This window comes from Stutzerimonas sp. C6.4V (assembly GCF_058536345.1).
This window is the reverse complement of record NZ_JBZUBM010000002.1, coordinates 392,585-504,043: the sequence shown is the minus strand read 5'-3', so window position 1 is coordinate 504,043 and position 111,459 is coordinate 392,585. Positions and strand designations below refer to the sequence as shown.

Sequence of the window (111,459 nt, the reverse complement as noted above, 5' to 3'; positions counted from 1 at the left end):
CCAAGCCCGGTACCACCCTGCTGGCGGGTGTCGGAGGCGTCGGCCTGGGCAAACTTGCTGAAGATCCGTTCGCGGAACGCATCGGCGATACCGGGCCCTTTATCTCTGACGCTGACACGCAGGCGATGTTCACCGCGCTGCTCGGCCCAGAGATGGATGGATTCGCCCGGCGGCGAGAATTTTGCCGCGTTGGACAGCAGGTTGCTCAGCACCTGCTGCAGGCGCATGGTGTCCACCTTGACCATCACCGCCGGGCTCTCGCCCAGTTCGATGCAGACCCGGTAGGTGTCGGCGTAGCCTTGGTTGCTGCGCACGGCCTGTTGCAGCAATGGCCGCAGCGGCTGCAGCTCCAGCTCGAAACGCATCTTGCCGGCGTACAGCTTGTCGATATCCAGCAGGTCATCGATGAGGGCGCTGAGCCGCTGGCTGTTCTGGTGGGCGATGTCCAGCAGCTCGCCCAGCTCTTCGGGAACCTCGCCCATCACGCCGCCGCAGATCAGTCCCAGCGAGGCGGTGATGGAGGTCAGCGGGGTGCGCAGTTCATGGCTGACGGTGGAGACGAAATCACGCTGCAGGTTTTCGATCTGCTTGCGTTCGGTGATGTCGTGCAACACCACCACCGCCCCGTTCTGCTGGCCATTGGAGGCGTACATCGGGTCGGCATTGGCCAGCACGTAGCGGATGGTGCCGTTGACGACGATCGTCAGCTCGACGTTGCGGATGTGCTCGCCACGCAGCGCTCGCATCAGTGGCACTTCGTCCATGCTCAACGGCGTGGTGCCGTCAGGATGGAACAACCGGTAGTACTCGGCCCACTGCTCGGGCGGGATCTGATGAGCGTCGAGCCCATGCCAGAGGCGGGCGGCGTTGTTGAACAGCGTCAGGTTGCCCTCGGCATCGCAGGCCACCACCGCTTCGGACAGGGCTTCGAGCAGCCGTCGGTTCATCTCCTGCTGCTTGTCCAGTTCGAACTGTTCGGCCTTGCGCTCGCTGACGTCGGTCACCAGCCCGTGCCAGAGTACCGAGCCGTCGGCCTGGCGCATGGGGGTGGCGCGTGCCTCGACCCAGATCAGGCCCTTGCGCGGGTGCTCGATGCGGTGTTCAAGGTGCCAGGGTGTCAGGGTGGTTGCCGCCTGGCGAATGCTGGCCAGCACCCGGGCACGGTCTTCCAGGTGAATCTTGGCGTAGATCAGGCCAATGCTTGGCGCCATCTCCGTGGGGCTGAGGCCGTAGATGTCCTGCACCCCTTCGCTGACGTAGGGGAAGGAACTGTTGCCGTCCGGCCGCCAGCAGAACTGGAAGAGCATGCCCGGGACTTGCGCGGCGATCTGTTGCAGGCGCAGCTGAAGGTGTTCCTGATGCGCCAGATCGTAGGCGCTCACGACATAGCCGCGCAGCAGTTCATGCTCGTCGTGAATGGCCGAGACGTTCAACAGTACGGGCACTTGCCCGCCGTTGCGGTGCAGCAGTCGCCACTCGCGCATCTCGCGGCGCCCCTCGATCAGCGGTGCAGTGAGCACGCCGAAGCCGGGCTCCACGGATTCGTCGAGCTCGTTGCTGAGAATCGCGGCGCGGCGTGCCAGGGCATCCTGAGGGAACAGGGCCGAGGTCAGCGCCTGCCCCAGCAGCATTGATTCGGGATAGCCGAACAGGCGCTCGGCAGTGGGGTTGACGCCGGTGATGAATCCTTCTGCCGAGGTAACCAGCATGGCACTCGCTGCGCTGTTGAGCAGGGCCTGCTGCATCGCTGCCTGCTCGGCGTAACGGTGCGCCTGCAGGCGTTCCTCGAACAGGCGCATGATCTGTCGGCTGAGGCGGATCAGCGCGTCGCGCTGGGCGGGCGAGAGGCGCCGTGGCTGGCGGTCGATCACGCAGAGGGTGCCCAGGTTGTAGCCATCCGGCGTGGTCAGCGGCGCGCCGGCGTAGAAACGGATGTGCGGCCCTTCGGTAACCAGAGGATTGTTCTGGAAGCGCGGGTCCTGCAACGCGTCGTTGACCTCGAAGATGTCCAGGCCTTCGATGGTGTGGGCGCAAAAGGAAATGTCGCGGGGGGTTTCGCTGACCTCCAGGCCCAGCCGGCTCTTGAACCACTGACGATGGTCGTCCACCAGCGAGATCAGGGCGATGGGCGTGTTGCAGATATCCGCGGCCAGGTGGGTGAAATCGTTGAAGGCCGACTCATCTGGCGTGTCGAGGATCTCGTAGCGCAGCAGCGCGGCGAGGCGGGACAGTTCGCGGGAAGGCGGCGGCGCCGGCGCTCTGGGCTCCATGCTAGCTGACCTGCTTCGCTGAGGTTGGGAAGGCCATTGATTGCTACTCGCTGCCGGCATCCCAGATCGCCTGGATCTGGCCGGGCAGGCGCATCGGGTCGAATGGTTTGATGATCACGTCGCGGGCGCCAAGTTTGCGCAGATGGTCGATTTCGCCTGGCTGCACCTTTGCGGTCATGAAGGCGACCGGCACCTCTGTCAGGTCGATGCGCTCGGCCAGCCTGAGCAGTGTCTCAGGCCCGCCCATCCCCGGCATCATGACATCCAGCAGGATGAAGTGCGGAGCGAACCCCTGGACCTCCTCCAACGCCTGCTGGCCGGATGAGCACGACAGCACCTGGTAGCCGCCGATGGCTTCCAGCGCGAGTTTGGCCACCGCTTGAATGGACGGATCGTCCTCGACGTGAAGTATCCGTTTCAGCTCGGTCATGGGGTGTCTCCGTCGGCCAATGCACGCTGCGATCGATCAGGCAGGCAGTTTGCCAGCTTGTCAGCCGGCTGGCCCGGCACTTTTTCAAGATAGACCTTCATCACCCCTCGCGAGCAGGCAATTCGAACCAGAAGCAGGCGCCCAGCCCCGGTTCGGAGTCGAAACCGATGCCCCCGTGCATGCGCTCGACCAGCTCCTTGCTGATCGCCAGACCAAGGCCGGTGCCGCCCTTGTGGCGGGTATCGGAGGAGTCGGCCTGGGAAAACTTCTGGAAAATCCGCTGGCGAAACGCTTGCGGGATGCCCGGGCCACGGTCGCGGACGCTGACGCGCACCTGATCGCCCCGGCGGCAGCTGCTGAGGATGACGGCCTCGCCGGCCGGCGAGAATTTCGCTGCGTTGGATAGCAGATTGGCCAGTACCTGCTGCAGGCGATGCTCATCGACCCGCACCTGGACGGCCACCTGCTCGCCCAGTTCGAAGCGCACTCGATATTTGTCGGCGTATCCCTGGTTTGCACGAAGCGCGTCTTCGAGCAACGGCAGCAGAGGCTGGACGCGCAGACGGAAGGCCATCTTGCCGGCGATCAGTCTTTCCATGTCCAGCAGATCGTCGATCAGCAGGCCCAGGCGCTGGCTGTTCTGGTGCGCAATATCGAGCATCTGCCCGATCGCCGGCGGCACCTCGCCGGTAGCTCCACCGGTAATCAGTCCCAGCGCCCCGGAAATCGATGTCAGTGGCGTACGCAGCTCATGGCTGACGATGGAGACGAATTCGCTTTTCATCTGTTCGATGCGCTTGCGCTCGGTGATGTCGCGCACCAGGCCGATGAACTTGCGTTCGCCGCGGTGGCTGATTTCCGACACGCGCAGTTCGATGGTGAAGCGTTCGCCGCTTCGGTGTACGGCCTGCAGTTCACGGTTCTGCTCCAGGCTGCGGGCAACGCCGCGCCGGGCATAGGCCTCCAGGTAGTCATCATGTGCAGCGCGGTGGGGTTCGGGCATGAGCATCGACAGGTTGCGCCCGAGCACTTCCTCTTCGCGGTAGCCAAAGGTCCGCTCGGCGGCATGGTTGAAGGTTTCGATCAGGCCCTGCTGGTTGATGATGATGATCGCGTCGGCGACATTGGCGATCAGCAGACGCACATAGCGTTCGCGCTCGACAGCCTCCCGCTCGGCGAGGGTGCGGGCGGTAATGTCCCATATGAATCCGTCGTACCACTGCAACCGGCCGTGCTCGTCGCGTAGCGCACGGCCGATTTCCTGTACCCATAGCGTTTCGCCGTGGGCGTCGATCAGCCGGTAGGTGCGCTCGAACTGATCCGCGCCGTCGCCCTGCAGGCAGGCCTGGTCGTCCGGGTGGATCAGGCTGCAGTACGGGCGTGTGCCGGGTGCAACGAAGTCGCTGGCCGGGTAGCCCGTCAGACGCTCGATGCCGTCGCTGAGGTAGCCGATGGTGCGTTCGGGGTCGTTGCCACGCCGGTAGACGGCGCCCGGCAGGTTGCTGACCATGCTGCGGAATCGGCTTTCGCTTTCACCCAGCGCAATAGCCGTGCTCATCAGTGGCGTGATGTCGGCAATGAACCCGTGCCACAGGATGGAGCCGTCACGCAGCCGCTCGGCGGTTGCGCGTACCTCGACCCAGATCAGGCCCTTGTGCCGGTGATTGATCCGGTAGCGTGTCGAACCGCTGCCCAGGTTCGCTGCCGAGCGATCGATTGCCTCTCGCAGGTTCGGGCGGTCTGGGTCGTACACCGCGGCAAAGGCAATGGTCGCATCGTCGATGAGCTGCTCGGGATTGATCCCATACAGCTCGCGTGATCCTTCGCTGGCGTAGAGAAAGCTGTAGGCGCCGTCCGGCGATCGTTTGAGCTGGTAGACCATCCCGGGCAGCAGGCTGGCGATTTTCTGGCCCCGTTCGAGCAGGCGCTTGCGATGGCGCGCCTGCTGCATCGAACGAACACGATGGATGCGCTGGACTATGCCGCGGCGTTGCAGCAGGTAGGCCAGTATCAGCAACAGCACTTCGGCCGTCAGCCAGGCCAGCCCCCATTTGGCCAGCATCCGCCGCTCAGCCAGGCGCTGCTCATCCAGTGCCAGGGTGATGTCGCGCCAGACCAGCGCAACGGCCATAGGCGCATGCGCAGGACGGTGGTCGGCCCTGGCATCGTGCAGCGGGATCTGGTTGAGCAGAAAGCTGTGCCCGGCCGATTCGAGCAGGCGCAAGGCCTGGCCGGATTCAGGCGGTGGCAGCGATTGCTGCTGCGCCCATTGCAGGATCTGCGGCGCCGAGTGGGTGTGAAGCAGCCAGCCGGGCAGCCCCTGCAGCTCGATGCCCACCGGACGCTCCCAGAGCATCTCCTCGAGCGCATCGCGATTGACCAGCAGGCCCAGCCCGGCATTGAGCTGGCTGCCCAGTTCGTCCAGGTCCGGAAGAATGCCGAATCCGACCTCGAGCGCGCCGATCACTTCGCTTTCGGCGCTGCTGCTGGCGCGGATGGGCACGATGGCCCGGTTGCCTGCACTGTGCTGGCCCACATCCAGCCCGGAGACGCTTTGGCCGTGGTTCAGCGCCTTGTACAGCAGCGGCCGGCTATCAGCGACCGCATCACCATAGGCGTCAGGAGCATGCATGCGCAGCAGTGTGACGCCGGCTTTGCCCAGGTACAGCTGCAGCTGCAGGGCACCATGAGCCTGCATGGTGGTCCAGGTCGGGGTGAGCGAGCTGACCAGTCGCTGGCGGATCAGGCTCAGCCGGGGGCCGTCCCACTGGGCCCCGGCCCGCACGGCGCGGTCTGCCTGGCGGACCAGCCGAAGGGTGTCCGGGCTGGCGCCCAGGGTACTGGCGATCAGCCGTGCCTGCTCTTCCAGCCCCTGCTGGGCGCTGCGCAGGGCCAGGACCTGAAGCTCGCCCTGTTGCTCGGTCTGCAGTCGCCAGACGGCATCGCGTGCCTGACGGTCCTTCAATGCAAGGCCGCCGAACAGCAGGACAAGAAGCAGGCTGCCAATGCCAAGAATCCAGTGGGGGACGGTGGCGCGAGAGTGGGTTTTCATCAGGTTACGGACACCATGCTGCCTTGGCTTACAACGTTGTGCTTTGCAGGCCGGTGGTTCCGGCAGTTCCCACGAGAGGGCAGAGCGGGTAATGGCCCAATGATATAGATCGGGCCGGTGTTGAGGTTGCTTGGGTATCGGCCGTGCAGGGTATTTCTGTCAGACCCTGAAACGAAAAAGAAACCAAGAACGACAGACGGCGGCGTATCAGACCGGCAGAGGTAGATAATGCCATCAGGTCCGCATCTGCGGACCGGGACTCTACACCGCGAGGCAGCGACACTATGTGGTACACCGGTTTCCTAGACCTTTCCGCCTGGCAAGTGGTCCTGGCCACACTGCTTCTGACCCATGTCACCATCGTTGCGGTTACCGTCTATCTCCATCGTTATTCGGCGCATCGTTCGCTCGATCTCAACGGTGGCCTCAAACACTTTTTCCGCTTCTGGCTGTGGCTGACCACGGCGATGAACACCCGTGAGTGGACCGCCATCCATCGCAAGCACCACGCCAAGTGCGAAACGCCCGAAGACCCGCACAGCCCGGTGCAGAAAGGCCTGGGAACGGTGCTGCGGCGCGGCGCCGAGCTGTATATGGAGGAAGCCAGGAACGAAGAAACCCTGCGCATCTACGGCAAGAACTGCCCGGATGACTGGATCGAACGCAACCTGTACTCACGCTTTCCCAACCTTGGCATCGTGCTCATGCTGGGCCTTGACCTGGCGCTGTTCGGCATCATCGGCCTGAGCGTCTGGGCGGTGCAGATGATCTGGATTCCGCTATGGGCTGCCGGGGTGGTGAATGGCCTGGGCCACGCGGTGGGCTACCGCAACTTCGAGTGCCGCGACGCGGCTACCAATCTGATGCCCTGGGGCATCCTCATCGGCGGTGAGGAGTTGCACAACAATCACTACACCTACCCGAACTCGGCCAAGTTGTCGGTGCGCAAGTGGGAGTTCGACATGGGTTGGGCCTGGATCAAGCTGTTCAGCCTGCTGGGGCTGGCCAGGGTGAACCGCACTGCACCCATCGCCCATCGCATTGAGGCCAAGCACCAGCTGGACATGGACAGCGCCATGGCCATTCTCAACAACCGTTTCCAGATCATGGCGCAGTACCGCAAGCAGGTGATCAAGCCATTGGTGCAGCTGGAGCTGCAGCGCGCCGATGCCTCGGTGCGCCATCAGTTTCACCGCGCCAAGGGCCTGCTGTCCCGCGAGCCGAGCCTGCTGCAGCAGGATCAGCAGGCGCGCATAGCAGTGATACTCGAGCAGAGCCAGTCGCTGCGGGTGATCTACGAACAACGCCTGGCGCTGCAGCAGATCTGGACGCGCACCAGCGCCAACGGTCACGAGATGCTGGCGGCAATCAAGCAATGGGTGCAGGACGCCGAGGCCAGCGGTATCCAGTCCCTGCGGGAGTTTGCCGACCAGCTGAAAACCTATTCGCTCAGGCCGGCTGTCGCCCATGCCTGACCTTTGATCGGCGTGGCCGTCTGCCGGAGCGCCGTTCGGAACTTTGCCTATCTGGCACTCTCTGAACAGCATTCTTGTGCCATTGCGGCAGTTACCCTGCGGTCTTCCGCCGGTGCCTGACGCCATTTTCGGAACGCCGGTATGAATCTGTTGAAACAGCGAAGCGAAACGGGAGGCGGCATCCTTCCGCCGACCGAGGCGCAAACCCTCCTGGCCCTGATGCACGCCCGCGCCGAAGTCGAACGACTGAGCGAGCGCGAGCAGCTGTTCAGCACGCTGATGGGTGCCGTCAATGCGGTGCTCTGGGCATTCGACTGGCAGGCGCAGCAGATGATTTATGTCAGCCCCGCCTACGAGCAGATCTTTGGTCGATCGGCAGCCCTGCTGCTGTCGGACTTCGGCGAGTGGCGCAACAGCATCTACCCCGACGATGTGGAATACGCACAGAAAAGCATGCTCGATGTCCTCGACAAGGGCGCTGTCGAGGAGCGCGAGTACCGCATCATCCGTGCGGACGGCCAGCTGCGCTGGCTTAGCGACAAGTGCTTTATCGCGCGCAACGCCGATGGCACCCAGGGCCCTATCATTGTCGGCATCGCCGAGGACATCACTGAAAAGAAGCAGCTGGAAGGTGAATTGCAGCGCCTGGCGACCATCGATGTCCTGACGCAGAGCAGCAACCGCCGGCACTTTTTCGAGTGTGCCCAGCGTGAATTCGAGCTGGCCCGGCAGTACGCCACGCCGTTGGCGTGCCAGTTGCTGGACATCGACGACTTCAAGCGAATCAATGACACCCATGGTCACCAGATGGGCGACCAGGTCCTGCAGCGCGTCGCCCAGTGTGGCTCTTCGGTGCTGCGTCGGGGTGATTTGTTCGGCCGCATCGGCGGCGAGGAATTCGCCTTGCTACTGCCCGGCTGTCAGCCTGACCTGGCTGAACAGATCGCCGAACGGTTGCAGCGCGAGATCCAGCGGCTGGTCTTTACCAGCGCAGACGGCCAGCGCTTCGGCGTGACGGTCAGCCTGGGCCTGACCTACCTGCGCGCCAGCGACCCGGATCTCAGCACCCTGTTCGCGCGTGCGGACGCTGCGATGTACACCGCCAAGCGCCTGGGCAAGAACCAGGTAATCGTTGCCTGACCACCGCCATCCATAACCGCGGGCAGCCGCGGCGCAGCCCTTCGGCCACCGCGGTTTCAGCTTGCCTGGCGTGCGGCAGGCTCAGCCCTTGTGGGTCAGCGTGGGGATTGGCTGCTGCTGGGTGATGCAGTGGATATTGCCGCCGCCCAGCAGGATCTCCCGGCCTGGCACCATCACCACCTGATGCTGCGGGAACAGTCGGCTGAGGATGGCCTCGGCTTCGCTATCCAGGGGGTCGCCGAAGGCAGGGGCGATAATGCCACCATTGACGATGAGGAAATTCACGTAGCTACCGGCCAGGCGAATGGATGGGTCGCGCGGCTGGCTGCCCGCCAGTGGTACGACGCCGGCACATTCCTCCTCGGTGGCATGCAGCGGCCCGGGGATTGGCATCTTGTGGACTGTCAGGGGCCGGTCCCAGGCATCGGTCGCCGTTTCGAGCACCCTCAAGGCGGCCTGGCAGCGTTCGTAGTTGGGGTCGTCGCGGTCGTCGGTCCAGGCCAGCAGGACCTCGCCGGGCCGTACGAAGCAGCAGAAATTGTCGACGTGGCCATCGGTTTCGTCGTTGTAGAGCCCGTGCGGTAACCAGATGACCTTGTCGATGGACAGATAGTCGGCCAGCTGGCGCTCGATGTCCTCGCGTGACAGATGCGGATTGCGGTTGCGATTGAGCAGGCATTCCTCGGTGGTGATGAGGGTGCCTTCGCCGTCGACATGAATGGAGCCGCCTTCCAGCACGAAGCCTTCGGTGCGGTAGCGGTCGCAGCGTTCGATTTCGAGGATCTTCTGGGCCACTTCGTCATCACGCTGCCATTCGCCGTAAAGCCCGCCATCCAGGCCGCCCCAGGCATTGAACGTCCAGTCGACGCCGCGCACGCCGCCCTTGCCATTGATCAGGAAGGTCGGCCCGGTGTCGCGCACCCAGGCGTCATCGGTGCTGATTTCCACCAGACGGATGCGCGGATTGTCCAGCTGCGCCCGCGCCGTCTGGTAGTGCTCGGCAGCGGCGCAGACGGTGACGGGTTCGAAGCGGGCGATGGCGTTGGCCACTGCCGCGAATGCCGCCTGGGCCGGTGTCGCCTGTTCCCGCCAGTTATCCGGGCGCTGCGGCCAGACCATCCAGGTCTGGCTATGCGGCGCCCATTCGGCAGGCATATGGAAGTCGTCGGCACGCGGGGTGGTGGTCAGGGTGGTCATCGTTATTCCTGCAAAGGGACAGCGTTTTTCAGGGCCGGGAAGCGAGCGAAGATTCATCAATGGCGAGCATCTGACCACGGCAAGCGGAATTCAATCGCAATGGGTCCTTGGCCTGCATCGTCACGATTGGCTTCGGCAAAGGCGGTTGAGCGTGGATCAGCCATGCTCCTGTGCGAGCGGCAGCAGTTTAAACCAGAGCGTTCTCAATGCGTTGCGGATGAGGGCGTATTGCCGTCCATTGCCTGCGCCTTACCCCGAGGCGCCCTTGTGTCAGACAGGCCCAGGATGCTGCTACGTCGAGCCTTGCACTGCATTTCTGACGTACGCTGCAATATTCTTTCTGTGCGTATCGGGCGCTGGGCTGGTCGAAGGGTCATGTCAGGCCACAGAATCGGGCCTGATTTCGGAAGCTGCAGGAGAAGCGTTGCGTTGACGACCGAACCTTATATGACCGCTACCGCCGACTGTGCCCAGGAGCCGATTCACCTTCCCGGGACGATCCAACCCCATGGTGTGCTGCTGGGTTGCACCTTGCCGGACTGGACCATCACCCACGTCTCGGCCAACGTTTCGAGTGTTCTCGACGGGACTGACCCTGAAGTCCTCCTAGGGCAGTTGCTTGAGCGTGTACTACCACTCGAAACCGTCCACGCGATCCGCAATCAGCTGCAGACAGCAATGTTGTCCGGTACTGCCGAGCGCCTGGATTGCCTTGCGCTCGACAATGGACCGCGGCGGTACGACCTGACCGTGCATATAGCCAGCGGGCTGGCAGTGATCGAGGCGGCGCCGAGTGTACAGGGGGCGGGCGCCAACGGTGTCGTCCTGTTACGTGGCCTGGTGGGCAGGCTGCGGCGCATGCCGACCGTAACGCGGCTGCTCACGCTTGCCGCCCAGCAGTTCCGCGCCGTGACCGGCTATGACCGGGTCATGATCTATCGTTTTCTGCATGATGACTCGGGCGAGGTGGTAGCCGAGGCGGTGCGGCCGGGCACCGATTCCTATCTGGGCCTGCGCTATCCGGCCAGTGACATCCCTGCACAGGCTCGCGCGCTCTACCGACGTCAGCCGCTGCGGCTGATTCCTGACGTCCATTACGTGCCGGTGCCGGTACTGCCCGGGCGCGGCCCTGACGGGCTGCCGCTCGATCTCAGCCTGGCGGCCCTGCGCAGCGTCTCGCCAGTACATATCCAGTACCTGCGAAACATGAACGTCCGCGCCACGCTGACAGTGAGTCTGATGCGCGGTGATCAGCTCTGGGGCCTGATCGCCTGTCATCACGGCGAGCCGCACTACCTCAGCGGTGCACTGTGCTCGGCGGCAGAACTGTTCGGACAGATGCTGTCCCTGCAGATCGAAGTGCGCGAGCAGCAGCTGGAGCAGCAGCGTCTGTCCGATGCGCAGGACGCGCACGATCGTTTGCTGGCGGCCATGTCGCCCCGGGACACGGTATTCGAGGACCTGAACCGTTACGCCGACATGCTCAACAGCATGATCGCCTGTGACGGCCTTGCGGTCTGGTCGAACGGGCGGCTCAGCGGGCAGGGCGTGCTGCCACCCGAGGAGGCAATCACCGAACTGATCGCCTTCCTGGGCCAGGCGGCGGCTGATCGCATCTTTGCCACCGCATCGCTTGCCGAACATATCGCGCCGGCCTCCCGTTTTGCCGATCGAGCCAGCGGTGTGCTGGCGATCCCCATTTCCCGAGCGGCGCAGGATTACCTGCTGTTCTTTCGACGCGAGGAGATCCAGACCGTGACCTGGGGAGGCAACCCGGACAAGGCGCTGCTGCGCGACCCGGCGACCGGGCAGCTGCATCCCCGTAACAGCTTCGAGGCCTGGCGTGAAACCGTACGGGGCCGCGCCAAACCCTGGACGGCCAGCGAGCGGCGAATCGCCGAAACCCTGCGCGTGGCCTTGCTGGAGGTCGTACTGCGCCGCTCGGAACTCATCGCCAGCGAACGTCAGCAGGCGCAGGAGAGCCAGTCGCTGCTCATCGCCGAGCTCAACCATCGGGTCAAGAATGTGCTGAGTCTGGTGCTCGCCACGACGCGCCAGAGTGCCCAGCAGGCGACTTCTGTCGAAGGGTTTACAACAGAAGTGGAGCGGCGCATCCAGGCGCTCGCCAGCGCCCATGATCAGATCAACGCACCCAGCGGTGCCTCGACCCAGCTACGTGCGCTGCTCGAATCCGAAGCACTGGCGTGGAACGGCGGGGGTGAGCTCGATGAGCGCATCCAGCTGACGGGCGACGCCGTCCTGCTGGACGTGCGCGGCTACCAGACCCTCGCGCTGGTGTTCCACGAAATGATGACCAACGCGGCGAAATACGGGGCCCTGAGCGTACCGGGCGGGCAGCTGGCAGTGAGTTGGCGGCTGGTCGAGGGGTCCGGGCTGGAAGTCGAGTGGAACGAGAGCGGTGGGCCGGAAGTGCAACCGCCGACCCGCCGTGGCTTTGGCAGCATCGTCACCGAGCGCACCATTCCCTTCGAACTGCAGGGCGAAGCCAGGGTCGAGTACCGCCCCGAAGGGCTGTTCGCCTTCTTTCACGTGCCCCCCGAACACGTCTGGGCCGGGCAGGATCAACCGCGCCGCCCCGGGGCAGCCAAGGCGCATTCCCCGAGCTCGATCGCCGGCCTGCGCCTGTTGCTGGTGGAGGACAGCATGATGATTGCCCTCGATGCACAGACCATGCTCGAGGACGCAGGGGTGCAGGTGGAGATTGCCGGCTCGCTTGAAGATGCCCGGCGCGCATTACGGCTCGACCGCTTCGATCTGGTCGTGCTGGATGTGAATCTGGCCGGCGAAACCAGCCTGGGCATCGCCGCTGAACTCGAGGCCGCGCAGCATCCTTTCCTGTTCGCCACCGGCTATGGCGCCCGCACGGCCATTCCCGAGCGATTCGACCGGGTGCCGGTGGTGACCAAGCCCTATAACCTCAGCGCCCTGGCCTTTGCCATCGGCCAGTTGCAGGCCAGCCACCATGCGGGTGGGACAGTGAGACCGGGGACGTCGGGGCCGGAACCTGCTTCTTTCTGAAATTGCGCCCGGCACTGGCGCAGCCTATGGCTGCCGTCCGTGTTCAGCGGGCGCTGCGTCGCCCCGCAGCGGTGCGGGGCGGAGCGTCAGACGGTATGCAGGTACCAGTTGTATTCCAGGTCGGAGATCGAGTGTTCGAACTCTGCCAGCTCGCTTTCCTTGCAGGCTACGAAGATGTCGATGTAGGTCGAGTCGATGTAGCGCGCCATGATTTCGCTGTCGTCCAGCTCGCGCAGGGCATCGCGCAGGTTGGTCGGCAGGCTCTGCTCCACCTGCTCATAGGAGTTGCCTTCGATGGGCTCGTCCGGTGCGATCTTGTTGGTCAATCCGTGATGGATTCCGGCCAGTACGCCAGCCAGTAGCAGATAGGGGTTGGCATCGGCACCCGCTACGCGATGCTCGATGCGTACGGCGTCCGGGCTGTCGGTGGGGACGCGCAGCGCGACGGTGCGGTTATCCAGGCCCCAGCAGGGTGCGTTGGGCACGTAGAACTGAGCGCCGAAACGGCGATAGGAGTTGACGTTGGGGCAGAGGAAGGCCATCGACGCTGCCATGGTCTGCTGAATGCCGCCGATGGCGTGCCGCAGCGTTTCGCTTTCCAGCGGGTTGTCGGTGGCGAAGATGTTGTTGCCGTTCTTGTCCAGCAGCGAAATGTGCACATGCAGCCCGTTGCCTGCCTGGCCCGGGTAGGGCTTGGCCATGAAGGTGCTGTCCATTTCATGGTCGTAGGCGATGTTCTTGATCAGGCGTTTGAGCAGGACGGCATAGTCGCAGGCCTTGATCGGGTCAGCGACGTGATGGAGGTTGACCTCGAATTGCGCCGGGGCGCTTTCCTTGACGATGGCATCGGCGGGAATGCCCTGTTCCTTGGCGCCTTCGAGAATGTCCTGGAGACAATCGACGTATTCATCGAGATCGTCGATCAGGTAAACCTGTGTCGAATGCGGGCGCTTGCCCGAAATCGGTGAGCGCGGCGGCTGCGGACGACCGTTCACGTTCTCCTGGTCGATCAGGTAGAACTCCAGCTCGAACGCGGCGCAGATGGTCAGCCCCAGCTCATCGAACTTGCTCACCACCTGGCGCAGCACTTCCCGGGGATCGGCGAAGAACGGCGAACCGTCGCGCTCGTGCATGGTCATCAGCAGCTGCGCGGTAGGGCGCTTCTGCCAGGGTTCGTTGCTCAGGGTATTGGGAATCGGGAAGCAGGTCCGGTCGGAATCACCGATGTCCATGCCCAGGCCAGTGCTCTCCACGGTGATGCCATTGATGTCGAGGGCGAACAGCGAGGCCGGCAGGTTGATGCCTTTTTCATACACCTTGTGCAGGCTGGCGCGTTCGATGCGCTTGCCACGAACGACACCGTTCATGTCAGCGATCAACAGGTCGACGTACTGGACCTCCGGGTGTTCCTTGAGAAATGCGTTCGCTTCGTTGAGCTGAACGGCACGCGGCGGCGGAAGCATGATGAAGCACCTTAATTGTTAAAAATTTCAATCATCAAACAGCGTGTCTTGGAGTCAATCGAAAAGCCTTGTCGCTGTCAATAGCGCCCCGAAATGCCCCATCGAGGCCCACATTGGGCGGTTTTGGGGCGATCAGCGAAAAATTCGCCCTGCGTTGATGGCGCTTTCGGAAGCGGGATCGCTCGGCTATTGTCTATAAAAATGAACAAGACTACTCTGCGACGAGCCCCATCCGAAAAGACGAGTATCCCATGCCTCGCGTGCCATTGATCGGCGTTTCGGCCTGTACCAGGCAGATCGGCCACCACAGTTTCCATATTGCCGGGGACAAATACCTGCGGGCGGCAGCCATCGCCGGCCTGCCGCTGGTCATCCCCGCGCTCGGCGACCTCATCGACCCTGCCGCCCTGCTAGATAGCGTAGACGGCCTGCTGTTTACCGGCTCGCCATCGAACGTCGAGCCTCATCATTACAGTGGCCCGGCCAGCGCCGAAGGCACGCTTCATGACCCGTCACGTGATCGCCTGACGCTGCCGCTCATTCGTGCAGCAGTCGATGCCGGCATTCCGATCTTCGGGGTTTGCCGTGGCTTCCAGGAGATGAACGTCGCTTTCGGCGGTAGCCTGCACCAGAAGGTGCATGAGGCCGGACCCTATGCCGATCACCGTGAGCGCGCCGAGGATCCGGTGGAAGTGCAGTACGGTCTCAGCCATCCTCTGCATGTCCAACCGGGCGGATTGCTGGAGCGTCTCGGGCTACCGGCGCAGATAGAGGTCAACTCGGTGCATGGGCAGGGCGTCGAGCGACTCGGTGAGGGCTTGCGCATCGAGGCGCTTGCACCCGATGGGCTGATTGAAGCGTTTTCCGTCGAAGATGCGCGAAGCTTCGCGCTCGGCGTGCAGTGGCATCCAGAATGGAAGGTGCATGAGCATCCTTATTACCTGGCGTTGTTCGAAGGCTTTGCCCGCGCTTGCCGGGAACGCGCGGGACGGCGCTGAGCGCGGGCCGGCACGGCGCTCGTTTCATTACTCTCTGAGGTCGATATGTCCAGCAAGCTCGACCAGCTCACCGGCTGGCTGAAAGAACGCAAGATTACCGAGGTCGAATGCCTGATCAGCGACCTGACCGGCATCGCCCGCGGCAAGATTTCACCCACCAACAAATTTCTCGACGAGAAGGGCATGCGCCTGCCGGAAAGCGTACTGCTGCAGACCGTCACTGGCGACTACGTCGAGGATGACATCTATTACGAATTGCTCGACCCGGCGGACATCGACATGTTCTGCCGGCCCGACCCGGACGCCGTATTCCTGGTGCCCTGGGCCATCGAGCCCACCGCCCAGGTGATCCACGACACCTACGACAAGATGGGCAACCCCATCGAGATCTCCCCCCGCAACATTCTCAAGCGCGTGCTGAAGATGTACGCCGACAAGGGTTGGCAGCCCATCGTCGCGCCGGAGATGGAGTTCTACCTGACCAAGCGCTGCGAAGACCCGGATCTGCCGTTCCAGCCGCCGATCGGCCGCTCGGGTCGCCAGGAGACGGGCCGGCAATCGTTCTCCATCGACGCCGCCAACGAGTTCGACCCGCTGTTCGAGGACATGTACGACTGGTGCGAAGCCCAGGGGCTGGATCTGGACACCCTGATCCACGAGGAAGGCACCGCGCAGATGGAAATCAACTTCCGTCATGGCGAGGCGCTGCACCTGGCCGACCAGATCCTGGTGTTCAAGCGCACCATGCGCGAGGCGGCGCTCAAGCACAACGTGGCGGCCACCTTCATGGCCAAGCCCATGACCGGCGAGCCGGGCAGTGCCATGCACCTGCACCAGAGCGTCGTGGACCTGGAAACCGGGCGCAACATCTTTTCCAACAGCGACGGCACCATGAGCCAGCTGTTCCTCCACCACGTCGGCGGCCTGCAGAAGTACATCCCGGAGCTGTTGCCGCTGTTCGCGCCGAACGTCAACTCGTTCCGCCGCTTCCTGCCCGATACCTCGGCGCCGGTCAACGTCGAATGGGGCGAAGAGAACCGTACCGTCGGCCTGCGAGTGCCGGATTCCGATCCGCAGAATCGTCGCGTCGAGAACCGCCTGCCAGGCGCCGATGCCAATCCTTATCTGGCCATCGCCGCCAGTCTGCTGTGCGGCTACATCGGCATGGTCGAAGAGCTGACACCGAGCCAGCCGGTCAAGGGCCGCGGCTATGAGCGCCGCAATCTGCGCCTGCCACTGACGCTTGAGGCAGCCCTGGAGCGGATGGAGAACTGCCGAACGCTGGAGAAGTACCTGAGCCCCAAGTTCGTCACCGGCTACGTAGCGGTCAAGCGCGCCGAGCAGGAAAACTACCACCGGGTCATCAGCTCCTGGGAGCGGGAGTTTCTGATGCTCTCGGTGTAAAGCGGTCGTAGGGTGGATGACGCTTTTTTCATCCACCATGGCTCCGTTCGGTGGATCGATGAAGCGTGATCCACGTTGCTGGAAGACCAAAGCTTCAGGCTTCTGGCTTCAAGCTCCAGAACTTTAAAAGAGGTGATTGATGAGCGAATCGCAAACCCTGCAATGGCAAGCCCTGAGCCGCGACCACCACTTGCCGCCGTTCACCGATTTCAAGGCGCTCAATGCCAAGGGCACGCGCATCATCACCCGTGGCGAGGGTGTGTATCTCTGGGACAGCGAAGGCCACAAGATCCTGGATGCCATGGCCGGGCTCTGGTGCGTCAATCTCGGCTATGGCCGCGAAGAGCTGGTCGAGGCGGCGACAAAGCAGATGCGCGAGCTGCCCTACTACAACCTCTTTTTCCAGACCGCCCACCCCCCGGCACTCGCTTTGGCCAAGGCCATCGCCGAGATCGCGCCGGAAGGGATGAACCATGTGTTCTTTACCGGTTCCGGCTCGGAGGCCAACGACACCGTGCTGCGCATGGTGCGCCACTATTGGGCGATCAAGGGCAAGCCGCAGAAGAAAGTGGTCATCGGGCGCTGGAACGGCTATCACGGCTCGACCATCGCCGGCGCCAGTCTCGGTGGCATGAAGGCGATGCACGAGCAGGGCGACGGGCCAATTCCAGGTATCGAGCACATCGATCAACCCTACTGGTTCGGCGAGGGCGGTGATCTGGACCCGGAAGAGTTCGGCGTTCGGGTCGCAGAACAGCTGGAGCAGAAAATCCTGGAGGTCGGTGAGGACAAGGTCGCCGCCTTTATCGCCGAGCCGATCCAGGGTGCTGGCGGCGTGATCATTCCGCCAGACAGCTACTGGCCGAAGATTCGCGAAATCCTTGCGCGATACGAGATTCTCTTTATCGCCGATGAGGTCATCTGTGGCTTTGGTCGCACCGGAGAGTGGTTTGGTAGCGATCACTACGCTAATGCGCCTGATCTGATGCCGATCGCCAAGGGCCTCACTTCTGGCTACCTGCCCATGGGCGGCGTGGTGGTACGCGACGAAGTGGTGCACACGCTAAACGAAGGTGGCGAGTTCTATCACGGCTTCACCTATTCGGGGCATCCGGTGGCGGCTGCGGTAGCGCTGGAAAACATCCGCATCCTGCGCGAGGAAAAGATCATCGAGCGGGTCAAGACGAAGACGGCACCTTATTTGCAGTCTCGCTGGCAGGAATTGGTCGAGCACCCGCTGGTAGGCGAGGCCCGTGGCGTCGGTATGCTGGGTGCGCTGGAACTGGTAAAGAACAAGAAGACTCGTGAACGTTTCGCTGATCCCGGTGTGGGCATGCTCTGTCGCGAACACTGCTTCCGCAACGGCCTGGTGATGCGTGCGGTAGGCGACACCATGATCATTTCGCCACCGCTGGTGATCAACGAAGAGCAGATCGACGAGCTGATAGGCAAGGTTCGGCTGTGTCTCGATGCCACTGCCAGCGATGCCCTGGGCTGACGGAAAGGCGTCTGGGCTGTTGAAAAACAACCGTCGACCTTGCCAGACTGCGCGCGTGCCGAGGCCTGACCCTCAAGGGGATGGCGATGCCGGCACGGCCTCGGCCAGTTAAGAAAATTCAGGGCAGGCGGCGCTTTTTCTCGACCTGTTCCAAGCCCCGATACCAACGATGACAACAGGAGCTGCACGGATGAAACCCTTTGCCAAGACCCTACTTGCGATGACGTTGGCCGGCGCGGTTGCCGGCGCTGCGCAGGCTGAAGACAAGGTGCTGCACGTCTACAACTGGTCCGACTACATCGCCGAAGACACCCTGGACAACTTCACCAAGGAAACCGGCATCAAGGTCGTCTACGACGTATTCGACAGCAACGAAGTGCTGGAAGCCAAGCTGCTGGCGGGCAGCTCCGGCTATGACGTGGTGGTGCCATCCAACCCGTTCCTGGCCAAACAGATCAAGGCCGGCGTGTTCCAGAAGCTCGACAAGAGCAAGCTGCCGAACTGGGAAAACCTCGACAAGGATCTGCTCAAGGCCCTGCAGCCGAGCGACCCGGACAACCAGTACGCAGTGCCGTACATGTGGGGAACCATCGGCATCGGTTACAACCCGGAAAAGGTCAAGGCCGCGCTGGGTGAAGACGCGCCGGTGGACTCCTGGGATCTGGTGTTCAAGCCGGAAAACATGGAAAAGTTGAAATCCTGCGGCGTCTCGTTGCTCGATTCACCGACCGAAATCCTGCCCGCTGCGCTGCATTACCTTGGCTACAAGCCAGACACCACCAAGTCTGACGAGATCAAGAAGGCTGAGGATCTGTTCATGCAGATTCGCCCGAACGTCGCCTACTTCCACTCCTCGAAGTACATCTCGGATCTGGCCAACGGCAACGTCTGTGTCGCCATCGGCTATTCCGGTGACATCTACCAGGCCAAGGCGCGTGCCGAAGAGGCCGGCAATCAGGTCCAGGTCAAGTACAACATTCCCAAGGAAGGCGCAGGTACCTTCTTCGACATGCTGGCCATACCAGCCGATGCGAAGAATGTGGACAGCGCCCATGTCTTCCTCAATTACCTGATGAAGCCGGACGTGATGGCCGCCATCACCAATTATGTACAGTTCCCCAACGGCAATGCCGCGGCCACGCCGCTGGTGGATGAAGCCATCCGCACCGACCCGGGCGTCTACCCGAGCCAGGCCGTGCTGCAGAAGCTCTACACCTTCCCGGACCTCGATCCCAAGACCCAGCGGACCATGACTCGCAGCTGGACCAAGATCAAATCCGGCCGTTGACGCACCAGCCGACTCGCCAGATACCGTTGCCTGCGCGAGTCGGCACCAGCCCGAGGAGGCCTGCAGGGCTTCCACCGTACACGTCGGTATCCTTCGTCATCTCATGCCAGTTGATTTTTAGAGGTTTTTCCCATAAATAGCCCGCCTTTCGTCCGCTGATCGCGCGGCCTGAACAAGAGGACACTCCCATGCGTTCGACATTGAAGTCGCTTCTTATCGCCGCCACGGTCAGCGGCGCTGCATCCGCTCAGGCTGCCACGGTGCACATCTACAACTGGTCCGACTATATCGGCGAGACGACGCTGGAAGAGTTCGAGAACGAGACAGGCATCAAGCCCGTCTATGACGTCTTCGATTCCAACGAAACCCTGGAAGGCAAGCCGCTCGCCGGTCGTACCGGCTATGACGTGGTGGTGCCGTCCAACCATTTCCTGGGCAAGCAGATTCGTGCCGGGGCGTTCCAGAAGCTCGACAAGAGCAAGCTGCCGAATTGGGAAAACCTCGATCCTGCGTTGCTCAAGCAGCTGGAGAAGAACGACCCGGGCAATGCCTATGCCGCACCCTACCTCTGGGGGACCAATGGCATCGGTTACAACGTCGAGCAGGTGACCGCCGCGCTGGGCATCGAAAAGGTCGATTCCTGGGCTGTGCTGTTCGAGCCGGAAAACGCCAAGAAGCTTGCCGGCTGCGGCATTGCCTTCCTCGATTCGGCTGATGAAATGATCCCGGCCATGCTCAACTACCTTGGACTCGATCCCAACAGCACCAACCCGGACGACTATGCCAAGGCAGAGGCGAAACTGCTCGAAATACGCCCCTACGTGCGTTATTTCCATTCATCTAAATACGTCTCGGACCTGGCCAACGGCAACATCTGCATCGCTGCAGGCTTCTCGGGAGACGTGTTCCAGGCGGCGGCGCGTGCCGACGAAGCCGGCAAGGGGATCGACATCGCCTATACGATTCCCAAGGAGGGCGGCAATCTCTGGTTCGACATGCTCGCCATTCCCGCCGACGCACAGAACGTCGACGAGGCCCACACCTTTATCAACTACCTGCTCAAACCCGAGGTGATCGCTTCGGTCAGTGATTATGTCGGCTATGCCAATCCCAACACCAAGGCCGACGGGCTGATGGATCAGGAAGTACGTAACGACCCTTCCGTGTACCCGCCGCAGGCCGTGCTGGACCGCCTGTATGTGTCAGCGGAGCTGCCGCAGAAGATCAATCGTTTGATGACCCGTACCTGGACCAAGGTCAAGTCGGGGCAGTAAGCATGCCGGGCGAGGGCGCAGCTGATGGCTTGCTTCTCGCCCGCGCAACATGACTATTCCGGCACCGTCCGGGCCCATTTTTTCAATCGGGAGTTCGCGCATGGCCGTTGCCTCCAGCGCCTACAAAAAGGCCCTCACCGGTGAGAGCCAAAGCAAGCAGGTGCTGCTGAAGATCGACCGCGTCACCAAGAAGTTCGACGAAACAGTGGCGGTCGATGATGTCTCGCTGAGCATCCACCAGGGCGAAATCTTCGCCCTGCTTGGAGGCTCCGGCTCGGGCAAGTCCACTCTGCTGCGCATGCTGGCGGGCTTTGAGCAGCCTACCGAGGGGCGGATATTCCTCGACGGCCAGGACATCACCGAGATGCCGCCGTACGAACGGCCGATCAACATGATGTTCCAGTCCTACGCGCTGTTCCCGCATATGACCGTCGAGCAGAACATTGCCTTCGGCCTGAAGCAGGATGGCCTGTCAAAGGATGAGGTAAAGACGCGTGTCGACGAGATGCTCAATCTGGTGCAGATGAGCCAGTACGCCAAGCGCAAGCCGCATCAGTTGTCCGGCGGTCAGCGTCAGCGTGTCGCCCTGGCCCGTTCCCTGGCCAAGCGACCGAAATTGTTGCTGCTCGACGAACCCATGGGCGCGCTGGACAAGAAACTGCGCTCGCAGATGCAGCTGGAACTGGTGCAGATCATCGAGCGGGTCGGCGTGACCTGCGTGATGGTGACCCATGACCAGGAAGAGGCCATGACCATGGCCGAGCGCATCGCCATCATGCACCTGGGCTGGATCGCTCAGGTCGGCAGCCCGATGGATATCTACGAGACGCCGGCCAGCCGGCTGGTCTGTGAATTCATTGGCAACGTCAACCTGTTCGAAGGCGAGCTGATCGAGGATATGGAAGACCATGCCGTGATCGCATCGCCCGGCCTGGAAAACCCGATCTACGTGGGTCACGGCATCAGCACCCGCGCCCAGGACAAACACATCACCTACGCGATTCGGCCGGAAAAGCTGCTGATCGGCACCGAGCTGCCCGAGCTGCAACGGCCCGGCTACAACTGGGCCAAGGGCGTCGTCTATGACATCGCCTACCTGGGCGGCCATTCGGTCTATTACATACAGATGCCATCCGGCGGCATCCTGCAGGCGTTCATGGCCAACGCCGAGCGCCATGTGAAGCTGCCGACCTGGGAGGAAGAAGTGTTCGTCTACTGGTGGGATGACAGCGGCGTGGTGTTGCAGGCATGAGCCGCTCACGTCTGAACACGGGTCGCCGACTGGTCATCGGCGTGCCCTTCATATGGCTGGCGCTGTTTTTTCTGCTGCCGTTCGTGATCGTGCTGAAGATCAGCTTCGCTGAAGCAGACGTGGCGATTCCGCCATACACCGAGGTTTTCGCCTACGCCGAACAGCAGCTGCAGGTGATCATAAACCTGGGCAACTACATCTTCCTGAGTGAAGACGACCTGTATTGGGCGGCCTATGCCGGGTCGCTGAGGATTGCCTTTTTCAGCACGCTGATCTGCCTGCTCGTCGGCTATCCAATGGCCTACGCCATCGCCCGGGCGCGCAAGGATCTGCAGACCGTGCTCTTGCTGCTGATCATGATGCCGACCTGGACGGCGATCCTGATCCGCGTCTACGCCTGGATGGGCATTCTCAGCAGCAATGGGATCCTCAACGGCCTCCTGCAGGGACTGGGGCTGATCGACGAACCGCTGCGCATCCTCAACACCGATCTCGCCGTCTATATCGGTGTGGTGTATTCCTACCTGCCCTTCATGATCCTTCCGCTCTACGCCAACCTGGTGAAGCACGACTTCAGCCTGCTGGAGGCCGCTTCGGATCTGGGCGCGCGCAACCTCACCAGCTTCTGGAAGATCACCGTGCCTCTATCGAAGAACGGCATCATCGCCGGTTGCATGCTGGTGTTCATTCCGGTGGTGGGCGAGTTCGTGATTCCCGAGCTGCTCGGCGGGCCGGAAACGCTGATGATCGGCAAGGTGCTCTGGCAGGAGTTCTTCAATAACCGCGACTGGCCCGTGGCGTCAGCCCTCGCCGTGGTGATGCTGGCGATCCTGCTGATACCGATCATTCTCTTCAACCGCAACCAAGCCAAGGAACTGGAGGGCAAGCTATGAAGCGCTACAGCTTTTCCAACCTGATCCTGGTGCTCGGGCTGCTGTTCATCTACCTGCCGATGGTGCTGCTGGTCATCTATTCGTTCAACGCCTCGCGGCTGGTGACGGTGTGGGGTGGCTGGTCGCTGAAGTGGTATGTCGGGCTGCTGGACAACAGCCAGCTGATGGGTGCTGTCATGCGCTCGCTGGAGATCGCCCTGTACACCGCCGTTGCTGCGGTGGCGCTGGGCACCATGGCGGCTTTCGTGCTGACGCGGATTCCAAACTTCCGCGGCCGTACCCTGTTTGGCGGCCTGGTCACCGCGCCGCTGGTGATGCCCGAGGTGATTACCGGCTTGTCATTGCTGCTCCTTTTCGTGGCCATGGCGCAACTGGTGGGCTGGCCGGCACAGCGGGGCATTGTCACCATCTGGATCGCGCACACGACGTTCTGCTCGGCCTATGTTGCGGTGATCGTGATGGCGCGTCTGCGCGAGCTCGACCAGTCCATCGAGGAAGCGGCGATGGACCTGGGCGCGCGCCCCTGGAAGGTGTTCTTTCTGATCACCATGCCAATGATCGCGCCGTCTCTGGCCGCTGGCGGCATGCTGTCCTTCGCCTTGTCGCTGGATGATCTGGTCCTGGCCAGCTTCGTCTCCGGTCCGGGTGCAACGACGTTGCCTATGGAGATCTTCTCGGCAGTCCGTCTTGGGGTGAAACCGGAGATCAATGCCGTGGCCAGCCTGATCCTGCTGGTGGTGTCGCTGGCAACCTTCATCGCCTGGTACATCAGCCGGCGGGCCGAGAAGCGCCGCATGCGCGCGATGCGTCAGGCCATGGATGACAGCAATGCCAGCCCCAGTTGGCATCAGGCCATCGACAGCGGCAAGGTCATGGCGCCCCCTTCGGCACATAGCTGATCAGGCATCGTCATCGGTTCTCTGCGGGCTGCCAGTCGCAGAAACAGGCTACCGCGAGTGACTGCGTCGCGCGCACGGCACGGCCTGCCAGCAGCGCGTCGAGGACCGGCTCAACGAAACTGTTGTCGGAGCTGCAGACGGCGCCTTCGCTGTAGGGGCCGATATAGGCCAGTCGGCCCTCGGCATCCCAGATGCCGGCTGCGGGGCTTGCCGGCAGCTGCGACGCGCCGCCGAGCTCGGGGAGGGGTTGGAGTGCCGCGAGCTGCCCCGGCAATTTTCCCTTGCTTCCAGGCTTTTGCACCACATAGAACGCGACCTGCCTGCCGGCAAAGCGCTTCAGCAGCTCTTCGAGATGCTGCTGATTGCCCACGTTGCAGGGGCATCCCGGATCCCAGAAATGCACGAAGCGCACCGGGCCGGGTCCCTGCAGCTGCGCCGGCAACTGCAGCGCCTCCCCGGAGAACAGCTCGGCACGCTCGCCTTCGAAGGTTCGCAGGTAGCGCGCTTCGAACCACCAGAACGCGGCCAGCATGACGCCGCCCCAGAGCAGGGCGATCAGCGCGGCGATCAGGTATTTACGGCGTATGGACATGGCAAGACTCGTCTATGGGGGCGCCAGCTTGCCATGCCGGGCCGCAGAGCTGAATATCCTCACCGTCCCGGATACGAAAACCGACCATGTCCCTGCAGATCGATCCCGATGCTCTCCGCGCCCAGCTGGGTTCTTTGCGCAGCGGTACCAGGCTCACCAGCCATGCCCATCAGTACCAGGCCCACTACGGGCTGGACCTCTCCCATCGCGGTGACGTCCGGCGGCATCTCGGCCGCTTTACCGTGCACGGCTATGAGCTGGTGGCCCAGGCCTGGTATCCGGAGCAGCCGGTGGCGACCCTGCTGATCCTGCATGGCTACTACGACCATATGGGGCTGTACCGGCATGTCGTGGACTGGGGGCTGCAGATGGGTTTTGCAGTGCTTGGCTGCGATCTGCCAGGGCATGGCCTGTCCAGCGGACCACGGGCCAGTATCAATGAGTTCGACGAATACCAGGCAGTGCTGCACGGGCTGTTGCAGGAAGCGGACGCGCTGGGCCTGCCGAGGCCCCGGCACCTGCTTGGGCAGAGCACCGGCGCGGCCATCGTGCTGGATTACCTGTTGAACGCGCCGGCGCATCCCAACCTGGGCCGCAGCATCCTCCTTGCTCCGCTGGTCAGGCCCCACGGCTGGCGCGGGTCGCGATTGCTCTATGAGGTGGTTCGCCGCTTCGTCAAACAGATCCCGAGACGTTTCAGCGACAATTCGGGGGACGCGGCCTTTCTACGATTCGTCCGGTCCGAGGACCCGCTGCAACCGGACGTGTTGCCCACCGCCTGGGTCGGCGCCTTGTCGCGCTGGATCCCCCGCATCGAAGGCGCTGCCGCCAGCGTGCACAGTCCGATCATCGTTCAAGGCGAAGCCGACCTGACGGTGGACTGGCGGCACAATCTGCCTGTCCTCCAGGAAAAATTCGACCGCCCCGACATTCTTCGCCTGCCCCACGCCCGCCATCATCTGGCTAACGAGCGCGAAGCGCTGCGGCGCGAGTATTTCGCCTTTATCAGTGAGCGCTTGCGCTAGGCGTAACGCGCTCGTTCCGATTGCGCTAGATGCCCGAATTCATCTGGGCGCTGTCCATCCCTACTGCCAGCCCGGCACGCAGGGCGTCCAGGGCTGCCTGGTAGTAGTCCTTGCCGGCCGGCGACTGGGCGAACTCGACGAACTCTTCCAGCTCCGCGTCGGACAGGTCGCGGTAGATAAACAGCAGCGTATTGTCCAGGTCGCTCTCGACCTGCTGCTGCAAGCGCTCACGCTGGCCTTCCAGCAGCCCCTGCGCCTGACCACCGCCGAGCAGTCCGGGAATCATCTGGCTGAGGCTGTCGGCGGCAACCCCGGCCAGTGCCAGACTGACTTCTGCCCCGGCTTCGGCGGCAGGGAGGGCCTGGGCCAGATGACGGATAAGGAGCTGGCGATTGCTGCCCGCCTCGATCCGGGGGATGCCGTTTTCGTATCGAGCCAGTTGTTCACGACGACCGGCCAGCGTCTCGGCCGCCACAATCTTATGACCGAGCGGTGACTGGAAGAACTCCAGTGCCGATGCCGGGTTGGCGAGGTTGTCCCGCAGCGCCTGCTTGGCGCGCTGATCGATGGCATCTACCGCGAAGCGGCGATTGCTGTTGGTGACCAGCGCCTGGTAAACCGCAGGTGGCAAGGTGTTCTTGTAGCGCTGTTGCGCGGCGGTCAGGGCATCACTGAAGTTGGCGCGCTGTTCGGTCCAGCCGGCCGTTTCATAGAGTTCGTCGTAGGTATCGGCGAGGGCGTTGAGGCTGAAGGCGAGTAGTGCACAAGCAATTAGGGCGCGCATGGAAGCTCCTGTCTGGCGGGCAGTTTATTTTCAGCGCCCTGACAGCTGCTGTCGAGGCGCGAAAGCGCTGCTGCTAGACTCCGAAACAATCCTTCCGGAGTCTCTTCCTTGCAGTTCGAAACCATCATTGACGACCTCGCCGAGTATGGCTGGTCGCTACAACATTCGTTCCTATCAACGGATCTGACCCTCGGTCTGGCCGCGGAGTGCCGCAGGCGTGAGGCGCAGGGTGCCCTGGCGCCAGCGGGTATCGGTCGTGGCGAGGCGCTGACGATCCGCGAGGGCATCCGCGGCGACCAGATCCAGTGGCTGGAACAAGGTCAGTCGCCCCTATGCGATAGGTATCTGGAGCTGATGGATGCGCTGCGGCAGCGCCTGAATCAGACGCTGTTCCTCGGCCTGGAGGAGTTCGAATGTCATTTTGCCTTGTATCCGCCGGGTGCCTTCTATCGGACCCATCTCGATCGCTTCCGGGACGACGACAGCCGCTGTGTCACCGCCGTGGTCTACCTCAACCCGGATTGGCAGCCCTCGGATGGAGGCGAGCTGCGCATGCATTTCGCCGACGGCTCGCAGCGCGACATACCGCCGCTGGCGGGCGACCTGCTGGTCTTTCTGTCCGGTGACTTTCCCCATGAAGTGCGGGTCACCCACGCTGACCGGCTGTCGCTCACGGGCTGGTTCAGGCGTCGTCCTGCCGACGTGCTGGCCCTTTAAGCAGGAGGATCGGCTGGCCTGGGCTGACGACACGAAAAGGCCGCTGCCCCATGACAGGTTGCAGCGGCCTTCGTTTCTAGCGGCTTGCAGTTAGCCGCGAGCGCCGCGCACCCCTTCGCTCAACTCACGGCACAGGCCCAGCACGCCTTCGACGGCGTGCTCAGAGGTTTGGGCGCTGGCGATCTGGTCGATCAGCGCCGAGCCCACCACCACGCCCTCGGCCAGGCGGGCGATGGCGGCCGCCTGGTCCGGCGTACGGATGCCGAAGCCGACGCATACCGGCAGATCGCTATGACGCTTGAGGCGTGCCACGGCTTCTTCGACGTGTTCCAGGGTGGCGGAACCGGCACCGGTCACGCCGGCCACCGAGACGTAGTAGACGAAGCCCGAGCTGCCGTTGAGCACGGTGGGCAGGCGCTGGTCGTCGGTGGTCGGGGTGGTCAGGCGGATGAAGTCAATACCGGCGCTCTGGGCCGGGTCGCAGAGCTCGTCGTTATGCTCCGGCGGCAGATCGACGACGATGAGGCCGTCGACCCCGGCTTCTTTCGCGTCGCTGACGAATCGCTCCACGCCGTAGGCGAAGATGGGGTTGTAGTAGCCCATCAGCACCAGCGGGGTGCTGCTGTTGGTTTCGCGAAATTCGCGGACCATCTGCAGCGTCTTCGGCAGGTTCTGCTTGGCCGCCAGCGCGCGGATGTTGGCCAGCTGGATCGCCGGGCCGTCGGCCATCGGGTCGGTGAAGGGCATGCCCAGCTCGATGACATCGGCGCCGGCATCCGGCAGGCCCTTGAGGATGGCGAGCGAGGTGGCGTAGTCCGGGTCACCGGCGGTCACGAAGGTCACCAGTGCGGCGCGGTTTTCCTGCTTCAGCTGTGCGAAGCGCGTCTGCAAGCGAGTGTTCACCGAGCTCATATGTGTTCTTCCTGTTCGTCGTAGTGGTGCATGACGGTTTGCATGTCCTTGTCGCCGCGGCCGGAGAGGTTGACCACCATCAGGTGCTCCCTGGGCAGCGTCGCTGCGCGCTTGAAGGCTTCGGCCAGGGCGTGGGCCGATTCCAGCGCGGGGATGATGCCTTCCAGACGGCAGCACTGGTGGAACGCGGCCAGGGCTTCGTCGTCGGTGCAAGGCACGTATTCGACGCGCTTGATCTCGTGCAGCCAGGCGTGCTCGGGACCGACGCCTGGGTAGTCGAGGCCGGCGGAAATCGAATGCGCGTCGGTGATCTGGCCGTCCTCGTCCTGCAGCAGGAAGGTGCGATTGCCGTGCAGCACGCCCGGCGCGCCACCGGCCATGCTGGCGGCGTGCTTGCCGGTTTCGATGCCGTGGCCGGCTGCTTCGACGCCGACGATCTGCACCGACTCGTCATCGAGGAAGGGGTGGAACAGGCCGATGGCATTGGAGCCACCGCCGATGCAGGCTACCAGCGAGTCGGGCAGGCGGCCTTCCTTCTGCATGATCTGCTCGCGCACCTCGTTGCCGATCACCGACTGGAAGTCGCGGACCATGGCCGGGTAGGGGTGCGGGCCGGCGGCGGTGCCGATCAGGTAGAAGGTGTTGTGGACGTTCGTTACCCAGTCGCGCAGGGCTTCGTTCATCGCGTCCTTCAGCGTGCCGGTGCCGGCGGTGACCGGGATCACCTCGGCGCCCAGCAGCCGCATGCGGAAGACGTTGGCCTGCTGGCGCTCGATGTCGGTGGTGCCCATGTAGACCACGCACTGCATGCCGAAACGCGCGGCCACGGTGGCAGTGGCCACGCCGTGCATGCCGGCGCCGGTCTCGGCGATGATGCGCTGCTTGCCCATGCGCTTGGCCAGCAGGATCTGGCCGATGCAGTTGTTGATCTTGTGCGCGCCGGTGTGGTTCAGGTCTTCGCGCTTGAGGTAGATCTTCGCCCCGCCGAACTGCTCGGTCAGGCGCTCGGCGTAATACAGCGGGCTGGCGCGGCCGATGTAGTCGCGCTGGAAATAGGCCAGCTCCTCGAGGAAGGCCGGATCGCTCTTGGCCTTCTCGTACTCGGCGGCCAGCTGGTTGATCAGCGGCATCAGGGTTTCGGCGACGAACTGACCGCCGAAGCGGCCGAACAGGCCCCTGGCGTCAGGACCGCTGCGGAATGAAGTCATGGTCATCTCCTGCGGGAATGAGTGGCCGCCGCCCTGGCTCAGCCAGGGCATGCGCGATGGGCAGGAAATTACCCGAGTCGAGCCACTATAAAAAGCGATAAGATCGCCATGACCTGTCAGGAAATCTCACCAATGAGCCAAGCCCTTCCTCCCCTCAACGCGCTTCGCGCTTTCGAGGCGGCCGCCCGGTTGCAGAGCATGAGCCAGGCGGCAGCCGAACTAAGCGTGACCCACGGTGCGGTCAGTCGGCAGATTCGTCTGCTTGAGGACGACCTGGGTGTTGCGCTGTTCAGCAAGGAAGGTCGCGGCGTAAAACTCACCGATGCGGGGCTGAGGTTGCGTGACGCGGCAGGCGAGGCATTCGAGCGGTTACGGGACAGCTGCGCTGAGCTGCGTCAGCAGACCGCCGATGCGCCGTTCGTGCTCGGCTGTCCGGGCAGCCTGCTGGCGCGCTGGTTCATTCCGCGGCTGGACCGGCTCAATCGCGACCTGCCGGATCTGCATCTGCAGCTATCCGCCAGCGAGGGCGAAATGGACCCGCGCCGGCCGGGGCTGGATGCCACCCTGCTATATGCCGAGCCGCCGTGGCCGGCTGATATGCAGGTATTCGAGCTGGCCACCGAATGCATCGGCCCGGTGCTGAGCCCGCATCATCCCAACTGCGCGACGTTGCACCAGGCGCCGCCATCGGTGCTGTTCAACGAGGCGCTGCTCTACACCGCGTCGCGTCCGCAGGCGTGGCCCGCCTGGGCCCAGGGGAACGGTCTTGATCCCAATGCCTTGCGTATGGGGCAGGGCTTCGAGCATCTCTACTTCCTGCTGGAAGCCGCGCTGGCCGGGCTGGGCGTTGCCATCGCGCCGCAACAGCTGGTGGCCGATGACCTGCGCCAGGGCCGCCTGCTGGCGCCATGGGGATTTGTCGAAACCCGGGCGCGGCTGTCGCTGTGGGTGCCATCACGGCGGGCCGATCGACGCGCTCAGCGATTGGCGGACTGGCTATGCAAGGAGTTGGCCCAGCCAAACAGCCAGTAGCCGCATCTATCCGACAGGCGGTACGCCGTTCGTCTGGCGCCACTAAAACGACATCACGGTTGCCGATACAGTCTCGTGCATCTTTCTGATGCTGCCTCGCATGGTTGTGGGGCCGTCTGTAGTCGTTCTGGAGAACAGTGATGGTCATACAAAAGCGCGCGGGGCTTCTGATGTTTACGCTGCTTGTGGTCGGTGTAGGTGAGGCGGTGGCCAAGCAGAACCCGGCAATGGATGCTTCGCTCAGGGCCGGCAGGCCGTTTGTCGAGGGAGAACTGCTGGTGCAGTTCAAACCGGGCGCGTCCGAGGCGGCCAAGAGCGCTGCGCTGAGCAGGCGAGGTGCCAAGGCGGCGCAGAAGCTTCTCGACAAGGCAGCACGCAAGGACGCCAAGGGTGACCTGGTCCAGGCACAGCTTGGCAAGGGCAAGAAGGTGGACGCCGCGCTGATTGCGGAGCTGGCTGCCGACCCCGCGGTCGAGTACGTCGAACCCAACTGGATCTACCGTACCCAGCTGGCCAACCCTAATGACCCAGGCCTCAACTTGCTATGGGGCATGCAGGGGGCGACGACTTCGCCCGCGTCTGCGTATGGCAGTGGTGCCCTGGCAAACTGGAACGCAGGAGCGCTGTGTTCCAGCAAGGTCCATGTGGGCATCATCGACGAGGGCGTCATGACCAGCCATGGCGACTTGCGCGCCAATCTCTGGATCAATCCGGGCGAGGGCTCCCGTGCTGATCGCAAGGACAATGACCGCAACGGATATGCTGACGATATCTACGGCTGGGACTTCGCCGCCAACAACGCCAGCGTGTACGACGGTCCGGCTGACGATCACGGTACTCATGTCGCCGGCACGATCGGGGCCGTGGCGAACAATGGCGCTGGTGTCTTCGGCGTGTGCCCGAGCGCGAAGCTGATCACGGCCAAGTTCCTCGGTGCCAACGGTGGCACCACCGCCAACGCGGTGAAGGCCATCAACTACCTGACGCAACTGAAGCTGGCAAAGAAGATCAATCTGGTCGCCACCAACAATTCGTGGGGTGGCGGCGGTTATTCCCAGGCGCTGTACGACGTCATCCAGGCCGCCGGAAACGCCAACATCCTGTTTATCGCAGCAGCCGGCAACAGTGGGCTCGATATCGATAACACCCCGAGCTACCCAGCCAGCTACAGGCTCCCTAACCTAATCTCGGTCGGGGCGATCGGTCAGGATGGTCGTCGTGCGGGCTTCTCGAACTATGGCGTCAACAACGTGCATATCGCTGCACCGGGCGTCGACATCGTTTCGACGGTGCCGACTTCCACTGGCGCGGCCGGCTACGCCTACATGAGCGGCACCTCAATGGCCGCGCCTCACGTGACCGGCGCGGCGGCCTTGTATGCCTCGCTGAACCCCTGCGCGACCAGCGTGCAGATTCGCGAGGCGCTTCTGCGCACAGCCGTGATTGATCCTCAGCTCACCGGAGCGGTACAGCAGAGCCGGCGACTGGACGTCTCCAGGATTCGGGCCGAACTGAACTGCAGCGCCCAGTGAGCGTGCCGGGTATCTGCCGTCTGATGCTCAGCTGGCCATGGCGGTCTTGCTGTTTGCCGCTGCGGGGGCGCTGACAGCGGGCTTCTCGGTCGCATAACCCTGCGGGTTGCGGCTCTGCCAGCGCCAGGCATCGGTAAGCATCGTCAGTAGATCCCGCTCGGCTTGCCAGCCCAGATCGTCCCGCGCCTTGCTCGGGTCGGACCAGCACTGTGCGATATCGCCTGGCCGGCGCGCCTTGAACACATGAGGCAGAGGCCGGCCGATCACTTCCTCGAACGCGGTGATCATCTGGCGCACCGAATGGCCACGGCCAGTACCGAGGTTCCACGTGGAAACACCATGGACCCGGTCAAGCTGCTCCAGGGCCTTGAGGTGACCCTTCGCCAGATCGACCACGTGGATGTAGTCACGCACACCCGTGCCGTCCGGCGTCGGGTAGTCCGCGCCGTACACGCTCAGCTGGTGTCGGCGGCCCACGGCGACTTGCAGCATGTAGGGCAGGAGATTGTTGGGAATGCCGTTCGGGTCCTCGCCGATCAGGCCGGATTCATGCGCGCCGATAGGGTTGAAGTAGCGCAGCAGGCCGATCGACCAGCGCGGGTCGGACTCGGCCAGGCCTTTGAGGACGTTTTCGGCCATCAGCTTGGACTGGCCGTAAGGGTTGGTCGGGATTCCCGTCGGGCACTGTTCGGTGATGGGCATCCGTGGCGAGTCGCCATAGACGGTAGCCGACGAGCTGAACACCAGCTTGAAGATACCGGCCTGTGCCATCGCCTGACACAGCGCGATGCTGCCGCTGACGTTGGTTTCGTAGTAGCGCAGCGGCTCGCGAACGCTCTCGCCCACGGCCTTGAGGCCGGCGAAGTGCAGCACGGCCGTGACCGGATAGGAGGCGAACAGCGCGTTGAGCAGCGAGCGGTTGCGCACGTCGCCCTTGACGAACTGAACCGGGCGACCAGCGAGCCCCTCAACCCGATCCAGAGCGACCTTGGAACTGTTGCAGAGGTTGTCCAATACCAGTACTTCGTGGCCGGCCTGGAGGAGCTCGAGCACCGCATGGGAGCCGATGTAACCCGCTCCGCCCGTGACTAGAATCATGTTTCGTCCTCGCATAACAAATTGTTTGACGCGCGCGGGGCTGCACGGCTGACCGTATGAGCGCGGCCGCTGCAAGCATCTCCAGGGTTGGGTTCGGCGAGTCGGATGGTGCTGACTGCTGGTGCACGCGGTTCCGATGCCGGGGGTAAATCAGGCGTCCTGTGATAGGGACGGGGGAAGGTGTGGCCAAGTTCCAACGAAACGGCGGACAACCGATGACCGACCTCTGAAGTCTGGAAAAGGGAACCTTGGATCGTCCCGTGTCGTCCATACCCGGCGGACAGTGCTTGCGTGTTGGCCTTTATCTGCTAACGGAAGCGTCCACCGATCTTCTGCTCTGCGCGGACTGCGCGGGCTTATGCGATGCGGCAGAAAGGAGTCTGGAAGGGCATTGCCACCCTAAACGAGGTTTCCATGAGCTGGGCCGGCCCTTACCAATACGAAATCGGCAAGTCACCCGAGAAACAAGCGACCCCACCGGAAGTCATTTTCGATGAACTGGTGCCGACCTTGCTGTGTCTGTCCCATCTGCGCTGGAGCTTCGTCTACCAACGGCCGCAGCACCTGATGTCAAGGTTTGCCCGGGATTTCAACGTGCTCTTCGTCGAAGAGCCGATTCCTACCGAGGATGCCAAGCCCTGGCTGGAAGTGCGTCCCGAAGAAAACGGCGTTCAGGTACTGATCCCGCGTCTGCCCCAGGGCTGTGAGGGCGAAACGGCGCTGCGTGTCCAGCGCGACCTGCTCGATGGCTACCTGCAGAAGCTCGGCGTCAACGAGCTGATGCTCTGGTACTACACCCCGATGGCGCTGGGTTACGCCGGACATCTGAAGCCCAGACTCACCGTGTATGACTGCATGGACGAGCTCTCCGCATTCCGTGGCGCGCCGCCGGAACTGGTGCAGCGTGAGCGTGAGCTGCTGGACCGGGCTGACGTGGTTTTCACTGGCGGCTACAGCATCTGGGAAGCCAAGCGCGAGCTGCACGACAACGCCTTCGCCTTTCCCAGCAGTGTCGATGTGGCGCATTTCGCCGAGGCGCGGCGGATCCAGGCCGACCCGGACGACCAGGCCGAAATTCCGCACCCCCGGCTGGGCTTCTACGGCGTTATCGACGAACGCTTCGATATCGGGCTGGTGGCCGAGATCGCGGAGAAACGACCCGACTGGCAGTTCGTGCTGGTCGGTCCGGTGGTGAAGATCGACCCGGCAGAGCTGCCGCGGCGCGACAACATTCACTACCTGGGGGCGAAGACCTATGACGAGTTGCCCCGCTATCTGTCGGGCTGGGACGTAGCGATCATGCCGTTCGCGATGAACGAATCGACCCGTTTCATCAGCCCGACCAAGACGCCCGAATACCTGGCCGGTGGCTGCCCCGTGGTGTCCACGCCGATCAAGGATGTGGTGCGCACCTACGGCGACACCGAAATCGTCTACATCGCCGATACGCCCGATGCGTTCATCGCAGCGGTGGAGGACGCCCTGGCCGACGCCAACGACCGTGACCGCCTGTTGAAAACCGCCGACGAAATCCTCGGTGACATGTCCTGGGACCACACCTGGGCGCTGATGAAGGAGAAGATGCAATGCGCGATGTGAGCCTGCAAGACAGCAATACCGAGCACGCAGGCGGTGGCGCCAGCGACGGCTCGTCCAGGCGTCGTGGTTTCGACTACCTCATCGTCGGTGCCGGTTTCGCCGGCAGCGTCCTGGCCGAACGCCTGGCCGCGGGGCTGAACAAGCGCGTGCTGGTGGTCGACCGGCGTCCCCACATCGGCGGCAACGCCTATGACCATTACGACGAAGCCGGTGTGCTGGTTCACCGCTACGGCCCGCACATCTTCCATACCAACGCCCAGCGTATCGTCGACTATCTGTCCCGGTTCACCGAATGGCGCCCCTACGAGCACCGCGTGCTGGCGCAGGTGGACGGGCAGGAGGTGCCGATTCCGATCAACATGACCACGCTGAACAGGCTTTACGGCCTGAACATGACCAGCGAAGAGGAAGCGGCGGATTTTCTCGCCAGCCGCGCCGAACCGGTGGAAGACATCCAGACCAGCGAGGATGTGGTGATCAACGGCATCGGCCGGGAGCTGTATCAGAAGTTCTTTCGCGGCTACACCCGCAAGCAGTGGGGGCTGGACCCGTCGCAGCTGGACAAGTCGGTCACCTCGCGCATCCCTACGCGCACCAACACCGATGACCGCTACTTCACCGACACCTTTCAGCAGATGCCCAAGCATGGTTACACCAGGATGTTCGAGAACATGCTCGCGCACCCGAACATCAAGGTGATGATCAACACCGACTATCGCGAGATCCGCGACGAGGTGCAGCACGATCACCTGATCTTCTGCGGTCCGATCGACGAGTACTTCGACTTTCGCTTCGGCAAGCTGCCGTATCGTTCCTTGAAATTCGAGCACAAAAGGCTCGACCAGGAGCAGTTCCAGGCGGTTGGTACGGTCAACTACCCCAGCGAGGACGTGCCCTACACGCGCATCAGCGAGTACAAGCACCTGACCGGTCAGGTTCATCCACGGACCAGCATCACCTATGAGTATCCCTCTGCCGAGGGTGACCCCTACTATCCGATCCCGCGGCCGGAAAATGCCGAACTCTACAAACGCTACCAGAAGCTGGCGGACGAGACGCCGGGTGTCACCTTCGTGGGACGCCTAGGCACCTACAAGTACTACAACATGGACCAGGTGGTCGGGCAGGCGCTGGCGCTGTACAAGCGCATCGAGGAAGCCGAGCTCGGCCCGACGGCTGGCGAAAGTGCAGAGCACAGCCGGTCTCTGGCCAAACAGGTTCCCTGAAGACGAGGCACAAGGATGCACCAGCCGACGCTGTTCAAAAGCTTTTTCCTCGGCGGTTTCGAATGCTCGAACCATCGTCGCAGCGACGGCCGCCGCCTGGACCTGCTCGCGGCCACCGGCCACGACCGCTGGGCAGCGCAGGACTATGCGGTGTTGCACCGGCATGGCCTGCACAGCGTGCGTGACGGTCTGCGCTGGCACCTGATCGAACCGACACCCGGCCGGTACGACTGGTCGAGCTTCCTGCCGATGCTGCAGGCGGCCCAGCGGCAGGGCACCCAGGTGATCTGGGATCTCTGCCACTATGGCTGGCCGGATGATATCGACATCTGGCGACCGCAGTTCGTCGAGCGCTTCGCCCGCTACGCCGCAGCTGCAGCGCAGCTGGTCAAGGACGAGACCGACGCGGTGCCGTTCTACGCACCACTGAACGAGATTTCCTTCTGGGCCTGGGCCGGTGGCGACGAGGCCTATTTCAACCCCATGGCGCGCGGTCGTGGCTTCGAGCTCAAGCACCAGCTGGTACGCGCCACCATCGCCGCGATGCAGGCAATCCGCGCCGTCGAGCCGCGGGCGCGCTTCGTCCAGGTCGATCCGGCCATCCATGTGGTTGCGCCCAACGACCGCCCCGGCCCCCAGCGGGAGGCGGAGCGCTTTCGCCAGGCGCAGTTCGAGGCCTGGGACATGCTCAGCGGTGAACTCTGGCCAGGCCTCGGCGGCGCGCCGGAATACCTCGACGTGCTGGGCGTCAATTACTATTCCGACAACCAGTGGTACCACGGCGAAGGCAACACCATCAGCCGCGACAGCCCGGACTATCGCCCGTTCAAGGGCATCCTCAGCGAGATCTGGCAGCGCTACAAACGCCCCATACTGATTGCCGAAACCGGTGCCGAGGGCGATGTGCGTGGCGACTGGCTGCGTTACGTCAGCGAGCAGGCAGGCCTGGCCATGCAGCGTGGCGTGCCGGTGGAAGGTATCTGCCTGTATCCGGTGCTGGACTACCCGGGCTGGACCGACGACCGTCACTGCCCGGTGGGGCTGCTGGGCTTCCCCGACGAAAACGGCAAGCGTCCAGTACACCAGGGACTGGTCGATGAACTGCGTCTGCAGCAGGCGCGCTTCAGCCATTCGAGTCCGCTCCCTCAGATCGCCGAAGCCCTGCCATGAACGCCCTCGCGCCGCGTAAGCCTCCGGTAGCCGTGGGCCTGCCGGATCGGCCGGTCGCTTTCTTGTGGCACTACATCTGCTTGCGGCCGTGGCATTTCGGCGGGCTGCTGCTGTTGATCGTCGGCGCTGCAACCTGTGCGGTAGCGGTGCAGTACGGCATGAAGTTGCTGGTCGACGCCATGGCGCAGGGCAGCACCAATCGAGGCGCTGCGGATGTGTGGTTTCCGCTGGGTCTGTTCATCGGGCTGATCGTCGTCGAAAACGTCTTCTGGCGTCTCGGCGGCTGGCTCGGCTGCCGCACGGTGGTAGCCAGCGTGGTGGACATCCGGGTCGACCTGTTCAAGCACCTCACCGGCCATCCGATGCGCTACTTCACCGAGCACTTCGCCGGTTCGCTGGGCAATCGCATCTCGGCGCTGGGCCAGGCCGCAGGCGCGATCTATGGTGGTCTGGCGTGGAAGATCGTGCCGCCCATCGTCGACTTCATCGGCGCGGTGGTAGTGCTGCTGACCGTCGACTGGCGCATGGCCGTTGCGCTGATCCTGTTCGTTGCCATCGTCGCGGCCCTGATCACCGGGTTCGGCATTCGCGGCCGCTCCAAGCATCAGCGCTTTGCTGCGCAATCGGCGCGGGTCGGTGGCGAGCTGGTCGATGCAGTGTCCAATGTCTGGACCATCAAGGCGTTTTCCGCGCGTGACCGGGAAGCCGAGCGCCTGGCCAACGAGATCGGTTACGAGGCCAAGGCCCAGCGGCGCAGCTGGATGTACCTGGAAAAGGCCCGCGTAATCCACGACATCTGCCTGTCGCTGATGGCCGGTGGCATGCTGGTCTGGGCGATCAGCCTGTGGGTGGACGGCTCGGTGACCTCCGGCGATGTGGTGCTGGTCAGCGCGCTCACCTTCCGCATCCTGCATGGCTCACGGGATCTGGCGCTGGCATTGGTGGACACCACCCAGCAGATCGGCGCCATCGACGACACCCTGCGCATCATCGTCCAGCCCCACGGCCTGGAGGATTCCGAAACACTGCTGATGCTGGCCGAAGGCGACATCACCTTCGAGGACATCAGTTTCGGCTATCCCAAGCGCGGCATGATCTTCGAGCATCTCAATCTGCATATCCCCGCGGGGCAGAAGGTCGGCGTGGTCGGGCCGTCCGGTGCGGGCAAGTCGACCCTTATCCAGCTGCTGCAACGCCTGGACGATGTGCAGGCAGGGCGCATCCTGATCGATGGTCAGGATGTCCGCTCGGTCAGCCAGAACAGCCTGCGCGAAAAGATCGCCGTGGTGCCACAGGAGACGGCGCTGTTCAATCGGACGATTCGCGAAAACATTCGTTACGGACGCCCCGAGGCCAGCGATGAGGAGGTGGTGGAGGCGGCCCGTCGTGCCTTCTGCGATGGATTCATCCGCGAGCTGCCGCAGGGCTACGACACCCTGGTTGGCGAGCGTGGCGTGATGCTGTCCGGTGGCCAGCGCCAACGGCTGGGCATCGCCCGGGCGTTTCTCAAGGACGCACCCATCCTGATTCTCGACGAGGCGACCTCGGCGCTGGATACCCAGTCGGAAGGGGAAATCCAGGCGGCACTGAACAACCTGGTGCACAACCGCACCGTGGTGGCGGTCGCGCATCGACTGTCCACGCTGGCGAGCTTCGACCGCATCATCGTGCTGCGCAACGGACTGATCATCGAGGACGGCGCGCCGATGGACCTGCGCAACCGCGGCGGCGCGTTCGAGGCCCTGTGGCGGATGCAGGCCGAAGGCTTCAGGCATGAGCCCGATCCGGCGGTATGAAGCGCGTCCCGGTGAACTCGCGCAGCCTGCGTGCACTGGGCTATGACCCGGATGCGCAGGCGCTGGAGGTGGAATTCCATAACGGCTCGCAGTACCGCTACGAGCAGGTGCCGGCTGAGGTGGTAAAGGCGCTGCTGGAGGCGGACTCGCTCGGGCGGTATTTCAATCGGGAATTCAAGGCCCGCGACTTTCCTTATCGACGACTCGATTGAGCCGTCTCGCTGAACTTCCGGCCTGCTGCACGGGCCTCAATTGACAGGACGCTTCATTACCGAGCGGAGGCTCCTCAGACCAGAAGGGGATTTATTCATGTCGGATCATCACACCTACAAGAAAATCGAGATTGTCGGTTCCTCGCGCAACAGCGTGGATGAGGCGATTCAGAACGGCATCGCCGAGGCCAGCAGCAAGCTGCAAAACGTCGAGTGGTTCGAAGTGGGCGAGATCCGCGGCCACGTCGAAGACGGCAAGGTCGGCCACTTCCAGGTCACCATGAAGGTCGGCTTCCGCCTCGCCAACAGCTGACCTAGGGCCGGCAGGCCACTCCGGCAACGGCTATCCGGCCGGCTGCCGGCAGGCCGGCTCCCATCTGCATCAGCCGTGGGTGGACGGCTTCTGACCGCGGCTGCGTTCATACAGTCGCAGCAGCGGCTGGGTACTCAAGCCGTGCGCGACGATGCTCATGACCACCACCGAGATCACCAGCGAGATGATGTCGTCGGCCTCGTCCGGGAGCAGCCCGTGGGTGACCGCGTAGCTCAGGTAATAGAGGCTGCCGATGCCGCGAATGCCGAACCAGCCCACGGTCAGGCGCTGGGCGCGATCCAGGTAGCGGCGCGGCATCAGCAGCCACACGCTCAGCGGTCGGATCAGAAGGAACAGGGCCAGGGCAATCGGCACCGCACGCCAATCCCAGTGCACCGAGACCAGCACGCCGAGAATCGTCACCAGCAGCACTTCCAGGCTGCGTTCCAGTTGACCACCAAAGGTCAGGATGTCGCCCATCATTACCCCGGCGGCCACCTGGGGTTCGGCGACCCTTTCGTTTTCCAGCGGCAGCTCGCGGGGTGTCAGGCCGCCTTCGGCCATATGCGGTACGGCATGGGCGATCAGCTCCTCGGACGGGGTTTCCGACTCATGCGCTGCATCCTTCTCCGCATGGCGCAATCCCAGCCCGGCGGCAAATACCGCAAGAAAACCCCAGGCTCCGATCAGCTCGGCGCCGACATAGGCCAGCGCGATCAAGGCCAGGGCCAGCGAGTCGTTCGGTGACATGGACGTGTCGGCGTGGCGGGCGCGCAGGTAGATCGCCAGCTTGCCGATCAGCCGGCCCAGCAGATAACCGAACGCCAATCCGGCCGGGACGGCCCAGACCAGACGATGCAACGCCCACTCGCTGACCCAGCCGGTGGCCATGGTTTCCTGTTCGATCAGCAGCAGGCCAAACACCACGAAGGGAAACGCGGTGCCATCGTTGAAGCCGGCCTCGCCGGACAGGCCATAGCGCACATGGTCACTGTCTCGCGAATTGTTCACCTGCACGAGGCTGGCCAGCACCGGATCGGTCGGCGCGAGAATGGCGCCGATCAATACCGAGATGCCCCAGCTGAGCCCGAGCAGGTAATGGCTAAGGGCGGCAACGCCGGCGATGCAGGCGAGCATTACCGGGCCGGCCAGAACGTAGGCGCTTTTCCATGCCGGGTGGCGCAGCGGCATGCGCAGCTTGAGACCGCTGACGAACAGCGACACCAGCACCGCGATCTCGGTTAGGTGCTCCATCCAGCCGGCGATATGCGAGAACTCCATTTCCCACAGGCCCACGCCAAGCTGGCCAATGAGCAGGCCAAAGCCGAGGTAGATCAGCGAGGTGGTAACCGGCAGCCAGCGCAGGTAGGCCGATGCCAGGGCGAGGATCAACAGCAGGATGCCGAGCACGGCCATCCATTCGAGAAAATTCATCTAGTGTTCCGAAGCTGAGGCGGCGGCGAATGTCCGGCGCGGTGTCAGCATTCGAGCAAATGGTCCGGTCTAGGTTCAGGGCGCCCGGCGGACGGCATGTTGGCCAGCCGTCCCGTGAGTGGAATTGCCCGCCCGTGTCCCTGTCACTAAAAGGCGAACCGAAACCTTCTACCTGTGTGCCGCGGAGCGCTGCGGCATGGGAGCGGAACATTCATGACTGATTCGAAAGTGGCTCTCGTCGTGGGAGCCAGTGGCATCATCGGCCACGCTCTGGTCGAAACACTGGTCGAGGACGGCAGCTGGAAGGTCCGCGCCGTGCGGCGGACTTTCGTCCCGGATGTCGAGGCCCTCGACCTTGATCTGACCGACGCCTCGTCCACCCGTGATGCACTCGCCACGGCCGGCGACACGACCCACGTCTTCTACGCCGCGCTCAAGCCCGACCAGAACCTGGGCCGCGAGGCCGAAATCAACGGCGCCATGCTGCGAAATCTGCTCGACGGGTTGAAGGCCGCCGGGGCGAAGCTGCAGCGCGTGGTCCATTACCAGGGCGCAAAGGTCTACGGCGTGCACCTGGGGCCGAGTACCGCGCCGTTCTACGAGGACGAGACGCCGCGGCACCTGGGGCCGAACTTCTACTACAACCAGGAGGACCTGCTGCGCGAGCGTGCCGAACGCGGCGACTTCGAGTGGTCAATCCTGCGTCCCGACGTAGTGGTGGGCGATATCGCCGGCAATCCGATGAACATCGCGCTGGTTATCGGCGCATTCGCCGCGCTCAGCCAGGAGACCGGCGTGCCGCTGCGCTTCCCGGGTTCGGTACGTACCTACCGCGAGGTGCTGGCCCAACTCACCGATGCACGCTGGCTGGCGCGGGCCAGCCTCTGGGCCGCGCTGGCTCCGGCGGCGCGCAACCAGGCATTCAACCTGGTCGGCGAGCCGTTTCGCTGGGAGCGCATCTGGCACAAGGTCGGCGAGGCGCTGGGCCTGGAGGTCGCCGAACCGCTGCCATTTTCCCTGGCCCGGCAGATGCCGGAAATGGGGGATGTCTGGCAACGCATCGCCGAGCGTCACGGCCTGCAACCGGTACCGTTCGACAGGCTGGTGGGCTGGCCCTTCGGCGATTTCATCTTCAACACCGAATTCGACATGGTGTCGGACATGGGCAAGATCCGCCGGGCAGGGTTCACCGAGGCCGTCAGCACCGAAGACTGCCTGATCGGTGCGCTGCGCCGGCTGGGCGAGAAAGGCTACATCCCGACATTCGACTCTTCAGACACAAGGAGCATCCGATGAAAGCCATGATCTACGAGCGTTACGGCGAACCCGACGTGCTGCAGCTCAGCGACCAGCCCATGCCGAAGGTAGCGCCCGGTGAGGTACTGATTCGCGTGCGCTGCACATCGGTCAACCCGGTGGACTGGAAACTGATGTCCGGCAAGCTCGATGCGGTGATGCCGACCTTTTTCCCGGTCATTCCCGGCTGGGACGTGGCTGGCACGGTAGAGGCGGTGGGCTTCGATGTGCCCGAATTCGCGCCCGGTGACGAGGTGTTGTCCTACGCGCGCAAGGATTTCGTGCAGGGCGGCACCTACGCCGAGTTCGTCAGCGTTCCGGCACGGGCGGTGGCCCGCAAGCCGGCAGCGCTGGGTTGGGACGAGGCGGCTGGGCTGCCGCTGACGGGGCTGACCGCCTACCAGGTGCTGATGCGCATGGGTACGAAAGCAGGCGATATAGTGCTGGTGCATGCCGCGTCTGGCGGCGTAGGCATAAAGGCTGCCCAGATCGCCCGAAACCTGGGCGCGCGGGTGATCGGCACCGCCTCGCTGAAGAACCACGCGTTCCTCGACTCGCTCGGTATCGAGCCGGTTGAGTACGGTGAGGGGCTGGCGGATCGCGTACTGGCCCTGGCGCCGGATGGCGTCGACGTGGTGGCTGACTTTATCGGTGGCGTATTGCCGGTGACCCAGGCGGTGCTACGCGACGGCGGGCGACACGCCTCGATCGTCGACGATTCGGTGCAGCAGGCGGGCGGGCACTATATCTGGGTGCGCCCCAGCGGCGAGGACTTGCAGAAGCTTGCCGACATGGCAGGCGAAGGGAAGCTGACCGTGCCTGTTGCCGAGCGCTTCCCCCTGGAGAAGGCCGCCGAGGCGATGCGGTTGAACCAGACCGGCCACGCCCCCGGCAAGGTCATCCTGCAAGTCTCCGGAAGCTGATCGGCTGCGCAGCGCCGGGTCGATACCTGGCGCTGCAAAGACGGTCAACGCAGCCCGGCGACGATCTCGAAGGCGCGGTGACGGTCGGCGGTTTCGTAGAAGTCGCAGGTAAAGATCAATTCATCGGCGCCGGTCTGTTCGAGCAGCACATCCAGGCGCGCACGGATCTTCTCCGGCCCGCCGATCAGCGCCATACCGAGGAAGCTGCCCACCGCATCCTGTTCATGCGGCAGCCATTTGCCCTGCATGCTCGTCACCGGAGGCACCAGTACCAGGCTCTGGCCGCGGATCAAGGCAAGGATGCGCTGGTAGGCGGTGGTGGCCAGATACTCGGCCTGCTCGTCGGTATCGGCCGTCATCAAGGGGACGCCAAGCATTACGTAGGGCTTGTCCAGGACCTCGGAGGGGCGGAAGTTCTCGCGGTACAGGCGAATCGCCTCGTGCACGTAACGTGGCGCGAAATGCGAAGCGAAGGCGTAGGGCAGGCCTTTGGCAGCAGCCAGCTGAGCGCTGAACAGGCTCGAACCGAGCAGCCAGATCGGGACATTGCTGCCCACACCCGGCATGGCGATGACCCGCTGGTTGGGCTGGCGCGGCCGGAGCAACCGCTGCAGTTCTTCCACATCCGCCGGAAAGTCATCGGCGCTGCCCATGCGGTCGCGGCGCAACGCATGGGCGGTGAACTGATCGGCACCCGGCGCGCGGCCCAGGCCTAGCTCGATCCGCCCGGGATAGAGCGCTTCCAGCGTGCCGAACTGTTCGGCGACCACCAATGGCGCGTGGTTGGGCAGCATCACGCCGCCGGCACCCAGGCGTATCCGTGAGGTACCGGAAGCCAGATAGCCGATCAGCACTGAGGTGGCAGCGCTGGCGATGCCGTCCATATTGTGGTGTTCGGCTACCCAGAAGCGCTCGAAACCGAGCTTCTCGACGTGCTGGGCCAGGGCCAGCGAATTGCGCAGGGCGAGCCCGGCGTCGCCGTCATCGCGGATCGGTGCCAGGTCGAGGGTGGAGAAACGGGTGTGTTCGATACGGGACATCGTCTACCTCTTTGCTGACGGCTGCTCAGTAGCAGTGCTCGGCTTCGGCGCGCGCCAGGACATTACGGTCTTCGTCGCGCAGCCAGCCTTGTGGGGTGAAGCCCAGCGATCGGGCCTGGAACAGGTAACGCCGGCCGGGTTGGAAATTGTCGTAGTCGATCACCAGGGTGCAGCGCAGGTACTGGGTATCGCCAAAATCGCCAAAGCCCCCGCTGCTGATTTCGAATTCGTAGCGCGCCTCGAGTTCATGCGCACCGGGGCTGACCTGGAAATAGCGACCGTCGGGCGTGCGTTCGCCGTCCAGTTGGTCGGACATGAAGATGTCGCTGGGTTGCGCGGTCAGGTCGACCCAGGCCATGCCGGGGTCAGGGGCGGGTAGTGGGCCGGCACAGCCGGTCAGGCCTAACACCAGGAGTAGCGGGAGCGACAGACGCATGATGGATCCTCCGGGGTCCGCAGGATCAGCCTGTGCTGCCGCGGTCAGCCATTGAGCCTGAGCCAGATGAGGCTCTATTTCAACGACTGCTTCACCGGCGAACGGTTCACAGCGTCAGCGTGTTGCGACTCCGCCGCAACCGCGCTCGGTCGCCTTGGCCAGAAGCTGGTCGTTCTGGTCGTAAAGCTTGGCCCAGGGACGGAAGCCGTAACCGCCGGCGACCAGGCGATAGCGGGCACCGGCGTCGAAGCTGTCGTAGCTCAGGGTCAGCCGGCAGTCGCGCGGCAGGGCCTCGCTGTCGCTTCCGACGTTGGCTGGGCCGACTTCGAAGCGATAGCGCATGCCCAGCTGATGGCTGCCGGGTTCGACCTGAAAATAGCGCCCATCATCGAGTGGCTGGTCATCGACCGCCACGGCCACCAGTTCGGTCTCGCCGTGCGGGGCGAGGTCAATCCAGGCCTGGTTCGGGTCAGGCTTGGGCATCCACATGGCGCAACCGCCCAGGCTGGACAGCGCAAGAGCAAGTATCAGGGTTCGCATGAACAGGGTCTCCGACCGGTAGCGGCCTGCTATGTCGCGTCTGCATGTTCGGTTTTGGGTGGGCTTCGATGTCGTTGTAGGCTCATGTACACCGACCCCTGGAGGGTCATCGCAGGTGGACCAGCCTTTGAGTAGGAAGCCGCAGACCGCCCTTGTCGACAATCCGGTCGCCCGTTGGGTTCCGCTATCGCTATGCATTTTTCTGAGCGGTTGCAGCACTTATTACGGTCAGTTGGCGGTCGGCCAGATGGATCTGCTACGCCAGCGCGAGCCGATCACCGCCGTCATCGACCGCCCCCAGACCGATCCGCAATTGCGTCAACGGCTCGCCCTGGCGCTGCAGGCCAGACGCTTTGCCAGTTCCGCCCTGGCGCTGCCGGACAACCGCAGCTATGAAGTGTATGCAGACATCCAGCGGCCCTATGTGGTGTGGAATGTGTTCGCCACCGAGGAGTTTTCCGTGGCCCCGCTGACACACTGTTTTCCGATCGCCGGCTGCGTCGCCTATCGCGGCTATTACCAGGAGGGTCGGGCACGGGGGCAGGCGGCCTTGTTGAAAGCGGAAGGCCACGACACGCTGGTGGCCGGCGTGCAGGCTTACTCCACCCTGGGCTGGTTCGACGATCCGCTGCTCAGTTCCATGCTGCGCTGGGATGACGAGCGGCTGGCCGGGCTGATCTTCCACGAGCTGGCGCATCAGCAGCTCTATGTGTCCGATGACACATCCTTCAACGAATCCTTTGCATCCTTCGTCGAGCGCGAAGGGCTGCGGCAGTGGCGCGCCAGCCGCGGCCTGCCGCCACCGGGCGAGGCCGCACGCAACCAGTACGCCGATCTCAGCAGGCTGGTGCTGGCGACCCGAGACCGGTTGGCGGCGATCTATGCATCCGGCTTGAGCGAGTCTGCAATGCGCGCCGCCAAGCGTGACGAACTCATGCGCATGCGGCAGGCCTATGGGCAGTTGCGCAACGGGCCCTGGGAGGGTGACGGCCGCTTCGATCGCTGGATGGCCCAGCCGCTTAACAATGCCAGTCTGGTTCCGTTCGGTCTCTATGATCGCTGGGTGCCTGCGTTCGCGGCATTATTCGAGCAGGTCGGCGGTGATTGGCAGCGTTTCTATACCGAAGCGGCTGCCTTGGGCCGCCTGCGTCCCGACGAGCGGAAGAGTCGGTTGGACGCGCTTCGCTGAAACACTCGCCGCTTCGTTTGAGGTCCCATGCGGCAAGGTGTCGTTGCCGATTCCCTTTCGTTGAGACTCTACCTATTCGAAGGGGATGCCGGCTGCCGCCTGTCGACTCCTTGCATGTTCACAGCAAAATTCACGGAATTCTTTTCCGCTTGCCTCCGTCCCTTTTCTAGGCCGTCAGCGCTGCTGACCCGTGATTTAGCCGTACGGATTCGTACGCCTAGCCAATACAAGCCGTTCAAACGGAGGCTCCATGGACAACCTAACCGGCATTCTCGACAACAAGGGCACGCCGCTCGACAAGCAGAAGTTCACCTGGAAGGAAATGGCGGGCAAGCCCATCAGCAAGCTCGACGACGACGCCTTTACCCGGGTGCGCATCATCCTGATGAACGGTGTCGAAACCGACGCGCTGCGCCTCAAGCATGGCATTGCGCGTATCACCGGCCAGCTGCGTGGCCCGCTCGCTGAGATCCGTCGCGTCGAGCAGCACCAGGCGACCATGATCAACTGGCTGATCTCCGCCGACCACTCGCCCCTGGAAACCACGGTTGCCTACGAGCAGGTCGCCATCGAAGTGACTGCCGCGGTCGCCCAGACTGAGCCCGATCCCTACCAGGCACAGACCTATCGCTATGGTCTGCTGGAAGATTTCGACCACCTGTACCGCTACTCGGCCATGCTCGACCGCCTCGAAGGCAAGGATGCAAACAACATCCTGCAGGGCTACACCGATATCGTGCCGGGTCGGCAGACCTCCGAGCATCATCGCCACCCTGAAAATGACCTGCGCGAAAGCTACGCGAAGGAGCAGGCGGACCTGATCACCAAGATTCATTGCGCCCTGATCACCGCCGCCGAATTCCAGACGCATGACTACTACCAGAACATCGGCCCGCTGTTCGCCGACCCGCTGGCGCGCCAGCTCTACGCCGAGATCGCCTCGGTCGAAGAGCAGCACGTCACCCAGTACGGCTCGCTGGCCGATCCGCAGGAATCCTTCATGGAGAAGTGGCTGGTGCACGAGGCGATGGAAGTCTATGCCTACGCCAGCTGTGCCGAGCAGGAAACCAACCCGCGTATCAAGGCCATGTGGGAGCGCTTCCTCGATTACGAGCTGGGCCACCTGAACATCGCCTGCGAGCACTTCAAGAACATCGAGCGGCGCGATCCGGCGGAAATCCTCGGCGGCCCGCTGCCGAAGATGATCGAGTTCAAGAGCCAGCGTGAGTTTGTCCGTCAGGTCCTGGCGGCCGAGGTCAACCTGCGCTCCAACGGCACCCAGTACGTCGACAAGAGCCAGGAGCCGCAGAACTCCCTGGACTATCGGGCCCAGCTCAATTCCGAAGGCATCGCGTCGAACATCGTCTCGGCGGGTTATCAGTGGGCCCCGGGCGGTGAACTCATGGGCATGCGCAAGGTTTCTTGAGGAGAACAGGACATGGCAACTTCAGCAAAACTGGGTACCAATTTCACCGGCGTGCAGATGTCCCCCAAGGACACCAAGAGCCTGCTCGACGCCGTCAACGATATCCACCCTGATGTACCGGGCGATTCCAAGGGCATGATGTTGGAGCGGGCGACCCGCGCCGAAGAAGCCGATCGCATCGGCTCGGTGCCGGTCCCGGGATCGGCCAAGGGCATGCTCAAGTCCACCTTCGACATGGCGCTGGGCAAGAGTCCTGAGCTGCTGGTCGACAAACTCGGCGAGCGCCTGGCCTTCGAGCGCAGCGGGGTGCGCATGTATGACGCGATGATCGCCAAGGCGAAAGCCCTGGAAACCGCCGAGTCCGACCTGGTGCAGGTGCTGCAGCACATTCGCGACGAAGAGTTCGAGCACATGAACATGGTCGCCGAGGCGATCGAGACGCTCGGGGCCGACCCGACTGCGCAGACGCCTTGCGCGGACATCGTCGGAGTCAAGTCGCTGGGCGTGATGCAGGTGCTGACCGATCCACGCACCAACGTTGCTCAGGGCCTTAACGCCTTGCTGACCATCGAACTTGAGGATAACGCTGCCTGGGAGATGTTGATCGAGCTGGCGGAATCCGGTGGGCACCCACGCATCGCCAAGGGCTTTCACAAGGCCAAGGAGCAGGAAGACGACCATCTGGTGAAGATCAAGACGATCCTGCGTCGAGACCTGATCAAGCAAGTCAAGTAATACGCGTGCGCTTCAAACCTTGGCGCGCCTCCGGGCGCGTCTTTTTTATGGGTGAATGGCCTGCATGAGATTTCAATGTTTTTTGAATAAGCAAATGCGTTCTTATTCTTTCTTGTGTCAGCTTCTCGAGCGATAGACTCACGGCTCAGCGACTATCAAGAGGCCATCCTATGCGGCGCGGACCATTCCATTATCTGATCGTCCCCGGCTGGCACGGCTCGCCTGAGGATCATTGGCAGAGCCACTGGCAGCGCACCCTGCCGAATAGCCGACGCATCGAGCAAGCCGACTGGCTGCAGCCGCAACGCCCTGACTGGGTGACCGAACTTGATCGCGGAATCGCCACAGCGCCGGAGCCGGTGGTCCTGATCGCTCACAGCCTCGGCTGCCCGACCGTCGCGCATTGGGCGGCGCAGGCAACGCCCGATGCGCTGCGGCGGGTTCGGGGTGCGCTGTTGGTCACCCCGGCGGACGTCGAGCGACCGGGCTGCCCCGAGCCTCTGCGCAACTTCGCGCCGCTGCCCTTGGCGCCGCTGCCATTTCCGAGCGTGCTGGTAGGCTCCGACAATGATCCTGCCGCAAGCGCCGAGCGGGCGTGTGCCATGGGTAAAGCCTGGGGGAGCGAAGTGACGGTGCTCAGTGGCGTCGGGCATATCAACGTGGCCTCAGGGCACCATCGATGGGAGGAGGGGCTCGGCTTTCTCCATCGTCTGCAATCTCTGATCGGCGAGCAGGTGCAACGGAGCGCCTGATGACATCCAGCATGAACGTCGGATTACGCCTTTGGCTAATCCAACCTGCGAGACTTGAGACCGTAGGGTGGATAACGCTCTTTTCATCCACCGTTTGCCCGATCGCAAGCCAGCTTTCCGTAGGATGGAACCGCCGAAGGCGCTTCCGTCGTTAACCGCGAAAAGGCCATACCATCGCCCAACAACACAACCGCACCACCCCGCACGAACATCGGATTACGCCTTTGGCTAATCCAACCTACGAGGCTTGAGACCGTAGGGTGGATGACGCTTTTTTCATCCACCGTTTGCCCGATCGCAAGCCAGCTTTCCGTAGGATGGAATCGCCGAAGGCGCTTCCGTCGTTAACCGCGAAAAGGCTATACCATCGCCCAACAACCCAACCGCACCACCCCGCACGAACGTCGGATTACGCCTTTGGCTAATCCAACCTACGAAAACTTGAGACCGCCAATCGAGCTGTTGAATGCCCAGCCCCGCACCATCCGACACCGCTGCATCCCTTCCCCTCGTGCTTGCCGGGCCTATGCTGCGCCGGCTCGAAACGGGCCGGCTGGTGCTCTGGCTGGTGGCCAGCGAGCCGCTGCAGTTGCACCTGAGGTTGCAGCCCGAGGGAGAGGCGTCGGTTTCGCTGGCAGTGGAAGGCGAGGCCTGTCGCCAGCTTCGCGTCGGTACCTCGGCCTGGTTGCACCTGATCGATGTCCGCCTGGATACGCCGCTGCCGGTCGATCGCTTGATCGAGTACGACCTGTTGATCGAGCGCGAAGGCGGTGAGCAGGGCATCGCCGATTGGGCGCCGCACCTGATCCATGAAGGGTTCGAGCGCCCGGCGTTCGTCATTCGTTCGCGCTATGACGATCTGCTGCACGGCTCCTGCCGCAAGCCGCACCACGCCTCGGCGGATGGGTTGGTTACCGTCGATTCATTGGTCGCCCAGGCCCGCCAATCACCCGAGCACTGGCCCGCCGCGCTGTTGATGACCGGCGACCAGATCTATGCCGATGACGTAGCCGGCCCGACATTGGTGGCCATCCATGCGCTGATTCGCCGGCTCGGGCTCTACAGCGAATGCCTTGAAGGCGCGACCGTCGCTGACAGCGATGAGTTGATGGCGCATCCGGCGACCTATTACCGGCGCGCCGAACTGCTGCCAGCGTTCAAATCCAACGAGGCCCTGCGCGAGCGCTTCTTCGGTGGCGTCGAGAAGCCGGTGTTTACCACCTCCAGCGCACACAACCATCTGGTGTCCCTGGGCGAGGTCCTGGCCATGTACCTGCTGGTCTGGTCGGCGGTGCCCTGGCGGTTGATCGAACTACAGTCACCCCAGCTGGACGGCGAGCTGGCTGACCGCTGGGCTCGTGAGCTGAGCGCTATCAATGCCTTCCAGGCAGGCTTGCCGCAGGTCGCACGAGCGCTGGCGCATCTGCCTTCGCTGATGATCTTCGATGACCACGACATCACCGATGACTGGAACCTGAGCGCCCGCTGGGAGCAGACCGCCTACGGCCATCCCTTTTCCCGCCGAATCATCGGCAACGCCTTGCTCGGCTATCTGCTGTGCCAGGCCTGGGGCAACGCGCCGGATGCCTGCGTCACGTCATTAGGCGCAGTCGAGGCGCTGCTGAACAGCGGTGAACAGGGGCGACTCGACTGCGCGCTGCATGATCGAGTGGTCGACGAGTTGCTGGAGCGCGGCGACTGGGGCTATGTCATACCCAGCGAGCCGGCCCTGGTGGTGCTCGATACCCGGACCCGACGTTGGCGCAGCGAGCGCAACCTGAGCCGGCCTTCGGGGCTGATGGATTGGGAGGCCCTGACCGACTTCCAGCAGGAATTGCTCGATCATCGTTCGGTGATCATCGTCTCGCCGGCGCCAATGTTCGGCGTCAAGCTGATCGAGACCGTGCAACGGGTATTCAGCTGGGCCGGGCTGTCGCTGTTGGTCGACGCCGAAAACTGGATGGCCCACCGCGGCGCGGCGCAGGTCATGCTCAACATCTTCCGCCACACCCGCACGCCGGGTAACTACGTGATCCTGTCCGGCGACGTGCATTACTCGTTCGCCTATGAGGTGCGCATTCGCGGCCGTGCCGAGGGCCCGCGGTTATGGCAGATCACCAGCAGCGGCGTGAAAAACGAGTTTCCGCCGCGCTTGCTCGACCTGTTCGACCGGCTCAACCGCTGGCTGTATTCGCCGCGCTCACCCTTGAACTGGTTCACCAAGCGCCGCCGCGTGCGGGTCCAGCCGTGGCTGCCGAGCCGCAGCCGGTCCGGTGAGCGTTTGTGGAACGGCTCGGGTATCGGCCGCGTTCGACTCGACGCAGAGGGTCGCCCGGCGCGGGTGGAGCAGATCAACGCTGATGGGTCACCGCCTGTAAGCTTCGCGCCCGAGCGCGACCAGACGCCCTAGCCGAACGCCGCGCGCAGCTCCGGCAGCGTGGCGTAGTAATAAGCCGGCGATTGCGCCATCAGCTCGGTGTGGCTGCCAAAGCCGTACCCGACGCCGACCGCCTGCAAGCCGTTGCTGTGTGCACCGATCAGGTCATGCTTGCGGTCACCGATCATCAGCGTCTGCTCTGGATCGAGCCCTTCTTCTGCAATCAGATGGGCAATTAGCTCGACCTTGTTGGTGCGTGAGCCGTCCAGTTCGCTGCCGTAGATCACCTTGAAGTGATGATCGAACGCGAAGTGCCGGGCGATCTCGCGGGCGAACACTGAAGGCTTCGAGGTTGCGACGTAGAGCGTTCGCCCCTGGCCGCGCAGGTGGTCGAGCATCTCAAGCACGCCGTCGAACAGTAGGTTCTCGTAAATCCCTGTGGTCTTGAATCGCTCGCGGTAATGGCCTACGGCGTCCCAGGCGCGCGCCTCGTCGAAGCCGTAAAACTCCATGAACGCCTGCAGCAGTGGCGGCCCAATGAAGGGTTCGAGCTTGGCCAGATCAGGCTCATCGATGCCCAGCTGTGCGAGTGCATGCTGGATCGAGCGAGTGATGCCTTCGCGCGGGTCGGTGAGGGTGCCGTCGAGGTCGAAGAGGATGGTGGAATGGTGCATGGAGGCGGCTCGGTAAATTCTATTGGGCATGCATACGACAATCGGATCGCGCACACGATGTTTGGCTTCAGGCTTCAGGCTTCAGGCTTCAGGCCCTTCTGCCAGATGCTGGTCCTTCAACTTGACGTAGTTGCCGGCGGTGTAGCTGAAGAAGCTGCGCTCCTTGTCAGTCAGCGGGCGGGCCTGCTTCACCGGGCTGCCGACATAGAGGTAACCGCTTTCCAGCGTCCTGCCCGGCGGCACCAGGCTGCCGGCGCCGATGATGACCTCGTCTTCGACCACCGCACCATCCATCACGATCGAACCCATGCCAACCAGGATGCGGCTGCCCAGCGTGCAGCCGTGCAGGGTGACCTTGTGGCCGACCGTTACCTCATCGCCGATGGTCAGCGGAAAACCGTCCGGGTTGAACGGGCCGGCGTGGGTGATGTGCAGCACGCTGCCGTCCTGGATGCTGGTTCGCGCGCCGATGCGGATGCGGTGCATGTCGCCGCGAATCACGGTCAGCGGCCAGACGGAGCTGTCTTCGCCAATCTCGATATCGCCGATGAGTACGGCGCTGGGGTCGACGAAGACGCGCTCGCCGAGCGTCGGTGTGTGCCCCTGGAAGGTTCGGATGCTCATGGGTTGTTCCTTTAGCTTGTGAAAAGGCGGCCGGTCACTGATAGACCCGGCCTTCGACGGCATTGCTGCCGGGGCGGAAGAACTCGCCGGGCGTCGCGCCGAATTGCTCGCGGAAGGCGGCGATGAAGGCCGACAGGGATTCATAACCGCAGCCAAGTGCCACGTCGGTCACCCGCTCGCCGCGCTCCAGCGCCGGCAGGGCGCTGAGCAGGCGCAGGCGCTGGCGCCAGGCGCGGAAGGTCAGGCCGGTTTCACGCAGGAACAAGCGGCTCAGGGTGCGTTCCGAAACACCCAGCGTACGGCTCCAGTCAGCCAGCCCTTCCTGCGACTCCGGCTGCGCCTGCAGGCTTTTGCACAGCCGGTGCAGGCGCGGCTCGGCCGGCAGTGGCAACACCAGTTCGACTTGCGGGGCGCAGCCCAGCTGATCGAGCAGCACCTGCACCAGCCGTCCCTCGGCGCCGTCCTCGGCATAGGCTTCGGGCAGGGTACTGAAATGCCGGATCAGTTCGCGCAGCAAGGGGCTGACTTGCAGTACCCGGCAATGTTCGAACGCCTCGCCGGCGACGGCTCGATCGATGTACAGGCTGCGAATGCAGGTGTCCGGTGCGCAGAACACTTGGTGAGTGACGCCAGCCGGAATCCACACCGCGCGCAGCGGCGGCGCGATGAAGCGGCCATTGTCGGTACGCACCTCGAGCACGCCTTCGACGGCATGGGAAAGCTGCACCCAGGGGTGGCTGTGGCGATAGCCGAGCTTGAGGTTGGGCGGCGAGTCGAGCTGGCCATAGACGGGTCGTGGCAGCGTTTTGAGTTCGCCGAGGCGGGTAATCAGCGCAGCCTCTTGTCCGATTGGCGACATTTCGTGCCTGCTTGGCGTTAGTCGGAAGGAGGCGCCCACGTTAAGGTCGATACCTGTTGCCTGCAAGCCCCAAGGAAATCACCCATGGCCAAACTCCGCCTCCTCTTCGATAACTTCACCCTGGCCCTGCTGGCGGTGGTCGCCATCGCCACGCTGTTTCCCTGCGAAGGGCAGGTTGCGGTGTTCTTCGAGTGGCTCACGTCAGCGGCCATCGCGCTGCTGTTCTTCATGCACGGCGCCAAGCTGTCGCGCGAAGCGATCCTTGCGGGTGCCGGTCATTGGCGCCTGCACCTGCTGGTCTTCGCCTGCACCTTCGTCATGTTTCCGCTGCTGGGGCTGGCGCTTAAGCCGGTGTTGACGCCGATGGTCGGTGACGAGCTGTACCTGGGCATGCTCTATCTCTGTGCGTTGCCCGCCACGGTGCAATCGGCGATCGCCTTTACCTCGTTGGCGCGCGGTAACGTGCCCGCCGCCATCTGCAGTGCGGCGGCCTCCAGCCTGATCGGAATTTTCCTCACGCCTCTGCTGGTATTGCTGTTGATGGGTGTTGAGGGCGAGACCGGATCGACGCTGGACTCCATCGGCAAGATTGTGCTGCAACTGCTGGTGCCTTTCGTCGCCGGGCAGATCGCGCGCCGCTGGATCGGCGCCTGGGTGACGCGCAACAAGACCTGGCTGAAAAGCGTGGACCAGAGTTCGATTCTGCTGGTGGTTTACACCGCGTTCAGTGGCGCTGTGGTCGACGGCCTGTGGCAGATCGTGCCCCTCGGCCACCTGCTGGGGTTGGTGGTGGCCTGCTGCCTGTTGCTGGCCATCGTGCTGTGGCTGACGGCCATGCTGGCCAAGGTATTCGGCTTCAACCTGGAAGACCGCATCACCATCCTCTTCGCCGGCTCAAAGAAGAGCCTGGCGACCGGCGTGCCCATGGCCCAGGTGCTGTTCGCCACCAGCGCGGTCGGCATGATCATCCTGCCGCTGATGCTGTTTCACCAGATCCAGCTGATGGTCTGCACCGTGCTTGCCCAGCGCTATGCGCGGCGCCCCGAATTGCCCGAGCAGACGGCGGTCCAATAACCGGTACGGATGCCTGACTCGCGTGTCGTTTCGTCGTGCATAGAGCCGCTCTATCGCTTCGTTGCCCAGCTGCGCGGTCAGGCATTTGTCTTTAACATGCACCGGTGATCATTTATTCAGAAGGGGCAACTGCCGTGACCGATACCAATCCGCTGCTTCGGGATTTCGACCTGCCGCCTTATTCCGAGATTCGCCCCGAGCATGTCGAGCCGGCGGTGGACGCTGTCCTTGGTGACAACCGTGTCGCCTTGCAGGAACTGCTCAGCCGCCCGGCCGAGAGTCTCGACTGGAGCACCCTGGTCGTCGGCCTCGATGAAATGAACGAACGCCTTAGCCGCGCCTGGGGGCCGGTCAGCCATCTCAATGCCGTGCGCAACAATGCCGAACTGCGCAGCGCCTACGAGGCCTGCCTGCCCAAACTGTCCGCCTACGCCACCGAGCTCGGCCAGAACGCCGACCTGTTCGCCGCCTATCAGGCGCTGTCGCTGAGCCCCGAAGCCGACGGCTTCGATGTCGCGCAGAAGACCATCCTCGAACATGCGCTACGCGATTTCCGCCTGTCCGGCATCGACTTGCCGCCCGCCGAACAGCAACGCTTCGGCGCGATCCGCATGAAGCTCGCCGAGCTGGGCAGCACCTTTTCCAACCAGCTGCTCGACGCGACCCAGGCCTGGACCAAGCACGTCACCGACGAAAGCGTGCTGGCCGGCATTACCGATTCGTCCAAGGCGCAGATGGCCGAAGCCGCCAAGGCCAAGGAGCTGGACGGCTGGCTGATCAGCCTGGAATTCCCCAGCTACTACGCCGTGATGACCTACGCCGACAATCGCGCGCTGCGTGAAGAGGTCTATGTCGCCTATTCCACCCGTGCCTCCGACCAGGGGCCGAACGCCGGTCAGTTCGACAACGGCCCGGTGATGGAGCAGATTCTCGACCTGCGTCAGGAGCTGGCGCAGCTGCTGGGCTTCGGCAACTATGCCGAGCTCTCGCTGGCGACCAAGATGGCCGAGAGCACCGATCAGGTGCTGGGGTTCCTGCGTGATCTGGCCAAGCGCAGCAAGCCGTTTGCTGAGCGCGACCTCAAGGAGCTGCGGGCCTTTGCCGCCGAGCAGGGCGTCTCCGACCTGCAGAGCTGGGACGTCAACTACTTTGGCGAGAAGCTGCGCCAGGCCCGTTACAGCCTGAGCCAGGAAGAGCTGCGCGCCTACTTCCCGGTGGACAAGGTGCTGTCGGGCCTGTTTGCCATCGTCAAGCGTCTATACGGCATCGAAATCCACGAGCTGGAAGACTTCGACAGCTGGCATCCGGATGTGCGCCTGTTCGAGATCCGCGAGAAGGGCGAGCACGTCGGGCGCTTCTTCTTCGACCTCTATGCGCGGCCCAACAAGCGCGGCGGTGCCTGGATGGATGGCGCCCGTGACAAGCGCCGCACCTGCCTCGGCACACTGCAGACGCCGGTGGCCAATCTGGTCTGCAACTTCACCCCGCCGGTGGGCGAGCGCCCCGCGCTGCTGACCCACGATGAAGTGACCACGTTGTTCCACGAATTCGGTCATGGCCTGCATCACCTGCTGACCCAGGTCGAACATGCCGGCGCGTCGGGCATCAACGGTGTGGCCTGGGATGCGGTCGAGCTGCCCAGCCAGTTCATGGAGAACTGGTGCTGGGAGCCGGAAGGCCTGGCGCTGATCTCCGGCCACTACCAGACCGGCGAAACGCTGCCGCAGGACCTGCTCGACAAGATGCTGGCGGCGAAGAACTTCCAGTCCGGCCTGATGATGGTGCGTCAGCTGGAATTCTCGTTGTTCGACTTCGAGCTGCATGCAACGCATGGGGACGGCCGCAGCGTGCTCGAGGTACTGGAAAGTGTCCGTGACGAGGTGTCGGTGATGCGTCCGCCAGCCAGCAACCGCTTCCCCAACAGCTTCGCGCACATCTTTTCCGGCGGTTACGCAGCCGGTTACTACAGCTACAAGTGGGCCGAAGTCTTGTCCTCCGACGCCTTCTCGCGCTTCGAGGAAGAGGGCGTGTTCAATGCCGAAACCGGGCGCGCCTTCCGTGAGGCCATTCTGGCGCGCGGCGGTTCGCAGGAGCCCATGGTGCTGTTCGTCGACTTCCGCGGCCGGGAGCCGTCTACCGACGCGCTGCTGCGCCATCTTGGCCTGACCGAGGACGTGGCATGAGCGACGAGCCGAAAGTAACCACCAAGCGCTTCATCGCTGGCGCCGTGTGCCCGGCGTGCAGCGCCAGCGACAGCATCAAGATGTGGGACGTCGACGGCGTGCCGCACCGCGAGTGCGTGGAATGCGGCTATGCCGACACCCTCAACGCTCAGGGCCAATCTGTGCCGTCCGAGCTCGGCACGCGCGTCAACCAGGCCAAGCCAAAGGCACCCGATCCGCAGGTGCAGGCGGTACAGTTCTTCCCCAACCCGAAGCTGAAGAAAAAAACCGACTGACCGACTGGAGCATCGCCATGTGGCATATCACCTGTGGCGATCTCGCCGCCGACAGCGTCCGGCAGCTGCTGGCTGAAGGCAATGAAGTTCGCGTTCTGCGCGACGACTTGGCGGTCGGGCCGCTCGCTGATATCGAAACTCCACCATGCGCTGCGCGTGTGGCCTTCTGGGAAGGCGTCTGGCCTGTCGGGTTGGCGCCTCGGCCTGATTTTTCGGGCATTGCCAATGACGCTGAATGGCTGGACGGGCTAGCTGACCAGTCGCGCCAAATAACGGTCTGGCATGGCGACAGCGCCTCCGAACAGTTGACGCTGGCGCGGGTGGCGGCGGCTATGGAAGGTTCGGCGATACCCTTGCACGAGGTTGCATGCGGCACCGGTGACAGTCGAGTCGGCACGCGCATGGCAGTGTCCATGCATGCGCCGGATGCCCTGGCTGCGCTTTATCAGCCCCGTCTCGTCGATGCTTATCGCATTGCTGATCTCGCCAGTCAGTGGCGGGCTGCGGTTGAGGAGAACGCCGCGATACGTCGCTGGGTCGACGGGCGTTTTCGCGGTGAGGACACTGCTCGAATCGATGGCGAACTGGTAGTGGCCTGCCGCGACGACTGGATGCCGCTGGCCCGAGCCATGGCCGAGGTGATGGGGCACTGCGACGGCTTCTTTCCCACCGACCTGTTTCTCTACTGGCGCGCCCGCGAGTTGGCGAAACGGGGCGTAATCCTGCTCAGCGACGGTAGCGCAGCCGAGTACAGCAAGGTGCAGGTGCGACGCCCTTTGGGCTGAAGGCATCGCTTTTTCGCGCCTACAGGTTGCTTTGGGATCTGTGTTCCGACTGTTGCCGCGGGATAGCTCGGTGAGGCGCGATCCACCCCCCGGCGACGGGCGGGCATATCCGCGTTGCCGATATGAGGCCTGGCTCTGATACTGTATCCATATACAGCCTTTCGGAGCCTTTCCATGTTCCCGCCGAATAGCACGCCGCGCGGCCGCGGCACCGCCATCAACCCAGACAACCGTTTCGCCCCGACCCGCAGCGAGGCTTATGACGACGGCTGGGAACAGGACGTGCCGCCGACGCGCGCCACCGAGGTACGGTTCGAGACGGCCAAGACTGTGCTCACCCGCAACCAGTCGCCGGACGTCGGCTTCGATCGCTCGGTCAATCCCTATCGAGGCTGCGAGCATGGCTGCATATATTGTTTTGCGCGGCCCAGCCACGCCTATTGGGACATGTCGCCGGGTATCGATTTCGAGACGAGGCTGATCGCCAAGACCAACCTGGCCGAACGCCTCGAGCAGGAGCTGAGCAAGCCCGGCTACGTGCCGCAGCCGATCGCGCTTGGGGTCAACACCGATGCCTATCAGCCCATCGAACGCGAACAGCAGCTGACCCGCCGTGCGCTGGAAATCCTGCTGCGCTTCAAGCACCCGGTGCACATCATCACCAAGGGTTCATTGGTGCTGCGCGATCTGGACCTGCTGGTGCCGCTGGCCGAGCAGCGACTGGTCAGCGTCTCGGTCAGCCTGACCACCCTGGATGACGAGCTCAAGCGCATCATGGAACCGCGTGCGGCCTCGCCCTCGGCGCGACTTCGCGTGCTGCGCTCGCTGAACGAGGCAGGCGTGCCGGTCAGCGTGATGTGCGCGCCGATGATTCCGATGATCAATGACATGGAGCTCGAGCGCATGCTCGAAGCCGCGCGGGAGGCCGGCGCGCGGTCGGCTGGTTATGTCTTGCTGCGGTTGCCCCATGAAGTGGCGACCCTTTTCGATGAATGGCTGCAGGAGCATTTCCCGCAATGTGCCGCTCACGTCATGAGCCTGGTGCGGCAGTCACGGGGCGGCAAGGATTACGACAGCCGTTTCGGCAGCCGCATGCGCGGCGAAGGGCAGTTCGCCCAGCTGCTCGCCCAGCGCTTTCAGCTGGCCTGCAAGCGGCTGGGCTACAACCGCCGGGACCAGAACTACGGGCTGGACTGCAGCCGTTTCGCGCCGCCAGGGCAGCAGATGAACCTGCTCTAACCAGCGCGTACCGCAGGGCGGCTAACCGGAACTATAGGAAGCGCGCCGGGCACCAATCCAGGTATCGCTGCGGCGCCGGTATGGTCCGGTGCGCATTTGCATCCTGGAGGCAAGGTGGATTGGATCGATTTTCTTCAATGGCCGGCAATGGTAATCACGGTGCTGGCGGCGTGGCTGATCGGCTCACTGAAGCCCGGCCGACGCACGGTAGGGTTCTGGTGCTTTCTGCTGAGCAACCTGCTCTGGGTGGTCTGGGGCCTGTACGCCGAGGCCTGGGCGTTGATTACGCTGCAGATATGTCTGGCGGCGATGAACATCCGCGGGGTGAAGAAAAATGAGCACTCCACGGAGGCGCAGGCGAGCGCCTGAACCCAACGGGGTGACGAAATTGCCGTTCTTCATTCGCTGTCTATACTCCGATCGTAAGCGTATTGATCGAATCCGACTGCGCGTGCAAAGCGAGGACTGGCAACCATGAATCGGGGGGAGCCAGATCGGAGCGTGGTCAGGCCATCGTAGCGGGCAGTTGCCAGCTCTGCGGCCGGACAGGCGGTCGGCGGGATAACAAGAACCATAAGGGGAACCCGCAATGTCGCGACATCCACGAGCCTGGATGGGGATTGGACTGTGTTCGCTATTCGGTCAGGCGCAGGCGGCCTGGGACGTGAATATGCGCGCCGGTGCCACAGACGTCAGTCACTCCGTTTTCGATCTGCACATGACCATCTTCTGGATCTGCGTGATCATCGGCGTGCTGGTGTTCGCGGTGATGTTCTGGTCGATGTTCGCCCACCGCCGGTCCAGGCGACTGGAGTCGGCGCACTTCCATGAGAACACCAAGGTCGAGGTGCTCTGGACCATCATCCCCCTGCTGATCCTGATCGGCATGGCGGTGCCCGCGACCCGCACGCTGATTCACATCTACGATTCCAGTGAGTCGGACGTCGATATCCAGATCACCGGCTACCAGTGGAAGTGGCACTACAAATACCTGGGTGAGGACGTCGAGTTCTTCAGCAACCTCACCACTCCGCGCGACCAGATCAACAACCTGGCCCCCAAAGGCGAACACTACCTGCTGGAAGTGGACGAGCCACTGGTGATCCCGCAGGGCGCCAAGGTGCGCTTTCTGATCACCGCGGCGGACGTCATCCATTCCTGGTGGGTGCCGGATCTTGCGGTGAAAAAGGACGCCATCCCCGGTTTCATCAACGAATCCTGGACCCGTGTCGAGGAGCCCGGCATCTACCGCGGGCAGTGCACCGAGCTGTGCGGCAAGGATCATGGCTTCATGCCGGTGGTCGTCGAAGTGAAATCCCAGGAGGACTACGCCACCTGGCTCGGCGAGAAGAAAGCCGAGGCCGCCAAGCTCGCCGAGCTGACCAGCAAGGAGTGGACGCTGGAAGAATTGACCGCTCGCGGCGAGAAGGTCTACCAGACCAACTGTGCCTCCTGTCACCAGGCTTCGGGTGAAGGGCTGCCACCGATGTTCCCGGCGCTCAAGGGCTCGCCGATCGCCACGGGCGATGCGGAAAACCACATCAGCATCGTCGTCAAAGGCTCGCCGGGCACCGCCATGCCAGCGTTCGGCCCGCAGTTGTCGGAAGTCGACCTGGCCGCCGTGGTGACCTACGAGCGCCATGCCTGGGGTAACGACACAGGCGACATGGTCACGCCGAAAGACGTGCTCGTCTTCAAACAGGCCGAAGAAGCCACCCAGTAAGAGGATTAGGTGATGAGTGCAGTGATCGACGATCATGGTCATGCCGGGCATGACCATCACCACGGCCCGGCCAAGGGCCTCTCACGCTGGCTGCTGACCACCAACCACAAGGACATCGGCTCGATGTACCTGTGGTTCAGCTTCTGCGCCTTTCTCTTGGGCGGCTCGATGGCGATGGTGATTCGCGCCGAGTTGTTCCAGCCGGGCCTGCAGATCGTGCAGCCTGAGTTCTTCAACCAGATGACCACCATGCACGGGCTGATCATGGTGTTCGGTGCGGTGATGCCGGCCTTCGTCGGCCTGGCCAACTGGATGATCCCGCTGATGATCGGCGCGCCGGACATGGCGCTGCCGCGGATGAACAACTTCAGTTTCTGGCTGTTGCCCGCCGCGTTCGGGTTGCTGGTTTCGACCCTGTTCATGGAGGGCGGCGGGCCGAACTTCGGCTGGACCTTCTATGCGCCGCTTTCGACCACCTATGCGCCGGAATCGGTGACCTTCTTCATCTTCGCCATTCACCTGATGGGTATCAGCTCGATCATGGGGGCGATCAACGTGGTCGCCACGGTGCTCAACCTGCGCGCACCGGGCATGACCCTGATGAAGATGCCCCTGTTCGTCTGGACATGGCTGATCACCGCCTTCCTGCTGATCGCAGTGATGCCGGTGCTGGCCGGCGTGGTGACCATGATGCTGATGGACATCCACTTCGGCACCAGCTTCTTCAGCGCGGCCGGCGGCGGCGACCCGGTGCTGTTCCAGCACGTGTTCTGGTTCTTCGGTCATCCCGAGGTGTACATCATGATCCTGCCGGCGTTCGGCGCGGTCAGCTCGATCATCCCGGCGTTCAGCCGCAAGCCACTGTTCGGCTACACCTCGATGGTCTACGCCACCGGCGCCATCGCCTTTCTCTCGTTCATCGTCTGGTCGCACCATATGTTCACCGTTGGCATCCCGCTGACCGGTGAGCTGTTCTTCATGTACGCCACCATGCTGATCGCGGTGCCCACCGGGGTGAAGGTGTTCAACTGGGTGTCGACCATGTGGCGCGGCTCGCTGACCTTCGAGGCGCCGATGCTGTTCGCGGTGGCCTTCGTCATCCTGTTCACCATCGGCGGGTTCTCCGGATTGATGCTGGCGATCGCGCCGGCGGACTTCCAGTACCACGACACCTACTTCGTGGTGGCGCACTTCCACTACGTGCTGGTGCCGGGCGCGATCTTCGGCATCTTCGCCTCGGCGTACTACTGGCTGCCCAAGTGGACCGGCCACATGTACGACGAAACCCTGGCCAAGCTGCATTTCTGGATGAGCTTCGTCGGCATGAACCTGGCGTTCTTCCCGATGCACTTTGTCGGGCTGGCCGGCATGCCGCGGCGGATCCCGGACTACAACATGATGTTCGCCAACTTCAACATGGTCTCCAGCATCGGCGCCTTCATGTTCGGGGCGACGCAGCTCCTCTTCCTGTTCATCGTCATCAAGTGCATCCGGGGAGGCCCGGCTGCTGCGGCCAAGCCCTGGGATGGCGCCGAAGGGCTGGAGTGGAGCGTGCCGTCACCGGCGCCGTACCACACCTTCAGCGTGCCCCCGAGCCTGGAAGAACTGCACGAGCACCGCACGGGGCCCAAACATGATGATTAAGGCCATTGAAGGCTGGAGGCCGGAGGCTGGACGAGGCGTGGCGGCGTGCTTTGCTGCCGCGTGGTTGAGATATGAGGGTTCGCGGGCGAGCTCGATATTGCGGACGATGGTGGCTGACCGGCTTTTGCGTTCAGCCTTCAGCGCTTTTGTCGTCTTTGCGAGAGCCCACCCATGAAAACCGATCTGACCCTGGCGCAACTGGTCCGCCGCCTGCTCTTGGTGGTCGTGGCGATGTTCGCGTTCGGCTTCGCGCTGGTGCCGATCTATGACGTCATGTGCAAGGCCTTCGGTATCAACGGCAAGACGGCTGGCGCCTACGAAGGCGCCCAGACCGCAGACGAGGCGCGCGAAGTGCGGGTGCAGTTTCTCGCCACCAACGCATCGGGGATGGTCTGGGAATTCAAGCCGGTGGCTGACCAGCTCAGCGTTCATCCCGGCTCCAGCCGTGAAATGCGCTTTATCGCCTACAACCCGACGGGCAAACCAATGACCGCCCAGGCAGTGCCCAGTGTGTCGCCGTCCAAGGCCGCCGCCTATTTCCACAAGACCGAATGCTTTTGCTTTACCCAGCAAGTGCTGCAACCCGGTGAGCGCATCGAAATGCCGGTGCGTTTCATCGTCGATCGTGATCTGCCTGCGGATGTGCGTCATCTGACGCTCGCTTACACCCTGTTCGACATCACGTCTCGCCAACCTCCCGTCGCCGTCGTTTCTCAGGCGTCTCTGGCGGTGGCCAAGAGGAGTCTGCAATGAGCCAACAGACCACCACGCACGAGCACTACTACGTTCCCGCCCAGAGCAAATGGCCCATCGTCGGGACCGTGGCGCTGCTGACCACCGTGTTCGGGCTGGGTAGCTGGTTCAACGACCTCAAGGCCGGCCGCGACGAGATCAGCGGCCCGGTGATCTTCTTTGTCGGCGCACTGCTGATCGCCTACATGATGTTCGGCTGGTTCGGGGCGGTGGTACGTGAAGGCCGGGCGGGTTTGTACAGCGCGCAGATGGATCGCTCGTTCCGCTGGGGCATGAGCTGGTTCATCTTTTCCGAGGTGATGTTCTTTCTCGCCTTCTTTGGCGTGCTGTTCTACATCCGCTACTGGGTCGGCCCCTGGCTCGACGGTGACGGTGACAAGGGCGTCAGCGCCATGCTCTGGCCGAACTTCGAATACAGCTGGCCGCTGCTGAACAATCCCGATCCCAGTGTCTATCCTGCCCCCGAGGGCACTATCAGTCCCTGGGGCCTGCCGCTGATCAACACCATCTTGCTGGTGACGTCCAGCTTCACCCTGACCTGGGCGCACCACGCGCTGCGCAAGGGCAACCGCAAGCAGCTCAAGCTCGGCCTTGGCCTGACCGTGCTGCTGGGCGCGACCTTCCTGACCCTGCAGATCGAAGAGTACATCCATGCCTATACCGAACTCGGGCTGACGCTGGGCTCGGGCATCTACGGCGCGACTTTCTTCATGCTGACGGGTTTCCACGGCGCTCATGTGACCATGGGCGCGATCATCCTCACGGTGATGCTGGTGCGCAGCTTTCGCGGCCACTTCACGCCAGAGCAGCATTTCGGTTTCGAGGCGGCCGCCTGGTACTGGCACTTCGTGGACGTGGTGTGGATTGGCCTGTTCGTTTTCGTCTATGTGATCTAGCGATCAGGCGCCGAAACCGGGCTGTAGCTGCCCGGAATAAAAGCCCCAGGCGATCAGGGCAACCGTCAACGCGGTAAGGGAGACACGAACGAAGAGGGCGGTGAGCACGCGTGATGTGCGGCCCTCATCCCTGACCAGAAAGAACAGACCACTGAACAGACTGACCAGCGTGGCTACTAACAACAGAACAATCGCCACCTTGAGCATGAGCGGGCCCGCCGTGAAAGGTGAACTGGGGGAAGTGGGGTGCAGTATAGCCAGCCGGATCGATACGCCGCGGGGCAGGGCATGAACGGCTTCAAGCCGGGCGTCATACCCACGCTGGTGGTGCTGTGCCTGTTGCCGCTGCTGGTCTGGCTGGGTTTCTGGCAGCTGGAACGGGCCGACCAGAAGCGCGAGCTGCTGGCGCGTCAGGAGGCGCGCGAAGCAGCAGCGCCGTTGGGGCCGGAGCAGATCGAAACCCTTCAGGATCCGGCCTACGCCCGTATCAACCTGCAGGGCAGCTTCGACGCCGAGCACAGCTTTCTGCTGGACAGCCGCACCCGCGACGGCCGTGTTGGGGTCGAGCTGCTGCAGCCGTTTCAGGATCAGCCCAGCGGCCGCTGGGTGCTGGTCAACCGCGGCTGGTTGCCCTGGCCGGACCGGCGCATTCCGCCACAATTCGATACACCGGATCGACCGCTGAAGCTGTCCGCATGGGTATACGCGCCGTCAGGCGAGCCGTTCATTCTCAACCGGCGCATGGCCGAAGGCTGGCCGCGGCTGATCAACCACGTCGAGGTGCAGGACATCTGGCAGTTGCTCGACCGTGACGGTGTCGAATACCAGCTGCGGCTGGAGCCCGGCCCCGCGGCCTATCGCGCCGACTGGCCGGTGACCTTCATGCAGCCGCAGCAGCATGTCGGCTATGCGGTGCAATGGTTTGCGCTGGCAGCGGCACTGCTGGCGTTGTTCATCTACTTCGGCGTGCATCAGGCGCGGGGGAACAAGGAATGACGATGATGAATCCGACCTACCATGCTGAACCGGCGCAACGGCGCCGTGGGCGTCTGCAATTGCTGCTGATCCTCGCCGTGGTGATCGGCCCCATGCTCCTGGCTAGCGCCATGTACCGTTTCGGTTTCTGGGTGCCCCAAACCCGTACCTACGACGGCGCTCTGGTGGCGACCGGGCAAGGCCGCGGCGCCCTGGGTATCAACGCGCCGGTGGCCACTGAGCCGCGCTGGGAGCTGCTGGTTACGGCGCCCGATGGCTGTGCCGAAGATTGCCAGCAGCTGGTGTATCTGGCCCGGCAGATCAATATCGGTCTGGCCCGCGAAGCCGGTCGGGCCAGCCACGCCCTGGCCAGCGCCCAGGCATTACCGGATGACTACGATCAACGTCTGCAGCGCGAATATCCCCAGCTGCAGCGCTACCCTCTGGACCCCGACATATATGGGGCCAACCCAGACCTGCCCGAGGGCGCGCAGCTGTGGATCGTCGATCCGCACGGCAATCTGGTGCTGCGTTATGACGCCAAGACGAACGGTAAGGCGATCCTCGACGACCTCAAGTACCTGCTGAAAATTTCCCAGATCGGTTGATCCAAGGCACTCGGCCGCCTCGCTGGAGTCCCAAAGAGGTCGCTCAAGGAGAACCAGATGGCAAAACCCGGCTACCGCCTCGCCCTTATCGCCACGCTATTGGGTGTCGTGGTGGTGCTGCTCGGCGCCTATACACGGCTGACCCATGCCGGCTTGGGCTGCCCGGACTGGCCCGGTTGCTACGGATTCCTCAGCGTGCCCATGAGCGAGGACAAGCAGAGCCTGGCCGCGATGCGTTTCCCCGATGCCCCGCTCGAGGTGCACAAGGGCTGGAACGAGATGGTGCACCGCTACTTCGCCGGCGCGCTGGGGCTGGTCATCCTCGGGCTTGCTGTGCAGGCGCTACGCCGCCGCGCCGAGCCGGGACAGCCCCTGAAGCTTCCCTTGCTGCTGCTTGCTGTGGTCATTGCCCAGGCGGCGTTTGGCATGTGGACGGTCACCCTGCAACTCTGGCCGCAGGTGGTCACGGCTCACTTGTTGGGTGGCTTCACCACCCTGAGCCTGCTGTTTCTGCTGACGCTGCGCCTGTCCGGCCGTCAGCCGACGATGCCCCGCGTGACGGGAAGTCTCAGAACCTTCGCGCTGATCGGCATGCTCGCGGTGATCGTCCAGGTCGCGCTGGGCGGCTGGGTCAGCAGTAACTACGCGGCGGTGGCCTGCACGGATTTCCCGACCTGCCATGGCCAGTGGTGGCCGCAGATGGATTTCGCCAATGCCTTCAACCTGACCCATCACGACATCGGCCCGAATTATCTCGGCGGCATGCTCTATGGTGAGGCACGTACCGCCATTCACCTGACACACCGGCTTGGCGCGCTCACCGTGACGCTGGTCCTGCTGGCGCTGGCGTGGCGGCTCTGGCGTCACGGGCTGCCGCGTCCGGCCGGGCTGCTTGTCGCCGCATTGATCCTGCAGATCGGGCTGGGCATCAGCAACGTGCTGCTCAATCTGCCGCTGGCCGTTGCGGTCGCCCATAACGGTGGCGGCGCGCTGCTGCTCCTGGTGACCGTCCTGATCAACCATCGCCTGCGGCTGAACCCTGCGGCCAACGTCGCACCGGCACCTCAGTCGCACCTGAATTCGAACACGACGGGCAGGCTCGACCTGCCGCGCGCATAAGGGGAACCCATGGCCACTCTCATCAGCGAACGCGGCGCCCAGGCGATCTGGCGCGATTATCTGGAGCTGACCAAGCCCAGGGTGGTGGTCCTGATGCTCATCACCTCCCTGGTGGGCATGTTTCTCGCGACGCGCTCGGGCGTACCCTGGACGGTGCTGTTATTTGGCAACCTGGGCATTGCGCTCTGCGCCGGTGGCGCGGCTGCGATCAACCATGTGGTGGACCGCCGAATCGACCTGGAAATGGCGCGCACCCACAAGCGGCCACTGGCGCAAGGGCGGGTCGCGCCGGCCGCTGCGTTGCTGTTCGCCCTGGTGCTCAGCGTGGCCGGGATGGCCCTGCTGCTGACCTTTACCAATGCGCTAGCGGCCTGGCTGACGCTGGCCTCGCTGATCGGTTATGCGGTGATCTACACCGGCTTTCTCAAGCGCGCCACGCCGCAGAACATCGTCATCGGCGGACTGGCCGGGGCTGCTCCGCCGCTGCTTGGCTGGGTCGCGGTGACCGGCCAGGTAACCGCCGAACCGCTGCTGCTGGTGCTGATCATCTTCGCCTGGACCCCTCCGCACTTCTGGGCTTTGGCGATTCACCGCAAGGACGAATACGCCAAGGTCAACGTGCCGATGCTGCCGGTGACCCACGGCGAGCATTACACCAAGGTGCACATCCTGCTCTATACGGCGATGCTTCTGGCCGTCAGCGTCATGCCCTTCGCCATCCACATGAGCGGCCCCCTGTACCTCGCGGCGGCCGTGCTGCTGGGCGCGCGCTTCCTGTTCTGGACGGTCGTGCTCTATCGCGACAGCCGCCCACATGCGGCCATCAAGACCTTCAAGTTCAGCATCTGGTACCTGTTTGCGCTGTTCATCGCCTTGCTGGTTGATCATTATCTGCCGCTGACCTTTTAAGCCGGGCGCCAGGGACCTCAATGACACGCATCCAGAAAACCGTATTCATCCTCGTGGCGCTGGTTGCGCTGGTCATCGGCCTGACGGTCTACAAGGTGCTCAACACCGAACAGCAGCTCGACACCGCCGAGCTGCTCGATGCCGGCATCGTCATGCTGCCCCAGGGCCGTGACATGCCGGACCTGACGCTGACCAACCAGGACGGCGAGCCGGTATCCATGGCGCAACTGGAAGGGCAGTGGAACCTGCTGTTCTTTGGCTACACCTTCTGCCCGGACATCTGCCCCGCAACGCTGGCAGAACTGCGTCAGCTGCGCGGCAAGCTTCCTGAAGACGTGAATCAGCGGCTGCAGCCGATCCTCGTCAGTGTCGACCCCGAGCGCGACACGCCGGAGCAATTGAAGAAGTATCTGGATTACTTCGGTGCGGGCTTCATTGGCCTGACCGGCCCGCTGGACGATATCCAGACTCTTGCCAACGCGGCAGGTGTGCCCTTTATTCCGGGCGACACCTCGAAGGAAAACTACACCGTCGACCATGGGGGCAACCTTGCCCTGATCGGGCCGGATGGTCGCCTGAGAGGCTTCGTCCGTGGCCCGCTGCGTACCGAAAAGCTCGCCGAGCAGCTGCCGGTGCTGCTCAGAAGCGAGGGTTGAGCCTCAGGACAAATGACCCGACCAGTGCGGCTGCGGGTTGGGGTCAGCTTGGGTTCCAATTCGAACAGGCGCGCCAGCAGATGCCGCGGGCGATGTATTGGCAAAGACAGATCCACCCGCCGTTGCCCGCGGAGCTGGCGGCGCTGTCCGCAGCCTTTTATCCTTACGCCCAGGCCCTTACCGACATATCCCGATGACGCGCGTTTTACCCCCGCGCCCGCTGTTCGTACTGCTGGCGGTTCTGTTGCTGCTGTCCATCTGGTTATCGCTGGCATTGGGGCCGGTCAGCCTTGCGCCGGGCGACACCTGGCGCGCCGTATTGAACCTCGCGGGCCTGGGCGAAGCCGATCCTCAGCTGGCCCAGGCCGAACTCATCCTCGGACAGATCCGTTTGCCCCGTACGCTGCTGGGGCTCGCGGTCGGTGCGGTTCTGGCGCTGACAGGGGTGGCGATGCAGGGGTTGTTTCGCAATCCGCTGGCCGATCCGGGGCTGATCGGCGTGTCCAGCGGCGCGGCGTTGGGCGCAGCGGTGGCCATCGTCTTTGGTTCCGCACTGGGCGGTGTGCCGGCTGCGTTCGAACCCTATTTACTGTCGGCCAGCGCATTTGCCGGGGGGCTGGTGGTGACTGCCACGGTCTATCGGCTGGGCCGGCGCGAGGGTCAGACCAGTGTCGCCACCATGCTGCTTGCCGGTATCGCCCTGACGGCATTGGCGGGGGCGGCCATTGGCCTGTTCACCTACCTCGCCGATGACGCCACCCTGCGGACCCTGACCTTCTGGAACCTGGGCAGCCTCAACGGCGCGAGCTACGCCAGGCTCTGGCCGCTGCTGGTCATCGTCATGGGCGTGGCGCTCTGGTTGCCACGTCGTGCGGCAGCGCTGAATGCCTTGCTGCTGGGTGAATCCGAAGCGCGGCACCTGGGCTTTCAGATCGAACGCCTCAAGCGCGAGCTGGTGTTTCTCACCGCCCTTGGCGTCGGCGCGGCGGTGGCGGCGGCGGGGCTGATCGGCTTTATCGGCCTGGTGGTGCCGCATCTGATTCGCCTGCTCAGCGGGCCGGATCATCGCGTGCTGCTGCCCGCTTCGGCGCTGGCGGGTGCCAGTCTGCTGCTGTTAGCCGACCTGCTGGCGCGGCTGCTGCTGGCACCGGCCGAGCTGCCGATCGGTATCGTCACCGCATTGCTCGGCGCACCTTTCTTTCTCTTCCTGCTGGTTCGGGGGCGCAACTGATGCTCCGCGCGGAAAACCTCGAAGTGCGCCGCGGAACCCGTTGCGTCCTGCAGGGTATCGAGCTGCAATTGCGAGCCGGTGAGGTCTTTGGTGTCCTGGGGCCGAACGGTGCCGGCAAGAGCAGCCTGCTCGGCGCGCTCAGTGGTGAACTCTCGGCCAATGCCGGGCGCGTCCTGTTGGCGGATCGCCCGCTGCATGAGTGGCCTTCGCACGAACGTGCCCAGCGCCTGGCGGTGTTGCCGCAGCAGTCCAGCCTGAGCTTTGGCTTTCGCGTGGAGGAGGTGGTCGCCATGGGCCGCCTGCCCCACGCAGAAGGGCGTGCGGCGGATCGGCTGATCGTCGAGCAGGCCTTGGCTGCGGCTGATGCCAGGCACCTGGAAGGTCGCAGTTACCTGTCGCTGTCCGGGGGTGAACGCCAGCGGGTACACCTGGCGCGGGTGCTGGCGCAGCTCTGGCCCGGCGCTGAAGGTCGGGTGCTGCTGCTCGACGAGCCGACCTCTGCCCTCGATCCCCTGCATCAGCACAGCACCTTGCAGGCCGTACGCGGCTTTGCCGAACACGGCGCGGCGGTGCTGGTGATCCTTCATGATCTCAATCTGGCGGCGCGCTATTGCGATCGGCTGCTGCTTCTGCATGACGGCCAGGCACACCTGCAGGGGGCCGTCGAAGCGGTGCTGCAGCCTGATCCGCTGCGTGAAGTGTTTGGTTTGGATGTACTGGTGCAGCGTCATCCCGAGCGGGGGCATCCGCTGGTGGTGGTGCGATAGTACGCTTATGAGCAGCGCCGGCCTGTAGGAGAGGAACTTGCTCGCGAAGCACTTCGCTGTGGTAGGTGCTCGAACCTGTCCACTGCATCGATGCGATCCTCTACCGCATAAAAAACCCCGCACAAGGCGGGGTTCGTTGGGCCAGCTCTTAGGCGTCAGAACGCCGGGACCACGGCGCCTTTGTACTTCTCGTTGATGAACTGCTTGACCTCTTCACTGTGCAGCGCTTCGATCAGCTTCTGCATGGCGGCGCTGTCCTTGTTGTCCGGACGGGCAACCAGGATGTTCACGTAGGGCGAGTCGCTGCCTTCGATGTACAGGGCGTCTTCGGTGGGGTTGAGCTTGGCTTCCAGCGCGTAGTTAGTATTGATCAGCGCCAGGTCGACCTGGGTCAGGACACGCGGAAGGGTCGCGGCTTCCAGCTCGCGAATCTTGATGTTCTTCGGGTTCTCGGCGATGTCCTTTGGCGTGGCGGTGATACCCGCGCCGTCCTTCAGGGTGATCACGCCGGCCTTCTGCAACAGCAGCAGCGCGCGGCCGCCGTTGGTGGCGTCATTGGGGATGACGACGGTGGCGCCCTTGGGCAGCTCGTCGAGGGACTTCAGTTTGCTCGAGTAGGCGCCGAAGGGCTCGATGTGTACGCCTGCAACGCTGACCAGCTCGGTGCCCTTGCCCTTGTTGAATTCATCCAGGTACGGCTGGTGCTGGAAGAAGTTGGCGTCCAGGCGTTTCTCCGATACCTGGATGTTGGGCTGCACATAATCGGTGAAGACCTTCACTTTCAGATCGACGCCCTGTTCGGCCAGCTGGGGTTTGACGAACTCGAGAATTTCGGCGTGCGGAACGGCCGTCGCGGCGACGTTCAGTTCATCGGCGGCGTGGGCGGAGAAAGCCGCGACAGCGGCCAGGGCAGCGAGCAGTTTTTTCATGGAGGGCTCCTTGTGGGTTCCTGTAGCAGTGCCGGTTAGGCAGTTATTTTCTGGAAAAATGCGTTACCAGCTTGTCGCCAACGCTCTGCAGCACCTGCACCAGGACCAGCAGCAGAACGACCGTGACCACCATGACGTCCGTCTGGAAGCGCTGGTAGCCGAAGCGGATGGCCAGATCGCCGAGCCCGCCCGCACCCACCACGCCAGCCATGGCGGTGTAGGAAACCAGCGTGATAGCGGTGACGGTGACGGCGGCAATGATGCCTGGGCGGGCTTCGGGCAGCAGCGCATTGAAGATGATCTGCCGAGTGGTGGCACCCATCGCTTGAGTGGCCTCGATAATGCCGCGGTCTACTTCGCGCAGCGCGGTTTCCACCAGTCGCGCAAAGAAGGGCGCCGCGCCCACCACCAACGGGGGAATTGCCCCGGCGACGCCCAGCGAGGTGCCGGTAACCAGCACCGTGAAGGGAATCATCACGATCAGCAGGATGATGAACGGCAACGATCGGAGCACGTTCACCACAAAGGACAGAAAGCCGTACAGCGGGCCGTTTTCGAACAGCTGGCGCGGGCCGGTAAGAAACAGCAGCACGCCCAGCGGCAGGCCGAGGAGGATGGTGAACAGCAGCGATCCGCCGAGCATCAGCAGGGTGTCCAGGGTCGCCAGCCAGATCTCGTACCAGTCGACATTCCCCAATAAAGAGCTGAACAAAGCGTCCATCAGCGCAGCACCTCCACGTGCACGTCAGCGGCATCGAGTTGGGCCAGGGCGGCGGCCATGTCGCCGCCTACCAATGCCAGGGTCAGCTGGCCGTAGGGGGTGTCTTTGATGCGGTCGATACGGCCGGAAAGAATGCTGAAATCCACGCCGGTTTCCCGAGCTACGGTGCCGAGCAACGGCTTGTAGGTGGCATCGCCCTGGAAGGTCAGGCGCAGAATCCGGCCGGGTACATGGGCGAAATCGTCACGCTGCTCGCCTTCGTCGACCGCTTCGTCTTCAAGGACGAAACGTTGCGTGGTCGGATGCTTCGGGTGCAGGAACACCTCGGTGACCGGCCCCTGTTCGACGATAGCACCGCCGTCCATCACCGCGACGCGGTCGCATACGCGGCGAATCACGTCCATCTCGTGGGTGATCAGCACGATGGTCAGCTTCAGCTCGGCATTGATCTCCGCCAGCAGCTGCAGCACCGAGGCGGTGGTCTGCGGGTCCAGGGCGCTGGTGGCTTCGTCGCAGAGCAGGATGTCCGGCTCGGTGGCCAGTGCCCGGGCGATCCCGACGCGCTGCTTCTGGCCACCGGACAGCTGCGCCGGGTACTTGCGTGCCTGATCCTTGAGGCCGACACGTTCGAGCAGGGCGGCCACACGGCTGTCGATCTCGCTGCGTGAATGGTTGCCGGCCAGGCGCAGGGGCATGGCGACATTATCGGCCACAGTCTTGGACATCAGCAGGTTGAAATGCTGAAAGATCATCCCGACGCGCTGGCGGAAGCGGCGCAGGCCGTTGGCGTCGAGCGCGGTGACATCTTGTCCGTTGACTAGAATGCGCCCACCGGACGGTTCTTCCAGACGGTTGATCAGGCGCAGCAGGGTGCTCTTGCCTGCACCGGAATGGCCGATCAGACCGAACACTTCACCGGAAGCTATTTCCAGCTGCGTCGGTTGCAGCGCGGGAATATCGCGGCCGGCGGTCCGATAGGTTTTGTGGACTTGGTGGAATTCGATCACGGGCGAACCTTGTGGGTGCGGTCGTCTGTGCCGGGATAGTCGGCGAAAGGCGAGCATTCTACGCGTTTGCGCTTCACCGGCGTAGCGAACCTGCAGTTATTGAGGTACGCCATCGGACCGATTGATTGGTCAAATCACCGCACAGCGCAACCTTGCGGGGCTTTACCGGGTCACTAACCGGTACGCCGTGAATTGATCAAGCGTTGGGCCTGCACGGCCCGATTTGTTCGCGGTTCAGCCACCCGCTCAACCGAGGCCCATGATGACGGAAAACAAAGATCCAAAGCACAGCGAACTCGCCGGTACCGACACCGTCGATCGCAAGAATCACAACGCCAAGCTCGATCAGCTCGAAACCTTCCGCTCCGATGCCACGGGCGAAGCCCTCACCACGAACCAGGGCGTGAAGATCGCTGATAATCAGAACACGCTGAAGGCAGGTGAACGCGGTCCGTCGCTGCTCGAAGACTTCATCATGCGCGAGAAGCTCACGCACTTCGATCACGAGCGCATCCCCGAGCGCATCGTGCACGCCCGCGGCTCGGCTGCCCACGGCGTGTTCGTCAGCTACGACGACCACAGTTCATTGACCAAAGCGTCCTTCCTCGCCGGCAAAGGCAAGGAAACGCCGGTATTCGTGCGTTTTTCCACCGTGCAGGGCTCGCGCGGCTCGGCCGATACCGTGCGCGACGTGCGCGGCTTCGCCACCAAGTTCTATACCGATGAAGGCATTTTCGACCTGGTCGGCAACAACATGCCGGTGTTCTTCATCCAGGACGCGATCAAATTTCCGGACTTCGTGCATGCAGTGAAGCCCGAGCCGCACAACGAGATCCCCCAGGGCCAGTCCGCCCACGACAGTTTCTGGGACTTCGTTTCACTGACGCCCGAGTCAGCGCACATGGTCATCTGGGCCATGTCCGACCGCGGCATCCCACGCAGCCTGCGGGCCATGGAAGGGTTCGGCGTGCATACCTTCCGCCTGATCAATGCCGAGGGTGTGAGCCGCTTCGTCAAGTTCCACTGGAAGCCTGTGGCCGGTGCGTTCTCGCTGGTCTGGGACGAGACGCTGAAGCTCGCCGGCAAGGACCCGGACTTCAACCGCCGCGATCTCTGGGAATCCATCGAGATGGGCGACTATTTCGAGTGGGAGCTGGGCGTGCAGGTGGTGGAAGAGGCCGACGAGCACAAGTTCGACTTCGACCTGCTGGACCCGACCAAGATCATTCCTGAAGAGCTGGTGCCGGTGCAGAAGCTCGGCAAGATGACCCTCAATCGCAACCCGGACAACTTTTTCGCCGAGACCGAGCAGGCCGCCTTCCATATTGGCCATATCGTGCCCGGCATCGATTTCACCAACGATCCGCTGCTGCAGGGCCGGCTGTTTTCCTACACCGACACCCAGCTGCTGCGCCTCGGTGGGCCGAATTTCCATGAAATCCCGATCAACCGTTCGATCGCGCCGGTGCACAACAATCAGCGCGATGCCTTTCACCGGCAGACGATCAACAAGGGCCGCGCCAACTACGAGCCCAACTCCATCGACAGCGGCTGGCCGAAGGAAACGCCGCCTGCTGCCAGCGGTGGTGGCTTCGAGAGCTATCCGGAGCGGATGGAAGGGCACAAGGTGCGGGCACGCAGCCCCTCGTTCGGCGATCACTTCTCCCAGGCCACGTTGTTCTGGAACAGCATGAGCGCGCCGGAGAAGGAACACATCATCGGCGCCTACAGCTTCGAGCTGGGCAAGGTCGAACGGGTGTTCATCCGTGAGCGCCAGGTCAACGAGATCCTCGCCAATATCGACCTGGAGCTGGCGCGTCGCGTCGCGGAAAACATCGGCGTGACACCGCCTACAGCCCCGACCATCACCCTCAAGCAGCCAAACCCGGCCAGCTCACCGGCGCTGAGCCTGATGAATCATCTGTCGGGCAATATCAAGTCGCGCAAAGTGGCCATCCTTATCGCCAACGGTGTGGACGGTAAGGCTATCGAGGCTTTCAAGCAGAAGCTGGCAGACGAGGGCGCAATCGCCAAGCTGATCGGGCCGTCACCGGCGCCGGTGAAGACCGCCGACGGCAAGATGCTCACGCCTGACGCGGCAATGGACGGCATGCCTTCGATCGCTTTCGATGCGGTCTTCGTGCCGGGCGGCGCGCAGAGCGTGCAGGCCATGGCCAAGTCCGGCGTGGCCAAGCACTACCTGCTCGAAGCCTACAAGCACCTCAAGCCGATCGCGGTACTGGGTGATGCCCGGCAGCTGCTCACAGCCCTCAACCTGCCGGAAGATGCCGGTCTGGTGACCGGTGAGGATAGCGATGTCGCCACGGTGTTCACGGCGTTCGCGCAGGCACTGGCGCAACACCGGATCTGGGCGCGCGAGGCGGCGGCGGAGCAGGTGCCGGCGTAACTGCAGCAGCGTAACAAGGCGGCCCGGTTGATTCCGGGCCGCCTTTTTTGTGTCTGCAGCAGCCTGTGGTTAAGTCAGTTCGCGCCAGTGCAGGTAGCAGCGCAGGTCGAACTCGGTTTGCGCATAGCCGGGCATCATGTGTTCGCAGAGCTTGTAGAACGCCCGGTTGTGGTCGCTCTCGCGCAGGTGCGCCAGTTCGTGCACGACGATCATCTGCAAGAACTCCGGCGCTGCTTCCTTGAACAGCGCGGCGACGCGAATCTCCTTCTTCGCCTTGAGCTTGCCGCCTTGCACACGAGACACCGCCGTGTGCAGGCCCAGCGCGCGATGGGTGAGGTCGAGGCGGTTGTCGTAAAGCACCTTGTCGATGCTCGGTGCGCTCTTGAGATGACTCTGGCGCAACTGCTGGACGTAGCCATACAGTGCCTTGTCGCTTTGTACCTGATGGCGTTGCGGATAACAGCGCTCCAGGTAGTCGCCCAACCGCTGCTCTTCGATCATCCGGCGAACCTGATCCTGCAATGATGCGGGATAGCCCTGCAGGTATTTCAGCGTGGTCATCGGTCTAGTTCCGGCGCGGCCAGGCAAAGCTGAGCAGAAACATGGCCGCGGCAGACACCACGATCGAGGGGCCGGCCGGCGTGTCCTGATACCACGATAGGGAGAGGCCGCAGCACACCGCCAGCAGGCCCAGCAGGCTGGCGCCCATGGCCATTTGTTCCGGGGTGCGCGCGTGGCGCTGTGCGGCAGCGGCGGGAATGATCAGCAGCGAGGTGATCAGGAGCACGCCGACAATCTTCATGGCCACGGCTATCACGATGGCGATCAGCAGCATCAAGGCCAGGCGGATACCGGCCACGGGCAGGCCTTCCACCTTTGCCAGCTCCTCATGCACCGTGACCGCCAACAATGGCCTCCAGAGGAAAGCCAGCGCGAGCAGCACCAGGGCGCTGCCACCAACGATCCAGGCCAGATCGGTCGGGCTGACGGCCAGCAAGTCGCCGAACAGATAGCCCATCAGGTCGATGCGTACGTCCTTCATGAAGCTCAGCGACACCAGGCCGAGGGACAGGCTGCTGTGGGCGAGGATGCCCAGCAGCGTGTCGGATGCCAGCGGCTGGCGCTGCTGCAGGGTCACCAGCAGCACCGCGAGCAACACGCAGCAGAAGGTCACGGCCAGGGTCAGGTTGATGTCCAGCAACAGACCCAGCGCCACGCCGAGCAGGGCGGAGTGGGAAAGGGTGTCGCCAAAGTAGGCCATCCGCCGCCAGACCACGAAGGAACCAAGCGGGCCGGCGACCAGCGCCAGCGCGAGGCCGGCCAATAGTGCATTGAGGAGGAAGTCAGGCATCAGGTTATCAGTGCTTGCAATTCGGGCCGTGGACGTGAGGTTTGCCGGTGACCACGCTGCCATGCAGGTCGTGGCTGTGGTCGTGCTGATGGTGATAGATCGCCAGGCTGCGGGCGTCCTGGCCAAACAGTTCGACAAACGCCGGGTCAGCGCTGACCTGTTCCGGGTGGCCGGAGCAGCAGACGTGGCGATTCAGGCAGACCACCTGGTCGGTGGCGCTCATCACCAAATGCAGGTCGTGGGAGACCATCAGCACGCCGCAGCCATAGCGTTCGCGCAGCCGCCCGATCAGCCGGTACAGCTCGGCCTGGCCGGCGACGTCGACGCCTTGCACCGGCTCGTCCAGCACCAGCAACTCAGGCTGACGCAGCAGGGCGCGGGCCAGCAGCACGCGCTGCATCTCGCCGCCGGAAACCGATTGCAACGGGCTGTCGATGACATGTTCGGCGCCCACTTCGCTCAGCGCCGCCAGCGCAGCGGCGCGGTCGACGCCTGGCACCAGACGCAAGAAGCGCAACACCGACAGCGGCAATGTAGGGTCGACATGCAGCTTCTGCGGCATATAGCCGACGCGCAGCCGCGGCTTGCGCCAGACCGTGCCGCTATCGGGCTTGAGCAAGCCGAGGACGGCGCGCACCAGGGTGGTCTTGCCGGCGCCGTTGGGGCCGATCAGGGTGACGATTTCGCCACGATGGACCTGCAGCTGAGCGCCTTCGAGCACCGTCTGCTTGGCGAAGCGCACATGGATGTCATCCAGGCGGATCAACGCTTCGCTCATGCGGCGTTCCGGCAGGGCGCGCACATGCCGACCACTTCGACCGTCTGGCCTTCGACCTGGAAATCCACCTCGCGCGCGGCCTGGTCGATGGCCTCGCTGATGGCGGGCTGCTCCTGCTCGATGGCGGTGTGACATTTGCGGCAGATCAGGAACTGGCCCTGATGGGGATGCTCCGGGTGATTGCAGCCAATGAAGGCGTTGAGCGAGGCGATGCGGTGCACCAACCCGTTCTCCAGCAGGAAATCCAGCGCCCGGTAAACGGTGGGCGGCGCGGCGCGGCGACCGTCCTGAGCCGTCAGCTCGGCGAGGATGTCGTAGGCGCCGAGCGGCTTGTGGCTCTGCCAGACCAGCTCCAGTACGCGCTTGCGCAGGGCGGTCAGGCGCACACCGGAGCGTTCGCAGAGAAGATCGGCTTCTGCCAGGGCACTGCTGACGCAGTGGTCATGGTCATGGGGCGTGCAGGCCAGCGGGGACTTGGGCATGGGCGGAGACGAGGTGGCTTAGAGACGTTATTATGTTACCTATTCAGTTCAATCGAGTGTTGCCCGTGTTCCGTCTTTTTTCACTTCCCTTGCTTCTCACTGCCAGCCTCTTCACCAGTGTCCAGGCCCATGCCGAGGTCGAGGTGCTGACCAGCATCAAGCCCTTGCAACTCATCGCCGCTGCCGTTCAGGACGGTGTCGGCAAGCCTGAGGTCCTGCTGCCGCCAGGCGCCTCGCCCCATCATTACGCCATGCGCCCATCCGACGTACGGCAGCTGCGCAGCGCCGATCTCGTCTATTGGATAGGCCCTGACATGGAGACTTTTCTGGAACCGCTGCTGAGCGGCCGCAAAGGCCCGAGCGTCGCCGTACAGTCCATTCCGGGGCTGACGCTGCGCCACTTTGGCGAGGCAGCTGGCAACCATGCTGAACATGACCATGAAGCCGAGCACGCTCACGATGAAGATGGCCATGACGGCCATGATCATGGAGCTACCGAGACAACGGCTGCCAGCCACGACGAACACGATCATGCCCATCGCCCCGGCAGCCTGGACGCGCACCTCTGGTTGCTGCCTGCCAATGCCGTGGCTATCGCCGAAGTGATGGCCAGGGACATGGCCAAAGCCGACCCGGCAAACGCCCAGCGCTACGAGGCCAACCTGGCGGCGTTCAAGCAGCGCCTGGCTGCTCTCGATGAACGGCTGAACAAGCGCCTGAGTGAGACGCGCGCCAAGCCCTTCTTTGTCTTTCACGAGGCCTATGAGTATTTCGAGTCGGCCTACAACATCAAGCACGCCGGTGTGTTCAGTGCAGGTGGCGAAGCCCAGCCGGGCGCGCGACACGTTGCCGCGATGCGTGAGCGTCTGGAGCAGGCCGGCCCGAGCTGCGTGTTCTACGAGCCACCGGTGCGCCCGCGTCTGGTTGACAGCCTGACCCGCGGACTCCCGGTTAAGGTCGCCGAACTGGATGCACTCGGCTACGACATCGAGGTTTCAGCGGGTGGCTACGAGCAACTGATCGATAACCTCGGCAACTCGCTGGCAGGCTGCCTCGAGTCGCTCTGACCCGCTACAGGGCACCCCAATGGGCAGCTCAGCCGTTGGGCGTTTCGATGGGTTGTCCGTCGGTGACTTGATGCGTGTCATTCGAGCTTCTGGCATCGCTGACTATGCTTCGTGCTTTGGTTTCCACTCCATCGACACGAGGTTGCGCTGCGCATGGCGAGGACGAACGGGCCCATCGAGGCAGAGACGAAAACCACAGCTGACATCGCATTGCAGGCGGCGTCCGAAGATATCTGGGCACAGAAATACCGCCTGACCCGCAAGGATGGCAGCGCCGTCGATGACAGTGTCGACGCCACCTGGCAGCGGGTGGCGCGAGCACTCTCCGAGGTGGAAACCCCGGAAACCCGTGAGCTCTGGTACGAGCGCTTCCTCTGGGCGCTGCGCAACGGCGCGATCCCTGCTGGACGGATCATTTCCAACGCCGGTGCGCAGGACTACAAACCGGCCACCTCGACGATCAACTGCACCGTATCCGGCACCATCAATGACTCGATGGATGACATCCTCGGCAAGGTCCATGAAGCCGGCCTGACGCTCAAGGCCGGCTGCGGCATCGGCTATGAGTTCAGCACGCTTCGGCCGCGCGGCTCCTTTGTCTCCGGCGCCGGCGCGCATACCAGCGGCCCGCTGTCGTTCATGGATATCTTCGACAAGATGTGCTTCACCGTCAGCTCCGCCGGCGGACGTCGCGGCGCGCAGATGGGCACCTTCGACGTCGGCCACCCGGACGTGCGCGAATTCATCCGCGCCAAACGCGAGGACGGCAGGCTGCGCCAGTTCAACCTCAGCCTGCTGATCACCGATGAGTTCATGCAGGCCGTGGAGGCGGACCAGGACTGGCCGCTGATCTTCCCGCTACACCTCAAGGAAAAGGCCGACCACGACCTCGACGACCCGGAGCAGGTGCTCTGGCGCGAATGGCCGAGCCATGATGGCTACATCGTCCGCGACGACGGTCTGGTCGCCTGCAGGATCTATGGGCGGGCCAAGGCGCGACATCTGTGGGACATGATCATGGTGTCCACCTACGACTACGCCGAGCCAGGCTTCATCCTCATCGACCGCGTCAACCAGCTGAACAACAACTGGTGGTGCGAGGCAATTCGGGCGACCAATCCTTGCGGTGAGCAGCCACTGCCGCCCTATGGCTCCTGCCTGCTGGGCTCGATCAACCTGACCCGCTTCGTCATCGACCCGTTCGGCGCCGAGGCGCGCTTCGATTGGGACAGGTACCGCGAAGTAGTGCGCCTGTTCACCCGGATGCTCGACAACGTGGTGGAGATCAACGGATTGCCGCTGGCGCAGCAGCGTCACGAAATCGAGAGCAAGCGCCGCCACGGCATGGGTTTCCTCGGACTCGGCTCGGCCCTGACCCTGCTCAAGCTGCGTTATGGCAGCCCGGAAGCCTGCGTATTCACTGAAGAGGTGGCCCGCGAGATGGCGCTGGTCGGCTGGGAAGAGGCGCTGGCGTTGTCGAAGGAGAAGGGCCCCGCGCCGCTACTGGCCGAGACCTTCGAGGTCACTGCCGAGATGCTGCGCAAGCGTCCCGAAATGAACAAGGACGGCTACAAGGTCGGCGATCTAGTGCCGGGCCGGGTGCTACACGCCAGATATTCGCGCTACATGCAGAAGATCGCCGAATACGCCCCCGAGCTGATCGAGCAACTCGCCGAGCAGGGCGCGCGTTTCACCCACCACAGCTCCATCGCGCCCACCGGCACCATCAGCCTGAGCCTGGCCAACAACGCCTCCAACGGCATCGAGCCGAGCTTCGCCCATCAGTACTCGCGCAACCTGATCCGCCCGGGGCGCAAGGCCAAGGAAAAGATCGAGGTGTTCAGCTACGAGTTGCTGGCCTATCGCACCCTGATCAACCCGCAGGCCACGCCGGCCGCCACCGAGTCGGGGCAGAAGCTGCCGGAGTACTTCATCACCGCCGACGATGTTACCCCGACCCAGCACGTCGACATCCAGGCCGCCGCGCAGAAGTGGGTCGACTCGTCGATCTCAAAGACCGCCAACGTGCCCACCGACTATCCCTTCGAGGCGTTCAAGGATATCTACCGCTACGCCTGGCACCAGGGCCTCAAGGGCTGCACCACCTTCCGCTTCAACCCGGCCGCCTTCCAGGGCGTGCTGGTCAAGGAGGCTGACCTGGAGAAGACCCTGTACCGCTTCATCCTCGAGGACGGCAGTGTGGTCGAGCTCAAAGGCAACGAAGAGGTCGAGTACGACGGTGAGGTCAATTCCGCCGCCAACCTGTTCGACGCACTCAAAGAAGGCTATTACGGCAAGTATTGAGCCCCGACTGGAGAACCCGCAATGACCGTAAAAATCACGCAGCGCATCAAGGGCTTCAAGGTCGTCGACGAAACCCTCGAGCGGCCCGCCGTCAGTGCTGACAACGCCACCGGAAAAGCCAACGTGGTGGAAATGGACGAAAGCCTGCAGCGGCCGGAAACCCTGGTCGGCATGACCTACAAGATCAAGTCGCCGCTGTTCGAGCACGCGCTCTATGTCACCGTCAACGATGTCGTCCTCAACGCTGGCACGCCCCACGAGCAGCGACGCCCGTTCGAGATATTCATCAACTCGAAGAACATGGATCACTTCCAGTGGATCGTCGCGCTCACCCGCATCATGTCCGCGGTGTTCCGCAAGGGCGGGGATTGCACCTTTCTCGTCGAGGAACTGAAAGCGGTGTTCGATCCCCGCGGCGGCTACCTCAAGAAGGGCGGGGTCTATATGCCGTCCATCGTGGCCGAGATCGGCGGCGTTCTGGAGCGGCATCTGATCGCTATCGGCATGCTCGAAGGTCATGCGCTGGATGAAGCCCAGCTCAAGTACCTGGCCGAAAAGCGCGCCGCCTACGAAACCAGCCAGGGTGCGGTCACGGTGGAGCCGGGCGAGGGCTTCCCCGCCGGCGCGCAGCTGTGCAGCAAGTGCAATACCCAGGCGGTGGTGCAGATGGATGGCTGCGCGACGTGTCTGAATTGTGGCAATTCGAAGTGTGGGTGAGCAGGGTTGGATTACGCCTTCGGACCGTCGGATTACGCCTTCGGCTAATCCAACCTACGATGGCTGGGCATGTTAGCTGCCTGTAGGACGGAATCGCCGAAGGCGCTTCCGTCGTTTACCGCGTACAGGACCTCAGGTCACCACGCGATAGCACGGCTCATAGGGGCGGCCGCCGGGCAGTTTCATACGGTGCTGGACGACGAACGCCTGTAGCAGCTTGTCCAGCGGCTTCATGATCGCCGGGTCGCCGTGGATCTCGTAGCGGCCGAACTCTTCGATGCGGCGGATGCCCTTGTCCTTGACGTTGCCCGCCACGATGCCGGAGAAGGCGCGGCGCAGGTTCGCCGCCAACAGATGCGGCGGCACATCGCGAGTCAGCTGCAGGCTGGCCATGTTCTCGTGAGTAGGGTCGAAGGGGTGCTGGAAGCCTTCCTCGATCTTCAGCAGCCAGTTGAAATGGAAGGCATCGTTGCGCTCCCGGCGGAACTGCTTGACCGCCTTCAAGCCTTCGGACATCTGCCGGGCCACCTCGGTCGGGTTGTCGATGATGATCTGATAGAGCCCCTGTGCCTTCTCGCCGAGCGTGGCGCCGACGAAATCGCGTATCTGCTCCAGATAGGGCGCAGCGCTTTCCGGGCCGGTGAGGATGACGGGGAAAGGCACGTCGCGGTTGTCCGGGTGCAGCAGAATGCCAAGCAGATACAGGAACTCCTCTGCCGTGCCGACCCCGCCGGGGAAGATGATGATGCCGTGACCGACGCGGACGAAAGCTTCCAGGCGCTTTTCGATATCCGGGAGGATCACCAGTTCGTTGACGATCGGGTTCGGCGCCTCGGCAGCGATGATGCCCGGCTCGGTCAGGCCCAGGTAACGGCCGCCGACGATGCGTTGCTTGGCGTGGGCGATGGTCGCGCCCTTCATCGGACCCTTCATCACACCTGGGCCGCAACCGGTGCAGATGTTCAGGTTGCGCAGGCCCAGCTCATGGCCGACGCGCTTGCTGTACTTGTATTCCTCGGTGCTGATCGAGTGCCCGCCCCAGCACACCACCATGTTCGGCTCGACACCGGGGCGCAGCGTGCGGGCGTTGCGCAGCAGGTGGAAGACGTAATCGGTGATGCCCTGAGAGTTGCTCAGGTCGATGCGTGGGCTGCCCAGTTCGCTTTCGGTGTAGACAATGTCACGCAGCGCGCTGAAGAGCATTTCGCGGGTACTGGCGATCATCTCGCCATCGACGAAGGCATCGGCAGGGGCGTTGAGCAGCTCCAGGCGCACGCCGCGATCCTGCTGATGGATGCGCACCTCGAAGTCATCGTAGGCCTCGAGGATGGTCTTGGCGTTGTCGATACGCGCGCCGGTGTTGAGGATCGCCAGAACGCATTGGCGGAAAAGCGTGTAGGTGCTGCCGCAGCCCGCTTCGCTCAGTTGCTGGACTTCCCGTTGGGACAGCGTCTCCAGACTACCTTTCGGGGTAACCGAGGCATTGATTACATAGCGTGAGGTCATGCATGTGTTCCCTGAAAACAATGCGGCCCGGCCGGAGCGGCCAGGCGCATCGGGATATTGAGCGCCCAAGCTTCTGGCAGGGGTGCGTTAGTAAAGTCATCCGGACGGGCGTTGCACCAAGTGCTGGACAGCGGGTAATCGCAGTGAAGGATCTTGTCGCTGCAGGCGAATGGCTGAGACCGGTCATGTAGCCCCAGCCGCAACGAGGAGCAGGGTCGGGGTGTACTTGACGCCGAACCGATGAAAATGTTCCTCGAGATCGCCGCTGAGGCAGAGCTCAAAGCTTGGATGCAGCCCGTACGACCGATTGGTGTGCAGGATTCGACAACGAGGATGGCTGTTTGATTGCACATATCAATGCCGTCCCAGCCGTTTGCGCACAGCCGCGGCGCGACCGCGTTCTGGGTTGCGCTCAGAAGGCAAACGGCAGGGCGCTGTGGCAGTGTTGGCGGGCGCTGAGCATGCGGCGGAATTCTTCGGGGTCCTTGATCAATACGGGTTGACCAGCGAACCTTTGCGCAGCGATGAGCCGCGAAAACCAGAAGCGTACGCAGGCCACACGGAGCATCGGCCGCCACAGCTCGGCCTCGGCCGGGGTGAAGCGGCGCAGGCTGGAGTAAGCGGCCAGCAGCGCCTCGCAGCGCGCCTCGTCGATTTCGCCGTTGGGGTGCGAGCACCAGTCATTCACGGTTATGGCGATGTCGTAGAGCATCGGTCCCGAGCAGGCGTTGTAGAAATCGATGACACCGGTCAGGTGGCTGCCTTCGAACAGCAGGTTGTCGCGAAACAGGTCGGCGTGCAGGTTCGCACGGGGAAGGGCAAGAATCTTCGGCTTCAGCTCGGCGATCTCGGCCAGGCTGTTACGTAGCAATGGCAAATGGTCCTCGCCCATCGACAGGGCCAGGCCTGGACCTTCCTCCTGCATCCAGTCCAGGCCGCGGTCGCTGCGCCGCTCGATGATCTGGTCGCGCGTCGCCAGGTGCAGCTGGGCCAGCAGCCTGCCCACTTCGGCGCAGTGGTGCGTATTGGGTGAGGCGACATGTTTGCCCGCCAGGCGCGGCTGCAGCAGTGCTGGTTTTTCCGCCAACGTGCGCAAGGCTTCGCCGCGGTCGGTACGCAGCGCATAGGGCACTGGCAGGCCGGCGCGGTGAAGCACGTCGAGCAGTTCGACAAAAAATGGCAAGTCCTGGCTCGGCCCGCGCTCGATCAGGGTCAGAACATATTCGCCCTGCTCTAGGCTGATGAAGAAGTTGCTGTTCTCGCTGCCGGCAGCAATGCCCTCGAAGCTACGCAGGCGTCCAAGTCCATAGGGCGCCAGAAATATCTCGAGTTCTTCGCGTTGCAGGGGCGTGAATACCGACATGAGTGACTTCCATTACGTGTGCAGGCGACAGCTTACCAGCTGAAGATTTCCCAGGCTGGGATGAGCATATCCGGCCTGTCGGCACGAATGAAATTGCTGTCGCCGTCGGCTCGCACGAGAAAATAGGGCTTGCCGTTCTTCGGCGTGATCTTTACCGCATAAAGGAAGCCGTTGACGCGATATTCCTCGACCGTGCGCTCGCCTTCCTGGCGGATCGTCACGTCGGGCTCGCCTTCGACGGGCTCCTGGGCATAACCGCTCAGCGGTGCCAGGGCCAGCAGGCCGGCCAGCATCAGAGGTTTGATTGTGCGCATGATAACCTTGTCCCTTTGTCGTCAAGTGGTCCGATGCATTCTAGCCGCGGGCCCGCCGAAAAGGTTGATCCTGCTCATGAGCCAAGCGCCCCTCGTTCTGGTGGACGGTTCGTCCTACCTCTACCGCGCCTTTCACGCCCTGCCGCCCCTGACCACCTCGACAGGCAAGCCCACCGGGGCGGTCAAGGGCGTGTTGAACATGCTGTTGTCACTGCGCCGGCAATACCCGGACAGCCCCTTCGCGGTGGTTTTCGATGCCAAGGGCCCGACCTTCCGCGACACGCTGTTCGCTGACTACAAGTCCCACCGTCCGCCAATGCCCGATGACCTGCGCGGTCAGGTCGAGCCGCTGCACGCCAGCGTGCGTGCACTGGGCATGCCACTGCTGTGCGTCGATGGCGTCGAGGCGGACGACGTGATTGGAACACTGGCGCGTCAGTGTGCCGCGCTCAAGCGCGACGTGATCATCTCCACCGGCGACAAGGACATGGCGCAGCTGGTCTGCCCGCACGTCACCCTGGTCAACACCATGACCGGTAGCGTCTATGACATCGAAGGTGTGAAGAACAAGTTCGGCGTTGGCCCGGAGCTGATCATCGACTTCCTCGCCCTGATGGGTGACAAGGTCGACAACATCCCGGGCGTGCCCGGTGTCGGCGAGAAGACCGCCTGTGGCCTGCTCAACGGCATCCCCGGTGGGATCAAGGGGCTCTACGAGAATCTCGACAAGGTTTGCGACCTGCCGATTCGCGGTGCCAAGTCGCTGGCCGCCAAGCTCGAGGAGCACCGCGAGGCGGCGTTCATGTCCTACGAGCTTGCGACCATCAAGATCGACGTGCCGCTGGACGTGGAAGTGGGCGACCTGATGCCGGGCGAGCCGCACCGCGAAGCGCTGATCGCGCTCTACCGCGAGCTGGAATTCAAGAACTGGCTCGAAGAACTGCTGCGCGATGCGAAGGCTGCCGGGGAAAACTGCGAGGTGCAGCCCGAGGGTTGCTCGATCCAGGCAGAAGCCGAATACAGCACCATCTTCGAGCAGGCCGAGTTCGATGCCTGGCTCGAACGCCTGAAGAGCGCCGAGTGCTTCGCCTTCGATACCGAGACCACCAGCCTGGACGCGCAAAAGGCGCAACTGGTCGGCGTCTCCTTCGCCATCGAAGCCGGCAAGGCGGCCTATGTGCCGCTGGCCCACAGCTACATGGGCGTGCCGCAGCAGCTCGAGCTGGATGCCGTGCTCGGCGCGCTCAAGCCGCTGCTGGAGGATGCCGGCAAGCGCAAGATCTGCCAGCACGGCAAGTACGACATGAACGTGCTGATGCACTACGGCATCGAGATGCGCGGCATGACCTTCGATACCATGCTCGAATCCTATGTGCTCGACGCCACGGCCACGCGCCACGACATGGACAGCCTGGCGCTCAAGTACCTCGGCCGCGGCACCATCCGCTTCGAGGACATCGCCGGCAAGGGCGCCAAGCAGCTGACCTTCGACCAGATCGCCGTCGAGCAGGCCGGGCCCTACGCTGCCGAGGACGCCGACGTCACCCTGCGCCTGCACCAGACCCTGATGAGCAAGCTCGAAGCCACGCCGTCGCTGCTCAAGGTGCTCAACGAAATCGAGATGCCGCTGGTGCCTGTGCTGGCGCGCATCGAGCGCAACGGTGCGCTGGTCGATGCCAACCTGCTGGGGCTGCAGAGCGTCGAGATCGGTAACAAGCTCGTCGAGCTGGAGCGCGAGGCCTATGAGATTGCCGGCGAGGAATTCAACCTCGGCTCGCCCAAGCAGCTCTGCGCGATCCTTTATGACAAGCTCGGCTGCCCGGTGCTGTCGAAGACCGCCGGCGGCCAGCCGTCCACCGCTGAAAGCGTGCTCGCCGACCTGGCCGAGAAGGATTACCCGCTGCCCAAGGTGATCATGCAGCACCGCAGCCTGAGCAAGCTCAAGGGCACCTACACTGACAAGCTGCCGTTGCAGATCAATCCGCGCACCGGACGCATTCACACCAGCTACCACCAGGCCGTGACGGCGACCGGGCGGTTGTCATCGTCAGATCCGAACCTGCAGAACATCCCGATCCGCACTGCCGAGGGGCGGCGCATTCGCCAGGCCTTCGTCGCCGCACCGGGCTACAAGCTCCTGGCGGCGGATTACTCGCAGATCGAGCTGCGCATCATGGCGCACCTGGCGCAGGACGCCGGTCTGCTGCATGCCTTCCAGAACGACCTGGACGTGCACCGCGCCACCGCCGCGGAAGTGTTCGGCGTCGAGCTGGATCAGGTGAGCAACGATCAGAGACGCAGCGCCAAGGCGATCAACTTCGGGCTGATTTACGGCATGAGCGCGTTTGGTCTGGCCAAGCAGATCGATGTCGGTCGCGGCGAAGCCCAGGCCTACATCGACCGCTACTTCGCCCGCTATCCCGGCGTGCTCGCCTACATGGAGCGCACCCGCACGCAAGCAGCGGAGCAGGGGTTCGTCGAGACGCTGTTCGGCCGTCGGTTGTATCTGCCGGAGATTAATTCGAAGAACGGCGCCATGCGCAAAGGCGCCGAGCGCACGGCTATCAACGCACCGATGCAGGGCACCGCGGCGGACATCATCAAGCGCGCCATGATCGCGGTGGATAACTGGCTGCAGGAGAGCGGGTTGGATGCGCGCGTCATCCTCCAGGTGCACGACGAACTGGTGGTCGAGGTTCGGGAAGATCTGGTCCAACAGGTTCGTGAAAAGATCCTGCCGCTGATGAGCGGAGCCGCGCAGCTGGATGTGCCGCTGCTGGTCGAGGCTGGGGTTGGCAACAACTGGGACGAGGCACACTGACGCAGGAAACCAACCGGGATGCCGCTGACGTGCCCTCTGTTAGGGCGCTCGGTTCCCCTGAGCGAAAAGAGGCAGTTTCTTGCGCCTCGAAAGGGCGCCGCTGGGCTGGCGTGACGCGGCGCGATGCTCCGTTTTAGAGCAGTTCTGCTCGATTCTTAAAAATAATTTCGTTTCGTATTGAACTCGTGGATCTAAAGCCTGGTCATAGGCTACGAAGGGTGTAAAAGCCCTTCGATGCTCCTTGTTGTGTTAAGTGTTGGCAGATCTCTGGATACGCCTATGGCGTTCCGGACTTGAACCTCGAACTTCCCCCTCCCCCAACGAAGTTCGAGGTTTTTTTTCGTCCTGAAAAAAGCAGGTGGGTGGCGCCTGTTTGGCGTCGGATGTGCCTTCTCGAATGTCGGATTACGCCTGCGGCTAATCCAGCCTACGTTGGCGCGGCTTGTGGATGCCTTTCGTAGGACGGAATCGCCGCAGGCGCTTCCGTCATTTGGCTGTCAGGGCAGCTGGAGGCCGCCGCTGGCCTTGTGCAGGCTGCGCAGGTGACTGCCGATCTGCGCCAGGTTGGCTTCCACTGCATCCAGTTCGTGTTGAAGCTCCTTGCCAAGCAGCAGTCGGACCTCGTCATTCAAGCTTTCTGTCAGCTGGTTCAACCTTGCCTGGCGCTGGCTACTCTCCTGCTCCAGGCGTTGCCACTCGCTGGCCTGTGGCAGGCCGTAGCCGCTGCCATCGAGTAACTCGGCAGGGCGACTGAGAAATCCGCTGCTGGCCAGGATGCCCTGCAGGGTTTCGTCAGCCTTGGCCAGGTCGTTGTCGCCTCGCTCGCGGCCGCTGAGATAGCGATTCTTCAGTTCTTCCTGCGCCAGCAGCACGTGCCGCCGCAACGCTGCCTGCTCGACCAGCAGCAGCGCGGCACTGGCACGCAGGTCGGCTTTTTCGATCCATGGGCGGCGCTCGTCGGCACCTAGCGCCAGCCATTGCTCGACGTCGGTCTGGGGCAGCCCGAGACGCTCGCGCAGGACAGAGAACATGGCCTCGTAGCGATCACGATAAGAGTCGAAGCGATAACCCAGGCGCAGTGCTTCGCGCGGGTCGTCGAGCACACTGGCATCAGCGAGGCCCCGGTTGATCAGGATTTCCAGCAGGCCGCTGGGCAGAATGCTGTCCAGTGCAGTGAGCTCGGGCCGTGCGGTGCCGCTGCGCAGCAGTTTGAGTGTCTCCACGGCGCAGTTGTTGGACAGGAAGTAATAATCCCCATCGTAGCTCCAATGCATTTCAGCGCTGCGTTCGACAAGGCTTCTTATTTCATCGCGCTCAAGTTTCAGCGGGATCGAGGCGAGGCTGCGCAGTTCGACCTTGGTGTACTCATCGATCACCTGGCCCAGCGGCAGGACGAACAGGCGCGATGGGTAGACACCGGTCAGACCATCCCAGCTCGACAGCTGCACGTCTCCGACAAAGGCACGGAACGACAGGACCAGGTGATGATCAAGGTCCAGGCGGCACGCAGGCCCGCGCGGACGGCCCGGTGCGCAGATCACCAGGCGCAGCATGCTGTGGCCCCAACGACTGACCCAGGCGTCGTTGGCTTCGGCGAACAGGTAGTCCACCTCAAAGACCTGCTCGGGGTCCAGCGTTACCAGCGGCGTGCGGCCGAAATCATGTCCGGCATTGAGGATCGGCAGATTGCCTTCACACGCCTGGACGCCCTCCGGTTGCCAGCCGAAATGCTCGCTGAAGTAGCGATGCAGCAGGGGGCGACGGCAGGCATAGCTGGGATCGAGGAGAAAGTACTCAAGGTTCACCGCGACGAATTCCAGCGGGCTGGTCAGCTCGTAGCCGTCAGGGCTGCGTGCGACCTGGGCGTTATCCTGCTCGCGCTCGCCGCGCCGGCCAACGCGCTGGGGCCAGCCGGCAAGGTCGAGAAGGCGTGGGTCATCGCTTAAGGTGAGGCGACGTTCGGTCTGGCCGCGACAGCTGTGGGGCAATCCGACCTGGCCAAGACTGCTGGCGCGTTGGCTGCATAAGGCGAGCTGTCTGTAATTCTCTGGCGACCAGAGACGAGCGCGGTCGTACAGATGGGCAGCTTCGTGCACCAGGGTCGCCAGCAGCTCCCGGCGTACCGTGCCATGTGGTCGACTCGTGCGTTCAATGGCCGCGCTGCCATCGGTCAGTGCCGGCAGCAGGCGCCGGTTGAGCAGCACCAGGTTGCCGCCGGCACTGCCGTAGACGTCGTGGGTCAGTCCATCATGCCAGCGCACGCGAACCTCGCGGTCGAGCTGCTCGACCATCCGCGGAGGCAGCGCGGCCATGGCTTCGTCCAGTAGTTGCTGGCTGGATGCGCGTTGAACCGGTTCCAGGTCTTCGTCATCCAGCCTCAGGCGCAGGTCGGCCTGACAGAGGTTGGCAAACATCGTGAGCGCGGTGAGCGCAACGGCTGCACACCAGGCGCGGGGCGTTTTCACTGAGCGAGGATGGCTTCGGCCAGCGCCAGGTCACTGGCTCGCTGGGCTTCTGGGAATGCACTACGCAAGCGGCCGAGCGCGGCTTCCAGCCGCGCGCCACGAATTTCACCCCCGCTGGCGACAAAGCCGGCGGCTTCGTCTCGGGCTTCACTGACGACCTTCATGTCGCTGATGCGGCTGGTCACGTCGGAGGTGAAATTGATGCTGCGATCCAGCGCGTTGACGACGATGTTGCTGGTGGCAACCAGGGTCTGCGCCTGGGCGCCGCTGGCGATAAATGCCAGTGCGAATGACACGGCGATCAGCTTGAGTTTCATGGAACTTCTCGTAAATCAGAGTGGGTCATTGGACGAGGATTGCTTCGGCCAGTTCAAGGTCGCTCGCTTCCAGCTCCGGTTGCCGTTCACGTAACCAGAGCAGTGCGGCTTCAAGACGCGCACCACGACGTTCGCCGTGGCTGGCGATGAATCCGGCTGCGTCATCGCGCGAGTCGAGGATGAGCTTATTGTCGAAGGGGGCGCTGGTCACCTGGCTGGCAACGTAGCTGAAGGCGACGGTACCGCCGGTCAGGCTGTCAAACGCCTGGACGCTATTGCAAAGGCAGCAGCTGAAGAGTGCAAGGTAAAGCGAACGCATGTGAGTCCCGGAGCCGAAACAACAGCTGCCAAGGCTAGCGAAACGCCGGCCCTTGGGCCAGCGTCAGGCTCGCGTCACCTCCGTCAGAGCGCCAGGATTGCGCCGGCCAGCTGCAGGTCGCTTGCTTCCAACGCTGGGGCCTGGGTACGGATGTGTTGCAGGGCAGCTTCCAGCTGAGCGCCACGCGCCTCGCCATTGCTGGCCACGAAGCGGGCTGCATCGTCACGAGCTTCCAGCACAACCTTGTCATCACCCAGGTTCGAGGTGATGTCGGATGTGCCTTCCACTGTATTGACCAGGGAGGCGCCGATAGCGTCGATGGTGCCGGTGATACTCCCGGCCGACGCCGTCCCTGCGGCCAGGCAGGCAGCGGTGGCAACTGACAACAGATACTTGTTCATGATGTTCTCCAGGCTAGACGCGATTTCCCGCTGATAGTCGATTTGACCGTCGCGCGGGCCATGCCGTTCAGCTTACGACGCGAGGCTATCACCCGGAAGATGCCGTCAGCGCCAGAAAGGCTTGCTCAGCTCGTCCTGCCGCTCGCTGTGGCTAATGCCGATGTCCGCCAGTTGGCGGTCATTGAGCGCTGCCAGCTGGCGGCGAGTACGTGTTCGCTTCTGCCATAGGCGAATCAGTTCTGGTATGTGCCGTAGCGATAGGGTGCCGAACGTGGGTATGAGTCTGCGAGTCAGTACGCGCTCCATGTGCCGCTCCTTCCCGAAGTAAACGGGGATGGGTTATGGGCAGATAGAGTCGCGTGCCGGACTGTTGCGATACAGTCACAGGGACTTGGGATTGTGCTGGTTCAGTTGGGCTGATGGCCGAGCTGTACCGCTGTTGCAAATGCACTACTGTTTGCCGCAGCCGGTTACGCGTTCCGGTTGGCGGACGCCGGGCTCAGCATATGGACCGGCCGGATCTCGAAATCGCGAGTCAGGTAATCCATCCGTTGTTCACTGAAGCTACGCATATGCGGCAGTGCACTGTGAGCCTCGAGATGCTCGGCCGATTCCCAGACCTCGTAGAAGATGAACAACGTTGGGTCCTTGGCATCGCGCAGCATGTGGTACTCGATGCAGCCTGCTTCCGCTCGGCTAGGGGCTACGTAGCGCTTGAACAATGCTTCGAATTCAGCGGATTTTTCTGGCCGGGTATGGGCGTGGAGAATGAAAGCACAGGGTTCGCTCATGGGCTGCTCCAGAAGAAAGGTATGCAGCCTAACGCAGTAAAGCGGCACTTATTCATGATTTTCAGTCAATAGGTTTTTGCCGGAACGGCCCTATATCGCGAGATTCGAAATCGTTAGGCTGCTCGCCATTCTCATTTGCTGGAACGAAATCAATGAAGAACATTCTCCTGCTTAACGGCGCTAAGCAATTTGCCCACTCCGATGGCCGCTACAACACAACCATGCATGAGACTGCGTTGAGCTTTCTCGACCGCGCCGGGTTCGACGTCAGGCAAACGCAGATCGATGCTGGCTACGACCTGGCTGAAGAGGTCGCCAAGTACCTCTGGGCTGATGTGATCATCTATCAGATGCCCGGTTGGTGGATGGGCGCGCCCTGGATCGTGAAGAAATACCTCGACGAAGTCTTCACCGAGGGCCATGGCAGCCTCTACGCCAACGATGGCCGGACACGCTCCGATGCCTCGCAGAAGTACGGCAGCGGCGGGTTGCTACAGGGCAAGCAGTACATGATCTCGGCGACCTGGAATGCACCGCAGCAGGCTTTCGACGATCCGACCGATTTCTTCGAAGGCAAGGGCGTCGATGCTGTGTATTTCCCTTTCCACAAGGCTAACGAGTTCCTTGGCTTGACAGGTCTGCCAACGTTTATCTGTGTCGATGTCATGAAGCAGCCTGCCATCGAGGCGGACATAAAGCGCTACGAGGCGCATCTGGCCGCGGTGTTCGGCCTCTGATTCGGCAAAAAACAAAACCCCTCGCGGCCGGGCCGGGAGGGGTTTCGGTATTGCGGTATCGCTTATTCCACAGCCTTGACCATGTCCTCAACCACCTTCTTGGCATCGCCGAAGACCATCATGGTCTTGTCCATGTAGAACAGCTCGTTGTCCAGACCGGCATAACCGCTGGCCATGGAGCGCTTGTTGACGATGACCGTCTTGGCCTTGTACGCCTCGAGGATCGGCATGCCGGCGATGGGCGACTTCGGATCGTTCTTCGCCGCCGGGTTGACCACGTCGTTGGCGCCGAGCACCAGCACCACGTCGGCCTGACCGAACTCGGAGTTTATGTCTTCCATCTCGAAGACCATCTCGTACGGTACTTCGGCTTCGGCCAGCAGCACGTTCATGTGCCCGGGCATACGACCGGCGACCGGGTGGATCGCGTACTTCACGGTCACGCCCATATGGGTCAGCTTCTCGGCCAGTTCCATCAGCGCATGCTGTGCACGGGCCACCGCCAGGCCGTAGCCGGGGACGATGATCACGGTGTCGGCGTTCGACAGCAGGAAGGCGGCGTCATCGCTGGAGCCGGATTTGACCGGACGCTGCTCCTTGCTGCCGGCCGCCGGGCCGGCATCGGCGTCGCCACCAAAGCCGCCGAGGATGACGTTGAAGAACGAACGGTTCATCGCCTTGCACATGATGTAGGAAAGGATCGCGCCGCTCGAACCCACCAGCGAACCGGCGATGATCAACATCGAGTTGTTCAGCGAGAAGCCGATCCCGGCGGCCGCCCAGCCCGAGTAGCTGTTGAGCATCGAGACCACCACCGGCATGTCGGCGCCGCCGATGGGGATGATGATCAGCACACCGATGACGAAAGCCAGCGCCACCAGAATCATGAACGCGGTGAAGTTGCCGCTGAAGGTGTAGATCAGGCCCAGCACCAAAATCGCCACGCCCACGGCGAGGTTGATCTTGTGCTGGTTGGGGAACGACACCGGTGCGCCTTGGAACAGGCGGAACTTGTACTTGCCCGACAGCTTGCCGAAGGCAATCACCGAACCGGAGAAGGTGATGGCACCGATGGCCGCGCCGAGGAACAGCTCCAGGCGGTTACCGGCCGGAATCGGATAACCGATCGCCTGGACGATGCCCAGCGACTGCGGTTCGAGCACGGCGGCGATGGCGATGAACACTGCCGCCAGACCGATCATGCTGTGCATGAAGGCGACGAGTTCCGGCATCTTGGTCATTTCGACGCGCTTGGCCATCAGCGTGCCGATGGAGCCGCCGATCAGCAGACCGAGGACGATGAAGCCAAGGCCGCCCCAGGGGTTGGCGCTCTCCACCAACTGGTCGCCGAGTTTGAACACCAGAAATACCGTGGTGACCACGGCGATGCCCATGCCGATCATGCCGAACAGGTTGCCGCGGCGTGAGGTCGTAGGGTGCGACAGGCCTTTGAGGGCCTGGATGAAGCTCACCGAAGCGATGAGGTAGAGCAGGGTGATGAGGTTCATGCTCATGGCTTGGACTCCGCCTTGGCGCTGCTCGCAACGGAAGCGCGCTCCTTCTTCTTGAACATTTCCAGCATGCGGCGGGTGACCAGAAAGCCGCCGAACACGTTGACCGCGGCCAGCGTGACCGCCAGGGTGCCCATCAGCTTGCCCATCGGGGTAACGGTCAGCGCGGCGGCCAGCATGGCGCCGACGATGACGATCGCCGAGATGGCGTTAGTGACCGCCATCAGCGGGGTGTGCAGCGCGGGGGTGACGTTCCAGACCACGTGGTAACCGACGTAGATCGCCAGCACGAAGATGATCAGGTTGTAGATGCCATCAGATATCAGGTCCATTGTTCAGGCTCCCTTAACCGTTGGTGCGCACGACCTGGCCGTCGCGGCACATCAGGCACGCGGCGACGATGTCGTCTTCGAGATTGAGGTGGAACTTGGCTTCGCCATCGATCACCAGCTTGAGGAAGTCCAGCAGGTTGCGGGCGTATAGCGCCGAGGCATCCGCCGGCACGAGGGTCGCCAGGTTGGTGTAGCCAACCAGGGTCACGCCGTGCTTGACCACCACCTGATCGGCTTCGGTCAATGGACAATTACCGCCCTGAGAGGCGGCGAGGTCGATTACCACCGAGCCGGGCTTCATCTGCTGCACGGTCTCTTCCTGCAGCAGCGTCGGTGCCTTGCGGCCCGGAATCAGCGCGGTGGTGATGATGATGTCGGCCTGCTTGGCACGTTCGTGCACGGCCTGCGCCTGGCGCGCCATCCAGGACGCTGGCATCGGCCGGGCATAGCCACCGACGCCTTCGGCGCATTCGCGCTCTTCGTCGGTCTCGAACGGCACGTCGACGAACTTGGCGCCGAGCGATTCGATCTGCTCTTTGACCGCCGGACGCACGTCCGAGGCTTCGATGACCGCGCCCAGACGCTTGGCCGTGGCGATGGCCTGCAGACCCGCAACACCAGCACCGAGGATCAGCACCCGTGCCGCTTTCACCGTACCCGCTGCCGTCATCAGCATCGGCATGAAGCGCGGATACTGGTTGGCGGCGACCATCACCGCCTTGTAGCCGGCGATGTTGGCTTGGGAGGACAGCACGTCGAGGCTCTGCGCGCGGGACGTACGCGGCGCGGCCTCCAGGGCGAAGGCGGTGACGCCGCGTTCGGCCATGCGTGCGATGTTGTCATTGTCGAAGGGATTGAGCATGCCGATCAGAACCGTACCGGGCGCGATCTGCGCCAGTTCGGTCTCGCTCGGTGCGTTCACCTTCAGCAGGATCTCTGCTGCGAACGCCGCAGCGGCATCGGCGATGGTGGCGCCTGCCGCTTCGAAGGCACTGTCCGGAACGCTGGCCTGTACGCCAGCTCCGCTCTGCACCGTCACCCGATGCCCTTGCCCGATCAGCTTCTTGATGGTTTCCGGTGTCGCGGCAACGCGCGTTTCACCGGGCCTGGTTTCGAGAGGAACACCAATGTGCATTGTTCTTGTTCTCCTGCTTGATCGTAACCAGCGGTATTTTCGCTGGCGTTACTTTCCGCCCGGCCACTACGGTTGGCGGTCGGGTGTGGATCGGCTACGGGCTCCGCACTGCTGGTCGAGCTCGCTGTGGCGCGGCATTCTGCAAGGCCTGAAAAAATCAAACAACCGTTTTAATCAGAACGATGGCGCGCCGTTTCGTTCGTTTTATGACTCGTCCATGTGCTCGCATCGCTGTATACGGCGCGGATATTGGCTTCGACCTTTGTCTAAGGTTCCATACCGCAATAGGCGCGGGGTAATCATGAATGACGGACCATAGACGGTGTATTCACCGGCGGGCTTGTCTGTATGCGACCTTGGTGCCGGTCGGCGCGCCGCACCACGAAAGAAAACCCGGCAGAGGTTTGCAATGTCATGCATTCCCTGTAGTCCATAGCTGTCGGCTGCGGGCATCGGACCGCCGGCCAACATCAATTGCACCCACTGCGCGAAAATAGCTGGCATGGCCGAACTAGACTTGAACGAGATGACCCTGATGGAGGAACCGCCGCCGCGGCGGTTGCCCTTCGCCTTTGCCCGCCGTCATGGGGTGCTCCTGCAGGAGCGTCCGGAAGGAATGCGGCTGTGCGCCCGCGAAGGTGCGCCACTGACCGCGCTGCAGGAGGCACGGCGCGTCGCCGGAGGGCCACTGGCCATGCAGTGGCTGGCTCAGGACGAATTCGAGCAGGCCCTGAGCTCGGCCTATCAGCACGATTCATCCGCGGCGATGCAGATGGTCGAAGGCCTCGGCGAGGACATGGACCTGCACAGCCTGGCCGACCAGATCCAGGAAACCGAGGACCTGCTGGAGCAGGAGGACGACGCGCCGATCATCCGCCTGATCAACGCCATTCTTGGCGAGGCGATCAAGGAAAACGCCTCGGACATCCACGTCGAGACCTTCGAGAAGCGCCTGGTGATCCGCTTTCGCATCGACGGCATCCTGCGCGAGGTGGTGCAGCCCAAGCGCGAGCTGGCGGCGCTGCTGGTGTCGCGGATCAAGGTCATGGCTCGGCTCGATATCGCCGAGAAGCGTATTCCGCAGGATGGCCGGATTTCACTGCGGGTCGGTGGTCGCGAGGTGGATATTCGTGTATCGACGCTGCCGTCTGCCAACGGCGAGCGTGTGGTTCTGCGTCTTCTCGACAAGCAGGCTGGGCGCCTGACCCTGCGCCACCTGGGCATGAGCGATCGCGACCGCAAGGTGATGGAACAGGCAGTCCAGAAGCCCCACGGGATCATTCTCGTCACCGGCCCGACCGGCTCGGGCAAGACCACCACCCTGTACGCCAGCCTGGTGACGCTCAATGACCGCTCGCGCAATATCCTCACCGTCGAGGATCCGATCGAATACAACCTCGAGGGCATCGGCCAGACCCAGGTCAACACCAAGGTCGACATGACGTTCGCGCGCGGCCTTCGCGCCATCCTGCGCCAGGACCCGGACGTGGTGATGGTGGGGGAAATCCGCGACCAGGAAACCGCCGATATGGCGGTGCAGGCCTCGCTGACCGGCCACCTGGTGCTCTCGACGCTGCACACCAACAGCGCCATCGGTGCGGTGACCCGCCTGGTTGACATGGGCGTCGAGCCGTTCCTGATCTCATCGTCACTGCTTGGTGTGCTGGCCCAGCGCCTGGTCCGCGTACTGTGTAATGACTGCAAACGTCCCTATGTGGCCGACGAAGCCGAATGCGCGCTGTTCGGCCTCGATCCCAGCGAGGCACCGACGCTGTACCACGCCGAAGGTTGTGATGTCTGTCGGCAGCTGGGCTATCGCGGGCGGACCGGTATCTATGAGCTGGTGATGTTCGACGACACCCTGCGCAGCATGATCCACACCCGTGCGGCCGAGCAGGACATGGTTCGTCATGCCCGCCGGCTGGGGCCGAGCATTCGTGAGGATGGCCTGCGCAAGGTGCGTGAGGGTGTGACGACCATCGAGGAAGTGCTGCGGGTGACGCGTGAGGAATGAGCTGAATGTCGGGGGGCGGGCCGAATCGGCAAGGCGTCCCGCCAGGCGCCTGGCTCGGCCTGAAAGCGTAGCCGTCGATGCGAAAGGCCTGCAGGAAACCAAGGGTTCACCAGGTTTTGATGAGACGTTGCCCTGTGGTTCGCGCGGCGGACTGCAACCCGCCCTAGGTCGCTGCGGCATTTGCTCGCGGGGGGCGCGACGCTGATGGCGGCCTTCGAATACGTCGCGCTTGACCCTCGGGGCCGCGAGCAGAAGGGCCTGATCGAGGCCGATAGCCCACGGCAGGCGCGGCAGCTGCTGCGCGAAAAGCAGTGGTCGCCCCTGGAGGTCAAGCAGGCCAAGGCGAAGGAAGACACCGGCGGTAGCGGCTTTGCCTTTGGGCGGGGGTTGTCGGCACGTGATCTGGCGCTGGTCACCCGTCAGCTGGCGACCCTGGTGCAGGCCGCGCTGCCCATCGAGGAAGCCCTGCGAGCGGCGGCGGCCCAGAGTTCGTCGCAAAAGATCAAATCGATGCTGCTGGCGGTGCGCGCACGTGTCATGGAAGGCCACAGCCTGGCGGGGTCGCTGCGCGAATACCCGTCGGCCTTTCCGGAGCTCTATCGCGCCACGGTTGCGGCAGGCGAACACGCCGGGCATCTCGGTCTGGTCCTCGACCAGCTGGCCGACTACACCGACCAGCGCCAGCAGTCGCGGCAGAAGATCCAGCTGGCGCTGCTATACCCGGTGATCCTGCTGGTGGCCTCGCTGGCCATCGTCATCCTGTTGCTCGGCTACGTGGTGCCGGACGTGGTAAAGGTGTTCGTCAATACCGGCCAGCAACTGCCGGCGCTGACAACCGGATTGATCGCGGTGAGCGAGGCGGTGCAGCGCTGGGGCTGGCTGATGCTGGTGGTGATCGTGGCGACCGGCCTGGGCCTGCGCCAGGCGCTGCGCGACCAGAACCTGCGACGGCGCTGGCATGCGCTGATCCTGCGCATTCCGCTGGTAGGACGGCTGTCACGGGCGACAAACACGGCGCGCTTCGCCTCGACCCTGGCTATCCTCACGCGTAGTGGCGTGCCACTGGTGGATGCGCTCGGTATTGCGGCCGCGGTGATCGCCAACCTGCGCATCCGCGACAAGGTCATCGAGGCGGCGCAGCGGGTGCGCGAGGGTGGCAGCCTGACCCGCGCGCTGGACGCGACGGGCGAGTTCCCGCCGATGATGCTGCACATGATCGCCAGCGGCGAGAAATCCGGCGAGCTGGACCAGATGCTTGCCCGCACCGCGCGCAACCAGGAAAACGACCTGGCTGCGCAGATCTCGCTGATGGTGGGACTATTCGAACCCTTCATGCTGGTGTTCATGGGGGCTGTGGTATTGGTGATCGTTCTGGCGATCCTGCTGCCGATTCTTTCTCTCAATCAACTGGTGGGCTAGTGAGCATGACGTTGAAGCGATACAAGCAGAGGGGCTTCACCCTCATCGAAATCATGGTGGTGGTGGTGATCCTCGGGATCCTCGCCGCGCTGGTAGTGCCGCAGGTGATGAACCGCCCGGATCAGGCCAAGGTCACCGTGGCCAAGGGCGACATCAAGGCCATCGGCGCGGCGCTGGACATGTACAAGCTGGACAACTATTCCTACCCCAGCACCCAGCAGGGGCTGGATGCGCTGGTGGAGAAGCCCGGCGGCAATCCCCAGCCGAAAAACTGGAACCGCGACGGTTATCTCAAGCGCGTGCCGAAAGATCCATGGGGCAACGAATACCAGTACCTCTCGCCGGGCACCGAGGGCCAGTACGACCTGTATTCCTATGGGGCGGACGGCAAGCAGGGCGGTTCTGACCTGAACGCGGACATCGGTAACTGGGACCTCTGATCCATGCCTAGGTCGCGCCAGGAGAGCGGCTTCACGCTGATCGAGCTGATGGTGGTGATCGTCATTCTCGGCAGCCTGGTGGGCCTGGCGGTGTTTTCGATGGGCAGTTCCAGTTCATCCCGGGAAATCCGCGATGAAGCGCAACGCCTGGCAACCCTGATCAGCCTGATGGCCGATGAGGCCGTGCTCGACAGCCGCGAGTATGGCCTTCTTATCAGGCAGGATGGCTACCGGGTGATGCACTACGACGAGGCCGATGCACGCTGGCGCGACGCAGGTGACAGCAAGGCTCATCACCCTCCGGAGTGGATGCGTCTGGAACTGGAGCTCGACGGCACACCGCTGAAGCTGGTCGCCCCGGTCAAAGGGGAGGACGACCCGGCCGGGCTTTCCGATGACAGAGACCGTGAGCGCCGACGTGCGCCAAGGGTCCAGCCACAGCTGCTGGTCTTGTCCAGCGGCGAACTGTCTCCCTTTACCCTGACCCTGTCCGACCAGCGCCCCGGTGGCACTCGCTGGACGGTGACCAGCGATGGCTTTCGCATGCCTGTCGCGGCGCCTGTGGAAGTCCGTCGATGAGCCGCCGCCCGCTGCGTTCGGGCGGCTTTACCCTGCTCGAGGTGCTGGTGGCGCTGGCCATCTTCGCTATCGTCGCAGCCGTCGTACTGACTGCAGTCGGGCGCAGCGTAAGCAACGCCGGACGACTGGAGGCCCTGACGCTGGCCGGCTGGATCGCCGACAACCGCATGACCGAACTGCAGCTGCAACAACCGGCCCCGAGCCTTGGGCGAGAGGACCTGGCGCTGGAGTTCGGCGGGCGCCAATGGCAGACCCTGAGCGAAGTGCAAACCAGCGGCACGCCTGGCCTGCTGCGTATCCGCGTCTGGGTGGCCGCGGCTGAAGGGCGTCGCGGCTCAGGGGCCGGCTCCGTTGAAGATCGTGCGGTCACCAGCCTCACCGGCTTTGTTGGCGTCGACCCATGAGCAACCGGTCTGCCAGGCGGGGCGTCATGAGCGGCTTCACGCTGCTTGAACTGCTGATCGCCATCGCGCTGTTTGCGCTCTTGGGGCTTGCCACCTACCGCATGCTTGAAGCGGTGATGCGCAGTGACGAGGTGGTGCGCGCCCAGGAAATCCAGCTGCGTGAGCTGGGCCGCGCGATGTGGAGTCTTGAGCGTGACCTCGTTCAGGCCGTGCCGCGACCGGTGCGCGACGGCTATGGTGATGAACAGAACGCCTTTATCGGCCAGTCGTCCGGTGCCGAGGATGGGGTGTCGCTGGAGTTTACCCGCAGCGGTTGGCGCAACCCCACCGGGATGCGCCGGGCCAACCTGCAACGGGTGCGCTGGCGCCTGGCCGGCGACAGACTGGAGCGCCTTTACTGGGTTGTGCTCGATCGCGACGTCGACAGTGAGCCACGGGTGCAGCCGGTGCTCGACAACGTGCTTGCGCTGCGGTTGCGATATCTGGATGCGGAAAACGCCTGGCACGAGGAGTGGCCGCCGTTCGAGTTTGGTCGCGGTGACCCGGATGAACAGGCGCGCCGCTTGCCGATCGCCGTCGAGGTATCGTTCGACCATCAACGCTACGGCACCATCACCCGGCTGCTGCGGCTGCCGGACGGGCCGACGCCGGCGCCCGAGTTCATCCAGCCGGACTCGCAGGGCGTGCCGGAGCCCGGTGGCGTGGGAGAGATGCAATGAAAGCCCAGCGCGGCGTCGCGCTGATTACCGTCTTGCTGGTGGTGGCGATCGTTACCGTGGTCTGCGCCGGGATGATCGCCCGTCAGCAGCTGTCGATTCGCGGCACCGGCAACCAGATGCAGGCGCGCCAGGCCTGGCACTACGCGCTGGGCGGTGAAGCCCTCGCACAGACGATGCTGCGCGGCGATTTGCAGGCCTCGGGCAATGGCACCGGGCAACCGGCCGTGGATCACCTGCTCGAACCCTGGGCGCTGCCGCAACCGGCCTACGACCTCGACGAAGGGCAGGGTCAGGTGCAGGTGCGCATCGAGGACCTGGCTGGGCGCTTCAATCTCAACAGCCTGGTGCAGCAACAGCAGCCCAACGCGGCGGCGCTGGCGCAGTTCCGACGCTTGCTGCTGCGCCTGCAGATCACCGAGCCCTATGGGGAACGCCTGGTCGACTGGTTGGACAGCGATCAGCAACCCAGCGGTGAACTGGGCGCGGAGGACAACGCCTATCTGCTACTCGATCCGCCGTACCGCACGGCGGGCAGACGGCTGGAGGATCTCTCCGAGCTGCGCCTGTTGCTTGGCATGCGCGACGAGGATTTCCAGCGTCTGGCGCCCCACGTCGCCGCGTTGCCAGCCGATACGCCGCTGAACGTCAACACGGCCAGTGCCACCGTGCTTTCCAGCCTTGCCGACAGCCTCAGCCCCAGCGCTGCCGAATCGCTGGTCAAGGCGCGCCAGGCGGCTCCGTTTCGTGACACGGCCAGCTTCATGGCGCAACCTGCGCTTGGTGGTGTCCAACTGCAGGGCACCAACCTTGCCGTGACCAGTCAATTCTTCCAGGCCATCAGCGAGGTGCGCCTGGCTGACCGTCGCCTGGCCCTGGTGAGCCAGTTGCGGCGCGAAGACAGCGGCGAAGTCCGCGTGCTGCAGCGCAACCTGGGGCAGCCGCCACGGCTGCCCCGATTAACAAGTGATGGAGATCGATAGCCGATGGACTGCCTGTTTCTGCCCGCTGATTGCGGCGCCCGGATCGACAGCGATAGCCGCGTCTACTGGCTGCCGGGCGAGGGCGACGAGGGCTGGATGCCGCTGGCGAGCGTTATCGAGCGAGCACCAGCGGCCATCACCCTGGTTCTGCCGGCGGAGGTCTGCAGTTCGTTCGCAGTCAACCTGCCGACGCGCAAGGCGCGCTGGGTCAACCAGGCGCTGGCCTATGCGGTGGAAGAGCTGCTCGCTGAAAACGTCGATGACCTGCACCTGACCCATGGCGATGCGCTGGAGGATGGGCGGCGTCGGGTCATTGCGATCCGGCGTCAGCTGCTCGCGGGATGGCTGGACGACTTGCGGGCCGCCGGCCTGACCATCGTCGCCATCCACGTCGACGCCGACCTGCTGCCGCGCGATGGAACCCAGCTGCTGTTCATTGACGGGCGTGCATTGCTTGGCGGCAGCCCGGAAGCCCGGCTGGCCTTCGACAGCACGCAATGGCCGCATCTGGCCGGGCAATGCCCTGGGCCTCTTCGTGGCCATGGCACCATGGCCGAGGGACCATCCCCGCTGGATGAGTACGGGCAGGTGGAGAGCCCCTATCGCTTTCTTGCCGCGGGGCGCGCCGCTGCGTTGAACCTGGCCCAGGGCGACTTCGCCATACAGGCCGCAGGGACGGGCCTTGGCCGGTGGAAGCCGGTGATGATCGTGCTGGCCCTGGTGCTGGCGGTGCAGCTGGTGTTCAACCTGGTCCAGGCCTGGACGCTGGACAGCCAGGCAGAGCGCTATGCCGAAGCCAGTCGCGCGCTGTACACCGAGCTGTTTCCAGAGGACCGCCGCATCGTCAACCTGCGCGCCCAGTTCGACGAACACATCGGTCAGAGCGCCGGCGCCTCGGCAGAATTCATGCGGCTGCTGAACGAGGTGGCGCTGGCACTGGGCGAAGGCATTCCGGTGTCGATCGGCCAACTGGATTACAACCAGGCCCGGGGCGATCTGGCCCTGCAGGTGCGGGCCAGCGATTTCGCGGTACTCGAGCAGTTGCGCCAGCGGCTGGGTGAAACGGGGGAGAGCGTTCAGCTCGGCTCGGCCAGCCGCGACGGTGACGCCGTCAGCGCACGTGTTGTGATTGGAGGCAGGGGATGAACCTGAAACAGCAGATGCGGGTACGCCTGGCCGAATCGCCGCTGTGGTTGCGCTGGCAGCGGCTGCAACCGCGCGAACGACTGTCGCTGACCCTGCTGGGGGCCTTCCTGCTGGTGGTGCTGTTCTATGTGCTGCTCTGGCAGCCGGCACAGCAGCGTGTGCGCGATGCGCAGGCGTACTTTCAGCAGGAGCGCGAGCTGCATGCCTATCTCGAGCAGAACACTGAGCTCGCGCGGCAGATGTCGCGCAGCAATCCGGTCTCTCTGGCACCCGAGCAACTGCAGGGGCTGGTCACTCAGAGTGCCCAGCAGAGCGGCCTGGCCATCGAGAGCTTCGACAATGGCAACGATGGCAGCTTGCAGGTCACCCTTCCTGGTGCGTCATATTCGACGTTGCTGACCTGGTTCGACCAGCTGCAGGCAGCCGGTGCCAGTCTTGCCGAGGTCAGCATCACCCAGGTGGGCGACGGTCTGGTGGATGCGCGGGTGAGTTTCCGCGCCGAGGGTTAGCGGCGGTCGCACCCGCTGGTCGTGGCGAAGTCCGGGGCGGTGCCGCCTCGGACTTCGCCCGGTCTTATTGCGCCGGGTTTATCTGGGTGGCCAGGGCGCGCAGGGCGGCTTCGGCGTCAAGCACCCGGGTGACCACCTCGTTGGCCTTCTCGCGGGTCAACCCGAGGCGATCGAAGAGGCCTTGCGGGATCTCGTTGTAAGGACCGGAGCCGATACCCCGGTTGCGCAGCAGGCGCACGGCGAGGCATACCAGGTTCGCATGGCCGGCGTGCTCGCCCTGGTAATCGGGGTCATGCTGGAAGCGCAGGGCGGTGGACAACTCGTCCGGCATGCCCCAGTAGCGCATCAACCAGGAGCCAATCTGTTCCCGGGTAATACCCAGCAAGTGCTGCTCCACCACGCTGTGGGTCAGGTGCGGATTGACCTCCAGGTGCCGGCAGATCAGCGAGAAGTGCGGCGGAAACACGTGGGCCAGTACCAGGTAACCGAAGTTGTGCAGCAGCCCCGCCAGGTAGCTGAGCCCAGCCTCCGGGCGCTGCGGGCGTGGAATCGCACGGTTCAGGCCTTCGATTACCGCGGCGGTATAGATCGCCTGCTGCCAGTAGGGCGTGGCCTGTTGCGGCTGATCCTTGGGCAGGCTCAGAGTCTTGCCCAGCGCGAGCCCCAGCGCCAGGTTGATCACCAGATCGAAGCCAAGCACACGCACGATGGCGTCTTCCACCGAGCGGATCTTGCCGGGTGCGCGGTAGTAGGGTGAAGCCGCCCAGCTGACCACCTGCGCCGCAAGAGCCGGATCGGTTTCCACGACGCCAGTGATGTCGTCGACGCTGGCGTCGGGGTTGACACGCAGCTTGATGATCTTTTGTGCCGTGTGGGCCAGCGGCGGAATCTCGATGGTTTCTTCCAGGCGTTTCTGGATGCGACGCGCGGTAAAGCTCTGTACGGCCTGTGCGATCTCGGCACCGTCGTCGTCGGGCCTGTCGAGGTTGGGATGAATACCGCTCAGCGGGACGGCAAACTGCCCGGCGCTGGCCTTGTTCAACAGCGTCTTGACGTCAGTGCTGGCCATTTCCAGGAGCACGCCGGGATAGCCGCTTTCAAGCAGGAGCACCGGCTGTTGCAGGAGACGTTCCTCGTAGAGGCACGGGGAGCTGGTCAGCGGCGGCAGGCCAGGTAACACCTGCAGGCTGTGCTTGGCCAGCATGCGTGTCAGCCGGTCCGGCTTGACTGCCGAAAGCTGGCGTCCGGTCAGCTCGCTCAGGCGCGAAAGGTCAAGAAGGTGGTCACGGGGATACAGCACCAGCAGCGCGCCGATCGCGTCATCGACCAGGATCGCCTGTACGCGTTGGGCCGGGTCCAGCACCGCGCTGTCCTCGCGGGTGCGATAGGGCAATGCCAGCTTGTCCAGAAGTTGAACGATCAGCGAAGGCAAGGTTAGGGGGTTTGTTGTGTCGACAGCCGAGTTCATGAGCATGATCCGTCTTATTCCCGTGCGGCGCAGTATAGCGTCAGGTTTAAAGCGGTCAGGCTTTACCGACGAGCGTCAGACCTGACCGTACTGCTGGCCGTGGCGCAGCCAGCGCTCCAGCAGCGGGCTGACGTGTTGCGGCCAATGAGCCAGCAGCGCTTGCGCAGCATCTCGGACGGCGGGGAGCAGATCGGCGTCACGCATCAGGTCGGCGACCTTGAACTGCAACAGGCCGGTCTGCCGGGTGCCCAGCATTTCGCCAGGGCCGCGCAGCTCCAGGTCCTTTTCGGCGATGACAAAGCCATCGCAGGTCTCGCGCATGATCGCCAGCCGTTCGCGGCCGATCTGTGACAGCGGCGGGTGATAGAGCAGCACGCAATGGCTGGCGGCGCTGCCACGGCCGACCCGCCCACGTAGCTGGTGCAACTGGGCCAGGCCCAGCCGCTCGGGGTTTTCGATGATCATCAGGCTAGCGTTGGGGACGTCCACGCCGACCTCAATGACGGTGGTGGCGACCAGCAGTTGCAGGCGGCCTTCCTTGAATTCGGCCATCACCGCGGCTTTTTCGGCCGGTTTCATGCGGCCATGGATCAGCCCGACATGCAGCCCACCGAGGGCGGCGCTGAGGTCTTCGAAGGTGGTTTCCGCCGCCTGGCAGGTCAGCTCCTCGGATTCTTCGATCAGGGTGCAGACCCAGTAGGCCTGGCGCCCTTCGTTGCAGGCCGAGCGCACCCGCTCGATGACTTCCAGGCGACGGCTGTCGGCCACCAGCACGGTATTCACCGGGGTGCGGCCCGGTGGCAGCTCGTCGAGGATCGAAGTGTCCAGGTCGGCGTAGGCGCTCATCGCCAGGGTTCGCGGGATCGGCGTGGCGGTCATGATCAGCTGGTGCGGGCAGAGCCGGCCCTCGACGCCCTTGCGGCGCAGCGCCAGGCGTTGCTGCACGCCGAAGCGATGCTGTTCGTCGATGATCACCAGGGCCAGGCGGCGGAACTGCACTTCATCCTGAAACAGCGCGTGGGTGCCCACCACCATGGGGCAGCCGACCGCGATGCGCTCCAGTGCGGCTGTGCGCGCCTTGCCCTTGAGCTTGCCTGCCAGCCAGGCGACCTCGATGCCCAGCGGTTCCAGCCATTTGCAGAAGGTCAGGTAGTGCTGTTCAGCAAGGATTTCGGTGGGCGCCATCAGGGCCACCTGGTAGCCCGCTTCCAGCGCCTGCAGCGCGGCAAGGGCGGCGACCACCGTCTTGCCGGCGCCCACGTCGCCCTGCACCAGGCGCAGCATGGGCTCGTCCTGGGCCAGGTCGTAGGCGATCTCCGCACCGACTCGCTGCTGGGCACCGGTGGGCTGGAAGCCGAGGTTTTGCAGGTAGCGTCGCGGCAGCGACCTTGCTACCGGCAGCGGCGGCGCGTGCTGGGCGCGGCTGCTTTCACGCAGGCGTTGCATGGAGAGCTGGTGAGTCAGCAGTTCTTCGAAGGCCAGGCGGTGCTGGGCCCAGTGGCGCCCTTCGGCGAGTTCCTCCAGGTCGGCGTCCGGCGGCGGCCGGTGCAGGTAGCGGATCGCCTCGTCGAGCTTGGCCAGCTGGTAATCACGGGTCAGCTCGTCGGGCAGCCAGTCGGGCAGGCTGTGTGGGCCGAGCCGTGCCAGGGCCTGGGCGGTGAGCTGGCGCAGGCGTTGTTGGGTCAGGCCTTCGGTGGTCGGGTAGATGGGCGTCAGGGTCTGCTCGACAGCCACCGGCTCGCTGTCAGTCAGCGCGCGGTATTCGGGGTGGTAGATCTCCAGCCCCGAGGCGCCGGGGCGGGCCTCGCCGTAACAGCGTACCTGGGTGCCGCGCTTGAGGGCTTCCTTCTGCGCCTGGCTGAAATGGTAGAAGCGCAGGCTGAGGCTGCCGCTGCCGTCATGCAGGCGTACCAGCAGGCTGCGGCGGCGGCCCATGACTATATCGGCGCCGGTCACGGTGCCTTCGATCACAGCGTCCTGACCGGGACGCAGCGCCCCGATCGGCACGATGCGGGTGCGGTCCTGATAGCGCAGCGGCAGGTGGAACAGCAGGTCCTGCAGGGTTTCCAGGCCGACCCGGGCGAGCTTTTCGGCCAGCGCCGCGCCCACGCCCTTGAGTGCGGTAACCGGCACCGCCGCCAGCTCGCTCATGGGCTCAGGCGGTCGCGGCGGGCGGCTTGGCAACCGAGCACAGGCGAATGGAGTCGGCCAGCACTTCGATGGCCTTCGGCCGCGGGAAGCTGGCGCGCCAGGCGATGGCCACGGTACGGAACGGCACCGGTGGGGTCAGCGGGCGGATGTCCAGCACGCCGGCCGAATAGTGGTGACTGTCGACCGCCGACAACGGCAGGATCGATACGCCGAGACCGGAGGCAACCATGTGGCGGATGGTTTCCAGCGAGGAGGATTCGACCGTGGTGTGGCTCGGCGCCTCGCCCTTGCGGGTGGTGGGGCAGGCTTCGAGAACCTGGTCACGGAAGCAGTGGCCTTCGCCGAGCAGCAGCAGGCTCTTGTCGTTGAGCATCTCGCTGTCGATGGTTTCCCGCTTCGACCAGGGATGGCCGGCCGGCATCAGCACATAGAAGGGCTCGTCATACAGCGGCAGCGTGAGAACATCGGCTTCCTGGAACGGCAGCGCGATGATGATCGCGTCCAGCTCGCCGGTGCGCAGCTTGTCGCGCAGGATGTGGGTGAAGTTTTCCTCGATATACAGCGGCATGTCCGGCGCCACGCGATGCAGCTGCGGGATCAGATGCGGAAACATGTAGGGGCCAACGGTATAGATGGCGCCAACCTTGAGCGGCGAGGCCAGCTGGTTCTTGCCGGCCTGGGCCAGTTCGCGAATGCTCTGCGCCTGCTCCAGTACCTTTTGCGCCTGGGTGACGATGCCTTCACCGACAGGGGTTAGCCGCACTGCGCTCTTGGTCCGCTCGAAAATCAGCACGCCGAGCTCGTCCTCGAGCTTCTTTACCCCTACCGAGAGGGTGGGCTGGCTGACGTGGCAACGTTCGGCGGCACGGCCGAAATGTGATTCCTGGGCGAGCGTGACGATGTAGCGCAATTCGGTCAGTGTCATAGTGTTATTCCATCAGGTTGCTGGCTAGCATAGCCTTTGCTCGTGTTCGAACCAACTGGCCAGCATCCGTTCCCTTATAAAGTGACAAGCGGAAAAGCCCTGCGCAGCAGTACACTCGATGCAGTCGGGCCGAATCGGTGGCCCGCAACGGTTACGGAGCAACCGCCATGGCAACTCGTCCCTCTGTAATGATCGCCGGCTGCGGCGACGTCGGTATTCGCCTCGGTCTGCAGCTGAGCCGCGCAGGCTGGACGGTTTACGGTCTGCGCCGCCAGGCTGCAAGTCTTCCGGTGCCGATCCTGCCGGTCAAGGGTGACCTCCTGTCAGCGGAGGTTCCCCGCGGCTGGCCCAACGGCAAGCTGGACTATCTGGTGTATGCCGCCTCGGCCACCCAGCACGATGAACCCGGTTACCGCCAGGCCTATGTCGAGGGATTGCGCAACGCCCTCGATTGGCTGCGCCAGCGCGGACAAGATCCGCGGCGGCTGTTTTTTCTCTCCAGCACAGGGGTCTATGCGCAGAATGGTGGCGAGTGGATCGATGAGAACTCGGCCACCGAGCCCACCGGCTATACCGGACAGGTGATGCTTGAGGCCGAACAGCTGGCGCTGGACTGCGGGTTCCCGGCGACACGGGTGCGGATGGCGGGGCTCTACGACCCGACACGGCCCTGGATGCAGAATCAGGTCCGTTCGGGGCTGCGTGTCGAGCGCGATCCGCCGCAGTACAGCAACCGTATCCATCGCGATGATGCCGCCGCGCTGCTCGCATGCCTGCTGCAGACCGATCTGGCTGGTGGCACGCTGGAGGACTGCTACCTTGGCGTGGACGACGATCCGGCCCCCCTGCACGAAGTGATCGACTGGCTGCGCGAGCGGCTCGGTGTCAGCCACTGGTCCGAGCAGACCATGACCCGTCGTGCCGGCAGCAAGCGTTGCAGCAACGCCCGCGCCCGGGCGCTTGGCTGGTCCCCTCAGTACCCCAGCTACCGCAACGGTTATGCCTCGGTGAAGCCGAACAAGACCTGCTAGGTCGGCGCACTGCCACAGCGGTCTGCGACGCGCTGTGGCGGCTTTCGCGACGCTATCCGGGCGGAGCCCGTAGCCGTCGCAACCCTTGCAGTCCGTCGGCGATTAAGCTGCAGCGTGTCGATTGCAGGCAACTCTGCGGCAGCCGCGGACACTAAAAATCTGATAGCACGCACGCCGCAACCCCGGCAAAGGGCAGCAGTCGGGGCAGGAGCAGCTGCCGCACCGCGGCGAAGACATCAGGAAGAACCATCACGGCGGCGTTTCCGAACACCGAACCAGGAGAATTTTTCCAATGAGAGCTCTTCGCTGGCATGGCAAGCATGACATCCGCTGCGACAACCACGTCCCTGATCCGTCAATCGAGGATCCCCGCGACGCCATTATCAAGGTGTCGTCCTGCGCCATCTGTGGCTCTGACCTTCACCTGTACGACGGCTTCATGCCCGGCATGAAGCACGGCGACATCATGGGCCACGAGTTCATGGGCGAGGTGATGGAGGTCGGCTCGGCGAACAAAAAGCTCAAGGTCGGCGATCGCGTGGTGGTGCCTTTCACCATCGTTTGCGGTGAATGCGACCAGTGCCGGCGCGGCAATTTCTCGGTGTGCGAGCGCACCAACCGCAACAAGGACGTGGCTGATAAAGTTTTCGGCCATACCACCGCCGGTCTCTACGGCTACACCCACCTCACCGGCGGCTATGCCGGCGGCCAGGCGGAATTCGTGCGCGTGCCCTATGCCGATGTCGGCCCGGTGGTGATTCCCGACGGGATGACTGACGAACAGGTGCTGTTTCTCGGCGACATCCTGCCTACCGGCTGGCAGGCCGCGGCGCAGTGCGATATCCAGCCCACCGATACCGTGGCCGTCTGGGGCGCAGGTCCCGTTGGTCAGTTCGCCATTCGCAGCGCGCTGATGATGGGCGCCGAACAGGTCATCTGCATCGATCATGTGCCCGAGCGCCTGTCCATGGCCCGCGCCGGCGGCGCCATCACCATCAACTTCGATGAGGAAAGCGTGCTTGAACGCCTCAAGGAGCTGACCCGCGGCAAGGGACCGGAAAAGTGCATTGACTCGGTGGGCATGGAGGCGCATGCGGCGCGCTCGGTGGACTCAATGTACGACCGCGCCAAGCAGGCACTGATGATGGAGAGCGACCGCCCCCACGTGCTGCGCGAGATGATCTATGTCTGCCGGCCCGGGGGCATCATCTCGATACCCGGCGTCTATGGTGGCCTGATCGACAAGATCCCCTTTGGTGCGGCGATGAACAAGGCACTGACCTTCCGCATGGGCCAGACCCACGTCAACCGCTGGACCGACGACCTGCTCAAGCGGATTCAGGAAGGTCAGATCGACCCATCCTTCGTCATCACCCACAGCGTCAGCCTCGAGCAGGGCCCCGAGATGTACAAGACCTTCCGCGACAAGCACGACGGCTGCATCAAGGTCGTTCTCAAACCCTGAGCCAGACCCTGTGACGACGGCTGCGCTGGGCATCGCCTCGCTTGCAGCGCTCTCACAGGGCCCGATAGTGCCGGTCTCGCCACTTGAGGCGGCTACTGAGGAGGTACTTTTATGAGCGTTCCACACCGTGTCACCCACACCAACCATTCTGCCCGCACGCTGGCCCGTGGCCTCGGCTGGTTCAGCATCGGGCTGGGGCTGGCCGAGGTGCTGATGCCCGGCAAGCTGGCTCGGTTTCTAGGCGTGCCCGGCAACGAGGGGCTGATCCGCGCCTGCGGTGCCCGGGAAATCGCCACCGGCGTCGGCCTGTTGCTGACCGACGACCCCAAGCCGTGGATCTATGGCCGTATCGGCGGCGATGCGCTGGATCTCGTCGGGCTGGGGTTGAGCATCGAAAACGGCACCGAGCAAGTCAATGCGGCCATTGCCGCTGGCGCTGTAGCTGGCATCACCGCGCTGGATATTTCCTGTGCGAAGGGCCTGGCGAGCGAGAGTCATTTGATC

General features: G+C 63.5%; 103 protein-coding genes (2 of these 103 only partly in view). 63 read left to right on the top strand and 40 right to left on the bottom strand.

Annotated features, from left to right (window positions below; translation table 11 throughout):
* The 3 genes from AC4LFW_RS18195 to AC4LFW_RS18185 all read right to left on the bottom strand — a co-directional run.
* On the bottom strand, window positions 1-2,270 hold the 5' portion of the coding sequence (locus tag AC4LFW_RS18195; RefSeq protein ID WP_491820923.1) for a PAS domain S-box protein. 127 nt of this gene lie to the left of the window's left edge; only the first 2,270 of its 2,397 coding nucleotides appear in the window; its start codon is at window positions 2,268-2,270; the stop codon falls past the left edge of the window.
* Window positions 2,271-2,313: 43 nt separating this feature from the next.
* Complete coding sequence (locus tag AC4LFW_RS18190) at window positions 2,314-2,700, bottom strand: response regulator (protein ID WP_491820922.1); 387 nt, start codon at window positions 2,698-2,700, stop codon at window positions 2,314-2,316.
* A 100-nt stretch (window positions 2,701-2,800) separates the two neighbouring features.
* Window positions 2,801-5,752 carry a PAS domain S-box protein gene (locus AC4LFW_RS18185; protein WP_491820921.1) on the bottom strand — a complete coding sequence of 984 codons (2,952 nt, stop codon included), beginning with the start codon at window positions 5,750-5,752 and terminating at the stop codon, window positions 2,801-2,803.
* Between the two features lie 284 nt (window positions 5,753-6,036).
* On the opposite strand from AC4LFW_RS18185, the gene desA reads away from it, so the two are divergent.
* Complete coding sequence (gene desA, locus AC4LFW_RS18180; protein WP_491820919.1) at window positions 6,037-7,227, top strand: delta-9 fatty acid desaturase DesA; 1,191 nt, start codon at window positions 6,037-6,039, stop codon at window positions 7,225-7,227.
* A gap of 141 nt (window positions 7,228-7,368) precedes the next feature.
* Window positions 7,369-8,367 (top strand): GGDEF domain-containing protein, encoded by a 999-nt coding sequence (locus AC4LFW_RS18175; protein WP_491820918.1) that lies wholly within the window; start codon window positions 7,369-7,371, stop codon window positions 8,365-8,367.
* A gap of 81 nt (window positions 8,368-8,448) precedes the next feature.
* Here AC4LFW_RS18175 and aguA read toward each other — a convergent pair whose 3' ends face one another.
* Window positions 8,449-9,564, bottom strand: coding sequence for an agmatine deiminase (aguA, locus tag AC4LFW_RS18170; protein ID WP_491820916.1), 1,116 nt, complete (start codon window positions 9,562-9,564; stop codon window positions 8,449-8,451).
* A 447-nt stretch (window positions 9,565-10,011) separates the two neighbouring features.
* Between aguA and AC4LFW_RS18165 the strand changes: the two genes are divergently transcribed.
* On the top strand, window positions 10,012-12,603 hold the full coding sequence (locus AC4LFW_RS18165; RefSeq protein ID WP_491820914.1) for an HWE histidine kinase domain-containing protein: 2,592 nt from the start codon (window positions 10,012-10,014) through the stop codon (window positions 12,601-12,603).
* A gap of 86 nt (window positions 12,604-12,689) precedes the next feature.
* On the opposite strand, the gene AC4LFW_RS18160 is transcribed toward AC4LFW_RS18165, so the two are convergent.
* Window positions 12,690-14,066 (bottom strand): glutamine synthetase family protein, encoded by a 1,377-nt coding sequence (locus AC4LFW_RS18160; RefSeq protein WP_491820912.1) that lies wholly within the window; start codon window positions 14,064-14,066, stop codon window positions 12,690-12,692.
* A 251-nt stretch (window positions 14,067-14,317) separates the two neighbouring features.
* Here AC4LFW_RS18160 and AC4LFW_RS18155 point away from each other — a divergent pair, with 251 nt between their 5' ends.
* The 8 genes from AC4LFW_RS18155 (at window position 14,318) to AC4LFW_RS18120 (ending at window position 23,572) form a co-directional block, all read left to right on the top strand.
* A complete protein-coding gene (locus AC4LFW_RS18155) occupies window positions 14,318-15,064 on the top strand; it encodes a gamma-glutamyl-gamma-aminobutyrate hydrolase family protein (RefSeq protein WP_491820910.1) in 747 nt (248 codons plus the stop codon).
* Between the two features lie 45 nt (window positions 15,065-15,109).
* Window positions 15,110-16,468, top strand: coding sequence for a glutamine synthetase family protein (locus AC4LFW_RS18150; protein ID WP_491820908.1), 1,359 nt, complete (start codon window positions 15,110-15,112; stop codon window positions 16,466-16,468).
* Between the two features lie 139 nt (window positions 16,469-16,607).
* Window positions 16,608-17,966 carry an aspartate aminotransferase family protein gene (locus tag AC4LFW_RS18145; protein ID WP_491820906.1) on the top strand — a complete coding sequence of 453 codons (1,359 nt, stop codon included), beginning with the start codon at window positions 16,608-16,610 and terminating at the stop codon, window positions 17,964-17,966.
* A gap of 190 nt (window positions 17,967-18,156) precedes the next feature.
* On the top strand, window positions 18,157-19,254 hold the full coding sequence (locus AC4LFW_RS18140) for a polyamine ABC transporter substrate-binding protein (protein ID WP_491820904.1): 1,098 nt from the start codon (window positions 18,157-18,159) through the stop codon (window positions 19,252-19,254).
* Between the two features lie 188 nt (window positions 19,255-19,442).
* The gene (locus tag AC4LFW_RS18135; protein ID WP_491820902.1) at window positions 19,443-20,528 is read left to right on the top strand and encodes a polyamine ABC transporter substrate-binding protein; all 1,086 of its coding nucleotides are present in this window, start codon (window positions 19,443-19,445) and stop codon (window positions 20,526-20,528) included.
* Between the two features lie 100 nt (window positions 20,529-20,628).
* On the top strand, window positions 20,629-21,780 hold the full coding sequence (potA, locus tag AC4LFW_RS18130) for a polyamine ABC transporter ATP-binding protein (RefSeq protein ID WP_491820900.1): 1,152 nt from the start codon (window positions 20,629-20,631) through the stop codon (window positions 21,778-21,780).
* An 11-nt stretch (window positions 21,781-21,791) separates the two neighbouring features.
* A complete protein-coding gene (locus AC4LFW_RS18125) occupies window positions 21,792-22,673 on the top strand; it encodes an ABC transporter permease subunit (protein WP_491822180.1) in 882 nt (293 codons plus the stop codon).
* Window positions 22,670-23,572 carry an ABC transporter permease subunit gene (locus AC4LFW_RS18120; RefSeq protein ID WP_491820898.1) on the top strand — a complete coding sequence of 301 codons (903 nt, stop codon included), beginning with the start codon at window positions 22,670-22,672 and terminating at the stop codon, window positions 23,570-23,572. The genes AC4LFW_RS18125 and AC4LFW_RS18120 overlap by 4 nt, the downstream gene beginning before the upstream one ends.
* Before the next feature lie 10 nt (window positions 23,573-23,582).
* On the opposite strand, the gene AC4LFW_RS18115 is transcribed toward AC4LFW_RS18120, so the two are convergent.
* Window positions 23,583-24,164 carry a DUF6436 domain-containing protein gene (locus AC4LFW_RS18115; RefSeq protein ID WP_491820896.1) on the bottom strand — a complete coding sequence of 194 codons (582 nt, stop codon included), beginning with the start codon at window positions 24,162-24,164 and terminating at the stop codon, window positions 23,583-23,585.
* An 86-nt stretch (window positions 24,165-24,250) separates the two neighbouring features.
* On the opposite strand from AC4LFW_RS18115, the gene bipL reads away from it, so the two are divergent.
* The gene (gene bipL, locus AC4LFW_RS18110; protein WP_491820895.1) at window positions 24,251-25,189 is read left to right on the top strand and encodes a phospholipase BipL; all 939 of its coding nucleotides are present in this window, start codon (window positions 24,251-24,253) and stop codon (window positions 25,187-25,189) included.
* Between the two features lie 25 nt (window positions 25,190-25,214).
* On the opposite strand, the gene AC4LFW_RS18105 is transcribed toward bipL, so the two are convergent.
* A complete protein-coding gene (locus tag AC4LFW_RS18105) occupies window positions 25,215-25,973 on the bottom strand; it encodes a hypothetical protein (protein ID WP_491820893.1) in 759 nt (252 codons plus the stop codon).
* Between the two features lie 108 nt (window positions 25,974-26,081).
* Here AC4LFW_RS18105 and AC4LFW_RS18100 point away from each other — a divergent pair, with 108 nt between their 5' ends.
* Entirely contained in the window at window positions 26,082-26,690 is a 609-nt protein-coding gene (locus tag AC4LFW_RS18100; RefSeq protein WP_491820892.1) for a 2OG-Fe(II) oxygenase, read from the top strand.
* 90 nt (window positions 26,691-26,780) lie between these two features.
* Here the strand turns inward: AC4LFW_RS18100 and trpA are convergent, their stop codons facing one another.
* Complete coding sequence (gene trpA, locus AC4LFW_RS18095) at window positions 26,781-27,602, bottom strand: tryptophan synthase subunit alpha (RefSeq protein WP_491820891.1); 822 nt, start codon at window positions 27,600-27,602, stop codon at window positions 26,781-26,783.
* On the bottom strand, window positions 27,599-28,810 hold the full coding sequence (gene trpB / locus AC4LFW_RS18090) for a tryptophan synthase subunit beta (protein WP_491820889.1): 1,212 nt from the start codon (window positions 28,808-28,810) through the stop codon (window positions 27,599-27,601). Before trpB ends, trpA begins: the two co-directional genes overlap by 4 nt.
* 132 nt (window positions 28,811-28,942) lie before the next feature.
* On the opposite strand from trpB, the gene AC4LFW_RS18085 reads away from it, so the two are divergent.
* Window positions 28,943-29,842: a LysR family transcriptional regulator gene (locus AC4LFW_RS18085; RefSeq protein WP_491820887.1), complete on the top strand. Its 900-nt coding sequence runs from the start codon at window positions 28,943-28,945 to the stop codon at window positions 29,840-29,842.
* A 140-nt stretch (window positions 29,843-29,982) separates the two neighbouring features.
* Window positions 29,983-31,374, top strand: a complete 1,392-nt coding sequence (locus AC4LFW_RS18080) for a S8 family peptidase (RefSeq protein ID WP_491820885.1) — start codon at window positions 29,983-29,985, stop codon at window positions 31,372-31,374.
* 27 nt (window positions 31,375-31,401) lie between these two features.
* On the opposite strand, the gene galE is transcribed toward AC4LFW_RS18080, so the two are convergent.
* Window positions 31,402-32,472, bottom strand: coding sequence for a UDP-glucose 4-epimerase GalE (gene galE / locus AC4LFW_RS18075; RefSeq protein WP_491820883.1), 1,071 nt, complete (start codon window positions 32,470-32,472; stop codon window positions 31,402-31,404).
* A 414-nt stretch (window positions 32,473-32,886) separates the two neighbouring features.
* On the opposite strand from galE, the gene AC4LFW_RS18070 reads away from it, so the two are divergent.
* The 6 genes from AC4LFW_RS18070 (at window position 32,887) to AC4LFW_RS18045 (ending at window position 38,788) form a co-directional block, all read left to right on the top strand.
* Entirely contained in the window at window positions 32,887-34,071 is a 1,185-nt protein-coding gene (locus AC4LFW_RS18070) for a glycosyltransferase family 1 protein (RefSeq protein WP_491820881.1), read from the top strand.
* On the top strand, window positions 34,059-35,297 hold the full coding sequence (glf, locus tag AC4LFW_RS18065; protein WP_491820879.1) for a UDP-galactopyranose mutase: 1,239 nt from the start codon (window positions 34,059-34,061) through the stop codon (window positions 35,295-35,297). Before AC4LFW_RS18070 ends, glf begins: the two co-directional genes overlap by 13 nt.
* A gap of 15 nt (window positions 35,298-35,312) precedes the next feature.
* On the top strand, window positions 35,313-36,467 hold the full coding sequence (locus AC4LFW_RS18060; RefSeq protein WP_491820878.1) for a glycoside hydrolase family 1 protein: 1,155 nt from the start codon (window positions 35,313-35,315) through the stop codon (window positions 36,465-36,467).
* The gene (locus AC4LFW_RS18055; RefSeq protein WP_491820876.1) at window positions 36,464-38,263 is read left to right on the top strand and encodes an ABC transporter ATP-binding protein; all 1,800 of its coding nucleotides are present in this window, start codon (window positions 36,464-36,466) and stop codon (window positions 38,261-38,263) included. The genes AC4LFW_RS18060 and AC4LFW_RS18055 overlap by 4 nt, the downstream gene beginning before the upstream one ends.
* Window positions 38,260-38,475, top strand: coding sequence for a KTSC domain-containing protein (locus AC4LFW_RS18050; RefSeq protein WP_491820874.1), 216 nt, complete (start codon window positions 38,260-38,262; stop codon window positions 38,473-38,475). The genes AC4LFW_RS18055 and AC4LFW_RS18050 overlap by 4 nt, the downstream gene beginning before the upstream one ends.
* A 97-nt stretch (window positions 38,476-38,572) precedes the next feature.
* A complete protein-coding gene (locus tag AC4LFW_RS18045) occupies window positions 38,573-38,788 on the top strand; it encodes a dodecin (RefSeq protein ID WP_122167894.1) in 216 nt (71 codons plus the stop codon).
* Between the two features lie 69 nt (window positions 38,789-38,857).
* Here the strand turns inward: AC4LFW_RS18045 and AC4LFW_RS18040 are convergent, their stop codons facing one another.
* Window positions 38,858-40,222: a cation:proton antiporter gene (locus AC4LFW_RS18040; RefSeq protein WP_491820871.1), complete on the bottom strand. Its 1,365-nt coding sequence runs from the start codon at window positions 40,220-40,222 to the stop codon at window positions 38,858-38,860.
* A gap of 213 nt (window positions 40,223-40,435) precedes the next feature.
* On the opposite strand from AC4LFW_RS18040, the gene AC4LFW_RS18035 reads away from it, so the two are divergent.
* Both AC4LFW_RS18035 and AC4LFW_RS18030 read left to right on the top strand, forming a co-directional pair.
* Window positions 40,436-41,518, top strand: coding sequence for an SDR family oxidoreductase (locus tag AC4LFW_RS18035; RefSeq protein WP_491820869.1), 1,083 nt, complete (start codon window positions 40,436-40,438; stop codon window positions 41,516-41,518).
* Window positions 41,515-42,441, top strand: a complete 927-nt coding sequence (locus AC4LFW_RS18030; protein WP_491820867.1) for an NADP-dependent oxidoreductase — start codon at window positions 41,515-41,517, stop codon at window positions 42,439-42,441. Before AC4LFW_RS18035 ends, AC4LFW_RS18030 begins: the two co-directional genes overlap by 4 nt.
* 44 nt (window positions 42,442-42,485) lie before the next feature.
* On the opposite strand, the gene AC4LFW_RS18025 is transcribed toward AC4LFW_RS18030, so the two are convergent.
* From AC4LFW_RS18025 to AC4LFW_RS18015, 3 genes are all read right to left on the bottom strand, one after another.
* Entirely contained in the window at window positions 42,486-43,481 is a 996-nt protein-coding gene (locus AC4LFW_RS18025; protein ID WP_491820865.1) for an LLM class flavin-dependent oxidoreductase, read from the bottom strand.
* A gap of 25 nt (window positions 43,482-43,506) precedes the next feature.
* Window positions 43,507-43,917 (bottom strand): PA0061/PA0062 family lipoprotein, encoded by a 411-nt coding sequence (locus AC4LFW_RS18020; RefSeq protein WP_491820863.1) that lies wholly within the window; start codon window positions 43,915-43,917, stop codon window positions 43,507-43,509.
* Window positions 43,918-44,031: 114 nt separating this feature from the next.
* Window positions 44,032-44,457: a PA0061/PA0062 family lipoprotein gene (locus AC4LFW_RS18015; RefSeq protein WP_491820862.1), complete on the bottom strand. Its 426-nt coding sequence runs from the start codon at window positions 44,455-44,457 to the stop codon at window positions 44,032-44,034.
* A 127-nt stretch (window positions 44,458-44,584) separates the two neighbouring features.
* On the opposite strand from AC4LFW_RS18015, the gene AC4LFW_RS18010 reads away from it, so the two are divergent.
* The 5 genes from AC4LFW_RS18010 to AC4LFW_RS17990 all read left to right on the top strand — a co-directional run bounded on the left by AC4LFW_RS18010 (window position 44,585) and on the right by AC4LFW_RS17990 (window position 50,969).
* Window positions 44,585-45,646, top strand: a complete 1,062-nt coding sequence (locus AC4LFW_RS18010; protein WP_491820860.1) for an aminopeptidase — start codon at window positions 44,585-44,587, stop codon at window positions 45,644-45,646.
* Window positions 45,647-45,896: 250 nt separating this feature from the next.
* Entirely contained in the window at window positions 45,897-47,072 is a 1,176-nt protein-coding gene (locus AC4LFW_RS18005; protein ID WP_491820858.1) for a hypothetical protein, read from the top strand.
* Between the two features lie 12 nt (window positions 47,073-47,084).
* The gene (locus AC4LFW_RS18000; protein ID WP_491820856.1) at window positions 47,085-47,807 is read left to right on the top strand and encodes a ferritin-like domain-containing protein; all 723 of its coding nucleotides are present in this window, start codon (window positions 47,085-47,087) and stop codon (window positions 47,805-47,807) included.
* Between the two features lie 170 nt (window positions 47,808-47,977).
* On the top strand, window positions 47,978-48,559 hold the full coding sequence (locus AC4LFW_RS17995; protein ID WP_491820855.1) for an RBBP9/YdeN family alpha/beta hydrolase: 582 nt from the start codon (window positions 47,978-47,980) through the stop codon (window positions 48,557-48,559).
* A gap of 466 nt (window positions 48,560-49,025) precedes the next feature.
* Complete coding sequence (locus tag AC4LFW_RS17990) at window positions 49,026-50,969, top strand: metallophosphoesterase family protein (RefSeq protein ID WP_491820854.1); 1,944 nt, start codon at window positions 49,026-49,028, stop codon at window positions 50,967-50,969.
* Here the strand turns inward: AC4LFW_RS17990 and AC4LFW_RS17985 are convergent.
* From AC4LFW_RS17985 to AC4LFW_RS17975, 3 genes are all read right to left on the bottom strand, one after another.
* Entirely contained in the window at window positions 50,966-51,610 is a 645-nt protein-coding gene (locus tag AC4LFW_RS17985; RefSeq protein WP_491820853.1) for an HAD family hydrolase, read from the bottom strand. The two genes, AC4LFW_RS17990 and AC4LFW_RS17985, sit on opposite strands and share 4 nt — an antisense overlap.
* Before the next feature lie 81 nt (window positions 51,611-51,691).
* Window positions 51,692-52,234 carry a gamma carbonic anhydrase family protein gene (locus tag AC4LFW_RS17980; RefSeq protein WP_491820852.1) on the bottom strand — a complete coding sequence of 181 codons (543 nt, stop codon included), beginning with the start codon at window positions 52,232-52,234 and terminating at the stop codon, window positions 51,692-51,694.
* Window positions 52,235-52,268: 34 nt separating this feature from the next.
* Complete coding sequence (locus tag AC4LFW_RS17975) at window positions 52,269-53,093, bottom strand: AraC family transcriptional regulator (protein ID WP_491820850.1); 825 nt, start codon at window positions 53,091-53,093, stop codon at window positions 52,269-52,271.
* Between the two features lie 84 nt (window positions 53,094-53,177).
* On the opposite strand from AC4LFW_RS17975, the gene AC4LFW_RS17970 reads away from it, so the two are divergent.
* The 10 genes from AC4LFW_RS17970 (at window position 53,178) to AC4LFW_RS17925 (ending at window position 63,665) form a co-directional block, all read left to right on the top strand.
* A complete protein-coding gene (locus AC4LFW_RS17970; protein ID WP_491820848.1) occupies window positions 53,178-54,167 on the top strand; it encodes a bile acid:sodium symporter family protein in 990 nt (329 codons plus the stop codon).
* Window positions 54,168-54,301: 134 nt separating this feature from the next.
* A complete protein-coding gene (gene prlC / locus AC4LFW_RS17965) occupies window positions 54,302-56,350 on the top strand; it encodes an oligopeptidase A (protein ID WP_491820847.1) in 2,049 nt (682 codons plus the stop codon).
* On the top strand, window positions 56,347-56,625 hold the full coding sequence (locus AC4LFW_RS17960; RefSeq protein WP_491820846.1) for a YheV family putative zinc ribbon protein: 279 nt from the start codon (window positions 56,347-56,349) through the stop codon (window positions 56,623-56,625). Before prlC ends, AC4LFW_RS17960 begins: the two co-directional genes overlap by 4 nt.
* A 17-nt stretch (window positions 56,626-56,642) precedes the next feature.
* Complete coding sequence (locus tag AC4LFW_RS17955) at window positions 56,643-57,410, top strand: DUF1835 domain-containing protein (RefSeq protein WP_491820845.1); 768 nt, start codon at window positions 56,643-56,645, stop codon at window positions 57,408-57,410.
* Window positions 57,411-57,584: 174 nt separating this feature from the next.
* Complete coding sequence (locus AC4LFW_RS17950; RefSeq protein WP_491820844.1) at window positions 57,585-58,649, top strand: PA0069 family radical SAM protein; 1,065 nt, start codon at window positions 57,585-57,587, stop codon at window positions 58,647-58,649.
* Between the two features lie 147 nt (window positions 58,650-58,796).
* A complete protein-coding gene (locus tag AC4LFW_RS17945) occupies window positions 58,797-59,018 on the top strand; it encodes a hypothetical protein (protein WP_491822178.1) in 222 nt (73 codons plus the stop codon).
* Window positions 59,019-59,238: 220 nt separating this feature from the next.
* Window positions 59,239-60,372 carry a cytochrome c oxidase subunit II gene (coxB, locus tag AC4LFW_RS17940; protein WP_491820843.1) on the top strand — a complete coding sequence of 378 codons (1,134 nt, stop codon included), beginning with the start codon at window positions 59,239-59,241 and terminating at the stop codon, window positions 60,370-60,372.
* A 12-nt stretch (window positions 60,373-60,384) separates the two neighbouring features.
* The gene (gene ctaD, locus AC4LFW_RS17935) at window positions 60,385-62,016 is read left to right on the top strand and encodes a cytochrome c oxidase subunit I (protein WP_491820842.1); all 1,632 of its coding nucleotides are present in this window, start codon (window positions 60,385-60,387) and stop codon (window positions 62,014-62,016) included.
* Window positions 62,017-62,187: 171 nt separating this feature from the next.
* Window positions 62,188-62,769, top strand: coding sequence for a cytochrome c oxidase assembly protein (locus AC4LFW_RS17930; RefSeq protein WP_491820841.1), 582 nt, complete (start codon window positions 62,188-62,190; stop codon window positions 62,767-62,769).
* Window positions 62,766-63,665 carry a cytochrome c oxidase subunit 3 gene (locus tag AC4LFW_RS17925; protein WP_491820840.1) on the top strand — a complete coding sequence of 300 codons (900 nt, stop codon included), beginning with the start codon at window positions 62,766-62,768 and terminating at the stop codon, window positions 63,663-63,665. The genes AC4LFW_RS17930 and AC4LFW_RS17925 overlap by 4 nt, the downstream gene beginning before the upstream one ends.
* A 3-nt stretch (window positions 63,666-63,668) precedes the next feature.
* Here AC4LFW_RS17925 and AC4LFW_RS17920 read toward each other — a convergent pair whose 3' ends face one another.
* Window positions 63,669-63,872, bottom strand: a complete 204-nt coding sequence (locus AC4LFW_RS17920) for a twin transmembrane helix small protein (RefSeq protein ID WP_491820839.1) — start codon at window positions 63,870-63,872, stop codon at window positions 63,669-63,671.
* An 81-nt stretch (window positions 63,873-63,953) separates the two neighbouring features.
* On the opposite strand from AC4LFW_RS17920, the gene AC4LFW_RS17915 reads away from it, so the two are divergent.
* The 7 genes from AC4LFW_RS17915 (at window position 63,954) to AC4LFW_RS17885 (ending at window position 69,930) form a co-directional block, all read left to right on the top strand.
* A complete protein-coding gene (locus AC4LFW_RS17915; RefSeq protein ID WP_491822176.1) occupies window positions 63,954-64,661 on the top strand; it encodes an SURF1 family protein in 708 nt (235 codons plus the stop codon).
* A 5-nt stretch (window positions 64,662-64,666) separates the two neighbouring features.
* On the top strand, window positions 64,667-65,248 hold the full coding sequence (locus AC4LFW_RS17910; protein ID WP_491822174.1) for a PA_0111/PP_0108 family redox-active disulfide protein: 582 nt from the start codon (window positions 64,667-64,669) through the stop codon (window positions 65,246-65,248).
* Window positions 65,249-65,305: 57 nt separating this feature from the next.
* Entirely contained in the window at window positions 65,306-66,367 is a 1,062-nt protein-coding gene (locus AC4LFW_RS17905; protein WP_491820838.1) for a COX15/CtaA family protein, read from the top strand.
* Window positions 66,368-66,376: 9 nt separating this feature from the next.
* Entirely contained in the window at window positions 66,377-67,276 is a 900-nt protein-coding gene (gene cyoE, locus AC4LFW_RS17900) for a heme o synthase (protein ID WP_102837206.1), read from the top strand.
* Window positions 67,277-67,296: 20 nt separating this feature from the next.
* The gene (locus tag AC4LFW_RS17895) at window positions 67,297-67,932 is read left to right on the top strand and encodes an SCO family protein (RefSeq protein ID WP_491820837.1); all 636 of its coding nucleotides are present in this window, start codon (window positions 67,297-67,299) and stop codon (window positions 67,930-67,932) included.
* Window positions 67,933-68,125: 193 nt separating this feature from the next.
* Entirely contained in the window at window positions 68,126-69,163 is a 1,038-nt protein-coding gene (locus tag AC4LFW_RS17890) for a FecCD family ABC transporter permease (protein ID WP_491820836.1), read from the top strand.
* A complete protein-coding gene (locus tag AC4LFW_RS17885; RefSeq protein ID WP_491820835.1) occupies window positions 69,163-69,930 on the top strand; it encodes a heme ABC transporter ATP-binding protein in 768 nt (255 codons plus the stop codon). The genes AC4LFW_RS17890 and AC4LFW_RS17885 overlap by 1 nt, the downstream gene beginning before the upstream one ends.
* Before the next feature lie 155 nt (window positions 69,931-70,085).
* On the opposite strand, the gene AC4LFW_RS17880 is transcribed toward AC4LFW_RS17885, so the two are convergent.
* Genes AC4LFW_RS17880 through AC4LFW_RS17870 form a run of 3 tightly spaced genes read right to left on the bottom strand, consistent with a single transcriptional unit; the run spans window position 70,086 to window position 72,587 of the window.
* Complete coding sequence (locus AC4LFW_RS17880; RefSeq protein ID WP_491820834.1) at window positions 70,086-70,859, bottom strand: MetQ/NlpA family ABC transporter substrate-binding protein; 774 nt, start codon at window positions 70,857-70,859, stop codon at window positions 70,086-70,088.
* A gap of 43 nt (window positions 70,860-70,902) precedes the next feature.
* A complete protein-coding gene (locus AC4LFW_RS17875) occupies window positions 70,903-71,580 on the bottom strand; it encodes a methionine ABC transporter permease (RefSeq protein WP_417781142.1) in 678 nt (225 codons plus the stop codon).
* Window positions 71,580-72,587, bottom strand: coding sequence for a methionine ABC transporter ATP-binding protein (locus AC4LFW_RS17870; RefSeq protein WP_491820832.1), 1,008 nt, complete (start codon window positions 72,585-72,587; stop codon window positions 71,580-71,582). The genes AC4LFW_RS17875 and AC4LFW_RS17870 overlap by 1 nt, the downstream gene beginning before the upstream one ends.
* Window positions 72,588-72,810: 223 nt before the next feature.
* On the opposite strand from AC4LFW_RS17870, the gene katE reads away from it, so the two are divergent.
* On the top strand, window positions 72,811-74,994 hold the full coding sequence (gene katE / locus AC4LFW_RS17865) for a catalase HPII (protein WP_491820830.1): 2,184 nt from the start codon (window positions 72,811-72,813) through the stop codon (window positions 74,992-74,994).
* Between the two features lie 69 nt (window positions 74,995-75,063).
* On the opposite strand, the gene AC4LFW_RS17860 is transcribed toward katE, so the two are convergent.
* From AC4LFW_RS17860 to AC4LFW_RS17845, 4 genes are read right to left on the bottom strand one after another with little or no spacing between them, the layout of a single operon-like run.
* Window positions 75,064-75,555, bottom strand: coding sequence for a YgjP-like metallopeptidase domain-containing protein (locus AC4LFW_RS17860; protein WP_491820828.1), 492 nt, complete (start codon window positions 75,553-75,555; stop codon window positions 75,064-75,066).
* Between the two features lie 4 nt (window positions 75,556-75,559).
* Window positions 75,560-76,345, bottom strand: a complete 786-nt coding sequence (gene znuB / locus AC4LFW_RS17855) for a zinc ABC transporter permease subunit ZnuB (RefSeq protein WP_491820827.1) — start codon at window positions 76,343-76,345, stop codon at window positions 75,560-75,562.
* Window positions 76,346-76,352: 7 nt separating this feature from the next.
* Entirely contained in the window at window positions 76,353-77,123 is a 771-nt protein-coding gene (gene znuC, locus AC4LFW_RS17850; RefSeq protein WP_491820825.1) for a zinc ABC transporter ATP-binding protein ZnuC, read from the bottom strand.
* Window positions 77,120-77,605 carry a Fur family transcriptional regulator gene (locus tag AC4LFW_RS17845; RefSeq protein WP_491820823.1) on the bottom strand — a complete coding sequence of 162 codons (486 nt, stop codon included), beginning with the start codon at window positions 77,603-77,605 and terminating at the stop codon, window positions 77,120-77,122. Before AC4LFW_RS17845 ends, znuC begins: the two co-directional genes overlap by 4 nt.
* A 32-nt stretch (window positions 77,606-77,637) precedes the next feature.
* On the opposite strand from AC4LFW_RS17845, the gene znuA reads away from it, so the two are divergent.
* The 3 genes from znuA (at window position 77,638) to AC4LFW_RS17830 (ending at window position 81,693) form a co-directional block, all read left to right on the top strand.
* Window positions 77,638-78,672: a zinc ABC transporter substrate-binding protein ZnuA gene (znuA, locus tag AC4LFW_RS17840; RefSeq protein WP_491820821.1), complete on the top strand. Its 1,035-nt coding sequence runs from the start codon at window positions 77,638-77,640 to the stop codon at window positions 78,670-78,672.
* Between the two features lie 153 nt (window positions 78,673-78,825).
* On the top strand, window positions 78,826-80,976 hold the full coding sequence (locus tag AC4LFW_RS17835) for an adenosylcobalamin-dependent ribonucleoside-diphosphate reductase (protein WP_491820819.1): 2,151 nt from the start codon (window positions 78,826-78,828) through the stop codon (window positions 80,974-80,976).
* Between the two features lie 21 nt (window positions 80,977-80,997).
* Window positions 80,998-81,693, top strand: coding sequence for a TSCPD domain-containing protein (locus AC4LFW_RS17830; protein ID WP_491820817.1), 696 nt, complete (start codon window positions 80,998-81,000; stop codon window positions 81,691-81,693).
* A gap of 132 nt (window positions 81,694-81,825) precedes the next feature.
* Here AC4LFW_RS17830 and ppnN read toward each other — a convergent pair whose 3' ends face one another.
* From ppnN to AC4LFW_RS17815, 3 genes are all read right to left on the bottom strand, one after another.
* The gene (gene ppnN / locus AC4LFW_RS17825) at window positions 81,826-83,199 is read right to left on the bottom strand and encodes a nucleotide 5'-monophosphate nucleosidase PpnN (protein WP_491820815.1); all 1,374 of its coding nucleotides are present in this window, start codon (window positions 83,197-83,199) and stop codon (window positions 81,826-81,828) included.
* A gap of 412 nt (window positions 83,200-83,611) precedes the next feature.
* Window positions 83,612-84,562, bottom strand: a complete 951-nt coding sequence (locus tag AC4LFW_RS17820) for a homoserine kinase (protein ID WP_491820813.1) — start codon at window positions 84,560-84,562, stop codon at window positions 83,612-83,614.
* Window positions 84,563-84,594: 32 nt separating this feature from the next.
* Complete coding sequence (locus tag AC4LFW_RS17815; protein WP_491820811.1) at window positions 84,595-84,876, bottom strand: DUF2782 domain-containing protein; 282 nt, start codon at window positions 84,874-84,876, stop codon at window positions 84,595-84,597.
* A gap of 76 nt (window positions 84,877-84,952) precedes the next feature.
* Here AC4LFW_RS17815 and polA point away from each other — a divergent pair, with 76 nt between their 5' ends.
* Complete coding sequence (gene polA, locus AC4LFW_RS17810) at window positions 84,953-87,697, top strand: DNA polymerase I (RefSeq protein WP_491820809.1); 2,745 nt, start codon at window positions 84,953-84,955, stop codon at window positions 87,695-87,697.
* A 497-nt stretch (window positions 87,698-88,194) separates the two neighbouring features.
* On the opposite strand, the gene AC4LFW_RS17805 is transcribed toward polA, so the two are convergent.
* From AC4LFW_RS17805 to AC4LFW_RS17780, 6 genes are all read right to left on the bottom strand, one after another.
* Window positions 88,195-90,111 carry a DUF7844 domain-containing protein gene (locus tag AC4LFW_RS17805; protein ID WP_491822172.1) on the bottom strand — a complete coding sequence of 639 codons (1,917 nt, stop codon included), beginning with the start codon at window positions 90,109-90,111 and terminating at the stop codon, window positions 88,195-88,197.
* A 47-nt stretch (window positions 90,112-90,158) separates the two neighbouring features.
* A complete protein-coding gene (locus AC4LFW_RS17800; protein WP_491820807.1) occupies window positions 90,159-90,479 on the bottom strand; it encodes a DUF2388 domain-containing protein in 321 nt (106 codons plus the stop codon).
* Window positions 90,480-90,504: 25 nt separating this feature from the next.
* Complete coding sequence (locus AC4LFW_RS17795) at window positions 90,505-90,798, bottom strand: DUF2388 domain-containing protein (RefSeq protein ID WP_491820805.1); 294 nt, start codon at window positions 90,796-90,798, stop codon at window positions 90,505-90,507.
* Between the two features lie 83 nt (window positions 90,799-90,881).
* On the bottom strand, window positions 90,882-91,199 hold the full coding sequence (locus AC4LFW_RS17790; RefSeq protein WP_491820803.1) for a DUF2388 domain-containing protein: 318 nt from the start codon (window positions 91,197-91,199) through the stop codon (window positions 90,882-90,884).
* 105 nt (window positions 91,200-91,304) lie between these two features.
* Window positions 91,305-91,505 carry a DUF1127 domain-containing protein gene (locus tag AC4LFW_RS17785; protein WP_491820801.1) on the bottom strand — a complete coding sequence of 67 codons (201 nt, stop codon included), beginning with the start codon at window positions 91,503-91,505 and terminating at the stop codon, window positions 91,305-91,307.
* A 164-nt stretch (window positions 91,506-91,669) separates the two neighbouring features.
* Window positions 91,670-91,990: a putative quinol monooxygenase gene (locus AC4LFW_RS17780; protein WP_491820799.1), complete on the bottom strand. Its 321-nt coding sequence runs from the start codon at window positions 91,988-91,990 to the stop codon at window positions 91,670-91,672.
* A 152-nt stretch (window positions 91,991-92,142) separates the two neighbouring features.
* Here AC4LFW_RS17780 and mdaB point away from each other — a divergent pair, with 152 nt between their 5' ends.
* Window positions 92,143-92,727, top strand: a complete 585-nt coding sequence (gene mdaB, locus AC4LFW_RS17775) for an NADPH:quinone oxidoreductase MdaB (RefSeq protein WP_491820797.1) — start codon at window positions 92,143-92,145, stop codon at window positions 92,725-92,727.
* A 62-nt stretch (window positions 92,728-92,789) separates the two neighbouring features.
* On the opposite strand, the gene AC4LFW_RS17770 is transcribed toward mdaB, so the two are convergent.
* From AC4LFW_RS17770 to AC4LFW_RS17760, 3 genes are read right to left on the bottom strand one after another with little or no spacing between them, the layout of a single operon-like run.
* Window positions 92,790-94,241, bottom strand: a complete 1,452-nt coding sequence (locus AC4LFW_RS17770; RefSeq protein WP_491820795.1) for an NAD(P)(+) transhydrogenase (Re/Si-specific) subunit beta — start codon at window positions 94,239-94,241, stop codon at window positions 92,790-92,792.
* Window positions 94,238-94,570: an NAD(P) transhydrogenase subunit alpha part 2 gene (locus AC4LFW_RS17765; RefSeq protein ID WP_491820793.1), complete on the bottom strand. Its 333-nt coding sequence runs from the start codon at window positions 94,568-94,570 to the stop codon at window positions 94,238-94,240. The genes AC4LFW_RS17770 and AC4LFW_RS17765 overlap by 4 nt, the downstream gene beginning before the upstream one ends.
* Window positions 94,571-94,583: 13 nt before the next feature.
* Window positions 94,584-95,705, bottom strand: coding sequence for a Re/Si-specific NAD(P)(+) transhydrogenase subunit alpha (locus AC4LFW_RS17760; protein ID WP_491820791.1), 1,122 nt, complete (start codon window positions 95,703-95,705; stop codon window positions 94,584-94,586).
* Between the two features lie 502 nt (window positions 95,706-96,207).
* Here AC4LFW_RS17760 and gspE point away from each other — a divergent pair.
* From gspE to AC4LFW_RS17715, 9 genes are all read left to right on the top strand, one after another.
* Window positions 96,208-97,719 carry a type II secretion system ATPase GspE gene (gene gspE, locus AC4LFW_RS17755; protein ID WP_491820789.1) on the top strand — a complete coding sequence of 504 codons (1,512 nt, stop codon included), beginning with the start codon at window positions 96,208-96,210 and terminating at the stop codon, window positions 97,717-97,719.
* Window positions 97,720-97,923: 204 nt separating this feature from the next.
* Window positions 97,924-99,138 carry a GspF family T2SS innner membrane protein variant XcpS gene (gene xcpS / locus AC4LFW_RS17750; RefSeq protein WP_491820787.1) on the top strand — a complete coding sequence of 405 codons (1,215 nt, stop codon included), beginning with the start codon at window positions 97,924-97,926 and terminating at the stop codon, window positions 99,136-99,138.
* 5 nt (window positions 99,139-99,143) lie between these two features.
* Window positions 99,144-99,578 (top strand): type II secretion system major pseudopilin GspG, encoded by a 435-nt coding sequence (gene gspG, locus AC4LFW_RS17745; protein ID WP_491820785.1) that lies wholly within the window; start codon window positions 99,144-99,146, stop codon window positions 99,576-99,578.
* Window positions 99,579-99,581: 3 nt separating this feature from the next.
* On the top strand, window positions 99,582-100,157 hold the full coding sequence (gene gspH, locus AC4LFW_RS17740; protein ID WP_491820783.1) for a type II secretion system minor pseudopilin GspH: 576 nt from the start codon (window positions 99,582-99,584) through the stop codon (window positions 100,155-100,157).
* Window positions 100,154-100,561, top strand: a complete 408-nt coding sequence (gene gspI / locus AC4LFW_RS17735) for a type II secretion system minor pseudopilin GspI (RefSeq protein WP_491820781.1) — start codon at window positions 100,154-100,156, stop codon at window positions 100,559-100,561. Before gspH ends, gspI begins: the two co-directional genes overlap by 4 nt.
* 26 nt (window positions 100,562-100,587) lie before the next feature.
* A complete protein-coding gene (gspJ, locus tag AC4LFW_RS17730; RefSeq protein ID WP_491820780.1) occupies window positions 100,588-101,280 on the top strand; it encodes a type II secretion system minor pseudopilin GspJ in 693 nt (230 codons plus the stop codon).
* Window positions 101,277-102,260 (top strand): type II secretion system minor pseudopilin GspK, encoded by a 984-nt coding sequence (gspK, locus tag AC4LFW_RS17725; RefSeq protein WP_491820778.1) that lies wholly within the window; start codon window positions 101,277-101,279, stop codon window positions 102,258-102,260. The genes gspJ and gspK overlap by 4 nt, the downstream gene beginning before the upstream one ends.
* Window positions 102,261-102,263: 3 nt before the next feature.
* Window positions 102,264-103,406, top strand: a complete 1,143-nt coding sequence (gene gspL / locus AC4LFW_RS17720; protein ID WP_491820776.1) for a type II secretion system protein GspL — start codon at window positions 102,264-102,266, stop codon at window positions 103,404-103,406.
* A complete protein-coding gene (locus tag AC4LFW_RS17715; protein WP_491820775.1) occupies window positions 103,403-103,915 on the top strand; it encodes a type II secretion system protein M in 513 nt (170 codons plus the stop codon). The genes gspL and AC4LFW_RS17715 overlap by 4 nt, the downstream gene beginning before the upstream one ends.
* 64 nt (window positions 103,916-103,979) lie before the next feature.
* Here the strand turns inward: AC4LFW_RS17715 and AC4LFW_RS17710 are convergent, their stop codons facing one another.
* The 3 genes from AC4LFW_RS17710 to AC4LFW_RS17700 all read right to left on the bottom strand — a co-directional run bounded on the left by AC4LFW_RS17710 (window position 103,980) and on the right by AC4LFW_RS17700 (window position 108,459).
* Window positions 103,980-105,383 (bottom strand): aminoacyl-tRNA deacylase and HDOD domain-containing protein, encoded by a 1,404-nt coding sequence (locus AC4LFW_RS17710; protein ID WP_491820773.1) that lies wholly within the window; start codon window positions 105,381-105,383, stop codon window positions 103,980-103,982.
* A 75-nt stretch (window positions 105,384-105,458) separates the two neighbouring features.
* Entirely contained in the window at window positions 105,459-107,534 is a 2,076-nt protein-coding gene (gene recG, locus AC4LFW_RS17705; protein WP_491820771.1) for an ATP-dependent DNA helicase RecG, read from the bottom strand.
* Window positions 107,535-107,538: 4 nt separating this feature from the next.
* The gene (locus tag AC4LFW_RS17700; protein WP_491820770.1) at window positions 107,539-108,459 is read right to left on the bottom strand and encodes a hydrogen peroxide-inducible genes activator; all 921 of its coding nucleotides are present in this window, start codon (window positions 108,457-108,459) and stop codon (window positions 107,539-107,541) included.
* 167 nt (window positions 108,460-108,626) lie between these two features.
* Between AC4LFW_RS17700 and AC4LFW_RS17695 the strand changes: the two genes are divergently transcribed.
* From AC4LFW_RS17695 to AC4LFW_RS17685, 3 genes are all read left to right on the top strand, one after another.
* Window positions 108,627-109,490 (top strand): NAD-dependent epimerase/dehydratase family protein, encoded by an 864-nt coding sequence (locus AC4LFW_RS17695; protein WP_491820768.1) that lies wholly within the window; start codon window positions 108,627-108,629, stop codon window positions 109,488-109,490.
* Between the two features lie 292 nt (window positions 109,491-109,782).
* Window positions 109,783-110,955, top strand: coding sequence for a zinc-dependent alcohol dehydrogenase (locus AC4LFW_RS17690; RefSeq protein ID WP_491820767.1), 1,173 nt, complete (start codon window positions 109,783-109,785; stop codon window positions 110,953-110,955).
* 111 nt (window positions 110,956-111,066) lie between these two features.
* Window positions 111,067-111,459, top strand: the 5' portion of a protein-coding gene (locus AC4LFW_RS17685) for a transcriptional regulator (RefSeq protein WP_491820766.1). Its footprint extends 132 nt past the window's final position; only the first 393 of its 525 coding nucleotides appear in the window; its start codon is at window positions 111,067-111,069; the stop codon falls past the right edge of the window.

What these genes read in the sequence shown, in the direction of transcription:
- znuA (WP_491820821.1), top strand. Translation starts at nt 77,638, where the DNA reads ATGTTACCTATTCAGTTCAATCGAGTGTTGCCCGTGTTCCGTCTTTTT.
- AC4LFW_RS18040 (WP_491820871.1), bottom strand. Translation starts at nt 40,222, where the DNA reads ATGAATTTTCTCGAATGGATGGCCGTGCTCGGCATCCTGCTGTTGATC.
- AC4LFW_RS17790 (WP_491820803.1), bottom strand. Translation starts at nt 91,199, where the DNA reads ATGAACAAGTATCTGTTGTCAGTTGCCACCGCTGCCTGCCTGGCCGCA.
- AC4LFW_RS17930 (WP_491820841.1), top strand. Translation starts at nt 62,188, where the DNA reads ATGAAAACCGATCTGACCCTGGCGCAACTGGTCCGCCGCCTGCTCTTG.
- AC4LFW_RS18015 (WP_491820862.1), bottom strand. Translation starts at nt 44,457, where the DNA reads ATGCGAACCCTGATACTTGCTCTTGCGCTGTCCAGCCTGGGCGGTTGC.
- AC4LFW_RS18000 (WP_491820856.1), top strand. Translation starts at nt 47,085, where the DNA reads ATGGCAACTTCAGCAAAACTGGGTACCAATTTCACCGGCGTGCAGATG.
- AC4LFW_RS18055 (WP_491820876.1), top strand. Translation starts at nt 36,464, where the DNA reads ATGAACGCCCTCGCGCCGCGTAAGCCTCCGGTAGCCGTGGGCCTGCCG.
- recG (WP_491820771.1), bottom strand. Translation starts at nt 107,534, where the DNA reads ATGAGCGAGCTGGCGGCGGTGCCGGTTACCGCACTCAAGGGCGTGGGC.
- mdaB (WP_491820797.1), top strand. Translation starts at nt 92,143, where the DNA reads ATGAAGAACATTCTCCTGCTTAACGGCGCTAAGCAATTTGCCCACTCC.
- AC4LFW_RS18085 (WP_491820887.1), top strand. Translation starts at nt 28,943, where the DNA reads ATGAGCCAAGCCCTTCCTCCCCTCAACGCGCTTCGCGCTTTCGAGGCG.
- gspE (WP_491820789.1), top strand. Translation starts at nt 96,208, where the DNA reads ATGGCCGAACTAGACTTGAACGAGATGACCCTGATGGAGGAACCGCCG.
- AC4LFW_RS17715 (WP_491820775.1), top strand. Translation starts at nt 103,403, where the DNA reads ATGAACCTGAAACAGCAGATGCGGGTACGCCTGGCCGAATCGCCGCTG.
- gspL (WP_491820776.1), top strand. Translation starts at nt 102,264, where the DNA reads ATGGACTGCCTGTTTCTGCCCGCTGATTGCGGCGCCCGGATCGACAGC.
- potA (WP_491820900.1), top strand. Translation starts at nt 20,629, where the DNA reads ATGGCCGTTGCCTCCAGCGCCTACAAAAAGGCCCTCACCGGTGAGAGC.
- AC4LFW_RS17700 (WP_491820770.1), bottom strand. Translation starts at nt 108,459, where the DNA reads ATGACACTGACCGAATTGCGCTACATCGTCACGCTCGCCCAGGAATCA.
- AC4LFW_RS18190 (WP_491820922.1), bottom strand. Translation starts at nt 2,700, where the DNA reads ATGACCGAGCTGAAACGGATACTTCACGTCGAGGACGATCCGTCCATT.
- AC4LFW_RS17800 (WP_491820807.1), bottom strand. Translation starts at nt 90,479, where the DNA reads ATGAAACTCAAGCTGATCGCCGTGTCATTCGCACTGGCATTTATCGCC.
- AC4LFW_RS17760 (WP_491820791.1), bottom strand. Translation starts at nt 95,705, where the DNA reads ATGCACATTGGTGTTCCTCTCGAAACCAGGCCCGGTGAAACGCGCGTT.
- AC4LFW_RS18165 (WP_491820914.1), top strand. Translation starts at nt 10,012, where the DNA reads ATGACCGCTACCGCCGACTGTGCCCAGGAGCCGATTCACCTTCCCGGG.
- AC4LFW_RS18025 (WP_491820865.1), bottom strand. Translation starts at nt 43,481, where the DNA reads ATGTCCCGTATCGAACACACCCGTTTCTCCACCCTCGACCTGGCACCG.
- AC4LFW_RS18030 (WP_491820867.1), top strand. Translation starts at nt 41,515, where the DNA reads ATGAAAGCCATGATCTACGAGCGTTACGGCGAACCCGACGTGCTGCAG.
- AC4LFW_RS18155 (WP_491820910.1), top strand. Translation starts at nt 14,318, where the DNA reads ATGCCTCGCGTGCCATTGATCGGCGTTTCGGCCTGTACCAGGCAGATC.
- AC4LFW_RS18005 (WP_491820858.1), top strand. Translation starts at nt 45,897, where the DNA reads ATGGACAACCTAACCGGCATTCTCGACAACAAGGGCACGCCGCTCGAC.
- AC4LFW_RS17985 (WP_491820853.1), bottom strand. Translation starts at nt 51,610, where the DNA reads ATGCACCATTCCACCATCCTCTTCGACCTCGACGGCACCCTCACCGAC.
- AC4LFW_RS17795 (WP_491820805.1), bottom strand. Translation starts at nt 90,798, where the DNA reads ATGCGTTCGCTTTACCTTGCACTCTTCAGCTGCTGCCTTTGCAATAGC.
- AC4LFW_RS17875 (WP_417781142.1), bottom strand. Translation starts at nt 71,580, where the DNA reads ATGGACGCTTTGTTCAGCTCTTTATTGGGGAATGTCGACTGGTACGAG.
- AC4LFW_RS18070 (WP_491820881.1), top strand. Translation starts at nt 32,887, where the DNA reads ATGAGCTGGGCCGGCCCTTACCAATACGAAATCGGCAAGTCACCCGAG.
- AC4LFW_RS18060 (WP_491820878.1), top strand. Translation starts at nt 35,313, where the DNA reads ATGCACCAGCCGACGCTGTTCAAAAGCTTTTTCCTCGGCGGTTTCGAA.
- AC4LFW_RS17925 (WP_491820840.1), top strand. Translation starts at nt 62,766, where the DNA reads ATGAGCCAACAGACCACCACGCACGAGCACTACTACGTTCCCGCCCAG.
- AC4LFW_RS17960 (WP_491820846.1), top strand. Translation starts at nt 56,347, where the DNA reads ATGAGCGACGAGCCGAAAGTAACCACCAAGCGCTTCATCGCTGGCGCC.
- AC4LFW_RS17820 (WP_491820813.1), bottom strand. Translation starts at nt 84,562, where the DNA reads ATGTCGGTATTCACGCCCCTGCAACGCGAAGAACTCGAGATATTTCTG.
- AC4LFW_RS18150 (WP_491820908.1), top strand. Translation starts at nt 15,110, where the DNA reads ATGTCCAGCAAGCTCGACCAGCTCACCGGCTGGCTGAAAGAACGCAAG.
- AC4LFW_RS17915 (WP_491822176.1), top strand. Translation starts at nt 63,954, where the DNA reads ATGAACGGCTTCAAGCCGGGCGTCATACCCACGCTGGTGGTGCTGTGC.
- AC4LFW_RS17905 (WP_491820838.1), top strand. Translation starts at nt 65,306, where the DNA reads ATGGCAAAACCCGGCTACCGCCTCGCCCTTATCGCCACGCTATTGGGT.
- gspI (WP_491820781.1), top strand. Translation starts at nt 100,154, where the DNA reads ATGAGCCGCCGCCCGCTGCGTTCGGGCGGCTTTACCCTGCTCGAGGTG.
- AC4LFW_RS17990 (WP_491820854.1), top strand. Translation starts at nt 49,026, where the DNA reads ATGCCCAGCCCCGCACCATCCGACACCGCTGCATCCCTTCCCCTCGTG.
- AC4LFW_RS17770 (WP_491820795.1), bottom strand. Translation starts at nt 94,241, where the DNA reads ATGAGCATGAACCTCATCACCCTGCTCTACCTCATCGCTTCGGTGAGC.
- AC4LFW_RS17885 (WP_491820835.1), top strand. Translation starts at nt 69,163, where the DNA reads ATGCTCCGCGCGGAAAACCTCGAAGTGCGCCGCGGAACCCGTTGCGTC.
- AC4LFW_RS17805 (WP_491822172.1), bottom strand. Translation starts at nt 90,111, where the DNA reads ATGTTTGCCAACCTCTGTCAGGCCGACCTGCGCCTGAGGCTGGATGAC.
- AC4LFW_RS17980 (WP_491820852.1), bottom strand. Translation starts at nt 52,234, where the DNA reads ATGAGCATCCGAACCTTCCAGGGGCACACACCGACGCTCGGCGAGCGC.
- gspJ (WP_491820780.1), top strand. Translation starts at nt 100,588, where the DNA reads ATGAGCGGCTTCACGCTGCTTGAACTGCTGATCGCCATCGCGCTGTTT.
- AC4LFW_RS17890 (WP_491820836.1), top strand. Translation starts at nt 68,126, where the DNA reads ATGACGCGCGTTTTACCCCCGCGCCCGCTGTTCGTACTGCTGGCGGTT.
- AC4LFW_RS18035 (WP_491820869.1), top strand. Translation starts at nt 40,436, where the DNA reads ATGACTGATTCGAAAGTGGCTCTCGTCGTGGGAGCCAGTGGCATCATC.
- xcpS (WP_491820787.1), top strand. Translation starts at nt 97,924, where the DNA reads ATGGCGGCCTTCGAATACGTCGCGCTTGACCCTCGGGGCCGCGAGCAG.
- znuC (WP_491820825.1), bottom strand. Translation starts at nt 77,123, where the DNA reads ATGAGCGAAGCGTTGATCCGCCTGGATGACATCCATGTGCGCTTCGCC.
- desA (WP_491820919.1), top strand. Translation starts at nt 6,037, where the DNA reads ATGTGGTACACCGGTTTCCTAGACCTTTCCGCCTGGCAAGTGGTCCTG.
- AC4LFW_RS17815 (WP_491820811.1), bottom strand. Translation starts at nt 84,876, where the DNA reads ATGCGCACAATCAAACCTCTGATGCTGGCCGGCCTGCTGGCCCTGGCA.
- AC4LFW_RS18050 (WP_491820874.1), top strand. Translation starts at nt 38,260, where the DNA reads ATGAAGCGCGTCCCGGTGAACTCGCGCAGCCTGCGTGCACTGGGCTAT.
- trpB (WP_491820889.1), bottom strand. Translation starts at nt 28,810, where the DNA reads ATGACTTCATTCCGCAGCGGTCCTGACGCCAGGGGCCTGTTCGGCCGC.
- AC4LFW_RS17945 (WP_491822178.1), top strand. Translation starts at nt 58,797, where the DNA reads ATGGTAATCACGGTGCTGGCGGCGTGGCTGATCGGCTCACTGAAGCCC.
- AC4LFW_RS17955 (WP_491820845.1), top strand. Translation starts at nt 56,643, where the DNA reads ATGTGGCATATCACCTGTGGCGATCTCGCCGCCGACAGCGTCCGGCAG.
- AC4LFW_RS17765 (WP_491820793.1), bottom strand. Translation starts at nt 94,570, where the DNA reads ATGGACCTGATATCTGATGGCATCTACAACCTGATCATCTTCGTGCTG.
- glf (WP_491820879.1), top strand. Translation starts at nt 34,059, where the DNA reads ATGCGCGATGTGAGCCTGCAAGACAGCAATACCGAGCACGCAGGCGGT.
- AC4LFW_RS18115 (WP_491820896.1), bottom strand. Translation starts at nt 24,164, where the DNA reads ATGTCCATACGCCGTAAATACCTGATCGCCGCGCTGATCGCCCTGCTC.
- AC4LFW_RS18140 (WP_491820904.1), top strand. Translation starts at nt 18,157, where the DNA reads ATGAAACCCTTTGCCAAGACCCTACTTGCGATGACGTTGGCCGGCGCG.
- gspH (WP_491820783.1), top strand. Translation starts at nt 99,582, where the DNA reads ATGCCTAGGTCGCGCCAGGAGAGCGGCTTCACGCTGATCGAGCTGATG.
- aguA (WP_491820916.1), bottom strand. Translation starts at nt 9,564, where the DNA reads ATGACCACCCTGACCACCACCCCGCGTGCCGACGACTTCCATATGCCT.
- AC4LFW_RS17710 (WP_491820773.1), bottom strand. Translation starts at nt 105,383, where the DNA reads ATGAACTCGGCTGTCGACACAACAAACCCCCTAACCTTGCCTTCGCTG.
- znuB (WP_491820827.1), bottom strand. Translation starts at nt 76,345, where the DNA reads ATGCCTGACTTCCTCCTCAATGCACTATTGGCCGGCCTCGCGCTGGCG.
- AC4LFW_RS17785 (WP_491820801.1), bottom strand. Translation starts at nt 91,505, where the DNA reads ATGGAGCGCGTACTGACTCGCAGACTCATACCCACGTTCGGCACCCTA.
- bipL (WP_491820895.1), top strand. Translation starts at nt 24,251, where the DNA reads ATGTCCCTGCAGATCGATCCCGATGCTCTCCGCGCCCAGCTGGGTTCT.
- AC4LFW_RS17845 (WP_491820823.1), bottom strand. Translation starts at nt 77,605, where the DNA reads ATGCCCAAGTCCCCGCTGGCCTGCACGCCCCATGACCATGACCACTGC.
- AC4LFW_RS17910 (WP_491822174.1), top strand. Translation starts at nt 64,667, where the DNA reads ATGAATCCGACCTACCATGCTGAACCGGCGCAACGGCGCCGTGGGCGT.
- AC4LFW_RS18160 (WP_491820912.1), bottom strand. Translation starts at nt 14,066, where the DNA reads ATGCTTCCGCCGCCGCGTGCCGTTCAGCTCAACGAAGCGAACGCATTT.
- cyoE (WP_102837206.1), top strand. Translation starts at nt 66,377, where the DNA reads ATGGCCACTCTCATCAGCGAACGCGGCGCCCAGGCGATCTGGCGCGAT.
- AC4LFW_RS17830 (WP_491820817.1), top strand. Translation starts at nt 80,998, where the DNA reads ATGACCGTAAAAATCACGCAGCGCATCAAGGGCTTCAAGGTCGTCGAC.
- AC4LFW_RS17895 (WP_491820837.1), top strand. Translation starts at nt 67,297, where the DNA reads ATGACACGCATCCAGAAAACCGTATTCATCCTCGTGGCGCTGGTTGCG.
- AC4LFW_RS17780 (WP_491820799.1), bottom strand. Translation starts at nt 91,990, where the DNA reads ATGAGCGAACCCTGTGCTTTCATTCTCCACGCCCATACCCGGCCAGAA.
- AC4LFW_RS17690 (WP_491820767.1), top strand. Translation starts at nt 109,783, where the DNA reads ATGAGAGCTCTTCGCTGGCATGGCAAGCATGACATCCGCTGCGACAAC.
- AC4LFW_RS17880 (WP_491820834.1), bottom strand. Translation starts at nt 70,859, where the DNA reads ATGAAAAAACTGCTCGCTGCCCTGGCCGCTGTCGCGGCTTTCTCCGCC.
- gspK (WP_491820778.1), top strand. Translation starts at nt 101,277, where the DNA reads ATGAAAGCCCAGCGCGGCGTCGCGCTGATTACCGTCTTGCTGGTGGTG.
- galE (WP_491820883.1), bottom strand. Translation starts at nt 32,472, where the DNA reads ATGATTCTAGTCACGGGCGGAGCGGGTTACATCGGCTCCCATGCGGTG.
- ctaD (WP_491820842.1), top strand. Translation starts at nt 60,385, where the DNA reads ATGAGTGCAGTGATCGACGATCATGGTCATGCCGGGCATGACCATCAC.
- AC4LFW_RS18185 (WP_491820921.1), bottom strand. Translation starts at nt 5,752, where the DNA reads ATGAAAACCCACTCTCGCGCCACCGTCCCCCACTGGATTCTTGGCATT.
- ppnN (WP_491820815.1), bottom strand. Translation starts at nt 83,199, where the DNA reads ATGACCTCACGCTATGTAATCAATGCCTCGGTTACCCCGAAAGGTAGT.
- AC4LFW_RS17950 (WP_491820844.1), top strand. Translation starts at nt 57,585, where the DNA reads ATGTTCCCGCCGAATAGCACGCCGCGCGGCCGCGGCACCGCCATCAAC.
- AC4LFW_RS18045 (WP_122167894.1), top strand. Translation starts at nt 38,573, where the DNA reads ATGTCGGATCATCACACCTACAAGAAAATCGAGATTGTCGGTTCCTCG.
- AC4LFW_RS17995 (WP_491820855.1), top strand. Translation starts at nt 47,978, where the DNA reads ATGCGGCGCGGACCATTCCATTATCTGATCGTCCCCGGCTGGCACGGC.
- AC4LFW_RS17835 (WP_491820819.1), top strand. Translation starts at nt 78,826, where the DNA reads ATGGCGAGGACGAACGGGCCCATCGAGGCAGAGACGAAAACCACAGCT.
- AC4LFW_RS18105 (WP_491820893.1), bottom strand. Translation starts at nt 25,973, where the DNA reads ATGCGCGCCCTAATTGCTTGTGCACTACTCGCCTTCAGCCTCAACGCC.
- AC4LFW_RS17970 (WP_491820848.1), top strand. Translation starts at nt 53,178, where the DNA reads ATGGCCAAACTCCGCCTCCTCTTCGATAACTTCACCCTGGCCCTGCTG.
- AC4LFW_RS18120 (WP_491820898.1), top strand. Translation starts at nt 22,670, where the DNA reads ATGAAGCGCTACAGCTTTTCCAACCTGATCCTGGTGCTCGGGCTGCTG.
- AC4LFW_RS18175 (WP_491820918.1), top strand. Translation starts at nt 7,369, where the DNA reads ATGAATCTGTTGAAACAGCGAAGCGAAACGGGAGGCGGCATCCTTCCG.
- AC4LFW_RS18135 (WP_491820902.1), top strand. Translation starts at nt 19,443, where the DNA reads ATGCGTTCGACATTGAAGTCGCTTCTTATCGCCGCCACGGTCAGCGGC.
- AC4LFW_RS17975 (WP_491820850.1), bottom strand. Translation starts at nt 53,093, where the DNA reads ATGTCGCCAATCGGACAAGAGGCTGCGCTGATTACCCGCCTCGGCGAA.
- trpA (WP_491820891.1), bottom strand. Translation starts at nt 27,602, where the DNA reads ATGAGCTCGGTGAACACTCGCTTGCAGACGCGCTTCGCACAGCTGAAG.
- AC4LFW_RS17695 (WP_491820768.1), top strand. Translation starts at nt 108,627, where the DNA reads ATGGCAACTCGTCCCTCTGTAATGATCGCCGGCTGCGGCGACGTCGGT.
- AC4LFW_RS17920 (WP_491820839.1), bottom strand. Translation starts at nt 63,872, where the DNA reads ATGCTCAAGGTGGCGATTGTTCTGTTGTTAGTAGCCACGCTGGTCAGT.
- AC4LFW_RS17860 (WP_491820828.1), bottom strand. Translation starts at nt 75,555, where the DNA reads ATGACCACGCTGAAATACCTGCAGGGCTATCCCGCATCATTGCAGGAT.
- AC4LFW_RS18020 (WP_491820863.1), bottom strand. Translation starts at nt 43,917, where the DNA reads ATGCGTCTGTCGCTCCCGCTACTCCTGGTGTTAGGCCTGACCGGCTGT.
- polA (WP_491820809.1), top strand. Translation starts at nt 84,953, where the DNA reads ATGAGCCAAGCGCCCCTCGTTCTGGTGGACGGTTCGTCCTACCTCTAC.
- AC4LFW_RS18080 (WP_491820885.1), top strand. Translation starts at nt 29,983, where the DNA reads ATGGTCATACAAAAGCGCGCGGGGCTTCTGATGTTTACGCTGCTTGTG.
- coxB (WP_491820843.1), top strand. Translation starts at nt 59,239, where the DNA reads ATGTCGCGACATCCACGAGCCTGGATGGGGATTGGACTGTGTTCGCTA.
- AC4LFW_RS18145 (WP_491820906.1), top strand. Translation starts at nt 16,608, where the DNA reads ATGAGCGAATCGCAAACCCTGCAATGGCAAGCCCTGAGCCGCGACCAC.
- gspG (WP_491820785.1), top strand. Translation starts at nt 99,144, where the DNA reads ATGACGTTGAAGCGATACAAGCAGAGGGGCTTCACCCTCATCGAAATC.